We start from the raw sequence: 114,377 nt of genomic DNA on the forward strand, positions 1-114,377 counted from the left end.
AGCTTGTCTAGATAACAACTATTTTAGCTGGTCAGAGGGGCATTCTCGGTTTAACGCGCCGTCAAAACCTCAAGGTCAACCGGTGGATTCAGGCTAAAGAAACCTCCACCCGCGCGCTCCGCATCGGAGTGGCCGGTCCCGTGGGAACCGGCAAGAGCTCCCTCATCGCGATCGTCTGCCGCTCGCTCGCCGCCGAGCTGCGCCTCGGCGTCATCACCAACGACATCTACACCGACGAGGACGCCCGTTTTCTGCGTTCCGCCGGCGTGCTCGATCCCGAGCGCATCCGCGCTGTCGAGACCGGCGCGTGCCCGCATACGGCTATCCGTGACGACATCACCGTCAACCTCATCGCTGTCGAAGACCTCGAGCGCGACTTCGCCCCGCTCGACGTGGTACTGATCGAATCCGGCGGAGACAACCTCACGGCAACCTTCTCCCCGGCCCTCGTCGACGCGCAGATCTTCGTGCTCGACGTGGCAGGCGGAGGCGACGTTGCCCGAAAGGGCGGCCCCGGCATCGCCCGTGCCGACCTTCTCGTTGTTAACAAAACTGACCTCGCCCCCTATGTCGACGTCGACGTTTCGCTCATGGTGCGCGACGCCGAGTTCGCTCGCGAGGGACGCCAGGTGCTTGCCCTGTCCCGCACCGATGCCGCTTCGGTCGACGAGCTGAGCGACTGGGTGCGCGGGCTGCTCGTGAAGCACCGCGCCGGCACCCACACTCCACAGGACCCGGGACCGATGGCGCCGCACTTCCACGCCGGAGAAGACGGCCCGGTTATGCACTCGCACGACGATAAGCATGCACACGACGAGCAGCACGCGCACGACGAGAACGGCCACTCGCACTAGGTGACTGCTTCAGTGATGGGTGTGACAGCGGTGCACCTTGCTGCCGCGCCCGGCCGCGCCCGCCTCACACTCGGCACCGGGGCGCTCGTTCCCCGTACCGTCGACGTGGGGCCGCGCTCCGCACGCGTGGCCCTTGTCGCCGCTGGCGCGCTGCTTCTTGGCGGTGACCGGGTGCACGTCGACGTGGTCGTCGGTGCCGGCTGCACCCTTGAGTTGGAGGACGTGGGCGGCACCGTCGCCTATGACGCCGACGGCGAGCATTGCGAGTGGACAGTGAGCATCCGGGTCGAATCGGATGCCCTGCTCCTCTGGCATGGACTGCCGTTCGTTGTCGCCGACGGGGCCCACGTGAGCCGCAGCACGAGTATCGAGCTCGCGGACTCGTCATCCGTCGCCTGCGTTCGCGAAACGATCGTACTCGGGCGCACCGAGGAGAGCGGCGGGTTCGTTGACCTGCGCACGCACGTTACGATCGGCACCGAACCGCTGTTCCTCGAGCGGCTTCCCGTGCGGGGGACCGACCGCACCCCGGGTATCCTCGGCGACAACCGGGTGCTCGACACCGTACTGCTGGCCGGCCTGCGAGCCGCCGACACTGCCGGCACCGTGACCGCGCTCGGCGCGGCCGGAACGGAACTGCTTCAGCTCGAGCTGCCGGGCAGCCTCGCCCGCTCACTGCACATTCAGGCCCACCGCTCGCCGCTCGCCCTGCTCTGGGAGAATTGGCGTGACCAGGCACTCTCTTCCCGCACCGCGCACATCTCCCGTGAGGTTTCCTGGGACGACACAGGGAACTCGCCCGGAGCCCGCCTACCGCCTACCCTTTCCGCCGCGCATGGGGCCAGCTTATGACGCGCACCCTGCCCGTCCTGCACCGCTCCACGCTGCTCATGGCTACTGTTATCCTCGTGCTGCATCTCCTCGGCTGGGGGCTGCCCTTACTTGCACTCGCGGCAGGCCAGGAGGGCACCGTCGTGCTCACCCTCGCACTCACGGCCTACCTACTCGGGGTGCGCCACGCCCTCGATGCCGACCACATCGCGGCGATTGACAACGTCACCCGCACCCTCTCTAGCACGGGTAGGCGCACCACGTCGTTGGGATTCTGGTTCGCGCTTGGCCACTCCACTGTCGTCGTGGCCACCGTGGCATTCCTTGCGCTCGGCGTGCATTTTCTGGTCACGGCCGTGCAAGACGACTCGTCGCCTTTCCGGCAGGCAACCGCACTCTGGGGCATGAGCGTGTCGGTACTCGTCGTGCTCGCCTTTGGCATCGTTAATCTGCATTCCTTCGTCCGCCTCGCACGCACACAACGCCGCGCCGGCGCTGGGCAGACGGATGCTGGGCAGACGGATGCCGGTGACGCCTCCAGCCATACCCCGACTGGTCCGCTGTTCCGGCTGTTTCGCCCCATCACCCGGCTCGTCGATCGGCCCTCGCGCATGTACCCCCTGGGGATCCTCTTCGGCCTCGGGTTCGACACGGCCGTTACCATAGGTCTCTTCGTCACGGCCGGCGCGGCGAGTATGCAGGTGTCCTTAGCGCTCACTGTTGCACTCCCGCTGCTCTTCACGGCCGGGATGTGCCTGTTCGACACCGTCAACGGTGCGTTCATGTCCCGGCTCTACGGTTGGGCGACAGGGGGATCGATACGCGCCATCCGCTACAACCTTGTCATGACCGGGCTCTCGGTCGCTGCGGCGTTCGTCGTGGTCACGGTGGGCCTGTCGCAGATCCTCGGTGAGAACGTCTTCTCGGGCTTGACCTTGCCGATCGAAACCGGCGGCCTCGGTTTCATCGTCGTCGGGGCGTTCCTCCTGGTCAGTCTCGCCGCCGCGCTCGTGCGCCCGGGTCGCCAGCGCCAGCCTGGGCACTAGAACCCGCCTACCACTGGAAATCACCTGTCGCTGGAAACCGCCGGACACGAGAAGCAGCGCGATCACTCGAGTCAGCCTGGATGCCCAAGCCCCGAGGTTGTTTACAACCTCGACACAAACCCGATATCGGAGCGACTCATTGCAGCGCAATGATGAGGTCTCGGACTTTCCCACTGATTGGACTTCATATGGCATGGAACGTAGAGACTCGCAGGCCACCGGTCGACACGAATGTCCCAGCAGCTGCCTCGGTCATGAGCGCCACTAAGGAAAGCCTTGAGGACTACACCCTTCGCTTTGCCCCGCGCTCCTACCGCAAGTGGGGCCCGGGGGTCGTGGCCACGAGTGCGCTCGGCGGCATCGCCTATCTGGCTGACTTCTCCATCGGCGCCAACATCGGCATCGCCCACGGCACGACCAACGCCCTGCTTGGTATCGCCGTGGCAGCGGTCATTATCTTCGTAACCGGATTCCCACTGGCCTACTACGCCGCCCGGTACAATATCGACCTCGACCTGATCACCCGCGGCTCCGGCTTCGGCTACTACGGTTCGGTCATCACGAACGTCATCTTCGCCACCTTTACTTTCATATTCTTCGCCCTCGAGGGCTCGATCATGGCGCAGGGGCTCGAACTTGGTCTGGGTATCCCGCGGCCTGTTGGCTACCTGGTGTCCACTCTCATGGTCATTCCGCTCGTCATCTACGGCATGAAGGTGCTGTCCAAGCTTCAGGTCTGGACGACGCCGTTCTGGCTCATCCTGATGGTCATCCCGATCGCCTACCTCGTGCTAACCCACCCCACCTCCGTGGGATCGTTCTTCGCCTACGGAGGGAAGAGCGGGGACGGCTCACCGAACTTCGCCTCGATCATGCTCGCGGCCGGAGTGTGCCTATCGCTCATCGCCCAGATCGCCGAGCAGATCGACTACCTGCGTTTCATGCCGCCCAAGACCCGTGAAAACCGGGTTTCGTGGTGGCGGGCCGTGGTGCTCGCCGGGCCGGGATGGGTCGTCTTCGGCGCGCTCAAGCAGGCCATCGGGCTGTTCATCGCCGTGTACCTCATCGCGAGCCTCGACCCGGCCGCCGCAGCCACGGCGAACGAGCCCGTGCACCAATTCCTCGGTGTCTACGAGGAAATGATGCCCGGCTGGCTCGCCCTTTCACTCGCCGTGGTGCTTGTGGTCATCTCGCAGATCAAGATCAATGTGACAAACGCCTATTCCGGTTCCCTCGCTTGGACGAACTCCTTCACCCGCATCACGAAGACCTACCCGGGACGCATGGTGTTCGTCCTTTTTAACCTCGCCATCGCCCTCGTGCTGATGGAGTCGAACATGTTCGAGTTCCTCAATACCATCCTCGGCTTCTACGCGAACTGCGCCATGGCCTGGATCGTGACCGTGGCCACAGACATCATTATCAACAAGGGTCTGCTGAAGCTCTCGCCGGTCTACCCGGAGTTCCGTCGTGGCATGCTCTACAACTGGAACCCGGTCGGGCTGGTCTCGCTCGGGCTGTCGGCTGGAGTGTCCATCGCAATCTTCTTCGGCGCGTTCGGTCCGGGCATCCAGCCATTCTCGCCCATCTTCGCGGTCGTGATCGCCGTAATTGCCACCCCGCTCATGGCCATCCTGACCAAGGGGCGTTACTACCTGCGGCGCACTGACGATGGCATCAACTCGCCCATCCTCGACGAGAACGGCAATCCCTCCGACGAGCTGTTGCTATGCCACGTGAGCGGGCTCTACTTCGAACGCCCCGACATGATGCTCTCCGCCGAAGCCGGCCCGAACGGCGAGAAGCAATACATCAGCTCCCTCTGTCTCGCCACCGACAAGACCGGGAAGTACGTACTACCGGAACAGAAGTAATCCAGCGGCTGGCGAGTAGCGCTTGTTGGTAGCGCCACCCGGCGACTCCGTGTGTACAGGGCGTTGAGAGCGGTGATGCCGACCCGGCGCAGCAACCACCAGTACAGGCCGTACGTTGCCAGGGTCGGCACGACCGCCGAAATGACCATCGCGAGCCAGAATGTCAGCATGGTCGGGGGAACAAGCGTGCCCGTGGCTGCCGCGATCACGACCAGCGCGAGGGAAGTCACGGCCACATGTACGGTCAACGTCACCAGCACCGGCGTCTTCACCCGGGAGCGGATGATGCTGCTCCACGACAGCGCGCTGGTCACCGTGGGCATGGAGACATTCCCGCATCCGGTCGACGTAGCTCGCGACGTAGCTCGCTCGTTACTCGCAGCGCCCGCCCGCTGATTTCCGCGCGGCCACGAGTGACATCGGGGCCACACAACCGAGCCGTCTCATTACCCCGCGAGCGGATGCCTGCGCCCGGGCACACAAAAGGGCCGGCTCCATAGAGCCGGCCCTTTTTTTACTCGGGGATCACTCCCACTCAATCGTTCCCGGCGGCTTCGAGGTGACGTCCAGCACCACGCGGTTCACCCCGTCGACCTCGTTGGTGATGCGGTTCGAAATCTTGGCCAGCAGGTCGTAGGGCAGCCGGGTCCAGTCGGCGGTCATGGCGTCCTCGCTCGACACCGGGCGCAGCACGATCGGGTGGCCGTAGGTGCGGCCGTCGCCCTGCACGCCCACCGAACGCACGTCGGCGAGCAGCACGACCGGGCACTGCCAGATCTCGCGGTCGAGGCCGGCGGCGGTCAGCTCGGCGCGCACGATGGCATCCGCTTGACGGAGCAGGTCGAGGCGTTCCTGGGTGATCGAGCCGACGATGCGAATTCCGAGGCCGGGGCCGGGGAACGGCTGGCGCTGCACGATTTCGGCCGGCAGGCCGAGTTCGGCGCCGATCGCGCGCACTTCGTCCTTGAACAGGGTGCGCAGCGGTTCGACCAGTTCGAACTGCAGGTCTTCGGGCAGGCCGCCCACGTTGTGGTGGCTCTTGATGTTCGCGGTGCCGCTGCCGCCGCCGGATTCGACGACGTCGGGGTACAGGGTGCCCTGCACGAGGAAGGCGATCGGATCGCCGTCTGTTTCGGCGGCTTCCTTGATGAGCTCGGCCTGGGCCTGCTCGAAGGTGCGAATGAACTCGCGGCCGATGATTTTGCGCTTGGTCTCCGGATCGCTCACGCCCTCGAGGGCGGTCAGGAACTGCTCGCGTACGTCGACCGTGACCAGACGGATTCCGGTGGCCTTGACGTAATCCTCTTCAACCTGGCGGCGTTCGTCCTGGCGCAGCAGACCGTGGTCGACAAAGACGCAGACCAGCTGGTCGCCGATGGCCTTGTGCACGAGGGCCGCGGCCACGGCGGAGTCGACTCCGCCGGACAGGCCACAGATAACCTTGCCGGTTCCGACCTGGGCGCGAATCTTCGCGACCTGCTCGGCGATGACGTTGCCGCTGTTCCAGTCGGCGTTGATACCGGCGGCGCGGTGCAGAAAGTTTTCAAGCACGTGCTGGCCGTTTTCGGAGTGCTTGACCTCGGGGTGCCACTGCACGCCGTAGAGCCGCTTCTCGTCATTGGCGAACGCGGCGACCGGGGTCGAGACCGAGGAGGCGAGCACGGTGAAGCCGTCGGGCGCGGTGGCGACCGAGTCGCCGTGGCTCATCCAGACGGTCTGGCTGTCGGGCTGGTTCGCGAGCAAAACGTTATCGCCGTTGCTCACGGTGACCGGGGTCGAGCCGTATTCGCGGGCCCCGGTGTGGGCGACGGTGCCACCGAGGGCGGTCGCCATCACCTGGAAGCCGTAGCAAATGCCGAGCACGGGCACGCCGAGCTCGAAGATCGCAGCGTCGAAAGCTGGTGCACCCTCGGCGTAGACGCTGGACGGTCCACCGCTCAAAACGATTCCGCGTGGGTTCTTGGCGAGCACTTCGGCGGCGGTGATGGTGTGCGGCACGATCTCCGAATAAACGGATGCCTCCCGCACGCGCCTTGCGATCAGCTGCGCATACTGCGCGCCGAAGTCGACCACGAGAACGGGGCGATCCAGCCCGGAGTCGGTGATGGGGGCATCCGCTGGAATGGTCATGCTTGGGCCTTCGCCTTCTCGGCAAGTGCCGCGGTCTTTTCGGTATTCTCGGCGAGGAAACGCTTCACCGTGCGAGCAACGGGAACCTCGACGATGAAGGACAGGGTGGGAACGACGCCGCCGAGGGCGATGAGCACGAAGCGCCAGAACGGCCAGCGCATGAGGCTCCAGAGGCGAAAGTCGGCGAACAGGTAGAGCACGTAGAACCAGCCGTGCGCGATCAGAATGCCGGTGCTGAGGTTGATCGCGGCGACCGTGTCGGTCGGAACGAGCGCGAGAAACCCCTGCGAACCGCCCATCTCGATCTCGTGGCCGAAACCGTACTTAATGACCATTTCGATGCAGAGCAGCAGCAGGAAGATGCCGGTGATGGTCGATGACACCTGGTACAGCCGCAGCGCACCGGGAATTCTGGAGATATCGGCGGGCTTGGGTAGACGAGGCATGTGCCTAATTCTACGTGAGCGCAGTGAGGGCTTCGGCGTCTTCAATTTCGCGCTCAAGGGCGTCGCGCACCAGGCGGTACCAGAGGAACACGGCGAAGCCGGCGAAGACGACCCACTCGATGGCATAGAAGATGTTCAGCCAGTTCAGCGATTGGTCGACTTCCGGCACCGGGGAATCGATCACATCAAGGCCGGGCGCTGCTTCGGCATCGACGATGTAGCCGGAATAGACCGACTCGTCGCTGAAATCGGCCCACAGATTGATCAGCGCGGATGGTGCGACCTTGGTCATTTCCATCGAGTCGCCCTCCGGGTCGGGCAACTCCGGGGCCTCCCCGGTGAGAAAGCGTCCGGTCAGCGTGACGGGAGCGTTCGCCGGTTCCGTCGCCAATACCTCGGTGACCGACTGGGCGGTGGCCCGGTCGGGAGCCCAGCCGCGCGCGACGGCGACGCTGGCGGCAGCATCCGTTTGAAAATGGCTGACCACCCAGAAACCATCGATGCCGCCGTTGAGGCGCGTGGTGATGAGCTGCTCATCGCCGGGCACCCAGGAGCCCGTCGTCGTGACCATTTGGCCGGTCGCGATCTGCGTTACCGTACCGTCGGGCTGCACGACCTCGGCGAGCGGTTTGACCTGCTCGGTGCTGCGCTCCACGACCACGCCGGATTCGATGGCGCGCTCAAGCTGCCAGTGTCCGAGCAGGGCGAAGCCTGCTGCGATGCCGAGGGCCAGCAGCAGCGCGAGCACCCAGCGGGGGCGCAGCATCATTCTGATCACGAATAGTCACCTGTGTGGGTTTCTCGCCCGGGTTTGCGTGCCGGTCTGTCGGCGTCATCATCGGGATCTGGGGAGTGCTGGCCGAGCGCGAAATCGGCCATTGAATCTAAGTGTTTCGCTTGTGCAACCGTAGCTTCCGTCGCTTGGGAATTGACCGAGTCACGTTTGGCTGCCCGCCGCGTGTGCTCGTCAGCGTCCGCGGCCTGGGCCGCCGTCGCCGCCTCGACGAGGGCGATCTCCTCGTCCCGCATCGGATTGCGCGATGCCTGTGGCGAAACGGATGCCGGCACGCGCCGGCGCAGTGCCGACCCGATCTTCTCCGAATTCGCCGCGAACAGCGGGCCGAGGATGGCCATGGAGAGCACGTACAGGCCGGCGAACGGTTGCAGGCGCGGGTCGAGCCCGGCCGACACCGACAGGGTCGCCAGAATCAAGGTGAACTCGCCGCGGTTGACGAAGATCGCGGCCGTATTGAGGGCTTCGCGTGGCCCCATTTTGTGCAGCCACGCCAGCAGCGCGCCCGAGAGCAGACTGAGCACAAAGGTCATCCCGATGGCGATGAACACCACACCGATCACCGAACCGAACTGGGCGATATCGAGGGCGAGGCCGAAGTTGAGAAAGAAGAACGCCGCGAAGATATCGCGGAGGGGCACGGCGACACGTTCGATCTTGGCGCGGTAGCTGCTCGCGCCGAGCACGACGCCGATCAGGAACGCGCCGATGGCATCCGTCACGCCGATGATCTCGCCGATGCCGGCGAACAGCACGACCAGGCCGAAGAACAAAATGGTGAACAGCTCGTCGTCCTTGGTGCGCATGAGACGCGACACCACCCGGCCGCCCCAGCGGGCTAGCGAGAACATTGCGACCAGAAAGAGGAACGCGATGGACAGTTGCAGCACGATCGGCCAGATCTCGGTTTTGCCGCTGAGCACGACGGAGACGATGGAGAGGTAGATCGCGATGAAGATGTCACCCACGACGGTCACGCCGAGGATCATCGGTGTCTCTTTGTTGGCCAGGCGGCGCAGTTCGATGAGCAGTTTGGTGATGATCGCGCTCGACGACGTGCCGGTCATACCGGCGATGACGAGGGCTTCGCGAGGGCCCCAGCCCACGAGCATGCCGAAGATGAAGCCCGCGCCCATGTTGATGAGCACCCAGGAACCGCCGGAGATGATCAGCGTCTTGGCGTTGCCGAAGAATTCTTCCTGGTCGAATTCGAGGCCGAGGCTGAAGAGCAGCAGGATCAGGCCGAACACGGCGATGAGTTCGATATCGCCGGATTGGAAGTCGAGGGGGAAGAAGTCGGTGTTGGGGCTGGCGAGCACGCCCACGATCATGTAGATCGGGATGGTGGGGAGCCCGATCACCTTGCCCAGGCGGCCAAGAACGTAGGCGACGACGAGCAGGATGCCGAGAACGAGGAGGTCTTCGCCCACGTGCATCGCTTACCCCCCGGGTGGAGCGTCGACGGTCTTCGCCTTCACTTCACCGGTACGAAAGAACGCGAAGGCCTTGACGACCTTTTCCGGCGAGCCGGCGACGACGAGGGTGTCACCGGGGAAGACCTTGAAGTCGGCGGCGGGGGCCGGGTTGGCGGATTCGCCGCGCACCACGGCGACGACGGTGAGGCCCGCGATGCCACGGTCGGCCGGATTGCCCAGGGCCTGGCCGGCGATGTGGTCTTCGTAGTCGACGGTGAACCAGTCGATGCTGAGGCCCGGGATCTGGTCGAGGGCGCTGAGCGACTCGGTGATCTGGGTACCTCCGAGCAGCTCGGCGAGGGTGTGCGCCTCGTCTTCGTTAAGCCGTAGCGAAACCTTGCTCGCGTCCGGGCCGCCTTCATCATCGGCGAAGGTGATGAGGTCGCTGTGGCCAGATCGGTGGGCGATGACGCCGACCTTGCCACCGTCATCCGTGATGAAGGTGTGCAGTACCCCCACGCCGGGAAGTTTGACCCGCCGAACATCAACCATTGTCATGACTCCTGAGGTAGAGGGCAGTAGCCCTATTCTACCGGAGCCGCTTTTACCGCCGCGCGCCCCTCGCCGCGCCTCCGCTTCACTCGTGCGCTCGACCAGCGGATGCCCGCGCCCCAAGGGTGCCTGCGCCCCATTTCGGTAGCCGCTACGCCGGTTGACGCAGAGGACGGCCACCCAAACCGGGCGCGGGCATCCGCTCGAGGCCGTAGCGGCCACCCAAAGCGGGCGCGGGCCTGACCGGAGGGCCGCTAGGTGGTCACGACGATATCGGGGGCCTCGAGGCGCACCCGGTCGGCGGACTCGTCGTCCGGCTGCTCCTGCGAAGCCCGCTCGGCGGCGACCCGGGTGAGGTAGAAGCCGACCTCACGGTCGATTCGCTCTTGGTCCCAGCCGAGCACGCCAGCCATGAGCGCTGCGGCGACCGGTGCGGCCGACACCCCGCGATCCCAGGCCTCGATCGAGATGCGGGTACGCCGAGCCAGCACGTCTTCGAGGTGTAGCGCGCCCTCGTGCGAGGCCGCGTAGACCACTTCGGCTCCGATGTAGTCGTCGGCGCCGGGCAACGGTTCGGCGAGCGCCGGGGTGGCGCGAATGAGGTCGAGCAGCTCGTCGGTGAGGGTGCCGTACCGGTTGAGCAGGTGTTCGACGCGCACGGTGTGCAGGCCGAACGCCCTGGCGATCTTGCCGCGCTTGTTCCAGGCGGCCTGGTATCCCTCGGCCCCCAGCAAGGGGATGTCGTGGGTCGCCGACGCGGGAATGCGCCCGTCGAGAGCGGACACCGCGGCATCCACTGCATCTTTGGCCATGATGCGGTAGGTGGTCCACTTGCCGCCGGCGATGACGACGAGGCCGGGAACGGAATGCCCGACGAGGTGTTCGCGGGAGAGCTTGGAGGTCTCGTCACTCTCGCCGGCCAGCAGCGGGCGAAGCCCGGCGTAGACGCCCTCGACATCTTCCCGGGTGAGCGGCACGCTCAGTACCGAGTTGATGTGTTCCAGGATGTAGTCGATATCGGCGGCCGTCGCGGCCGGGTGCGCCTTGTCGAGGTACCAGTCGGTGTCGGTCGTGCCGATGAGCCAGTGTCGGCCCCACGGAATCACAAACAGTACGCTCTTCTCGGTGCGCAGCAGCAGCCCCATCGCGCTCTGGAACCGGTCGCGCGGCACCACGAGGTGCACGCCCTTCGACGCCCGCACCTTGAAGGTGCCGCGTTCACCGACCATGCGCTGGGTGTCGTCGGTCCAGACGCCGGTCGCATTCACGACCTGTTTGGCCCGCACATCGAAGCGTTCGCCGGTCTGCAGGTCGTGGGCGTGCACGCCCACAACGCGCTCCCCGACCTTGATGAATCCCTCGACCCGCACCCGGCTGGCGGCGTGCGCGCCGTAGAACGAGGCGGTGCGTACAAGCGAGGACACGTAGCGAGCGTCGTCGACCTGGGCGTCATAGTAGGTGATGCCGCCGACCAGGGCGTTGTTGGTCAGGCTCGGGATGAGCTTTTGCACCTGACTCTTCGACAGGTGGCGGTGATGCGGCACCCCGGGCGGGCGCCCCCCGGTGTACGAGAAGATGTCGTACAGCAGCATTCCGGCGCCGATGTAGAAGCGTTCGGTGAAGCGTTTCTTGAGGGGATACAGGAACCGCACCGGCTTCACGAGGTGCGGCGCGATGCGCTGCAACAGCAGGCCCCGCTCGGTGAGCGCCTCCCGCACCAGACGAAAGTCCAGCTGCTCCAGATAGCGGATGCCGCCGTGCACGAGCTTGGACGACCGGCTCGATGTGCCTGAGGCCCAGTCCCGCGCCTCCAGAATGCCGACGCTCAACCCGCGCGTGACGGCATCGAGAGCGGCCCCGGCACCGACGATTCCGCCGCCGACCACGAGAATGTCGAGCTCTTTGTCTTTGAGCTTGGCCAGGGCCGCCTCGCGCTCCTCCGGCCCTAATCTCGAGGATCGCGTCACTGAATTAGTGACTGCTGAATTAGTGACGACTGAATTAGTCCCTGCTGAAATGTGCGGTACCGAATTGTGGGAGGCCATGACTACTCCTGTTCAGACTCCGTGTTCAAGTTCAAGCGGCGTGTTGCAACAACGCTATTGCGGTACTGAATTGTGGCGGGTGAAGCTGGGTACCGGCGGAACGCGCTGACTTCGGTGTTGATCTAAACCGACGCCAGTTCTCACCGATATTGATTTAAGCTGACGTTAGTTCACTCGGTACGGCGCGACAACCACTTCAACCCGTTGAAATTCTTTGAGATCGGAGTAACCGGTGGTCGCCATCGACCGACGCAGCGCGCCGATCAGGTTGGCGGTGCCGTCGGCGACCGGAGCCGGACCGTAGAGGATCTCCTCGAGCGGCGCGACGGTGCCGACCTCGACGCGCTTGCCGCGCGGCAGCTGCGGGTGGTGCGCCTCGGCGCCCCAGTGGAATCCGCCGCCGGGAGCATCCGTTGCCCGGGCGAGCGCTGTGCCGAGCATGACGGCGTCGGCGCCGCAGGCGATCGCCTTGACGATATCGCCCGAGGTGCCCAGCCCTCCGTCGGCGATGACGTGCACGTAACGCCCGCCGGACTCGTCCATGTAGTCGCGGCGCGCGCCGGCGACATCCGCCACGGCTGTGGCCATCGGGGCGTGGATGCCCAGGGTCGCGCGGGTGGTCGACGCGGCTCCCCCGCCGAAACCGACCAGAACGCCCGCGGCTCCCGTGCGCATGAGGTGCAGGGCCGCCGTGTAGGTGGCAGCGCCGCCGACGATGACGGGAACGTCGAGCTCGTAGATGAACTTCTTGAGGTTGAGCGGTTCCTGGTTCTGCGAGACGTGCTCGGCCGAGACCGTGGTGCCGCGGATGACGAACAGGTCGACGCCGGCGGCAACGACGGTTTCGTAGAGTTCCTGGGTGCGCTGGGGCGAGAGAGCCCCGGCCACGGTGACGCCGCCGGCCCGAATCTCGGCCAGGCGCGCGGTGACAAGCTCCGGCTGGATCGGGGCGGAGTACATCTCCTGCATGCGCGCGGTCGCCTTATCGGCGGGCAGGCTGCGAATTTCGGCGAGCAACGGCTCGGGGTTCTCGTGCCGGGTCCACAGCCCCTCGAGGTCGAGCACGCCAACGCCGCCGAGCTGGCCCATCATGATGGCCGTGGTGGGCGAGACGACGGAGTCCATCGGCGCCGCCAGCACCGGAATGGCGAACTGGTAGGCGTCGATGGTCCAGCCGACCGACACGTCCTCCGGATCGCGGGTGCGCCGACTGGGCACCACCGCGATGTCGTCGAAGGCGTATACGCGGCGAGCGCGCTTGGAGCGGCCGATCTCGATTTCCATGGTTCCAGTTTAGAGGGAGCCACCGGCATCCCCTTTTCCAGCGGATGCCGTCACCCGGCATCCGCAGGCCGACAGCGCGGGCCACCTAGAGAACGCGAGCGGCAGCCCGCGCCCGAACTACCGACGGTAGTTCGGAGCCTCGACCACGATCTGCACGTCGTGCGGGTGCGATTCCTTGAGCCCGGCGGGGGTGATACGCACGAACTTGCCCTTCTGCTTGAGCTCGGTAATGGTGCGCGCGCCCACATAGAACATGGACTGGCGCAGGCCGCCGATGAGCTGGTAGGCCACCGCGGCGAGCGGGCCACGGAACGGCACCTGCCCCTCAATACCTTCGGGGATCAGCTTCTCGTCGCTCGGAACATCGCTCTGAAAGTAGCGGTCCTTCGAGTACGACGTCTTCGACCCGCGAGTCTGCAACGCGCCGAGCGAGCCCATGCCGCGATACGTCTTGAACTGCTTGCCGTTGACGAACACGAGTTCACCGGGACTTTCCGTGCAACCGGCGAGCAGGGAACCGAGCATGACGGTGTCGGCGCCGGCCACGAGGGCCTTGGCGATGTCACCGGAATACTGCAGGCCACCATCGGCGATGACCGGAATACCGGTTTCGCGCGCGGCCAGCGAGGCCTGATACACGGCGGTGATCTGGGGCACGCCGACACCGGCCACGATGCGGGTGGTGCAGATCGAGCCGGGACCCACGCCGACCTTGATGGCGTCGGCACCCGCGTCGATGAGCGCCTGGGCGCCCGAGCGGGTGGCGACGTTTCCACCGATCACATCGACGTCAGCGAAGGCCTTGTCCGACTTCAGACGACGAATGATGTCGAGCACGCCGGCGCTGTCGCCGTTGGCGGTGTCGACCACGAGCACGTCCACCCCGGATTCGAGCAGAGCGGTCGCGCGCTGCCAGGCATCACCGAAGAAGCCGATCGCCGCGCCGACGCGCAGGCGTCCGCCGTCGTCCTTGGTGGCAAGGGGATATTCCTCGCTCTTGTCGAAGTCTTTCACGGTGATCAGGCCGGTGAGCTTGCCGTTGGCGTCGATCAGTGGCAGCTTTTCGATCTTGTGCTTGGCAAAGATCGCGAGGGCGTCTTCGGGAGCCATCCCGACCTTGCCGGTGATCAGCGGGGAGGTCGTCATGACCTCGCGCACCCGGGTGAGGGCCTTCTTGGCATGCGGCACGAAGCGCATGTCGCGGTTGGTGATGATTCCCACCAGGATGCCGTCACTGTCGACGACCGGCAGCCCGCTCACGCGGAACTGGCCGCACAGGGCATCAACCTCGGCGACGGTGGCGTCGGGCGAAGTGGTGACCGGGTTGGTGATCATGCCGGATTCGCTGCGCTTGACCAGGTCGACCTGTTCGGCCTGATCCCCGATCGACAGGTTGCGGTGCAGAATTCCGAGGCCACCCTCACGGGCCATGGCGATCGCCATGCGGGTCTCGGTCACGGTGTCCATGGCGCTGGAGAGCAGCGGCAGCGACACATCAATGCGCCGGGTCAACCGGGATTTGGTGACCGCCTCGCTCGGAATGACGTCGGTGTGCCCCGGCAGGAGCAGCACGTCGTCGTAGGTGAGTCCGGTGAATCCGAACGGATCTGGCTGATCCATGAAACCCCTTACCTGTAGCTGAAAAACTGAAAATTGTCCGGAAAATCGCGTTACCACCCCACGGGACGTGAAGGGAATAGACCGGTCCTTCAATGTTAAGCGTGTTTGGGCTCATCACATTCCGCACACCATTGGCCCGCCGGTGCGGAGTTTCGAAACATATAGGACATAATCGGCAAATACTCTCAACAGAGAAGTTGGCATTAGTCACCCGGCGCCCGCCCGGTTACCCATCGGTCGGCACCAACATGGAGGTCCCGTGCAGCCCACACATACGGCTCAGAGATACGTTCCCAGGATGCTCGTGATCCTGTTTGTGACACTTCTCGCGGCCCTCACCATGGCCACCTTCTCGGCGGGCAGCGCACACGCCGACGAGGTCGGCACCGAGTTCGATTTCACGATCTCCGGCAACGTGCAGTTCGACGGGGAAGCCCTCGGCGACGTAGCGATCGCCGTGTCCGGCAACGGCTACGAGGCCGACACGGTAACGGATGCCGATGGCCGATGGGCCATCGGGGTTCCCGAAAAGAGTACCTATGAGGTCACCCTTGACGAAGAAACCCTTCCGGAGGGCGTCGTCGTCACCGAGGGCAGCAATGTGATCGAAACGGAGTTCGGGCTGACCGACCGTCGCTCGGTCAACTTCTTCCTTGGTGAAGGGGTCCGCAACACGGTGAGCTTCTTCGACCAGTTTGTGAACCGATTCTTCAACGGCCTGAACTTTGGCCTGCTGCTCGCCCTCGCGGCGATTGGCGTGTCGCTGATCTTCGGCACCACGGGGCTGAGCAACTTCGCGCACGCCGAGCTGATCACCTTCGGTGCGCTGATGACGCTGGTGTTCTCGGTCAACTTCGGATTGCCGATCTGGCTCGCCATTCTCATCGCCATTGCGTTGAGCGGCGCGCTCGGATTCAGCCTGGATGCGGTGCTCTGGAAACCGTTGCGCCGTAAGGGCGTGGCGGTGATTCCCCTCATGATCGTGAGCATCGGACTCTCGCTGGCGCTGCGCTACCTGTACCAGTATTTCTTCGGCGGCAGCACGAGTCAGCTGCCCGGCGCGGGCATGGCGGACCTCAAGTTCGGCCCGATCTCGCTCTCCCCGATCGACCTCGCGAGCATGGGCATCAGCATCGTGGTGCTGCTCGCCGTGGCCTACTTTCTGCTGCGCACCCGCATCGGCAAAGCCACCCGTGCCGTCTCCGACAATCCCAGCCTGGCTTCGGCCAGCGGCATCGACGTCGACAACGTCATTCGCATCGTCTGGGTGGTCGGGGCAGCACTGGCCGGGCTCAGCGGGGTGCTCTGGGCCTACTTCCGCCCGGGCGTCAGCTGGGACATGGGCTTTCAAATGTTGCTGCTCGTCTTCGCGGCCGTCACCCTGGGTGGTCTCGGTACCGCCTTCGGAGCCCTCGTCGGTTCCCTCATCGTTGGGCTCTTCGTTGAGCTGTCAACGCTCTGGCTTCCGTCCGACATGAAGATTGTCGGCGCCCTTGTTATTTTGATCCTGGTGCTGCTGTTTCGACCGCAAGGCATTCTGGGTCGTAAAGAGAGAATTGGTTAGGGGTTCACATGGACTGGGGAGCAATCTTTGGCAACGCAGCCGTCGAGCTGATTAGCCCGACCACTGCCGCTTACGCACTCGCCGCCCTCGGGCTCGCCGTGCACTTCGGCTACACCGGCCTGCTGAACTTTGGCCAGGCCGGCTTCATGGCCCTCGGCGCCTATGGTTACGCCATTTCCATCCTGACCTTCGGTTTTCCCGTCTGGGGCGCCTTTTTGGTGGGGGTGGGAGCATCCGTTATTTTCGCCTTGATTTTGGGTATTCCGACACTGCGACTGCGCGCTGACTACCTCGCGATCGTCACGATCGCCGCCGCCGAGATTGTGCGGCTGCTGTTCACGACGAACACCTTCGCCGCAGTGACCGGGTCGGCCAACGGCCTGAGCGGTTACAAGAACGAGTTCGCGGCGCTCAACCCGCTTGCCGAGGGCAGCTATGGATTCGGGCCGTTTGAGAACAACGCCTACGACACCTGGCTGCGCATCGTCGCCTGGTCGATCGTGATTCTCGCGGCGCTGTTCGTCTGGCAGATCATGCGCAGCCCGTGGGGCCGCGTGATCAAGGGCATCCGCGAAGACGAAGACGCCGTGCGTGCGCTCGGCAAGAACGTGTACGCCTACAAAATGCAGTCGCTCATTTTCGGTGGAGTACTCGGCACCATCGCCGGCATGATCTTCGCCCTGCCCCGAGCGGTCGTGCCGTCGAACTATCAGACCACGCTGACCTTCTTCATCTACGCCATCCTGCTGCTCGGCGGGGCTGCGACGGTGCTCGGCCCGATCATCGGTTCGATGATCTTCTGGGTGCTGCTGTCGTTCTTCTCCGGCTTCATCTCCCGGGCCGTCGAGGCCGGCTGGCTGCCGTTCATGACATCCATCCAGGGCGGCCAGCTGCGCTTCATCCTGGTGGGAGTCGCGATTATGTTAATCGTGATCTTTAGACCGCAAGGCATCTTCGGCAATAAGAAGGAGTTGGCTTTTGTCCGATAACGCTGTTTCGGCCGCTCCGCTCGAGCCGCCCGTTCCCACCCAGAAGCCGATCAAAACGACCGGCCTGCACATCGGCGAGGCCGAACCGGGCTGCCGCAAGGTCGACCCGATTCTCGTCGTCGACGGCGTGCGCCGCACCTTTGGCGGCCTGACCGCGGTGGATGTCGACCACGTCGAAGTTCCGCGCGGCGCTATCACCGCGCTGATCGGCCCCAATGGTGCAGGCAAGACCACCCTGTTCAACCTGCTGACCGGTTTCGACAAGCCCGACGCCGGCAAATGGACCTTCGACGGCCGCTCCCTGGCCGGCGTTCCCGCCTACCGGGTCGCCCGCATGGGCCAGATTCGCACGTTCCAGCTTACCAAGGCCCTGGGGCTGCTGACCGTCATGGACAATATGCTGCTCGGCGCCAAGGGCCAGACCGGCGAGAACATGTTCCGCGCGCTGATGCCATTTCTCTGGCGCAACCAGGAGGAGGAGAACCGGGCCAAAGCACTCGATCTGCTCACCCGGTTCAAGCTCGATACCAAGAAGGACGACTACGCGGCGAGCCTCTCCGGCGGGCAGCGCAAGCTGCTCGAAATGGCCAGAGCGCTGATGAGCGACCCGACCCTGGTAATGCTCGACGAGCCGATGGCCGGCGTAAACCCGGCACTGACCCAGTCGCTGCTCGACCATATTTTGAACCTCAAGTCCCAGGGCATGACCGTTCTGTTCGTGGAGCACGACATGCACATGGTGCGGCACATCGCCGACTGGGTGATCGTGATGGCCGAGGGCCAGGTGGTCGCCGAGGGCGACCCGCACGAGGTCATGAAAAACCCGGCCGTGATCGACGCCTATCTCGGACAGCACCACGACGAAGACATCGGCGAAGACCAGGCCGCCGAAGCCGAAAACGTGTCAGCCATAAAGGAGTTGCTCGATGACGAACGCTAATCCGCTGGCCCCGCCAGCACCGGCCGAGACTCGGGAAGCGGTCGTCGCGGTCAAGAACGTGACCGCCGGGTATGTGACCGGCGTGAACATTCTCAATTCCTGCTCACTCACCGCCTACGAAGGCGAACTGATCGGCATCATCGGCCCGAATGGCGCCGGCAAGTCCACGCTGCTCAAGTCGATCTTCGGGCTGGTCAAGGTACGCGAGGGCGAAATTCTGCTCCGCGGCAACAACATCACCAACCTCAAGGCCAACAAGCTGGTCGCACAGGGTGTGGGTTTCGTACCGCAGAACAACAACGTCTTTCCCACCCTGACCATTCGAGAGAACCTCGAAATGGGCATCTTTCTCAAGCCCAAGGGGCTCGTGGAACGCCTGGAGTTCGTCACCGAGATCTTTCCAGAGCTCGGCAAGCGGATGTCCCAGCGCGCCGGTTCGCTCTCCGGCGGCGAACGACAGATGGTCGCCATGAGCCGCGCGCTCATGATGGGCCCGCACGTGCTGCTCCTCGACGAGCCGAGTGCCGGGCTGTCCCCGGTGCGCCAGGATGAAGCCTTTCTGCGGGTGAAGGAGATCAACAAGGCCGGAGTGACCACGATCATGGTCGAGCAGAACGCCCGCCGCTGCCTGCAGATCTGCGACCGCGGCTATGTGCTTGACCAGGGCCGGGACGCGTACACCGGTACCGGACGTGAGCTTTTGAACGACCCCAAGGTGATCGGCCTCTACCTGGGCACCCTCGGGCAGGATTAGCAGCGAAACTCCCCACACCAGCCAGCAGCGACGTCTGAGACATTCTCGGGCGCCGCTTCTGTCTGCCGGGGACGGATGTCCGCGCTCGCGTCTCGACCAACGAGATGCCGACCGCCCCGCCGGTCGAGGAGCGGGCGCGTCGGTTGGTGAGCCGGTCGACGCCCCCGGGCACGCAAAAGGGCCCCGTACGAAGCCGGGGCCCTTCACTGGAGCGAGTGGTTAGTTGTCGGGCAGACGGGTGTACTTGTTGTCGGCACCGAACTCGTAGACGCCGATGGTTGCTTCGGTGGGGTCGCCGTTCTCGTCGAACGTGATCGGACCGGACAAGCCGTCGTAGTCGACCTGTTCGCCAGCTTTCAAGGCTGCAGCAGCCTCGGCGAAGTCGGTGACCTTGGTGCCATCGCCGCTGCCGCCGGAGACCTGCCGCAGGTAGTTCGCGATCGATTCACCCGACACGTCGTTGCCCGCATACGCGGCCAGGGCGATCAGGATGACGGCGTCGTACGACTCCGCTGCATAGCTGTAGTCGGTCAGCTCCGGGTCGATCTCGAGCAGACGGGTGGTGAAGTCGCCGAGCGTTGAGGTGTCGAGGCCGGGAAGCGTTCCCTTGGACCCCTCGATGAGGCCGGCTTCAAAGTCCGCGCTGTAATCGAAAACGTTGCCGTCAACGAAGTACAGGCTATCGCCGGGGAAGCCAGAGCCGACCAGAGCCGGAACAATGACCTTGGACTGGTCGAACGTGACAAGGGCGATCGCGTCGGGGGCTGCCGCGGTGACTTCAGCGATCTGCGAGGCGAAGTTGGAATCGCCCTCGTTGAACAGTGCTTCAGCGACAACCTCGCCGCCGGCGGCCTCGAAGGCATCGCCGGTGTACTTGGCCAGGCCGGTTCCGTAGGCGTCGTTCAGCACGATCAGGCCGAGGGTGGCGTTGCCATCGTCAGCGATCTGGGTGCCGAGCACTTCGCCCTGCAGAACGTCAGACGGAGCCGTACGCCAGTACAGACCGTTGTCGTCGTAGGTCGTGAAGGCGTCCGAGGTGTTGGCCGGGGAGAACTGCACGACGCCGGCGCCGGTGATCTGGTCGATCACGGTCTTGGAGACACCCGAGGAGGCCGCACCGATGATCGCCGAGACGTCCTTGGACAGCAGGTCGGTCACGGAGACCGTCGCGATGTCGGTCGTGGTGTCGCCGGAGTCAAGCAGCGTCGGTTCAACCGTGATGCCGAGGTTGGCCGCCGCGATGTCAGCGACAGCGAGTCGAACACCGGCTTCTTCGGGCGGGCCGAGGAACGCCAGTCCACCACTCTGCGGAAGGATAGTGCCGATCTTCAGGGTCAGGTCGCGGTCACCGGCCTCAACCGTATTGAAGTCTGCGGCTTCCGCAGACGGTGCCGCAGAATTACTGGGCTCAGTAGCGGCGCCATTGCTGCAACCGGTGAGCAGAAGTGCGCTCACGCCGACGAGCGCGACACCGGTAACGAGGGTACGAACGGAGCGGGAGGCTGAGGCCTTCGCGAATACGCTCATGTTGCTCCTTGATAGGTAAAGAGGGGTAAGTCTGGTCAGCCGATTGACTGCCGTGGTGACAGATTAGGCAATCAAGGGCACAGAAACCTACCTGTGCGTGTCACAACCGGGTAAAGCGATCAAATCGTTACGAACGGCGCCCGGTCACACCCTGATAATCAATGGTTTGCTCCTGCACCAGCGCATACACGCACTCGCCCCAGGAAAGGCAGACGGCCGTTCCCGAAATCACCTGCGGCCAGCCGGCATCGAGCGATGCGCCGCCGTCGTCCCCGGTGATCACGGCGGCCAGGGCGGCCGTGATCAGGCCGTCGTAGGCCTCCGCGCTGCCAGCGGTGGCGTTCAGTCCCGGGTCGGCGGTTTTCAGACGCACGGTGAATGCCTCGTCCGCGGCGAGCGGTGTGCCACCGTTGGCGAAGTCACCCAGCGATACCAGAGCGGCGCTGCCAACGGAGCTGTGCGCATCCGCTGGCAGCGCGGTCGTCGCGTCCCACAAGACCAGGTCCACACCGCGAGCGGCGAGGTCGGCGTAGGCGGCGGCGAGGTCACCGGCCGAGTTGCGATGCACGAGTTGGATCGGCTGCGTCGGCGTCGCCTGCTCGGCCAGGATGTCGCGCAGGGCGAGCGCGGTGCCTGCCACCTGCGCTGCGCCGCTCGCAGCATTGTCCCCGGTGGTGGGAAAGAGGGTGCCGATGCTCAAGGTTCCGTCACCGCTCGGAGCGGCCGTGACGACCGCGGCCGGGGTCGTGCTCGGCGCGGCCGGGGTCGTGCTGGTGCAGCCGGTGAGGGCCAGGGCGCCGAGCAGAACGACGACGGTGAGCGTGCGACGGGGCATCTAAAATCCTTTGGTACGAGCTGAGGTGACGTGTCGGTTCAGCGTATCGGCTGGGCCGGACGGGGGTTCGGAGCCAGGTCGGACGGTATTAGGCAGGCTCAAGCGAGCTGCGACGGGGTCCGCGGCCGGAGGCGACCATATCAACCATCAGTATGATCAAGGCCACCCAGACCAGGGCAAATCCGGCCCAGCGTTCGAGCGGCATCGCCTCGTTCAGAACGACTACGCCGACGAGAAATTGAATGACCGGCGCGACGAACTGAATGAGCCCGAGTACCGTCAGTGGCAGGCGCCGGGCGGCGGCGGCGAAGAGCAGCAGGGGAACAGCGGTAATGACCCCGGCCGCGAGCAGGCCAGCCGTGTGCCAGCCGGAGACGGTGCCGAAGGTGAGGCCGGACATGCCGGAAACGACCAGAAGCTGAATGATGGCGACCGGGGCCAGCCAGGCCGTTTCGAGGGTGAGGCCGGTGACGGCGTCGACGTTCGGGCCGACGCGCTTCTTGATCAGCCCGTAGAAGCCGAAGGAGAACGCGAGGATGAGCGAGATCCACGGCAGCGAGCCGTAGCCGACCGCCAGCACGATCACGGCGAGAAAACTGATGGCGATGGCCACCCACTGCAGGCGGCGCAACCGTTCGCGCAGCACGAAGACGCCCAGAAGCACCGTGACGATCGGGTTGATGAAGTAGCCGAGGGCTGCTTCGACGACGTGCCCGGTGGTTGCGGCGATCACGTAGGTCTGCCAGTTAACGAAGATGAACGCACCGGCCAGGCCCATGGTCCAAACCAGACGCGGCTGCTTGAACGCGCGCCCGAGCACGGTCCAGGTGCGGGTCACGGTAATGATCAGGGCGCAGAAAACGAGGGAGAACAGCACCCGCCAGGCCACGATTTCAAAAGCGCCGGAGGGGATGAGCAGCAGAAAGTAAAGCGGCAGCACGCCCCAGAGGCCGTAGGCCAGGCCGCCGAAGACGAGGCCGGTGCGGTGGGTGGCGCGAGCGGCCGACTCGGCCGGTGCGGCGGCATCCGTCATAAATATTCTCCCTACCGAGACACTAACTGCGCAAACAAAAACTCCCGGATGGCCAGGCCATCCGGGAGTTTCAGGCTAAAGACCAATTTCAGTCTGAAGGCTAGGTAGTGATGAAACCTACTTAGCGCACGACCACAGCGAGCACGTCGCGAGCGGAGAGGACCAGAAGGTCATCGCCACCGAACTTGACCTCGGTTCCGCCGTACTTGGAGTAGATGACCTTGTCGCCGACGGCGATGTCGAGGGGAACGCGGTTGCCGTTGTCGTCAATGCGGCCGGGGCCGACTGCAACAACTTCGCCCTCCTGGGGCTTTTCCTTCGCGGTGTCAGGAATGACCAGACCTGATGCGGTGGTCTGCTCTGCGTCGACCTGCTTGATGACGATGCGATCCTCGAGCGGCTTGATGGAGACCGACACGGTTGACCTCTTTCTAAGACTTGGGTTAGCAGACTCACAGCGAGAGTGCCAAGTGAAGTTTAGGGGGGATGCTGGCACTCGCGCAACGTGAGTGCCAGATCGGGCCGTTTGATACCGTTGCAGAATGGATCGAACCGAGCTCGTTGAGCTGCTCTCCCCCGCGAGTTTACGGCTGCTGGATTCCCTGCCGCCCTACGAGGCAAACGGTGATGTGCTCAAGCTCGTGAGCGAGCTGCGCAAGGCCGGGCACGCCCCCGGACTCGTGTCGGCCGTGCTGAGCCAGTCGCGACTGCGAGCGAAAGCCGTAACCAAGTTCGGAGAATTTGCCGAGCGGATGCTGTTCACCGAGGCCGGCCTGGAACAGGCGACCCGGTTGCGGGTTGCCGCACTGCACGCCGGGCGATTCGCCGGGCTTGAAGCCACCCTCGGCCGCGCGCCGCGGGTCGCCGACCTCGGCTGCGGCATCGGCGGCGACGCGATGGCCCTCGCCGCGATGGATCTGCCGGTCGTGGCCGTCGACGCCGACGAGGTCACGGCCACGGTTGCGAGCTACAACCTGGCCCCGTTCCCCAATGCCTCCGCGTTGCAGGCCGACGCCGAGACGGTTGATCTGACCGATTTCGACGCGGTCTGGCTCGATCCAGCCCGGCGCACGGGCGGGCACAGCAACACCAAGAGGCTCACCCGCTCCGAGGATTACTCCCCCTCCCTCGACTTCGCCTACCTGCTGGCAACGACGCTGCCGCTCGGCATGAAGCTCGGGCCCGGCCATGATCGCGACCAGATTCCGGTCGACGCGGAGGCCCAGTGGGTGTCGGTGGATGGCCAGCTGGTGGAAATGGGACTGTGGTTCGGCGCTCTCGCCCGCCCGGGCATCCGGCGGTCGGCGTTGCTGCTGACCCGGGATGGCGTGCAGGAGCTGAGCAACGGTGCCGACAGCGAAGACGAGCCGGTCGGCGAACTCGGCCACTACGTCTACGAACCCGACGGCGCGGTCATTCGGGCGCGACTGATCGGCGATCTGGCCCGCTCGATGAAGGCCAGCATGCTGAGCGAGGGAATCGCCTACCTGACCAACGACACGCTGACGCCGACGCCGTTCGCAACCGCCTTTCGGGTGCTCGAGACGCTGTCGTTCGACGAGAAGAAGCTGCGGCTCGCACTGCTCGAGCACCGCATCGGAACGCTCGAGATCAAGAAGCGCGGCGTCGACGTTGATCCCGCGACGCTGCGCACCCGGTTGAAGCTCAAGGGGCCGGAAGTCGCAACGCTGATTTTGACCCGGGTGGCCGGACATCGGGTTGCGCTGCTCGTGGAGCGCGTGCGCTAACGGTCGGCCTACAGCAGGGGCAGCACGGTCTGGCTGATGTAGACGAACCAGCCGGCCGCGAGCAGAATCCCGACGAGGCCGCTCGCCAGACCGCTGCTCCAGAGGGCACGGGCCCGATGCTCGGTGGTGCGCGCAATCAAGGCGAGGACGATCGCAACGAGCGCGACCGGCAGGCCGAACACACCGAGCACGCCGAGCACGAGCCCGACGAACCCGCAGACGACGGAGACGACCGAGAGTCGGCGCCGGCCGGTGATGCGCCGCACCTCCGCCTCGGTGTACCTGTACGGCACGAACTCGGTCGGGGCGGTGACGGTCGATTCCCAGCTGAGCTGGCTGCCCGGGGGCGCGGGCGCACGGGTGTAATCCCGATGCGTGTCGGAATCCTGGTGCGGTGTACTCATTGCTGTCCTCGTGCTGCGAACCGGCCAGCGACCGTTCAGTGGGGTGAGTCTGTTAGAACTGGCTCACACCGACGTTGGCGGCAGTGATGAGCAGTGCGATCGAGCCGATGAGGATGAAGATCCCCACGACGAAGCCGAGGTAACCGACAATCAGACCACCGAGGGCGAGGCCGTAGCCCTTTTCGCCGGTCTTCTTGATCTGGCTCAGGGCGATGTGGCCGGTGATGATGCCCACGATCGAGATCGCGAGGATCGACGTGACCAGGGAGATGATCGACAGAACGTTGTACTTGTCCTGCGGGTTCTGCTGGCCATACGGGTTCTGACCGTTCGCGGGATTCTGACCATACGCGGGAGCCTGGCCGTGAGCGGGAGGCTGGGTACCCGCCGCCGGGTAGCTCGGATAGGCGGGCGCGGCGGGGGGCACGCTGGCAGTGGCCGGATTCGAGTTCGTCGGGCCGCTGTTCGTCGGTTCGACGGGGGGCTGGGTGGGATCAGACATCTGCGGTCTCCTTCATAATTTCGTTCGGTGGTCGCCCTGCCAGATTATCCCGTTAGCGGGTACCCGGCGACTGGGCGTTGCTCAAGCCTGGATCTCCCCGACCGGCAGGGTGGAATCGGCGCCGAATTCGAGGGTCGAGGGCTCATGCCCGGCCATGATGAGTTGCGCGCCGAGGGCGGCGATCATGGCGCCGTTGTCGGTGCAGAGCGAGAGCGGCGGGATGCGCAGGACAACGCCGGCAGCATCCGTTCTCTCGGTGGCGACCTGGCGCAGTCGAGCGTTGGCGATGACACCGCCGCCGAGCAGCAGCCGCGGCACGTCGTGGTCGGCGCACGCGGCGAGGGCCTTGGTGAGCAGAATGTCGACCACCGCCTCGCGAAAGCTCGCCGCGACGTCAGCTGTCGGCACGGGCTCGCCGGCGTCCTGGCGCTGTTCGACGAAGCGGGCGACCGAAGTCTTGAGGCCAGAGAATGAGAAGTCGTAGCGGTGCGCGGCCATGTCCTTGGGCTGGCTGAGTCCGCGCGGAAAGCGGATGGCCTTCGGGTTGCCGAGGGCTGCGACCCGGTCGATCTGCGGCCCGCCGGGGTAGGGCAGCGAGAGCAGCCGGGCGACCTTGTCGAAGGCCTCCCCGGCGGCGTCGTCGATGGTCTCACCGAGCAGCTCGACGTCGCTGACCAGATCACGCACGAGCAGCAGCGAGGTGTGCCCGCCCGACACGAGCAGCGCGATCGTCGGGTACTCGAGTGGCTCGGTGTCGTTGGTGTTGGTAGCGCCGCGCAGCAGGTCGGCACCGACGTGGCCGACCAGGTGGTTGACCGCGTAAATCGGTTTGTCGAGGGCGACGGCGAGCGCCTTGGCGGCGCCGACCCCGACCATGAGAGCTCCGGAGAGCCCCGGACCGCAGGTGACGGCGATGGCATCGAGATCACTCAAGCGGATGCCGGCCTCGGCGACGGCCGCGTCAATGGCCGGCACGAGCTCATCAAGGTGGGCTCGCGCGGCAATTTCGGGTACGACGCCGCCGTAGCGGGCGTGTTCGTCCATCGAGCTCGCGATGGTGTTGGAGAGCAGAGTGGTTCCGCGCACGATGCCGATGCCGGTCTCGTCGCAGGAGGTCTCGATGCCGAGTACGAGCGGTTCTGATCGATTCAGGGCGGTGCGGTTCATGGTCGTCACGGATTCTCCGCGGAGGTGGGCACGGCTGATTCTGGGACGGTGAGCATAGATTCCAATTCTGGAATATTCAGGCGCATGACGATGGCGTCAACGTTGTCGGGCTGGTAGTAGCCGCGGCGCACGCCGACCTCCACGAATCCGAGCCGATCGTAGAGACGCTGGGCGCTGGGGTTGTCGGCGCGCACTTCGAGAAACACCAGCCGGGCGCCGCGTTTGCGGGCCTCGGAGATGAGGGCCTGCATCAGGGTGTGTCCGAGGCCGTGGCCGCGGGCCGAGTCGGCGACGGCAATGGTCTGAATGTCGCCCTCGGTGGCTCCCTGCGGAGCGAGCAGTCCGGCGTAGGCCTCGATGTTATCCGGGTCGTCCGGGGGAAAAGCAACAAGGTAATAGCAGGCGGGGTCGCCGAGATCCCTTGCCATCATCGGCGGTGACCAGGCATCGTTTTCAAAGATACTGGTTTCGAGGTGCATGATCGCCGCGAGGTCTGCCTCGTGCGCACGGCGCAGCTGCCACGTCATCGGCTGACCCGCTTGGGTCCATTCGAGAGCGTGACGTCGGGTGAGCGCAGGTACAGCGGCTCGTTCGCAGCGAACGGGCGCCGATGGGCATAGTTGAGTTCGGCGACCAGGCCGAGTTCCCCGGCCGACACCGTGGCGGCGTCGAGGCGCGGCCAGAGCGCGTGCCGCCAGGCTGGCTCGTCGAGTTCGGCTGGTTTGGCGAGTCCGGGTGGGCCGACGCGCACGGGCAGGCCGACGGCATCCGCTTCGCTGTAAGCACTCCAGTAGATTTCGCGGCGGCGAGCGTCGGTGACGACGACGAGCGGGCCGGTGTGGCCGCGACGGTAGTGGCCGTAGGCGATGGCGTCGTGGCTGATCACCGGCACGAGCGGCTTGCCGGCGCCGAGGGCGAACACACGCGCCGAGGCGATGCCGACGCGCAGGCCGGTGAACGGGCCCGGGCCCATGCCGCCGACCACGCCGGAGAGATCCGCCGGGGTGATCTTCGCGTCAAGGAGGCAGTCGAGAATGAACGGGCCGACGATTTCGGCATGGCGCATGGTGTCAGCCTCGCCGCGTTCGGCGATAATCCCGCGGTCAAGGTCGACCACGGCGACACTCGTGCCGGCAGAGGTATCGATGGCAAGTAGCACCCGCTCAGCCTAGCTTTGATGCGGCAGGCGCTGCGCGCGTCGGCCGCTGCGGCTGGAGGGTCACATCATCCGTCGAAAGGACGAGAATCAGCGACCGAGGGAACGGTAGCGGGCCAAGCGACGCGGAAGTAGCTCGTCAACGGGCACCGTGGACAGCGAGGACAGCTCGTATTCGATGGCTTCAGCCAGCCGCTGGCAGAACGCCCGTCCCTCGTCGGCGGCGTCGGGGCGCTCGTCCACGATGTGGTCGACGATCCGATTGGCGTACAGCGAGGCCACGTTCACGCCCTGAGCCTCCGACATGGCCGGTGCGAACTCGGTGTTGTGGTGCACGATGGCACTTGCCCCTTCGGGAGGAAGCGGCGACAGCCAGGAGTGCTGGGCGGCGATCGTACGGTCGGCGGGCAGCAGCGCGAGCGCCCCGCCGCCGGCACCCTGTCCGAGCAGCACGGACACGGTTGCCGACCGCAGGCCGATCAGCTCGTGCAAAGAGCGGGCGATTTCCCCGGCCATGCCGCCCTCCTCGGCCTCCTTCGACAGCGCGGCCCCGGCGATGTCGATCACGGTGAGCAGCGGAAGCCCGAGTTCTTCCGCAAGGCGCATGCCGCGACGGGCCTCCCGCAGCGATCCGGGGCCCATCTTGGTGTCTTGCGAAGGCCGCGGCCGGATGTGCCCGAGCACGATGCAGCTCTGCTGCCCGAACCGTGCCATGGCGAGCATGAGCCCCGGGTCCTTCTCGCCCTCGCCCGTGCCGTTGAGCGGCAGCACGTCGTGCGCGCCGTAGGCGAGCAGCTGGCGCAGGTCTGGTCGCCGCGGGTTGCGCGAAATCTGAATGGATGCCCACGCGCCGCTCGCTGCCGGCCGCACGTTCAGGGTCTCCGGTGCCGCCACCGGCATGGAGGCCCGGTCGGTGAGAATTGTGAGGGCGCGGTGCACGATCTCCGGCAGCTGCTCCGGCGGCACAACGGCGTCGATCAGCCCTTGGTTGAACAGGTTTTCGGAGACCTGCACGTTTTCCGGAAATTTCTTACCGTACAGCGCCTCAAAGACCCGCGGGCCGAGAAACCCGAGCAGCGCGCCCGGCTCGGCCACCGTCACGTGCCCGAGTGAGCCCCAGGAGGCCATCACCCCGCCCGTGGTGGGGTGCCGCAGGTACACCAGATACGGATGCCCCGCCTCGCGGTGCGCGCGCACCGCGGCGGTGATCTTCACCATCGACAAAAAGGCCAACGTGCCCTCCTGCATGCGGGTACCGCCGGATGCCGGTCCAGCCAGGACCGGCAACCCCTCGCGTGTGGCCCGTTCGATCGCGTCCACAATCCGGTCAGCAGCAGAAAGCCCGATCGATCCGGCAAGAAACCCGAACTCGCTCACGACGATCGCCACCCGGCGACCGTGGATCAGCCCCTCGCCGGTGAGCACCGCCTCGTCGGTGCCGCTCTTCGCTCGTGCCTTCACGAGGTCGGCCCGGTACGCCTCGTTCGGGTCGGGGTCGACCACGGGCTGATCCCAGCTCGTAAAGGACCCGTTATCGAGCACCACGTCGATGAGCTCCGTGGCGTTGAGGTGGCGAGTTGCGAGCGCGGGTTGAGAAATCAAAGTGAGATACCTTCCAGTGAACGGTTGAGCCAGGTGCGAATGTCGTTGCCGTGCTGATCGAGCACGGGCGGAGCGGAGTGCATCGTGTTCGTTGTCTCGACCGTATCGGCGGGTCCGAAGAACCGAAGCGGAGGCCCGGGGAGGCTGATCCGGCCGAGCACCTCGTGTTCAACATCGATCAGCAGCCCCTGCGAGAGCACCTGATCCCATTGATAGACCTCATCCAGGGAACGCACCTTGCCGGCCGGGATTCCGGCGTCGGTCAGTTTCTTCAGCAGAGTCACGGCATCGAAGTTGGCGAAGGCATCCGCTATGGCAGCCTTGAGGCCCTCCCGATTGCGCACGCGGTGCGCGTTGGTGGCCCACTCGGATTGCGCAGCATCGAGGCCGAACTCGGCTGCGAAGGTGGCCCAGAGTTTCTCACTGCCGATGCTGATCTGCACGCTGCCGCCGCGGCAGGGAAAGAGCCCGTAGGGAGCGATCGACGGATGGTGGTTGCCCTGGGCCTCCGGCACCTCGCCGGCCACCGTGGCGCGGGTGCCCTGGAAGGCATGCACTCCCACCAGTGCGGCGAGCAGCGAGGTGCGCACAATCTGTCCCTGACCGGTGCGCTCGCGCTGAAGCAGCGCGGCGAGCAGCCCGAACGCGCCATACATGCCCGAGAGCAGATCGGCGATCGGCACGCCCACACGCTGAGGGTCGTCGGGGGCGGAGCCGGTGAGGGACATCAGGCCGGCTTCGCCCTGCAGAATCTGGTCGTAGCCGCTTCGACTGGATTCCGGGCCGTCGTGGCCGAAACCGGTGATCGAGAGAATCACCAACGCCGGGTTGAGAGCGTGCATCGCCTCGGGCGAGAATCCGAGCCGGTCGAGCACCCCTGGACGAAAATTCTCCACCACAACGTCCGCGCGCAGCAGCAGCTCGCTGAGCACCTCCCGGCCGTCGTCACTCTTCAGATCGAGGGCGATGGATTCTTTATTGCGGTTGCACGAGAGAAAGTACGTGGATTGCGGATCGTTCGCGGGGCCCACAAAGGGCGGGCCCCAGCCACGGGTATCGTCTCCCGTGCCTGGATTCTCCACCTTGATCACGCGTGCGCCGAGGTCGGCGAGCATCATGCTCGCGTGCGGACCGGCGAGCGCGCGGCTGAGGTCCACAACGAGGTAGCCCGCGAGGGGACCCTGCCGGTCGGCTTCAGAACGGGTGTCGGTTTCGGTACTCATGATCGGTCCTTTCTCGAGGTGCGTGGGGTCGGTGACGGGTTACAGCCACCCGGGCAGCACGAGCACCGCCCAGGCGATGGCCGGCCCGGCCACGACGACGATTCCGCTGTAGGCGAGGATCTGCTTGTAGAAGCGGTCCTTGTCCACGTCATCCGGGGCGTTGGCGAGCACGAGCGCGCCATTGGTCGAGAACGGCGACACGTCCACGATGGTCGATGCGACGGCGAGCGCGCAGATCACGCCGATGGCGCTGATCTCCCCGGTCGCGAGGAACGGCACGGCGAGCGGAATCAGCGCGGCCAGAATGGCCGTTGACGAGGCGAAGGCCGAGACGACGGCACCGATGTAGCAGATCAAGAGTGCGGCAAGCAGGGGCATGCCGAGGTTGGCCACCGCTTCCGACACGTATTCGATGGTGCCGGCCTCTTCGAGAACACCGACGAAGGTGAGCATGCCGCAGATGAGCAGCACGGTCGACCAGCTGATCTTGTTGACCGCGCCCTTCTGCGCCGCAGGCGAGACGAGGGCGAGGATGACGGCGATGGTGATCGCAACGAAGCCCACGTCAACCTTGAAGCCGAGCGCGATCACGGCGAGGGCGATGAGGCCGGCCACCGTCACAAGCTGCGGGATGCGCTCTCCGCGGGTGGCCGTGGCCTGCAGTCCGTCGCCCGCGGGGTCGCGGGGGCCGTAGATGCCGGAGCCGAAGCCCTTGAACGCCACATCACCGCCGGCGCGCGCACCGACACTCACGGCCATGCGCGCTTCGGCGGCTTGCTCCACGAAATGTCCGACCCGGCTCGACATCAGGTTTCGGCCACCGAGCACAATGAACAGCACGACGGCGATCAGAAAGTTGAAGATGAGGCTCGACAGAAACACCGCTGTCGGGCTCGCATCGAGCCCGGTGGTCGAGATGAGGCTGTTCACGATCACGCCGTAGACGGCGATCGGCGAGAATCCGCCGCCCTGCGCGCCGTGGATCACCATCATGCCCATCAGCAGCGGGCTGATCTTGTACTTGCGGGCAAAGCCGAGCGCGATCGGCGCCACGATGGCCACCGCGGCCGGGGACAGCGCACCGACGGCCGTGATCACGGCGGTGATCACGAACATCACCCAGGGAATGAGGGCCACCCGACCGCCGACGAGCCGCACTGCACCGCGCACCAGCAGGTCGATCGTGCCGTTGCCCTGCGCAATTGCGAACAGGTACGTAACGCCGACGAGCGTGAGGAACAGCCCGCCCGGGAAGTTGGCGAGAATATCGGTGGTCTCCATGCCGAGGAAGATAGCACCGAGCAGAAAGGCACCCACGAAGGCCAGCGCACCCATGTTGACGGGCAAAAGCGTGGCGATCAGAAACATCACCGCCAGGATGATGATTGAGATAACGGGAGCGGACATCGTTGTTCCTCCATAGGTTCAGATGAGAGTGGGCTATTGGCTCACTGGACTAGCCTCCTAGACAGTAGGTGACTTTGTCAAGAGCCGTGTAAAGTTGGGCTGAGGGATCTTAGGGAGGCAGACATGACGAGGGACGCAATACCCCAGCCGCTTACGCGCGTCACGAAACCACGCCTTTACGAACAGCTCGTGGCCCAGCTTCTCGCCTACATCGAGTCCGCCCACCTCGGCCCCGGTGACCTGTTACCCGCCGAACGCGAGCTCGCGGAACGGCTCGGTGTCTCCCGCGCCACCCTCGCCCAGGCCCTCGTGGCCCTCGAAGTGCTCGGTGTCATCGACGTTCAACACGGCACCGGCGCCGTTCTCGTCTACCGGCCGAGCATCGCAACGGTGATCAGTGGGCTCCGCGAACATCGCAACCGGCTCCCCGAGATCGTGGAAGCCCGCAGCACCCTGGAGGTGAAACTCGCCGAGCTCGCCGCGGAACGCCGAACGGATGCCGACCTGCTCGCGATCGAGGATGCGCTCCGAGTGATGGCCGAGGAAATCGCCGTCGGCGACCGCGGGTCGCACGGCGACGAGCTCTTCCACCAAGCCGTCACGACGGCTGCGCACTCCCCCGTGCTCGCCCAGCTGATGGCATTCATCGCCGAGATGATCCTCGAAACGCGGCTCGAGTCACTCGCCCAGCCGGGACGACCCGAGCAGTCCCTGGCGTCGCACCGAGCGATCACGGCGGCCATCCGCTCGCAGGATGCCGACGAGGCCGCGGCAAAGATGCTCGCACACATCGAACTCGTCTCGGACGTCGCGCTGCTGAAGTAGCAGCCTGGGGCTCAGCGCCGCGGTCGAAGTTGCCCGAAGTCGGTCGCATCCGCCCAGCGCAGCCCGTGACCGGTCAGGGTAACGGTGCGCGGTTCGTCGAGATCGTAATCCAGATCGATAACGGATACCGCGGCATCCGCTTCGCTGATGGCGTCAGACCGGCCCTGCGGTCGCTCGATTTCAATGTCGAGCCAGGACTCGGTGATGCCGTCGAGCAGGCCGCGACCCCATTCAACGACCACGATGGAGTGGGCGAAGTCGATGTCGAGGTCGTCGAGCTCCATGGCGCTGTTCAGGCGGTAGGCGTCGACGTGCACGAACGGTGGGCCACCAACCAGGCTCGGATGCGTACGCGCGAGCACGAAGGTCGGGCTGGTTACGGCGCCACGCACCTGCAGCCCCTCGCCGAGGCCGCGGGTGAGGGTGGTCTTGCCCGCGCCGAGCGGCCCGGTGAGCACGATCAGGTCGCCGGCCCGCAGCGTGGCAGCGAGTCCGATACCGAAACGGTGCATCGCGGCGGCATCGGGGATGGTTCGCCGCAGTTCAGACCGACCCGACTCAGCCATGGATGTGCAGCCGGGGCACCCGGTGTCCGATGCGGGTGACGATCTCGTAGTTGATCGTGCCGGCGGCGTCGGCCCAGTCGGTCGCGCTCGGCGCTCCCGTGGCCGGGTCTCCGAACAGCACGACGGTATCGCCCACGGCGACGCCTGGATTGTCGGCTCCGAGATTGACCACGAACTGGTCCATCGCGACCCGACCAACCAGCGGGTAGGTCGCGCCGTGAATCTGCACGAGCGCACTATCGGAGGCCTGCCGCGGAATTCCGTCGGCGTAGCCGAGCGGCACGAGCACGAGCGTGGAGTCTTCCGGCGCCCGCCAGAGATAGTCGTAGGAAACGCCGGCGCCCGCGGCGACCCGGCGCACCAGGGCGACCCGGCCGCGCAGGGTCATGGCCGGCACCAGGCCGAGGTCGGCGCTGCTGGCATCATCAAACGGCGACAGCCCGTACAGGGTGATGCCCAAACGAACCATCGAAAAGCGCGCGGCTGGCAGCCGCAGTGCCGCCGCGGAAGAGGCAAGGTGCACGAGGGTCGGGGCCAACCCGGCGGCACGCACTAAGGCGACACCGCGCTCGAAACACTCCAGCGCCTGCTGGTCGTCGATGGCTGAGGTGTTGGAGAGGTGGCTCATCACGCCGTCAACGCGCAGCAGCCCCACCTGCTCGAGGGCCGCGGCCAGCGCGAACACCTCGGCCCAGTCGTTCTCGTGCACACCGTTTCGACTCAGGCCGGTATCGAGTTTGAGATGAACGGATGCCGCCCTGCCGAGTTCCGCCGCTGCATCCGCTGCCCGTTGCAGTTGGCGTGCTGACGAGAGGCCGAGGGCGATGTCATCATCGATGGCGGCGCTGAAATCGGCGTCTGGATCGTGCAGCCAGGCCAGGATGGGCGCGTCGATTCCGGCGTCACGCAGCTGCAGGGCTTCGTCGATGTCGGCGACGCCGAGCCAGTCGGCGCCACCGGCGAGGGCGGCGCGGGCCACGGGCACGGCGCCATGACCGTAGGCGTTGGCCTTGACCACGGCCATGGCGTGAGGGGTGCCGACCAGCGCACGCAGGTGCGCCATATTGCTGCGGATCGCGGCGAGGTCGATCACGGCCTCGCGAAACCCGCTCACGACTCGGCCACGACGAAGGCGCAGGCCACGCCGGCGTCGTGCGTCATGGTGACGTGCACGCGGCTGATGCCGCGATCTTTCAGCGCTTGCAGGGCCGCCCCGCTGAGCTTGAATTCGGGGTTGCCGTGTGGGTCGTTCACGATTTCCATCTCCTGCCAGGTAGCCCCCGCACTGTCGCCGAGGGCCTTGATCAGAGCTTCCTTAGCGGCGAAACGCGCAGCGAGGGAATGTACCGGCAGACCGCGTTCGCTTTGGGCGAACAAGCGTGGTACCAGGCCCGGCGTGCGCGCGACCTGGCGGGTGAACCGCGCCAGGTCGACCACGTCGACCCCGATGCCCTTGATCACTGCGGGCTATTCGACCGTGACGGATTTCGCGAGGTTGCGCGGCTGGTCCACGTCGAGGCCCTTGGCGATGGCGAGCTCCATGGCGAACATTTGCAGCGGCACCACGGCCAGCAGCGGTTCGAACAGCGAAGGTGCGAGCGGAATGCGGATGACGGTGTCGGCAAACGGCAGCACGGCGGCGTCGCCGACCTCGGCGATGGCGATGATGCGGGCACCGCGGGCGCGGATCTCCTGAATGTTGGAGACGACCTTGGGGTGCAGGTGCGCGGAGCCGCGCGGGCTCGGCACCACGACGAACACCGGCTGGCCGGGCTCGATCAGCGCGATCGGACCGTGCTTGAGCTCACCGGCAGCGAAGCCCTCGGCATGGATGTAGGCGAGCTCCTTCAGCTTGAGTGCTCCCTCGAGCGCGATCGGAAACCCGACGTGGCGGCCGAGGAACAACACGGCGCGGGTGTCGCTCATCCAGCGGGCCAGCTGACGCACCTCGTCTTCGACCTGCAGAACGGTCTCGATTTTCGCCGGGATGGCCTGCAGCTCGGCGACCTGCGCGGCCTGCTCGGCCTCGGTGAGACTGCCGCGAACCCGGGCCAGGTGCAGCGCGAACAGGTAGAGCGCGGTGATCTGCGCGACGAAAGCCTTGGTCGACGCGACCGCGACCTCGGGGCCGGCGTGGGTGTAGATGACGGCATCACTCTCGCGCGGGATGGTCGCGCCCTGCGTGTTGCAGATCGAGATCGCCTTGGCGCCCCGCTCCATTGCGTACTTGACGGCCATGAGCGTGTCCATGGTTTCGCCGGACTGGCTGATCGAAACGACCAGAGTGTCGTCACTGAGGACCGGGTCGCGGTAACGGAACTCGTGGCTGAGCTCGACGTCGACGGGCACCTGCGCCCACTTTTCAATGGCGTATTTGGCGACCTGGCCAGCGTAGGCGGCGGTTCCGCAGGCGATGATGACGATCCGACGGATGCCGGCGAGCACGTCATCGCCGAATGCGCTCAGTTCGGGTACGACCACGTGGCCGTCGGCGATGCGGCCGCGCAGGGTGTTGGCGACGGCGTCCGGCTGCTCGGAGACCTCCTTGGCCATGAAGCTGGACCAGCCGCCCTTCTCCGACGCCGAGGCGTCCCAGGCGACATCGAACTCCTCGGTCTCGACCGGGTGACCATCGAAATCGGTGACGGTGACGGCATCCGCTGTGATGGTGACGATCTGGTCCTGGCCGATGGCGACGGCGCGACGGGTGTATTCCACAAAAGCGGCCACGTCGGAGCCGAGAAAGTTCTCGCCGTCGCCGAGCCCGATGACGAGCGGCGAGTTGCGGCGGGCGCCGACGACGACGCCGGGCTGGTCCTGGTGCACGGCCAGCAGCGTGAAGGCGCCGTCGAGGCGGGCAACGACGGTGCGAAAAGCCTCGGCCAGGTCGCCGACGCGCTGGTATTCGCGTCCGAGCAGCACAGCGGCCACTTCGGTGTCGGTTTCACTCAGTAAGGTGAAGCCCTCGGCGAGCAGTTCGTCACGCAGCGGGGCGAAGTTCTCGATGATGCCGTTGTGAATGAGGGCGAGCTTGTTATTGTCGCCGAGGTGCGGGTGCGCGTTTTCGTCGTTGGGGCCGCCGTGGGTGGCCCATCGGGTGTGACCGATGCCGGTCGCGCCGTCGTTGATCGGGTGGGCTTTGAGCTCGTTGGTGAGGGCCACGAGCTTGCCGGCCTTCTTGGCCGTATTGAGCACCCCGAACTCGTCAATCACGGCGATACCCGCGGAGTCGTAGCCGCGATATTCGAGCCGTCCGAGCCCTCCCATGAGTACGTCTACGGTCTTGTTGCTTCCGACATAACCTACGATTCCGCACATAGAAGTCGATTTTAGCCGGACTAAGCTTGGTGGAATGTCCGATCTGGTGCTGGCCCCTGTAATGAACGGCCACGGTACCCCCTTCGTGGAACTTGACCGAGCCGACTGGGCGGCCCTCGCGCCGACCACCCTGCTGCCGCTCAAAGAGACCGAGATTGTGCAGTTGCGCGGCCTCGGTGAGCCGCTCGACATCAACGAGGTGACGGATGTCTACCTTCCGTTAAGCAGGCTGCTCAATCTGTACGCGGCGAACGCTCGCAAACTGCATCGCGCGACCAGCGGGTTTCTCGGGCAGCGCGCCCGGCCCACTCCGTTTGTGATCGGCGTCGCCGGTTCGGTCGCCGTCGGCAAGTCGACCACCGCGCGGCTGCTGCGGGAGATGCTGGCCCGCTGGGACGACACTCCCCGGGTCGAGCTCGTCACGACCGACGGTTTTCTGTTTCCCAATGCGGAGTTGAACCGCCGGGGGCTGATGGAGCGCAAGGGGTTCCCGGAGTCCTACGATCGACGCGCCCTGCTGCGCTTTGTGAGCGCGGTCAAGAGCGGCGCCCCCGAGGTGCGGTCGCCGTTCTACTCGCACCTGAGCTACGACATCGTGCCCGACGCGCAGATCGTTGTGCGCCAGCCGGACATTCTCATTGTCGAGGGGCTCAATGTGTTGCAGCCGCCCGGGCCGGGCCACGGCCTGGCGGTGAGCGACCTGTTCGACTTCACGGTTTACGTGGATGCCCGCACCCAGGACATCGCCCGCTGGTACGAGGAACGTTTTCTCAAGCTGCAGCGCGGCGCGTTCGCGAACCCGAACTCGTTCTTTCACCGATACGCCGCCCTTACCGAGGACGAGGCCCGTGCCAAAGCGCGAAGTATCTGGACCAGCATCAACGAGCCCAACCTGCTGCAGAACATCCGTCCCACCCGATCGCGGGCGACACTCGTGCTGCGCAAGGACCCCACACACGCCGTCTCCAAGGTGCTGCTGCGCAAGGTCTGACCCGCGCTTCCGCGATTCCCCTGCGACCGGGCCCGGGCACGGAAACGGGGCCCATGATAGAACATGGGCCTGGTTTCCGGGCCCGGGCCCCGTCGGTAGGTAGGTAGGGCTAGAGGGCCAGGCGCTCGCGCACGACTTCGGCGAGGGAGTGCGCCAGGCGGTCGGCGGTCGGCTGGTCGGCGGCCTCCACCATGACCCGCACCATCGGTTCGGTGCCGGACGGGCGCAGCAGCACCCGACCGGTGTCGCCGAGTTCGGTCTCCGCGGCCACGACAGCGTCAGCAATAACCTGATCGGCAGCGAGGCCCTTGAGGTTCACTCCACGCACGTTGACCAGAATCTGCGGGTAGACCGTCATAACGGATGCGAGTTCGGCGAGCGTTTTACCGGTGCGCGCCATTTCGGCCACGAGGTGCAGCCCGGTGAGAATACCATCGCCGGTCGTGGCGAACTCGGTCATGATCACGTGGCCGCTCTGCTCACCGCCGAGCGAATACCCGTGGGCGTTGAGCTCTTCGAGCACGTACCGGTCACCGACCTTGGTCTGCACCATCGCGATGTCGTTGGCCGCCATCGCCTTGCGCAGACCGAGGTTGCTCATGACCGTCGCCACGAGCGTGCGGTCCTTGAGCACACCGCGCTCGGCCATCGACACGGCGAGGATCGCCATGATCTGGTCGCCGTCGACAATGTTGCCGTCGCGGTCCACTGCGAGGCAGCGGTCGGCGTCGCCGTCGTGGGCGATTCCGATGTCGGCACCGTGCTCGAGCACGGCGCGCGCCAGGTTGTCGAGGTGGGTCGACCCCACGCCATCGTTGATGTTGAGTCCGTCGGGGTCGGCGCCGATCACGGTGAGGCGAGCGCCGGCATCCGTGAACACCTGCGGCGAAACGCCAGCGGCAGCACCGTGGGCGCAATCGAGCACGACATGAATGCCGTCCAGGCGGTGCGGCAGGGTGCCGAGCAGGTGCACGACGTAGCGGTCTTCAGCGTCGGCGAAACGACGGATGCGTCCCACGTCGCCGGCGATCGGCATCAGGGTGTCGCGTCCAATGTAAGACTCGATGCGGTCCTCGACGTCGTCGGGAAGTTTGGTTCCGCCAAAGGCGAAGATCTTGATGCCGTTGTCTGGTGCCGCGTTGTGTGAGGCAGAAATCATCACACCGAAGTCGGCACCGATGTCGTTGATCAAGAATGCGGCGGCGGGCGTCGGAATGACTCCGGCATCGAGCACGTCGACACCACTGGAGGCCAGGCCGGCCGAGACGGCAGCCGTCAAGAATTCGCCGGAAATTCGCGGGTCGCGGGCGACCACAGCAACGGGGCGGCGGCCCTGTTCGAGGCGTGCTTGAGCACGACGCCCCTTGGTCAGCACTGCGGCGCTGGCCTGGGCAAGGCTCAGGGCCAGGCCCGCCGTGAGATCACGGTTGGCCAGGCCCCGAACGCCGTCCGTGCCGAACAGACGAGTCATATCGTCGTCGGCAATCGGATTAGCGCTTGCTGAACTGAGGTGCCTTGCGGGCCTTCTTGAGTCCGGCCTTCTTGCGCTCCTTGACTCGAGCGTCGCGGCTGAGGAAGCCGTTCTTCTTGAGGATGGCGCGGTTGTTCTCTTCGTCGATCAGGTTGAGGCAGCGGGCAATGCCGAGGCGAAGCGCGCCGGCCTGGCCGGACGGGCCACCACCGGTGATGCGGGCGATGACGTCGTACGAGCCGAGCAGGTCAAGAACCTTGAACGGGTCGTTGATCAGCTGCTGGTGCAGCTTGTTCGGGAAGTAGTCAGCGAACTCGCGGCCGTTGACAACGATCGTGCCGGAGCCGGGGACGATGCGCACGCGGGCGATGGCCTGCTTGCGACGGCCGACGGCTGCGCCGGGAACGTTGAGGACGGCGCGGGGCGCCTTGGTTACGGTTTCTGCCGGAGTCTCGGTGGAGTAGCTCTCCGGAGCCTGGTCAATCTGGTCTGCGATCTTCGCCACGATGATGGGAATCCTTTTTATCTAAGAGTCGAGAAGTCTGGTTGCCGGCGCTACTGCGCGACCTGGCTGAGGGTGTACGGCGTGGGCTGCTGAGCGGAGTGCGGGTGCTCGGAGCCGGCGTAAACCTTCAGGTGGGTGAGCTGGGTGCGACCGAGCGAGTTCTTCGGCAGCATGCCGCGAATCGCTTTTTCGACCGCACGGGTCGGGTGCTTCTCGAGCATCTCGGAGTAGTTCGTCGCCGTGAGTCCGCCCGGGTAACCGGAGTGTCGGTAAGCGATCTTCAGGTCGAGCTTCTTGCCGGTGAGGGCAACCTTCTCGGCGTTGATGATGATGACGAAGTCGCCACCGTCCATGTGCGGGGAGAAGGTGGCCTTGTGCTTGCCGCGCAGCAGGATTGCCGCGTGGCTGGCCAGACGTCCGAGGACGATATCGGTGGCATCGATGACTACCCAGTCGTGCTGGAGTTCGCTTGCCTTGGGGCTGTAAGTGCGCGTCACTAGTGTGCTGCTTTCTTCTTTTTTCGAACGGAGGTGTTCGTGAATCCCGCTCCGGGCGTGTTCTGTCAAGCAGAACACTGTCGATGGAGGGCTCACGTTCGGGTGCCGCGCTGCAACGCACAGACACCAAGGGTCAACACTAGTCTCAGAGTGCTGCGGACGCAACTTCGACGGGGCCGGGCAGCGAACGCCGGTTGCGGGTGGCGACGGCGCGCAGCGCCAGTTCGGCGTCTTCCGGGTAGCCGACGTCGATCAGGGTCAGACCGTGCGCCTGCATCACTTTGAACTCGCTGATGCGGTGTTTGTCGAAGTGCAGGTGCGCGAGGGTGCTGCCATCGAGCCGCCCCTCCCCCACGGCGACGCAGGCGCCGACCATGGCGCGCACCATGCTGTGGCAGAAGGCATCCGCTTTGATGGTGGCTACGATGAGGCCGTCGTCGTCGCGCCGCCAGCGAAAGTCCTGCACCGTGCGGATGGTTGTAGCGCCGGGTCGCGGCTTGCAATAGGCGGCGAAGTCGTGCAGGCCGACCAGGGTCGCCGCCGCCGCGTCCATTGCGGCGAGATCGAGTTTAAACGGATGCCACGTAGTGCGCAGTCGCTGCTGCGGGTCGTGCAGAGCGAGGGGGTCGGCGATTCGATACTCATAGCGGCGCCACATGGCGGAGAATCGCGCGTCGAAACCGCCGGGCACGACCGTGGCACGGCGCAGAACGATGTCGGGCTTGGTCACCAGGATGCCGCCGAGGCGGCGCAGCACGGCGGTGCCGAGGTCGACCGGCGGGCGGTTTCCGGTGCCGCGCTGAATGCGCACGAGGGAGTGTGCCTGCTCGGCGGTGAGGTCGAAGTGGGCGACCTGCCCGCGGGCGTGCACCCCGGCATCCGTTCGACCGGCGACGATCAGCGTGGGGTGCGGGGGAAAGCTCTGCAGGATGCCGGCGAGCCCGTTTTCGATGTCGGCCTGAACGGTGCGAAAGCCCGGCTGGCGGGCCCAGCCGGTGAAATCTGTGCCGTCGTAGGCGAGGTCAAGTCTGATGCGCGTGGACCCTGGCGCGGCATGGCCGGCGCGGGGTACGAAAAGATTCACGAGGGTAAGCCTAGGCGGCGCGTGCGGGTTATCGTTGAATCCGGCCCAGCGCATGACCCCCGTGCGCGTGGCACGTGAATGCTCGTCTTACCCATGACCCGCCCTGTCGCACCGTCTCCCATTGCCGGGAGGACTCCGTCGTCGACCGGCGCTGCCGTGCTCGAAGAACCCGTGATCGGGCCGCAAAACAGTCCGGCTCGGGCGGCCGCAGCGCCGCTCGAGCGCCGTGGCCGTCTCGCCGGCCTCGACGGCCTGCGCGCCCTCGCCGTGATCGCCGTCGTGCTCTACCATTTCTTTCCGGTGCTGCTGCCCGGAGGCTTCATCGGCGTCGACGTTTTCTTCGTGATCAGCGGTTTTCTAATCACGGGTCTGCTCGTCTCCGAGCACACCCGCACCGGGCGTATCTCGCTGCGCCGGTTCTGGCAGCGGCGGGCCCGGCGCCTGGTTCCGCCGCTGGTTCCGGTGATTCTGATCAGCTGCACCGTGGCATTTTTGATCGGCGGCGATGTTCTCGTCGGCCTCGGCGCTCAGCTGCTGGGGGCCACGACCTTCGGCTACAACTGGGTGTCGATCGCGACGGACAACAGCTACTTCAGCGTGAACGAGCCCGAGCTGCTGCGCAACCTCTGGTCGCTCGCCGTCGAGGAACAGTTCTACCTGGTCTGGCCGCTCATGCTGCTGGCCGTGCTACTCCTTCGCCGCCCGCGTCTGCGGCTGGCCATCGTCACCGCACTGTTCGTCGCCTCAGCGATCTGGATGGGTGTGCTGTATCAGCCCGGCGCCGACCCGACCCGGGTCTACTACGGCTCGGACACGCACAGTTTCGGGCTGTTCGCCGGGGCGGCCCTCGCGCTGCTGCTGCGCCGTCCGAGCGGGCACCGCAACGAGCTGCCCCGACTGCGGCCCTGGCTCGGCGCGGCCGCAGTCACGGCGATCATCGCGTTCGCCATCTGGCTGCCCGAGGACGGCAGCGCAACCTACCGCGGCGGCCTGGTCGCGGTGAGCCTGGCCACAGCCGTCGCCATCTGGGCCGGTGTGCGTGGCGGCCGCTTCGGCCAGCTGCTCGACCGGGCGCCGCTGCGTTACCTCGGCGAACGATCCTACGGAATCTACCTGTGGCACTGGCCGCTGCTCGTCCTGGTGCAGCTGCTCTGGCCGACCGGCGGCCTGCTGCCGATCGGGCTGCTCGCCACAGGGATCACGCTGGCCTGCGCGGGCCTGTCGTACCGCTGGTTGGAGCAGCCGATCCGGCGGATCGGCCTGCGCGGCAGCATCCGTTTGATTGGCACGCTCCTGACTGGCCCCGCGCAGCGACGCCGCCTGGTCGCGGCCGCCGCAGCCCTCTCGCTTCTGCTGATCGGCGGCACCACGGCCGCCGTCCTGACCGCCCCCGCCCAGACCTCGGCGCAGTTGCGCATCGAACGCGGCCAACGGGCAGTGAATGCGGCGGCGCGCGCCGCCGCGCAGGCTGCGGCCGCCGAGGCGGCCCGCCACGCCACGGCGACCCCGGCCCCAGCCGAGGGACTGATCACCGCCGTCGGAGACTCGGTCATGCTCGCCTCTGCCCCGGAATTGCAGGAGACCCTCACGGGCATCACGATCGATGCTTCGGTGTCACGCGGGATGTATTCCGCAGACGACATATTGCTGGCGCTCAAGGCTGCCGGCCAGTTGCATCCGGTGGTCGTGATCGGTCTCGGCACCAACGGCCCGATCTCGGCGAGCGAGCTCGTGTCCATTCTGCGCATTCTCGGCCCGGACCGGCAGCTCGTGCTCGTGAACGCTTATGCCGACCGCGACTGGACCGACGGGGTCAATGCGACCCTGGCTGAGTTCGCAGCGGGCAATCGCCGGGTCGAGCTCGCCAACTGGCACGACACGATCGCCGGGCGCCTCGACCTGCTCGCCGGCGACCAGGTACATCCAGGCCCGAGCGGCGGGCAGCTCTACGCCGACCAGGTGCTGGCGGCGCTGGAACGCCTGGCCGCGCTGCCGCCGCTGGCCGACATGAGCTGGCTGCTGCGTGACGCCGACGCGCCCACGGCCCCACCGTACCGCTGAGGTCAGAACTCAAGGGTGTAGGCCATCTTGCGATGCGTGGGCACGAAACCCATGCCGGTGTACAGGCCGAGGGCTCCGGTGGGGCTCGCGGAGTCGACCGCGAGGGTCACTCGCTCGTGGCCGAGCGCCTGCCCGGCAGCCAGCTGGGCGGCCAGGAGGGATTGCGCGATGTGGCGGCCACGCCATCCGCTTAATACGCCGACCAGGTCGATATAGCTGCCGGTGAAGCCCTGGCTGGCCCAGACGTTCTCGTTGGCGGTCGACAGCACGAAGCCGACGACCTCGTCGCCGGCCCACGCGACGAACGAGAGGTCGGGGCGAAACCAGGTGCCGCCGACGAAGGCGTTCCAGTTCTCGTCACTCATTGGCTGGCTGGCCCAGTGGTCCATGAAGGCATCGTCGCGGGTTTTATGGACCGCTGCCGACAGATCGGCCGTATATGCCTCAATGCGAATGCCTTCGGCGGGCACGATCACCCGCACCGGGGCATCCAGTGCACGCTCGAGGGTGAGAAAGTAACGAGCGAGCGTCAGGCCAGCGTGCTCGAACAGCGCGGAGTTCTGCGGGGAACGTTCGTCGGCGTAGGTCAGGATCCAGCCGGGCAGTTGTTTGGTCGACGAAGCGAGCTGCTGCTTCGCCCGCGCCAGCTGCCAGGCCAGCAGCTGGCGGCCGATACCCCGGCCACGGAGCGACGGATGCACCCCGCCGATCGGCATCGAACGCACCAGGCTCACCTGACGCGGCGGAAACATGACCATGCCGACGGCAACGATGCGGCCGGCCACGTCGACGCCGACGAGCGAGTCTCGGTCAGCGTGAAAGTGGGAGTAGCCGAAGTCGGCGGCGATCGCGCCGCGGGCCGTGAGGTAGTTGGGGTGATCGACCTCGCCCATGGCCTGGCGCAGCTGCCAGATGCCGTCGATGTCGCTCTCAGTGGCCGCGCGCCACCCGGCGACGTCCGGGTGCGACGGAACCACCGGCGCCGGGGCATCCCCCACGCGTTCCGTCAACGGAGTCTCGTAATCAACCATCCCCCCACCCTATCTTTCGTCGAGAGCGCAAAAAAGGGGGGCCACTTTCGTGGGCCCCCCTTCGGTGGTGGTGCTACTTCTTGTCGGCCTCGGGCGCAGCGTCTTCGACGACTACGTCTTCAGCGACTACGTCTTCGACAACGACGTTCTCGGACCCGACGGGGGTCGCGGCAACGGTCGCGGTCTTGGAGCGCTTGACCTTGGGGGTCAGGGGCTCGAGAACGAGCTCCATCTGCACCATGGACGCGTTGTCACCCTTGCGGAAACCGAGCTTCGTGATGCGGGTGTAGCCGCCCTGACGCTCGTTGACCTGCGGGGCGATGACCGTGAACAGCTCGTGCACGACGGACTTGTCGGTGATCGTCGCGAGAACGCGACGACGGGCGTGCAGGTCGCCGCGCTTGGCGAACTGCACCATGCGCTCGGCGAGCGGACGCAGGCGCTTGGCACGGGTCTCGGTCGTCTTGATCGACTTGTGGGTGAACAGGGCCGCGGCCAGGTTCGCAAGCATGAGGCGCTCGTGCGCCGGGCCGCCACCGAGACGGGGGCCCTTTGTGGGCTTAGGCATTGGTAATCTCCAGTATCAAAAAATCGAAAGGCAGCGGGAAGCCGAGCCTTAGTTGGTCTCTTCTTCGTAGCCGCTGTAGAAGTGCGCGCCGTCGAATCCGGGAACCGAATCCTTCAGTGACAGGCCGAGCTCAACGAGCTTGTCCTTCACTTCGTCAACCGACTTCTGCCCGAAGTTGCGGATGTTCATCAGCTGGGTCTCCGACAGGGCGACCAGTTCGCTGACGTTGTTGATGCCTTCGCGCTTGAGGCAGTTGTACGAGCGCACCGACAGGTCGAGGTCTTCGATCGGAATCGAAAGCTCGGTCGAGAGCACAGCGTCAACCGGCGCTGGGCCGATCTCGATGCCCTCAGCTGCGGTGTTGAGCTCGCGGGCCAGGCCGAACAGCTCGGTCAGGGTGCGACCAGAGGATGCGATGGCGTCGCGCGGCGAGATGGCCGACTTGGTCTCCACGTCAACGACGAGGCGATCGAAGTCAGTGCGCTCTCCGGCACGAGTTGCCTCGACCCGATAGGTCACCTTGAGCACGGGCGAGTAGATCGAGTCGACCGGAATCTGGCCGGCTTCGGAGAACTCGTTGCGGTTCTGGGTGCTGGACACGTAACCACGGCCACGCTCAATGGTCAGTTCGAGTTCGAACTTCGCCTTGTCGTTGAGGGTTGCGATGACCAGTTCCGGGTTGTGCACCTCGACGCCGGCCGGAGCCGAAATGTCAGCGGCGGTAACCTGGCCGGCACCCTGCTTGCGCAGGTACGCGGTGATGGGCTCGTCGTGCTCGCTCGAGACGACGAGGCCCTTGATGTTCAGGATGATCTCGGTGACATCTTCCTTCACACCGGGGACGGTGCTGAACTCGTGCAGCACGCCATCGATACGGATGCTGGTTACAGCAGCGCCGGGAATCGAGGAGAGCAGAGTACGGCGAAGCGAGTTGCCGAGGGTGTAGCCGAAGCCAGGTTCGAGCGGCTCAATGATGAACCGTGAACGGAACTCCGAGATGTTCTCTTCGGTGAGCGTTGGACGCTGTGCAATAAGCACTGTTGATTCCTTTCGGCTAAGTGTCCGCTATATGACACTTGCAATGACGAGAGTGTGAAAAGTTGAAAGAAAAGAGTCCCGATGGGGCTCGGCGCCATTCAAGTGCCGAGCCCGTCGAGATGACAGCGAGTGCTTTAGACGCGGCGGCGCTTGGGCGGACGGCATCCGTTGTGAGCCTGGGGCGTCACGTCGTTGATCGATCCGACCTCGAGGCCAGCGGCCTGCAGCGAACGGATCGCGGTCTCGCGGCCTGAGCCGGGTCCCTTGACGAAGACGTCAACCTTCTTCATGCCGTGTTCCTGCGCCTGGCGGGCGGCCGATTCGGCGGCCAGCTGTGCGGCGAAGGGGGTCGACTTGCGCGAACCCTTGAAACCAACCTGGCCCGAAGAGGCCCAGCTGATGACGGCACCGGTCGTGTCGGTGATCGACACGATCGTGTTGTTGAAGGTGCTCTTGATGTGAGCCTGGCCCACAGCAATGTTCTTCTTTTCTTTCTTACGCGGCTTCCGTACGGCCGACTTGGGTTGTGCCATGAATTTCTCCTGAATCCTAAAGGCGTTAGCGGGCTAGGCCGAGGCCTAGCGCGCCTTCTTCTTGCCGGCTACGGTGCGCTTCGGGCCCTTGCGGGTGCGAGCGTTGGTCTTGGTGCGCTGACCGCGAACGGGCAGGCCCTTGCGGTGGCGGATGCCCTCGTAGCTGCCAATTTCAACCTTGCGGCGGATGTCAGCGGCAACCTCGCGGCGGAGGTCACCCTCAACCTTGAAGGTTCCCTCGACGTAGTCGCGGAGAAGGACGAGCTGGTCGTCGCTCAAATCCTTGACGCGGATGTTTCCGTCGATTCCAGTGTCGGCGAGGGTCTTGAGGGCCCTCGTACGGCCAACACCGTAAATGTATGTCAATGCAACTTCCACGCGCTTATCGCGCGGGATGTCGACGCCGGCTAGACGTGCCATTGTGTCTCCTGTTTAGTGATGGAGGTCTGTAACAGTTCCTGTACACCGGCCTCCAACCGATGGTGTCACCCCGAAGGGCTCCCGGAACTGCTATTTACTTATGCAGGTGAATCTCGAAGAGAGAGATTATCCCTGGCGCTGCTTGTGACGCGGGTTCTCGCAGATGACCATCACGTTGCCGTTGCGGCGGATGACCTTGCACTTGTCACAGATCTTTTTGACGCTGGGCTTGACCTTCATGGTGATTCCTTGTTTTTCGCTGTCTTCGTACCAACGGGATGCCGTCGGCCGTTACTTACAGCAGTCGTTACTTGTAGCGGTAGACGATCCGGCCGCGGGTCAGGTCGTACGGGCTCAACTCAACGATCACGCGGTCCTCTGGAAGGATACGGATGTAGTGCTGACGCATCTTGCCCGAGATGTGGGCAAGAACTCGATGGCCGTTTGACAGCTCAACGCGAAACATCGCGTTGGGCAGAGCTTCGACTACCGCGCCCTCGATTTCGATGACACCGTCTTTTTTGGCCATACCCTCACTGTCGCTCTGTATTGAATGCTGGTCACGCGGGATTAGTGCCAGACACGCCACGAAAGACGACACCAGACACCAAGGATCAATCCTATGGTATGAGATTGCCTTTTGGCAATTCAGTCCTATAATCGGCCCCGCCGCAGTGCATTCCGATACTCACCGACTCCGCCTCGGCCATCTGCCTGGCGACCGCTTCATAGAACGGATGCCCCGCATCACGGCCCGCCCACGCCAAAAACGTTATCGCCCGTTTACCTTCCGTTTACCTTGGCGTCGGTCGGCGGTTACTTCATTTGCTTAACCTCGTCTACGGGTCAGCACCGGCCCATGCACCAGCAATCATGTCTTGTTCTTCTTGAAAGGGATTCACGTGAACTTCAAGCGTTTCGGCCGCCCCGCGGTCATCGCCATTGCCGCAGGCCTCGCACTGTCCTCCTGTGCAGCAAACGAAGGCGATGTTGCCACCACCGGCGACGATGCATCTGCTAGCACGCTCACCGGCACCCTGAACGGCGCCGGCTCCTCCGCCATGGACGCCGCCCAGCAGGCCTGGATCGCCGCGTTCCAGACCGCCAACACCGGCGTGACCATCAACTACGAGCCCTCCGGCTCCGGCGGCGGCCGCGAAGCCTTCATCGCCGGCGGCACCGATTTCGCCGGCAGTGACTCCTACCTCGGTGAAGACGAGCTGGCCGGCGAATTCGCCTCCTGCGTTCCCGGCACCAAGGCTGTCGACCTTCCGGTCTACATCTCCCCGATCGCCGTGATCTTCAACGTCGATGGTGTTGACGAACTCAATATCGACGCTGACACGCTCGCCAAGATCTTCGCCGGCACCATCACCAGCTGGGATGACGCCGCCATCGTCGCGCTCAACCCCGACGCGACCCTGCCCTCCGAAACTATCAACGCCGTGCACCGTTCGGACGACTCGGGTACCACCAAGAACTTCTCCGACTACCTCGGCCAGACCGCACCGACCGTGTGGACGGAAAAGGCCTCTGACACCTTCCCGTTCGGCGGAGAAGGCGCCAAGGGAACCTCGGGCGTCGTTGACGCTGTCACCAACGGCACGAACATGATCGGCTACGCCGACGCTTCGCAGGCCGGAGACCTCAGCACCGCCAAGCTCATGGTCGGCGACGAGTTCGTCGCTTACACCCCCGAGGCTGCGGCCGAGGTTGTCGCCGGATCGCCCCTCGTGGCCGACCGCGCAGCCGATGACCTTTCGCTCGACCTGAACCGCAAGACCACCAACCCGGCGGAATACCCGCTGGTTCTGGTGAGCTACGCGATCGTTTGCAACGAGTACGCCGATGCCGCCCAGGGCGAGCTCGTCAAGGCTTACGTCGAGTTCATCTCCAGCGCCGAAGGGCAGGCCGTTGCTGAAGAGTTCGCCGGCGTCGCACCGATGACTTCCGAGCTCATCGACAACGTCGCCGCGGTTCTCGCGACCGTCAAGTAACACCTGAACACACCTGCCCGGTCAGCTTTTCGCACATGTGCGGGAGCTGATCGGGCAGACTGGGGTGTGCACGTCTTTTTATTGACGTTCGCAGCCCAACACCGATACCCGGCATCAGGATTTCACCAGTTTTTGTTTTCTAGGGAGACCCCGGCATGACCACAGCTGCCGCCACGACCATCAAGGCCAGGCAACGACCGGGTGACCGCATCTTCTCCTCGGCCACCGTCATTGCCGGCAGCCTGATTCTTGCCATGCTCGCCGCCGTGGCAGTCTTCCTCCTCGTGGAGAGCCTGCCGGCGTTTGTCGCCGCACCCGATGATTTCAGCGGTGACGTGACCAACTTCTGGTCGTACGTGGGCCCATTGGTCTTCGGCACCATCTACTCGGCCATTTTGGCCCTGCTCATGGCCGTGCCCGTCGCTATCGGCATTGCGCTGTTCATCTCGCACTTCGCCCCGCGCAAGCTCGCTCAGGGGCTCGGCTACCTGGTCGACCTGCTCGCTGCCGTTCCCTCGGTGGTCTTCGGGCTCTGGGGCATCGGCGTGCTCGCCCCGATGGTGCAGCCGTTCTACACCACCTTGGTCGAGTGGTTCGGGTGGTTCACCCCGTTCGAGGGCCCCGTCTCGGGCACCGGTCGCACCATCTTCACTGTCGCCATCGTGCTCGCCGTCATGATTCTGCCGATCATCACCGCCATCTGCCGCGAAATCTTTCTGCAGACGCCGCTGCTGCACGAGGAAGCCGCCCTGGCCCTCGGCGCAACGCGCTGGGAAATGATCCGCATGGCGGTGCTGCCGTTCGGACTGCCCGGCATCATCTCCGCCTCGATGCTCGGCCTTGGCCGGGCCCTCGGTGAGACGATGGCCGTGGCCATGGTGCTCTCCCCCAGCTCCGAGGTCATCTTTCAGCTGTTCACCGCTCAGAATTCGAACACCATTGCCTCGAACATCGCGTTGAACTTTCCGGAGGCGCACGGCGTCGGCGTGAATATTCTGCTGGCCACCGGCCTCATGCTGTTCGTAGTCACCCTGCTCGTGAACATGCTGGCCCGCGTCATTATCAACAGCCGTAAGGCATTTTCGGGAGCCAACTGATGACATCCGTTTTGGAAGCTTCGCCGCTGACCAACTCGCTTACCGCGGGCAAGCTGCCACGCCGTTCCTCGCTCTGGGTGCTGCTGGCCAGCTGGGCCGTTTCAGCCGCGTTTTTCGCCATGCTGTTTCTGTCGGGCAGCGTCGACGGCTTCAACGTCGTCGGCACGGTCGTGTTCGGCACGGTGCTGTACTGCGTGGCCATCTACGTGCTCTCCCGACTGGTCGAGGGTTCGCGTAAGGCCAAGGACCGCTTGATGACGGCGCTCGTGACGGCGGCCTTCGTCATCGCGCTGCTGCCGCTCGTGTCGATCATCTACACGACCGTGGTCAACGGGCTGCCCGCGTTTCTGACGCCGACGTTCTTCACCTCCTCGCAGCGCAACGTGGTCGGTGCCGGCGGCGGCGTGCTGCACGCGGTCATCGGCACGCTCATGGTGACCGGAATGGCCACGCTCATCTCGGTGCCGATCGGGCTGCTGGCCTCGATCTACCTGGTCGAGTACGGCCGTGGCAAGCTCGCCAAGGCCATCACCTTCTTCGTCGACGTGATGACCGGGATCCCCTCGATCGTTGCCGGGCTGTTCGCCTTCGCGCTGTTCGCGTTGTTGTTTGACGACCCGGGCATCCGCTTTGGATTCGGCGGGGCGATCGCGCTGTCGGTGCTGATGATTCCGGTCGTGGTGCGCTCGAGCGAAGAGATGCTCAAGCTCGTGCCGAACGAACTGCGCGAGGCCGCTTTTGCACTCGGGGTGCCGAAATGGCTGACCATTCTCAAGGTCGTGCTGCCGACATCCGTTGCCGGAATCGTCACCGGTGTGATGCTGTCGATCGCCCGGGTCATCGGTGAGACCGCTCCGCTGCTGATCATCGCCGGATTCACCTCGAGCATGAACTATGACCTGTTCGGTGAGCGGATGATGACGCTGCCGGTGTTCGTGTACACGCAATACGCCAACCAGGGAGCGGATTCGCAGGCGTATATCGACCGGGCCTGGGCCGGGGCGCTCACCCTGATTCTCATCGTGATGCTGCTCAACGGACTCGCCCGCCTCATCGCCCACTGGTTCTCGCCCAAGCTGGGCCGCTAACACTTCTCGCTGTCTCAAGATTCTAGAAAGGGACTCATGTCCAAGCGCATCGAAGTCAACGACCTCAACGTCTACTACAGCAACTTTCTCGCCGTCGAAGGCGTGTCGATCGTGATCGAACCCCGCACGGTGACCGCGTTCATCGGGCCGAGTGGATGCGGAAAGTCGACGTTCATTCGCACGCTGAACCGCATGCACGAGGTCATCCCCGGCGCGCGCGTCGAGGGTGAAGTACTCATCGACGGCAACAACCTGTACGGACCCGGCGTGGACCCGGTGCTCGTGCGCCGCCAGGTGGGCATGGTCTTTCAGCGGCCGAACCCGTTTCCGACCATGTCGATTCAGGACAACGTGCTGGCCGGCGTCAAGCTCAACAACCGTCGCATGAGCAAAACGGATGCCGACGACCTCACCGAAAAAGCCCTCCGCGGCGCCAACCTGTGGAACGAGGTCAAGGACCGCCTCGCGCGTCCCGGATCGGGCCTGTCCGGTGGGCAGCAGCAGCGCCTCTGCATCGCGCGCGCCATTGCAGTCGAGCCCGATGTGATTCTGATGGACGAGCCGTGCTCCGCGCTCGACCCGATCTCGACGCTCGCCATTGAAGACCTCATCGAGGAGATGAAGAGCGAGTACACGATCGTGATCGTGACGCACAATATGCAGCAGGCCTCGCGGGTGTCTGACCGCACCGCGTTCTTCAACATTGCCGGCACCGGCAAGCCCGGCAAGCTGATCGAGTACGACGACACGACCACGATGTTCTCGAACCCCAGCGTGCAGGCGACCGAGGACTACGTGTCGGGTCGGTTCGGGTAGGTCACTCGCTGGTCGGAGCCGTGAGTTTCAGGGCATCGGCTCAGTCGACAACTTTGGTGGGTGACGCCCGACCTTCACCCACCGAAGTTGTCCACTGAGACCCGTCCGTGGACAACTAGCCCGCGAAGAGGTCGGCGCCGTGGGTGACGCGACCGGCCAGGAGCGTCGCGGCGACGGGCATCCGTTCGAAGACGGCGTCGGAGACGGTCAGCGGGTCGCCGTCGAGAATGGCGATGTCGGCGACGTCGCCGACGCGCAGGCGGGTGCGTCCGCGGGCTGAGGCGGCCAGTGCCTGGCTGCGGGTCACGACCTGGTCGGGGCGCCAGGGTTCGCGGCCGTCACTGCGAGCCCTGGACGACGCGGCGCTCATGGCGGTGAACGGGTCGAGGGGTGCGACGGGGGCGTCGGATCCGAACGCGAGTGTCGCGCCGGCGTCCAGCAGGGAGCGCAGGGCGAAGACGCGGTTGGCTCCGGCGGCCCAATTCAGTTCCACCGTGTCGCGGTCGTCGAGCGCATGCTCCGGCTGCACGCTCGCCGTGACCCCGAGGCGGGCGAAGCGGGCAAAGTCATCGGCCTGCAGAAACTGGGCGTGTTCGATGCGTCCGGTGGCCGCAGCGCGTCCGAAGGCGTTGAGCGCGATCGTGTTCGCCGCATCGCCGATCGCGTGCACCGCGGGCAGCAGCCCGGCCGCGGTGGCGTTCACGAGAATCTCGACCAGGTCGTCTTCACTCACGGTGAGCACGCCGTGCCCACCGACCGGATACTCGTCGACGCAGAACGCCGTGCGGGTTCCCAGCGAACCGTCGATGAGCATCTTGAGCGGCCCCACGCTGAGCAAGCCGCGGGTGTCTGCGATGCGGTCGCCGGTGTGCATCCGTTCGGCAATGGCGCGGTCGAGGTCGGCCAGGTAGATGCCGGCGTCGATGCGCAGGGAGTCGAATCCGTTGGCGATGCGGCGTTGCCAGACGCCCGGGTTCCAGGTCATTTCGAAGTCGACGATGCCGACAACGCCGCGGGCGGCAGCCCGGGCTCCGGCCTGGGTGGCCAGGGCATCAACCTCGGCATCGGGCAGCTGCCCGAGCGCAATCGTGAGGGCGAACGCGGCCTGCTCGCGCAGCAGTCCGGACTCGTCGACCCGCACGCCGAAACGCTCGGCGGCCGCGCTGTTGAGCCAGACACAGTGCAGATCGTGGCTGATCAAAGCGGTCGGATGCCCCCGCGTCACCTCATCGAGACCGCGTAGCGTGGGCGCGTCGGCCCAGATCGCATCGCGAAATCTGACGCCGATCAGCGGGGTCGGCCGCGCCGCAGCAATGGCCTGCGCGCGCACGAGCTCGAGGGCTTCTCGAGCCGATGCTGCCGCCGAGAGGTCGAATCGGGCGCCGGTGAGCGCCCACTGGGTGAGGTGCACGTGTTCGTCCCAGAGGCCGGGGATGACGGTGCGGCCCTCGAGATCCACGGCGGCGGGGGTGCCGGTCGGGCCGGCAACGGCGGGGGCCGGGCGGGTTGGGTGCGGGCGGGTTGAGTCTGTGCCGGTTGAGTCTCTGCGGGTTGAGTCTGTGCCGGCGGGCACGATCTGCGTGATGACACCGCCGGTTATGTGCACATCCGAGAATGTGGTGTCGCCGGGCTGCCTGGCGGAGCGCAAAACGAGATCGGGCATGGTTCGGCTTTCGGTCGGGGCGTCCTGCCACCCTACCGGCGGGCAGTGTGCAATCGGCGGCGGCTGGCATCGCTTCGCAATGACGGCCAACGAGCAACGAGTTGCGCAAGGCGGGCGTGCCAAAGCAACCGCCACATCAGCAAGATTGCAGCACCGAGAGTCAGTGCACCCCGGTTAGCTCTGACGCAGCCGGTCAACGCCCGTACTTGGCGACCAGGAACTCCAGTGCGAAGACGTAGCCGAGCAGGCCGGCGCCGGCGATGACGGCATCCGCTTTCTCGGCGATATAAGAGGTGTGACGAAACTCCTCGCGCGCGTGCACGTTGGTGACGTGCACCTCGACGGTGGGGATGGCGACGCCGACGATCGCATCGCGAATGGCGATCGAGGTGTGGGTGTAGGCCCCCGCGTTGAGGATGATTCCGGTGGCCACACCGCGGGCGCCATGGATGGCGTCAATGAGCGCGCCCTCGTGGTTGCTCTGAAAACACTCGACCCGCACGTTCAGCCGCGCGGCCGCGGCGGTGACGCGCGTCTCGAGGTCGGGCAGGGTTTCGGATCCGTACCGCTCGGGCTCGCGCGTGCCGAGAAGATTGAGATTCGGGCCGTTCAGCACGAGGAAGAGCGGCAGGGGCGAAGTCTCGTTGGTCATACGCAATTGTTCCACGTCGCGCAACGCGGCAGGAGAGCATAACAGTCAGCACGAATAGGTGATAAATCATCAGCTACCTGTAGATATCTACGGTGAAGGTCGGTACGGTGAGGCCTTCGAGGCCCACCCGACGTCTCGATTTGTGCCAAAACGACCGTTCTGACAGGAAATTTCTCATGCTCAAGAAGCTCTTCGCCATCACCGCTTTGACCGCGCTGGCCATCTTTACCGTGCCGGCCGCAGCATCCGCTGCCACCTACGTTCCCGAAGGCAAGTCTCCCCTGGCCGTGACCGGTACCCTGGTCCCGCCGGATGAGGAGTACGTCGGCTACAGTGGGCTCGCCTCCACCGGGCTCGCCTCCACCGGTTACGACGTTCCCGTGTTGCTGCTCGCGGGTGGTGGCGCCGCGCTCCTCCTCGGCCTCGCATTGGTGACCACGAGCAGGCGACAGCGCGCCGCAGCGTAACCCGGTTGAACGACGCCGCGCGGACCGCGCGCGCTGCGCCCCTTTCAGGGGCTCCCACTGGCTCCCCCGGTCGTTAGGCTACGAATACGGGGGTCAATGAGCATGGCAAGGCATTACGAGGGCTACGCCCGATCCCTGCTGGAATTTCAGATCGTAATGTTTGGGGCGCTTCTGGCGGTGGGCACGGCCCTGCTGCTCATGCTGCTGATCATCTGGATCGCCTACTCCTTCGGCCCGTGGGGCTTCGTGATCTGCCTCGCCCTCGTGGCAGCGACGAGCCCGAGCTGCTTTTTCGCGGGCTACGCCGACTTCGACTCCAAGCAGTTCACCCACCTCGTCGCCTTTCCGCTGACCATGGTCATTATGTCGGCGGCAGCGGGAGTGTCGGGCACGCGCATCCATCGCAAACGTCGTGAACTGGCCGCGAAGACCGCCCTCACCGAGCAGGCGGTGCGGGCCCGGGACGACCTGATCGAGGCGGTCACCCACGAACTGCGCACTCCGCTCACCTCCATCCTGGGCAACGCGGACCTGGTGCTGCGCGCGAGCGAGCAGGCACAGATGGTGGAGCGGCGGGCCGGGGTGATTGTGCGGGGCGTCGAGCAGATGGAGACGATCCTCGCCGATCTACTGCTGGCGCGCAGCACCGGCACCTCGCAGCTGGAGCTGCACCGGGCGGCCACCGACATCCGGGTGCTGATCGACCATTCCCGGGCGGCGAGCCGTGCCGCCGCCGATGCGCGGCAGGTCACCATTGACGTCACCGCGGCCTCCGGTCTTGATCGCCTCGCGAGCCGTCAGGCGGCTGACGCCGGCTTCCTCGGCCAGAACCGCCTCCGGAGGAAGCATCTCCTGCACCGCGAATACCCCCCGCAGAATCCGGTCGAGGACGCTCTCGACCAGGTCATCGACCAGCGACGTTCGACTCATGAAACCTGTTCCCTGGTCCCGGCGCGGCGTCGGACTCTCGGTTCAGTGTATCGAGCCCGATAGCGGCCGCGCTCATAACGATCCGGGGCGGCACGTGGCGTGACGAAAGCAAACACGCGTTCCAGCAGGGGTACGAGAACAGCAGAAATAGCGCCGGCAATCAAGACGCTGAGCACGGGTGTGCCGAACTCACCCCATTCGATGAAGGAAGTCGACTGTTTGTGTACCCACGGTGAACCAAGGAGCTTCGGCCCGGGAACGCAGACAGTTAGCATGAGCCAATGGGAGACAACGAAAGCCTGCACGAAGAAGACCTCGGCCGACTGAGTGACCAGCGTTCTTCCCTGCCGTCTGACGCTGTCGCGCCTCGGCAGGTCAGCTCGACCGGCACCGGGCACCTTTTGGCTTTGTTGGACAGGGGAATTTCTGCCACCTCGCTTGAGTCTCACTTGGCGGCATCGCTGCGCGACGGAGCAATTAACGAATTGACCGCAGGTGCTGTTCGCCGGTTGAATTCTCAGCTTCAGGAGGCACATCGCAGAGAACAGCTCCTGCGCGTCTTGTACAACACGGCCACGGATTTGACAGGGATACGCGATGTCGAGGCAATTCTGAAAGCCATCGTGAGGCGCACACGGTCGCTGATCGGCAGTGATGTGGCCTACTTGAGCCTGAATGACTATGTGTCCGGCAAGTCCTTCGTACGTGTCACCGACGGCGCTACGACGACGTTGTTTCGAAACATCCGAATGCCGCTCGGCGGCGGAGTTCTCGGAGCCGTGGCCACGGGAGAGTCACCGGCACAGACTGCGGACTACCTGACCGACGATTCAATATCTCATTTTCTCGATAGCGACACTGCGGTGGCTGCCGAGGGGGTGCGGGCCATCATGGGCGTACCACTTCGCGTTGAAGGAAAAGTAATTGGCGCGCTGCTGGTCGCGGACCGGCAGCCGCACAATTTCAGCAGTGACGATGTGTCCCTGATGGAGTCGATTGGAACCCACGCGGCGGTTGCTCTCGAGAATGCGCGCCACTTTAGCGAGATGGCGGAGGCCTTGGCCCAGCGCGACAGTGCGCAGCAGGAGAACATCGCCCACGTACGTGGTCTGGAAGAGATCGCTGCGCTGAATCGGCGCTTGACAGAAACTCTCGTGGCTGCGGAGAGCATGCCGCGCCTGGTGGATCTGTTAGCTGAATCGCTCGGTAGTGAGGTTTTTGTTGTTGATCCACTGGGAGGACCTCTATCTGCGTCCCAATCGCGCCAGGATTTTGGCTTTCCGACGGCCCTCCGAGCCGCAGAGCAATCCGCAGCGACGGCCATACCCGTACCATTTACGATTGACGGCGCGCAATACCTGGTCATGTCCGCCATCGCCGGAGATCAGCACTTGGCGTCTCTCATCGTGGCTGGAGAATTCGGCGCCACCCAATTGGCGATGCTCGAACGAGGTGCCTTGGTGCTCAGCGTTTCAATGCTGTTTGGGCGCACACTGGTCGATGCCGAACTTCGGTTACAACTTGAGCTCATAGACGACCTGCTCTCGCCTCGAGCGGAAGAAACGGCCGCGCTGACCCGGCGGGCGGGAAGGTTCGGCTTGTCTGACACCACTCCCCTGATGGTCAGGGTGATTAGCGTCGCTGACAATGACCGCCAGAAATCACTCGCCCTCTTGCGGCGTGCTGCGGAAGACACGCCAGGCATCATTGCACTGCACGAGGGTCACCTGTGTGTAGTTGAGCCCGTGGGCCGCTGGGCCTCTAAACAGACCGCAAATGAAGCCTCCGGTGATGATGGGCGATCGATAGTGACGATCCTGAAACGCCAGCTCATCACGGCAACGGTGGGCTCGTCGGGTCCTGTGACTGGCTTCGGCAGGTTGGCCGCGGCTCATTCTGAAGCGCACGCCGTACTGCGCGCCCTTCATGCTCTTGCCCGGGTCGGCGAGGCAGCAGATCGTGCGGTTTTGGGAACGGCTGGAATGCTGTTGGGTGGCACCGAAAATGCTTTCGCGGAACAGCTGATGCACGCCCAGCTCGGTCCCCTCTTCGATTACGACTCGCGTCACGGCACCGAATTGACGTTAACCGCCTGGACTTTTCTTGAGAATGAATCTGCCATTGGCACCGCGGCCAACGAACTCCATGTGCATGCGAACACTCTTCGTCAGCGCCTCGACCGCATCGACACGCTCTTGGACCCTGACTGGCGCCGAGGCAGCCGATCGTTGGATGTACGAGTGGCGCTGCGTCTGTGGCGGCTGAAGACGATGGGTGCAATTCAGACCACTTCTTGACGCGCTGCACGGTCTGGCACTCGTGGGGTCGTGCGTCAGTAGTCGCGAGCACCAAGAATGTTCAATTTGTATATAGATGTGCTCAATCAATGGTGCGCGCTGCTATACAAATTCTTCGCTGTTCTTGGAACCATATGAAGAGCGGCATTTGTGCGTTCTTGGGCCACGCAGCCGCATACTTTCGGTCCCCAGGTCGTGCACTGTGATGGCGGATTCTTCGCCACAGAACGGGCATGACCCCAATGTCAGGAGTACGCACAATGTCGTGTCAACACGAAGCTGGAATACCTTCGGCACCTTTTGGTGTTCTGCGACTGCCGCGAAACATCGTTGCAGGTGCGGGGCAACGCTTCGCCGCCGCTGAGATGGCGGCAAGCCTCGGCGAAAGCGTTCTGATCTGCACGGATGCCCGTCTCGCCGGTTCGCACGACCTCGCCGAACTCGTCAGCAGCCTTGAAAGCAGGGGACTGACCGTGCACGTCTTCGGTGATACTGAGGCCGAGCTCCCCCTCCTGGGCATCCACAGATGTGTCGACTGGATTACCGAGGTTGCTCAGAAGCAGGTTTCTTCTGTCATCGGTTTTGGGGGCGGCAGCTGCATTGATATGGCCAAGGTCGTCTCTGTGCTTTTGACACACGGCGGCCAGCCCCGCGATTACTACGGTGAGTTTGCTGTTCCTGGCCCAACTGTGCCTGTTATTGCGCTGCCGACGACAGCAGGGACCGGTTCCGAAGCGACCGCCATCGCCGTCGTCTCCGATTCAGAATTAGGAATGAAGATGGGCATTTCGAGCCCACACTTGATTCCGTTCGCCGCTATCTGCGATCCAGAACTCACGTACACCTGCCCACCCGCGCTGACTGCCGCGACTGGCGCGGATGCTCTGGTGCACCTCGTGGAATCCTTTACAGCTATTACCCGCGAGAGAACGAGTTCTCTTGCCTCGGAGCGCGTTTTCGTTGGCAAGAATGCCTTATGCGATTCGATTGCTCTCGGCGGAATTCAGCTCGTTGGGCGCAGCCTTCTCACCGCTTACCGGGACCCATCGAATACCGAGGCCAGGGCAAACATGATGATGGCCGCTTTGTACGGCGGTGTCGTTCTCAGCAATGCGGGAACGGCGGCGGCTCACGCTATTCAGTACCCCGTTGGCGCGTTGACTCATACTCCACACGGCGTCGGCGTCGGCGTATTGCTGCCCTACGTGTTGCGTTACAACTTTCAAGCAATCCAACCGGCTCTGGCCCAGGTCGCCGAAGCCCTGGGGTGTGATATTTCCGGACTGGATGCGCGGGCAGCTGCCATCGCCGGCGTGGAAGCGGTCGATCGACTTATTGCCGGTATCGACCTGCCGGAAACGATCAAGGAGCTGGGGGTTGAGTCAGGCGACCTCGCCCAGATCGCTCAGCTTTCTCTCAACTCCAAGCGACTCATCGATAACAACCCGGTCAGCCTCGATCTCAACGCCATCACCGAAATCGTGCAGGCTGCCTACGCGGGCGATCGCAGCATCCGCTGAACCAATCGGGGCTTTGCCCTCAGCCAGTTCGAGGGCTGAGGGCAAAGCCGCAAGACGGTTCAGGTCAGTCTCGCGCCACTTCGTCGATAGCGGCCGTAGAACGAGCCTTGACGAAGGCACTCACACGGTTTAGGACTTCCCTCGCTGTGGCGATCACTCCAGCCGAGGTGAAGAGACCGTGTGAGTGGCCGGGCAGGTGGAGGTACTCAACGGCAGTGCCGGCCGCGGCAAGCTTGGCCGCATACCTTGCGCCTTCGTCGGCCAGCGGGTCGTTATCGACGGTGCAGATAAATGCCGCCGCTCCGTACGCCGGTACTGGATTGAGTAAGGGGCTGAGCTGTGCTTGTGAGCGGTCGACACCCTCGGGCACGTAGTGGTCTGCAAACCAGTTCATGGTATTCGCGGTCAACGGAAACCCCGTGACGATTCGCTCGTACGACGGAGTCTGCATGGTGAGGTCCGTGACGGGGTATAGGAGCACCTGACCAATCAACCGGTTGTCGAAACGGTCGCCACCGCTTTCGTTGGCCAGGATCGCAGCCATCTGGCCCCCGCCGCTGTCGCCCATGACGACAACGCGAGCGATGTCGATTCCCCATTTTCCTCCGTGAGCGAGCACCCACGTGAGAGCAGATCGACAGTCATCAATCGCAGCGGGGAAGGGAGCTTCCGGAGCCAGTCGATAGTCGACCGAAACAACAATGGACTCGGTACTAACCGCCAAATAGCGGCAGAGCGAATCATGAGTGTCGAGATCACCGATGACCCAGCCGCCACCGTGTATAAAGAAGATGGCAGGAGCCAGCCCCGTGGGCTCGCCTACGCGAGCATCGTAAAGCCGCCCGGGAATGTCCGGTTCAAACTGAACGTCGTTGACTTTCGCAATAGCCTGACTTGTCAGCCCGTTTGCCGCGCAGCTTACGGAATAATTGACTCGGGCCTGTTCGACCCCAACGTCTTGGAACGATAACGAGCCCTTAGCCCGGAACGCGGTGATCGAAGGCGCCGCCTCGGCAGCAACCATAGGATCTGCAGCCCTGCGGTCGTTCTGCGCCACAGTCATCCGCTCACTTCACCGCCGCGTAGTCAGCCAGATCGAACTCATTAATCATGGTGCGATATTCGTCTACCGTTCCACACCAGTTATTGATGACTTTGCCAGCCGCATTCTTGTACCAGGAGGAGCAATCGGACGAATACGCGGACCCTTCCAATTCAGTTTGCACCATGTCGTTGAACTGCCGAAGCACGTCAACCCTCACGTCGAAAACGTCATCGTTCTCGTCGCGGAGGTGAGTAATGACCTGAACGATGTATTCGTGCTGAGCTTCAAGCATGGTCACGATCGAGTTGTGGTTCAGATTCGTGTTGGGGCCATAAACCATGAACATATTCGGGAAGCCGTCGACGGCCATGCCTAAGTATGCTTCCGGGCTATCTCCCCAGCGCTGATCGAGGGTGACGCCGTCTCGCCCCGTCACCACGAGATCACCCTGGAAGGCCTGACTCTTGAATCCCGTGCCGTAGATGATGACATCAAGCTCATGATGCACGCCATCACCGGTAACTATCCCCGTCTCGGTAAAACGGTCAACGGAAGCTGTTTCCAGACTGACATTCGCCCGCGAGAGCGCGGGGTAATAGGCATCGCTTCGGAGAATGCGCTTGCAGCCGAACTCAAAGCTCGGGGTGAGGTTTCGTCGTAGCTCAGGGTCGGAGACTTGCGCTTCAAGGTGTGCCCGTGCCTCCAGGGCACCTTCATTTTGGTCAGCCGAGAGATGCTTCGTTCGGGTGAAACCGGCTTCTCGCTGGCCGTGTATTTCCCCGCGAATGCGCTCGAATGATTCGGGATGACGCTGGAATCGGTCGAGCTCTTCTTCTGAGAAGACGATCTGATTTCGGGGCAGTATGTAATTTGCGGATCGCTGAAAAACGGAGAGATGCTGGGCAACTTTGGCCACTTCGGGTACATATTGAACCGCGCTGGCCGCAGATCCGATTGACCCCACTCGCAGTCCGGTCAGGTCTACGTCATGATCCCACTCCGCAGAGTGGAACGAGATCCCCCGAAACAAATGCGCATCGGTAAAAGTGGGAGTGGATGGTTCGCTGAGCTGCCCCCAGGCAGGAATAAAGACCTTGGCATAGAAAACTTGTTGATCGGCGGTTTCTACACGCCAAACGTGGCGTTCTTCCTGCCACGTGGCCGAACTGACCAGGCTCTGAAAACGGATGTTCGCGCGCACGTCGAACTCATCGGCCAGCGACTCGAGGTAGCCAAGCAGTTCGCTCCCGTCTGCGTACATGCGACTCACACGCAGGTTTAGAAAATAGCTGTAGCAGTAGATCACCGATTGTGTGTCGCACGCGGCACCTGGATACGTGTTGTCACGCCAGACACCACCAATGCGGTTTCCCTTTTCCAAGATGAGGAAGTTGTCAATGTTGTTGCGCTTGAGCTGCGCAGCTGCCCCCAGTCCGCCGAAACCAGCGCCCAGAATAATCGCGTCAAGAATACGTTCACTCATTGAATCCACTACCTTTCCTTATCGGGCATTGTCGCAACCATGAATGTGCGCAATGCCCGATCTTCCTGAAATTTGTTTCGGGCCGAAATATTTGCTCGACATGCCTACTTTGATGCGTTGGCGTGACTGAGCATCTTTTGCTCGTCTTTGACATCGACTTCGTACAGCGAGATTCCGCGGGTTTCTTTGTAGAAGTAGAGCGCGACTCCGGAAAGCAGCATGGCCGTGAAGAGGTAGGCAACGATCGGCATCGTTGATGAGAACGTGGCGAGCAGCGCGGTGCAGATGAGCGGCGCTATCGATCCGGCCAGAATTGACGTCACCTGGTAGCAGAAAGACACACCGGTATACCGCATTCTGGTGGGGAACAGCTCCGCCATGAGGGCACCCTGCGGGCCGTAACACAAGGCCTGCAGACTCAAACCAATCACGATTGCAGCGAATACGGTCCAGAAGCTGCCGGTATTGAGCATCGGAAAGTAGACGAAGACCCAGATCAGCAGGCCGACCACGCCGAGCAGATAGGTTTGGCGCCGACCCAGCATGTCGGAGAGTTTGCCCGCGAAGATCATTGCGAAGAATTGAACAATATTGGCCAGGAACATGATCAGCAAGACGTCTGACGTGCTCATCCCAACGTGCACCTTGAGGTACGTGATCGAGAAGACAATGATCGCGTAGTAAACCGTATTCTCACCGAATCGTGCCGCCATGCCCACGAAGACCTGCTTGGGGTACTGCGTGAGAACTTCCCGCAGTCCAGCAGCCTTGGTTTCGAGTTCTTTTTGCTTCGCGACCGATTCGAGAAAGATGGGCGCGTCTTCGACAGTGCGGCGAATGTAATAGCCGATCAGCACGATGAAGGCCGACAGCCAGAAGGCGACTCTCCAACCCCAGGACTGGAATGCTTCTTCGGGCATGGATGCGCTCAAGCCCAGAAGCACAACGGATGCCAACACGTTGCCGACGCAAGCGGCCGCCTGCGGGAAGCTCGACCAATAGCCGCGCTGGCCATTGGGGCTGTGTTCGCCGACCAGCAGAATTGCACCGCCCCATTCACCGCCGACCGCGAAGCCTTGGATGAAGCGCAGTGTCACCAGGAGCGCCGGCGCCCAATAACCCACAGCGTCGAACGAGGGGATACATCCCATTAAGAAGGTCGAGACACCGACCAGCAGAAGGCTGAATTGCAATAGCTTCTTGCGACCGACGCGGTCTCCGAAATATCCGAACACCAGACCGCCAATGGGCCGGGCGAGAAAACCAACCGCGTACGTGGCGAAAGCCGCGATAATTCCATCGAGCGGATTATCTGTCTGCGGAAAAAAGAGAACACTGAAGACGAGCGTGGCTGCAGTCCCGTAAATAAAGAACTCGTACCATTCGGCGACCGTTCCGGCCATCGAAGCGGCGACGATTTTCTTGATTCCGGACGGAAGCTCCTTGTCCGGGATTTTACGCTCAGGTGCTTTTCTCGTTTCGACTTCATTGTCGGATTTCATGCAGTGCCCCTCAAGTAGATTTCACCCCTCATGCTAGAGAGCGAATGTCTTTAGCCTGACATAACAACCCACCCGCGATTGTGGTGTTTGTTCCCACCTTTAGATCATAAATGTGTATATAAAGTTGACGTTGGCAGGCACGCCTTTCCCAATCACGCGCCGGCGTCGCTGATACCCCGCTGACATGTTCAGTCACGACAGGTTCAGTACTGGTCGTCGGATATGAATATTGGCTTCCAAAGGAAGCCGGGGGCGGCGCTCCGCGTTTGGGCATCACTCTGACCCAATTTTGGGGCCTACACCGTCGCGGTCCGTAGGACTCTGACACTGGCGGCGGGACGTGACCGGCGGCGGTGGCAACGGTCGCTGAGGCATTCGCTTTGATTGTCGCCTTGCGGGGACACTGCGCCGGGAGCAGCTGACGGCGGCCTCGGCATCTGGGTCGCGTTTGGCTGGGAGCTCATGGCGGCGTTACTGGCGAGTTCGCTTGATCGTGGGGACATGTACCCGACGTTCTCTCACGGGCGGGGAGAAGCTCGATGAGTCGCACTTCCCTCGCAAAGGGCAGGGCCGTCTCGCCTCCAAGTGCAGCGCGAGACATGATAGAAATGTAGCGTGAAGTGTGAGCAAAATGTATCGTGGACTACGAGCGCAGGAAGGGTGTCCGATTGAAAGCCGTGATCAATGGGGGTGTTAGCGAGAATAACCAGACGTGCTATTCACGCCGAGTCATCGACACAGAGCTGGACGATCTGTTTCCGGCGCTGTCGGCAATTGCACTCGAGGGGCCCAAAGGCGTCGGCAAGACCGCTACCGCCGAACGTCGCGTCGCGACCATATTTCGGATGGACGCGCTCCACGACCTCGAGCTCATCCGCGCGTCCCCCGACATCATCAAGACATCCCAGCAGCCGGTTCTCATCGACGAATGGCAGCGGCACCCGCCGGTCTGGGACCTCGTTCGGCGTGCCGTTGACGACACGCAAGGAACCAGCCGCTTCCTCCTGACCGGAAGCGCAGCACCAAAAAATGCACCAATCCATTCAGGTGCCGCTCGTATCGACAGTCTCCGGATGCGGCCGATGTCCTTCGCCGAACGAAATATCGAGACACCAACGGTCTCGGTTCTCGATTTGTTTACGGGTCATGCTGCAATCGGCGGCGAGACCGAGATCGACCTGGAAGGGTACGTGCAGGAGATTGTGGCCTCCGGCTTTCCGGGAATTCGATCGTTGCCCGGTCGCGCACGGCGTCTTCGCCTCGACGGCTACGTCCAACGCGTCGTAGAGCACGAGGTCGTGGACGAGGGGATGCTGCGTAGGCAACCGGCGCAGCTGAAGTCTTGGATGGCGGCATACGCCGCAGCGACCGGCTCCACGGCAACCAGCATCACCATTGCCCAAGCTGCCTCCTCTGGCAGCGATGTTCCCGCACGATCGACGACTGAGCGATATCGTGATGCCCTCACTCAGCTGTGGCTCCTCGATCCAGTACCCGCGTGGCATCCAGGCAACGACTTTGCACGGCTGAGCTTGTCCCCTAAGCATTTTCTGGCCGACCCAGCGCTTTCCGCGCGCCTTCTCGGTCTAGATGAGCCGCGGCTCTTGGCTGGTGCGAGAACCAAGATGCTCGGGCCTCAGGACAGAACGGCGCTGGGCGCCCTATTTGAGGCGCTCGTCGCGCTCAGTCTGCAGACCTATGCGCAAGCCGCAGAAGCCGTTGTCCAACACATCCGCACATCACGCGGAGATCACGAAATAGACTTCCTGCTTCACCGAAATGACGGCACCAATATCGCTGTAGAAGTAAAACTGACCGGCGCCCCAGACAGCAGCGACGTACGCCACCTTCTGTGGCTCAAAGAGCAACTCGGAGAAGACCTCACCGACATGGTGCTCATTTACACCGGTTCACACGCGTACCGCCGGCAGGACGGCGTTGCCGTCGTGCCACTGGCGCTGCTCGGCCCCTAATCCATCTGTGTATCTTCGACTCACGGGTAAAGGCAACAAGGATTCGACAATGCCACTCACGGAGCCGGTGCTGCGCGCGCTCCTCGCAGCCGCCAGCGACCGGACGACCGGCTCCGTGGTGCTCACCAAGCGCGGCACGACGCAGAACCGGCGCGGCACGTACGGCCGCTGCAAGATCCTCGTCAACCGAGCCGGCCTCCCCGCCGGAACCCACCCACACACGATGCGACACGCCGCCATCACGGCCGCGCTCGACGCCGGCGCACCACTTCGCGATGCGCAAATATTCGCCCGACACAGCGACCCACGCATCACGACGCGTTAAGACCGCGGCCGCCAAAACCTGGACCGGCACGCCGCGCACCTGGTGAGCGCGTACATAGCTGGGGAAGCATGCCCACGTCGTGAGCATCCTGCGACGTAGGCGACGGTATCGTCGGGGTGCGGCATTCGCTTAATAGCAAGCAACTGAAGTTCGGGGCAGGGGTGCCATGCAATCACGCACGTGTGTCAGCGAGATTTCACTCGGTGCCCGCCATTAACCGCCGCAGCAAAATCCACACAATATTGACAGATATAGTCCGACATGGGACCATATCTGCATGCATCTATCTACGTCTCAAGCTGCGACGGAGCTGGGGGTTACCGCCCGGCAGGTGAGGCGAGCGGTCGCGAGTGGTCGCATAGTTGCTACGAAGTACGGCACCTCCCACGCAATCTCCCAGCGTCAGGTTCAGGCCCTTGAGCGCACGGCGCACCGGGGCCGCAACTGGACAGACGAGGTACAGAAGGCCGCTCTTGACCTACTCGCCACGGGGAAGACAACTGAGTTGAGCAGCACCGAACGGAGCCGACTGAAGCACCGCGTCCGGAGCTTGGACGTAGGCGCGCTCGCGGGCCAGGTCCTTCGGGGCCGGGTGTCGCTGAGACGAGCGGCAAGCGACGAGGCCAAGAGTCGTTTCGTTTCCGTGCTGGCCAGTGAGCTTGGCCTCTCCGCTGGCGGCGGACTGGGCGTATTGGTCGCACATGACGCCAGCCGCGCGGCCAGAAGGTCTCGTCTGGGCCTCGATGACTCCGGCGATATTGCTGTCATTGAAGGCGACGAGGTACACCGCCGAGTGCTTGAAGCCCTGGCTCTCTACACCTACGGCGATGCGCGCGAATGCTCAGCGGCGACCCAATGGATCACCTCTGCCCAGGAAGCCGTATGAATGACCGCCCACTGATCAAGATTGACGCTCGATCGAGCCAATGGGAACCACCCTGGCCGTCGGCCTTCGAGCTCGCGCGCCTGCTTCCGCAGGGCTTATGGACACTCGTTGGTGGCCTCATGGTGAAACTTCATGCTGAGCTGGCTGGGCTGCCGGCCCCGCGCACGACTGTAGACGTGGACTCTGCCCTTCACCTCGAAACCCGGGCGATCACTTTTGCCCAGGCAGCCACACGTTTGCAGGGAGCTGGCGACGTCCTGGATGCAACAACCAAACACGCATATCGTTTCGATCGAGGACCAGATCGCGTGGACCTCATGTGCTCAGACCGTCAATCCACGTGGAAACGCCCCCGCTACGACGGCCGCCCGCTGTTCGGAATCCCCGGAGGGACCCGCGCACTGCAGCAGACAATCAACATTGATGTATTGACCGAAGCGGACACGGTCAGGCTCGTCATCCCGACTGTCCGTGGTGCGCTGGTACTCAAAGGAGCTGCCTATCTGGAAGACTCCCGAGATCGAGGCAGACACGCTGAAGACGCAGTGGTGCTTCTCGCCTGTATGGATGATGCCCGCGAGGCGCTGATCGGGCTGAGCCAACGAAGCCGCCGACGGGTGCGAGCACTTGTCAATGTACTGACCGAGCAGACAGGGCCTTGGGCCAACCATGATGACGTCGTTCAGGCGCTCGGACGTGAAACGCTCGCCGAGTTATCGGAGCTGCTGGGCAAGTAGTCAGTCGTGAAGCCACACGGCATCGTGGTGACCTCGAGCAATGAGATCGTCAACTCTGGCTCCTCCCTGCTGTCGCTGTCGCGCCACTGCGGGTCCGGGTGGCAAGCCGCACTTAACTGTCGCTCGGTCGTCGAGCGGGAGTCGCGGCAGCACCGGTGAATACGCTACCGAGCGGCGTCTGACTGAGGAGGTACGCGAGTGACCATGCCACCACGAGAACAATGACGAAGTGCGCGACCGGGGGCATATAGACCGGGATCTTGCTCAACAACAAAATGAATGCACTGTGGGTCAGCACAACCGCGAGCCCGACGGTGGCCGCCCGCGTAACAGCTCCGGCAACCCGTGGCCTGATGGAAGCAAACACCCTTTGAAATAAGAGGACGAGACCTGCAGAGATGGCGCTGGCAACCACGACGCTCACGACAGGAGTGCCAAAATCACCCTGCTTCATGTCTAGTGGCTGCGAGAGGCCGGTGACGATGAGGGCTGCTGAGCCGGCCAGGAGGGCCACTGAAACCCAGCCCCTCGACCTGAGCCGCGGGGCGATCCGGCGAAAGGAAATGCCCGCGAGGATGAAGATCATGGCGGGCACGGCAACGCCCAGCGAGAAGGGGACGGCGGTCAACGCGTCGGGGGCGAGGTAGGCGACGGTCAACCCGGCAACGGCAACCGCCCAGGGTAGCCAGACGGGAAAGCGCTGCAGTGCACGAAGCAACAGGCAGGCGCCGAAGAGCGCGGTAACGAACCAGAAGGCGAAGAATGGTGCGCCCATGTAGGAACCGCCGAGCAACACGTTACCTACGTGCAGAGCCTGCCCGTTTGCCCAGAGGTACGTGCCGTAGACGGCGCCGATAGCGAGCAGCCACGCGACGTAGGGCACGAGCAAAGTGCGTACCCGCTTGCTGAATTCGACGCCCAGCGTGCGTTCGTTGGCCCAGAGGTATCCGCTGAGAAAGAAGAACACGGGAACGTGCCAGGTGTAGAGACCCATGCGGGCGATGTCATTGCTCTGGTCCGACCAGACGTGCCCAGCCACGATGGCCACAATGCCGATAACGCGCAAGCCATCGATCGCGGCCGAGCGCATTCTTGTACTGTCCACCTGGCGAAGCCTAGGGCTCCGCGCTTCCAGCTCGCTGAACTTCTTCTGGCGAGCCGCACGCTCGCGCCACCCCGGGGCAGATTTTGCACCCTGACCCCTTTCCCCTAACCGTCGAGCAGTGAGTTGAGCCGGTTGCAGCCGACGCGCGACCTTAGGGGCTCGGCGGAGCGATTTTGATGGAGAGTAGTTTTTCCTGGAGCACTGCACCGATGCTTTCGCTGTAGGTCGCGGTGAGATGACCGGAGTCGGCGTACACGGCTGATGTGCCGACAAAGGCGGGGCACAGAGCGTCAATACAAAACCAGGGCTGGGTGTTGATGAAAGTGGTGCCTGCCGTAGTTGCGGCGCTCGTTTCGGCACGGAGGAGAAGATTGAAGTCATCCTGAATCGAACGGATGCAATCACCCGGTTGAGACAAGGGGGTGTAGCAGGACTGCAAATTCTGGGCACCGGGCGGCGGCATCAGGCTGACCTTCGACGCGCGGGCAGGCAGCTCGGCGAGCGCGGCCGCGTAGGCAGCGGTCCACTCGGATTCCGCGTCCGGCCCTTCAGCCTGAGACGCAAGTCGTTTGATGGAGAGAAAAGAATCCGAGAGGATGATCAGGTCCGGGTCGAGCTGCTGCACCTTATGCTGCGCCCAGTCGGTGAATGATGCGCACTCGGTAAACACTGTGTCTCGGGCGGCCGGGTCGAAGACATCCGTTCTGGCAATGGGGCAGCTCTCCTTGGTGAGTGCCTGAACCGAATAGCCGAGGGGTTCCAGCGCCGAGATCACGGCCGGAAGCCAGCTGGTTGCGATGGAATCGCCCATGACGACCGCGGTGCGGGTGGGAGCGGATGCGCCGTAGGAACACAGATCGAAATTGCGGGCCGTGACGTTCAGGCATCCGTTTTCGGTCCATTGCGGCACTCGCTGATCGGCCAAATTGACGATCGGCGGGTTGAATTCGGGCCAGGTTGACGCCGATAACGCCGCGGAGAGCTGCGCCTGCACGGCATCGGCCTGCGGAGAGGTGGAGGGGCCCGTCGTGGGAGCCGGCGGAACGTAGCCGGCTGCGGGGTTGGGTGACAGCGACGGGAGAATGGCGAGGACGACGACGCCCAAGGCCAGGAGCGAGGCACCGGCCAGCCCGTTGCGTTTCATGGCCGGGGCGTACTGTCGCCGCCAGGCCAACCACTCGGATCGGCGGCGATGGCGACTCATCTTGCCGCCCAGCCACGGTGTTTTGTGCAGGGGCAGCTCAACCAGGTTGTAGGCGAGCGCCGACAGCACCGCGATGACCGCGACAACGACAACGGAGTACACCGGCGACGATGGCCGGATCAGGGTGCCGGCGAAGATGATGACCGGGAAGTGCCAGAGGTACAGGGAGTAGGAGATGTTGCCGAGGTAGCCGCTGACCCGGTTCGTCAGCGGAAAGAGGAAACGTTGTTCGCCTCCTATTCCGGCTGCAAGAACGAGGGCCGTGGCGACGACGGGGAGCACCGCCCACGGCGCGGGGAAGGGCATGGTGCCGTTGATGACGAAGATGGAGACGATGATGCCGAGCAAGCCCACCCACGCGAGAACGGGACGCATTCGGGCCGGCAACTGTGACCACCACGGCGCCGTGATGGCGATGAGCGCGCCGACGCCGAGTTCCCAGGCCCGGGTGAGGGTGGAGAAATAGGACAGGGTCGGGTTGGCCTGCGTGTCGAACATGGCCCAGACGAAGGACGCGCCGATGATGATGGCCATGACGAGGCCGGTAACCAGGCGTCGACGGTTGACTCCTACCTTGGCGGCGAGAATCAAGACGGCCAGCATCAGCCACGGCCAGACGAAGTAGAACTGCTCCTCGACGGAGAGCGACCAGTAGTGCTGCAGGGGGGAAACGGGGCCATCCGCCAGGAAGTAGTCGGTGCCGGTGGCTGCGAAGTGCCAGTTCGCGGTGGAGAAGAACGCCCAGATCGCATCCCAGAAGGTCTGGTAGAACCGGCCCCGGTTGAACAGGAGGAGTGCCGTACCCACGGTGACCAGTAAGACGAGCGTCGCTGCCGGGATAATGCGCTTGATGCGGCGCTGATAGAAGACGGTGAACGAGATGTGGTTGGTGCGCTCATGCTCACGCAGCAGGAGTCCGGTTATGAGAAAGCCGCTGATGACGAAGAAGACATCGACGCCCACGAAGCCGCCGGATGGCCACGCCCAGATATGGTCGAAAATGACGGCCACGACGGCGAGCGCACGGAGCCCCTGGATGTCGGCACGGACGCAGCTCGTGACAGTCGGCGCGCGCCGCAGCTGAGCGGTGGATGACATTGTTCTCCCTGTGGTCGGGGGCAAGTGTGCATTCAGCGCTGGATGCGTGGTGGTCCTAACGTGTTGAGGGTAGCGGATTGTGAGGGTTGCTCGCTATTTGTGCGCGAACTGGGGGCATCTGACTCGCCGATCGAGTGGGGAGCTTGCGAGCGATCGAGATCCCGGACGAAAGGTCTCGATCGTTCGTTTCTTGCAACTCGACCAGCGAACAGAGGCTCGCGTCTCGACCAGCGCGGGGGGGGCAGCCGGAGAGGCGGCTAACGGGAGTCGCGGGGCGGCCAGATGCCGTCGCATCCGTTTTGGAGACAGACGAATTGCCAGGTCTCTCCGTCGGAAACGGCCCCCATGCGCATCAGGCAGCGGGGGCAATTGGGCGGGCTTAGCTCGAGCGGAGCATCGCTGGCCAGCTCGGCCTCGGAATAGGGCGGCCCGAAGTAGAGCTGCGTGCAGCCGAGATTCGTGCAGCCGTAGTCATAGCCGTCACCGTGCCAGGCAACCTCCATGGCGTCCCCGCATTGCGAGCAGAGGCGCGGACGTTGCACGTCTTGCTTCTCGAACAGCCACGAGACGTTGTCGTCCATGGAGTGAGACTAGTCCCGCTGGCAGGGGTGTGCTGGGGATTCTAGGAACTGTGGAGAAGTGGGCGCTGCATACTCGGGGCAACTAGAGCCAGGACTGGCCGACATCGGTGGAGCGCAGGGTGAGGTCGCCGATCCAGAGCCAGAGGGTGTCGTCGGCGGATGCGACAGCAATGTTTGCGGCCAGCTCGGCGGGAGCTTCGTCGGTGGCGTAGCAGCCCGTGGTGCTCGCGCTCAGTGCAGCGGTCTCAGCGGCAGGGTCGAGCACGCCGACGTCGACGACGCTAAGGCCGAGGCACGCGACCGAGCCGGAGTCCGTCGACGAGGCGGCCGGGTCCCCCGCGGCCAAGGCGATGTAGCCCAGGTCGGTTGCGGTGAGGGTGAGCACTCCGGGGACGGTCAGGGGCGCTGACCAGGAGGCGGCGGCATCCGTTGTGGCGAAGATGCGTGCGTCGGGGCAGAGGACGGCGGCGGAGTCAGCGTCGGCCGGCGGCGTCGGTGGCGGTCCAGCTGGTGCCGGAATCGGTACTGAGTTCGGGTGCGGCCGGGGCCCTGCAGGTTCCGGTGCTGGCACGCCAAGCGGCGGTCGCCGACACCGCGGAGAGCAGGCGGGTGGCCGGCAGGGGCATCACCGTGGGCTCGGCCGTAGGCGAAGCTGTCGGGGTGGCGCGCGGCACGGGAAAAGCGGATGCCGTGGCGGCCGGCTCCGAAGACGCGTCGACGGCAGCATCAACCGAGGTCGAGGTGAGTGCGCTCGTGATGAGCGCGGCGTCGATGAGCAGGAAGAGTCCGATAGCGGAGTAGGCGATGATGCGACGCCGGCGGGGGTGCTGGGCCATCAGGCTCCTGCCGCGATCAGGGCGGCGGTGATCGTGGTGACGGATACGTTGATCGCGGCGGCGGCGCGGTCATAGACGGCGGCGGGCTGGCGGTAGGGGTCTTCGACGTCGTCGAGGGTTGGAGGGTTGGGCGAGGGGTGGAGTCCGCGGGTCGAGGCGACGGACGCGACGAAGGCTGGGAAGTCGAGGCCTGTTTGGGCGTCAGCGCGGGAGGCGTCAGCGGCGAAATCTTCGGCATCGGCCGGGGCCACCAGGCGGGCGAACTGGTTGAGGGTGAAGGTGTAGCGAGTGGCTTTGGGCAGCAGGGTGACGACGTCTCGACGGTGATCGCGGGTGGCAGTGAGCACGAGGTCGGCGTCGGCAATGAGCTTCGCGGTGAGCTGCCGAGCGACGTGATCGGTGTTTGACGCGCCGTATTGAGTCGACAGAGCGGCGGCTTCGGGCGTCATGGCGCTGCCCGTCATGGCGTGGGTTCCGGCGCTCGTGACCACGGCGTCGATGCCGGCGTTGCGCAGGTTTTCCCGCAGAAGCTGCTCCCCCAGTGGCGACCGGCAGATGTTTCCGGTGCAGACGATGAGGATGCGAGGCGCGGTCATCGGGCTCGCGATCGACGTAAATTGGGGGCGACGGGCTCAACAGGGATCTCGCCATAGGTGTTTCCGTAGCCGTACTGACCATATCCGTGAGCGCCGGGCGCTTTGGTGGGCATCATGGTCATGACGACGCCGTTGATGGCGCGCCAACACTGGCCAGGGCGGCGATGGCCCCCTTGAGCTGCGCCTTCTGGGTGCGCCCAGCTGCGACGATGAGAATGGCGACGCCGACACTCTTGGCGAGGATGGCAGCATCCGTCACGGGCAACAGTGGTGGGGAATCGAAAATAACGACGTCAAAGGTGCGATTGAAGTCTTCGATGACCTGCTTCATTCGCGACGATCCGAGCATCTCGCTCGGGTTCGGCGGAATGTGACCGGCCAGCAGCACGAACAACTGGCCGCGACCCCACGGCTGAATAACATCACTGAGCGCGGCGCGACCGATGAGCACGTCGGTGAGGCCCACGCCGCCCTCGATGTTCATGTAGTCGGCGACACGCGGGCGACGCAGATCCGCGTCGACGAGCAGAACGCGAGCACCGGAATCTGCCAGCGAAATAGCCAGATTGGCACTCGTCGTACTCTTGCCCTCACTACCGATCGACGACGTGATCATAAATGAGCGCTCAGCGCGCTCGACGTCGAGGTACTGCAGATTGGTGCGCAGTGTGCGAAAGGATTCCGCCCGCGAACTACGTGGATCGGCGTGCACGATGAGGGGGCGCTCGATAGCCTTCGGGTGGAACAGGATTCCGCCGATGACGGGCACGTCAGTGATCTGTTCCACGTCACGCTGGGTGCGGATGCGCGTGTCCAGGGTTTCGCGCAGCACCGCGAGGCCAACGCCGAGGGCGAGCCCCACGAGCGCGCCCCACGCAAAGTGGAGCGGTACATTTGGGGAGACCGTCGAAGTCGGAACGGTGGCAACTTGAACCCGGGGGAGTTTCACGGGCGATGCCGCGGTGGGGTCGTCCGGTTGCTCAACTTTTTTCACCTCGTCCGTGAGGCTCTGCGCGACGGCATTGGCAATTTCGGCAGCACGAATCGGGTCGGTGTCGGTTACCGAGATGTCCCTGATCGACGTGTCGAGCGGCGCCGAGACGGCAATGCGCTTGGCCAGCTCGACCGCTGTACTGCGAAGGTCGAGGCTCTCGATGACGGGCAGCAGAACCAGCGGCGTGGTTGCCAAGCGGGCGTACGTCTTCACCCGGGCGACCGCAAACTTCGCGCCCTGCACAAGGTCGCTCGTGGTGCCGCCCGACTCGGTCAAGACGACAGCTTTGGACGTAGTGCTAGAGGTAGGCGTCTGCACAATCGAGAAAACGGATGCTGCCGACACGGCTTGGCAGGTCGCCGCCACAATCAGGATCCAACTGTCGCGCAGGATGCGTATGTAGTCACGGAGTTCCAACTGCGTCACCTCCCGTTGCGGCACAAAGCTGCTACCCGGTAGTTTGGCACAGTTGCGCAAGGACACTTGATTGCGCAGCGCCCCGCGATCAGGGGGTCGAGCTGCTCAGCCGGCCGCTAGACGGCGGTGGCGGCGCGACGACGGAGAACGGTACGCAGGGTGATGAGGAGTCCCAGGCAGAGGAGCAGTGCACCGGCCGGGCTGGCGATGAGGGCAATCGGCACGTCGACACCGGCCGTAGCCAGGTCGTCGCTGCCGTCGGCGGCGGCGACGACGGTGATCGAGGCGGTGCCCGAGCGGAGCCCTGTTGATGTACGGCTTTAGGAGTCGGTTGCGTTGCTCGGCAAGGTCACGCTTCGGTCGAGGGCATCGGTGCTCGTAGCCAACTTTTCGATGTTCACGCTAGCGGCGCGCACGGCGGCGAGGGTAGCGGAACCTCCGCCGGAGACGGCAATCGACACCCGTTCGCCGGTGGCAAAGGATTCGTCACCGAAGGCGACAACGACCGTGCCGCCCGGCGTGTTGTTACCAGAAACGCTGATGAGATTGGCTGCTGCATAGCCGGCGGCGTGCGCTACGGCCGCACCAGCGAGCAGTGCAATACTCGCGAGCGCGAGCGTGGCACGAAGTTTTCTAATCAAGGTGGATCCCGGTGGTGGCAATGGTGCGGCTCCCCATGGCGAACCCTAACAACTGAGGTCGAGCTTCTCGGTTTCGTGCAGCGTTATTAACGGGGTGCTGCGCAGGGCGAGATCACCGGTGAACGGCCCGGTGCCGAGCCAGTCAAAGTGCAAAACGGTGCTTTCGCCGGGAGCCAGCTCGAAGACCACGGAGGTCACCGGATAGCTGGCATCGGTCGCGGGAACATGTTCCGCGTCGATGCCGTCCCGCGTGACACCGAGATTGTACATCGTCGGAACACCGTAAGCGGCGACCATGGTCTTGATGTTGCCGAGCGGCACCCCCGAGAGACCGCGGCCGGTGACATAGACGGGAAGGGAGGTGGCGGCATCCGCTGGTGCAGTGTTGGAGACGGTGACCTCGAGGGTGTATTGCGGGCGCCGGTCGGTGCGGCAGGTCTGCTGGCCGATGGCGGTTTCGACGTCGAGGTAGAAGTCCATTTTCGCGCCGGAGAGGTCGTTGATGTAGAGGCCGAATCGGTTCGTCGAATCGTCGCTGACCGGGCGGCCGCCGGCGAGGGTGGTGTCGTCGAGCACTGCCTGTTCGGTCTCGTCGGCGTTCCAGACCAGCACGCGGTGTTCGGCTCCGGCGCGGGCGAGCGCGGCGATGAGCCTGTTCGGGTCGGCGCGACCGCTCTTGACAGCGTCGAACACGGCGCCGGCGGCGGCCGCGAAGAAGATGTCCTGCTGTTTCAAGTCGTCATAGCGCGCGTACACGTCGTGCAAGAGCAGTGACACCGCGTTGTCGGCGGTGAGTTCGTCGCCGGTAGCGAGGGTGATCGGGCCGGTGGCATCGAGCAGGTAGCTCAGTGCAACCGGGTCGATCGAGAGCACGCCGTTCGCCTCAAGGCCGAATTGGAGCCGCCACATTTCGCGGGCCAGGGCTCCGGTTTGGGCGAAGTCGGGCGTAAGGGTGACATTTTGGATGTATTCGCCGGTGATGTCCCCATAGATCAGGGTCGTGTCGTCGCCGAGCGGCAGCACCGGCGCGGCAAACGGGTCAAAGTCCTCAGCGGTCGCCTGCTGGGTGAGTTCGACGCTGCCCTGATCGGTATGCACCAGGGCTAGAGCGCCAGGGATGCCGCCGGTCGCGCGCAGCTCGGCCAGGTTTTGAAACAGCAGGATGTAGTCGCGGGGAGCGGCCCCGCCGAGCATGGCCGGCAGCAGGGTGACGGCGCGATCCATGGCGTCCAGGCTGCTCGCGGTCTGCTCGGTGACGGTTTGCAGCCGGGTAACGGCGTCGCGCACCACGGCGAGTACGTTGTCGGTGTCGATCGCAGTGACATCTTTTACGGCGCGGGCGAGGGCTGTGTTGGCCTGGTCAACTGACGGCTGCGCGTCGAGCAGGGGTTGCAGGGCGATCGATCCGTCGACGGGCTTGAACGCGTTCAGGTCGAGGGTTCCGGCCAGACCGGCCAGCGGGGTGACGGCGTTCTGGGCGACATCATCGACGACGGTAGCGAGTTCACGCACGGCCGTGAGATTCGGTCCGAGAAACGGCAGAAATTCGTAGCCGCGCCAGATCGGGTCGCTCGTGCGCGACCGAGCAATTGCCGCGAATTCGGCCAGGTCGGCAGCGGTTTGAGCCGCTTGTTCACCATCGCCGGCCAGGATTTGGCCCTGAATGGTCGACGCGAGCGGAACGGCAGCTTCGAGGGCATCTTTGGCCTGCAGACCGCGAACGCCAACCCAGGCGGTGGCCGCCACGACGAAGATCAGCAGGCCGAGGACGACGAGCCCGACGATGGTGCGGCGGCGCGTGCGGGGCGCTGGGGGTGGGATTGCGGCGGGAATTGTGCTGGCCGGGACGGCGGCGGGGGCGGCAGCGGAGGCTGCATCGGCCGAGTGCTGCGCGGGGTCGTCAGAGTCGGATGCAGGCCGTGCCGAGTCTGGAGAGGGCATGGCCCTATTTAAGCAGACCGCGCGAGGAGAGCCCTCCGGTCAGCGCACACCAAGTCGGGTGGGTCAGGACTTGACGCGCGTGCCGCGGGCGCGGGCCGGTTCTGCCGGGATCGCCGTAGCTGTAGCCGTAGCCGTAGCTGTAGCTGTAGCTGTAGGCGTAGCTGTAGGCGTCCGGTCCGCTGGTGGGGAGCATGGTCAGCACGAGCCCGGGAGATGGGGCGCCGACACTGATGAGGGCGGCAATGGCACCGGTGAGCTGGTTCTTCTGTGTGCGACCGGCGGCCACGGTGACGGCGACTCGTGCGTGCAGCGTTAGGGCGCTGACTTACTCCGGTGCCGGACGGCTGCGGTTATTGAGCACGCCGTGGCTCTCTTCGAGGTAGCAGCTGCCGCAGAGCGATTCGTAGGTGACCTCTTCGCCATCGATGGCCACCTGGTCGCCGTCGAACACATAGACGCCGTCGATCTGGCGCCCGTTGAACACGGCTTTGCGTCCGCAGCGGCAGATGGTCTTGAGCTCTTCGAGGCTGTGGGCCACTTCGAGCAGACGGCGGCTTCCCGGAAAGGCGACGGTTTGAAAGTCCGTGCGGATTCCGTACGCCAGCACGGGCACGTTCTCGAGAATGGCGATGCGCAGCAGGTCGTCGACCTGGGTCTCGGTGAGAAACTGGGCCTCGTCGAGCAAGAGGGCGCTCACGTCACGGCCGGACTCTTTCAAGACCTGCGCGCGGTGCTGCTGGAACACGGCGTAGGCATCCGTTTGCGGGGTGAGCAAAAAATCGACGGCGCGCGTCACGCCGAGACGGGAGAGAATTCCGCGGTCGCCCTTAGTGTCGACCGACGGTTTGGCGAGCAGCACGTGGTGGCCGCGTTCCTCGTAGTTGTATGCCGCTTGCAGCATAGAGGTGCTTTTGCCGCTGTTCATGGCGCCGTATCGAAAGTACAGTTTCGCCATTTAGGTGCCTTTGGTTGAGTTTGAGCCGCTGCGGTCAGCGTCAAATTCTAGCGTGAGAAGCGGATGCCGGCTGGTCACGCGCACCTGGGAGAAGACGGCGCGGAGCACGCTGAGGTACGGGCGCAGGGCCCGGCGGCGTTGATACGGGGGCAGCGAGATTCCGGCCTGGATGGTGATGGTGTCGACGGCGCGTTCACCGGTCGAGCGCGATCGGGGCTTCAGCTGCGCCTGGGCCTGGGTGCGGGCCTGCGCGGCGGCTTGCTCCTGGGCGGCGGTCACGATGGCGATGGTCGTGGTGTCGGTGGCCGGGGTGGGGAGGGCTCCGCGGGCGCCGAAGGCCTGGGTGACCTGGGCGGTGTCGGCGGGGGCGGGGCCGGACCCGTCGATTTGCACGACGAGGCTGGTCGGATCAAAGCCCTTGAGTGTGCAGAGCGCCACGAGGATAGCGCCCGCGGCGGCACGCTGGTCGGAGTCGAAGGCGGTCGCTCGGCGCTCGGGGTCGGCAATGACGCAGAGCGGGTTGAGGCCGCGCTCGGTCAGTGCGGCGCGTTCACGTTCGATCAGGTCGTCGAGCCAGGTGTGGTCGACTTCGGCCACGAGCACCCGACGCACCTGGAAGGCGAGGGAGCGGGCCCGCTTCACGTCGGCGGCGGTGAGCGCATCCCGCTCGAGCACATCGGCCAGGAACGGCAGCACATCTGCACCGAGGTTCTTGACGCGATGGTCGACGACCTCGTGCGCGAGGAGGTCGCGCTTCTCCTCGGTGCGCCCGCGGATCGCGCGGCGGGCATCCGTTTGCCAACGGTGAATGGAATTGACGACCTGGCGCGAGAACGCGGCGGCGGCGAGGCTGGGCGCGAGCACCTGGGTCATGGCGATGATCGCGAACAGGGCGGGCGGGGTTCGCACGCCGAGAAAGGGCGATTGCCCGAGGGCGGTGGCGCCGACGATGATCGCTGAGATTCCGCCAAGCGCGAGGATTTCTTTCCATGGCCGGAACGGAGCGAGGGCGAGCAGCAGCAGGCCGAGTCCGATCGGGGCGAAGTCGTCCTGGATCATGCCGTTGTACTGCCAGGCGCTGGCCGCGGCGAGCACGTGGGCGACCAGGCCGAGGGCCACGACGACGATCGCACGGCTGCGGGTGAACGGGGCCAGGTCGGGGCGCGCCGACCAGACCAGCACGGCGGCCGCGATAATGAGCGCGGCGACGGCCGAGACCGCGAGCTCCTCAATTTGGATTTCGTGCGGACGCGACACGGTCGCCGCTATCGCGTAGGTCACCACGATCAGGGCGACAACCGGGGCGATCGGCCAGGCGGCCAGGCCACCGATGGGGTCGAGACGCTGCTGTGAAGCGGATGCCGGTGCGCGCGGCCGGCGCGGCGTGGGGGTCGCGCGGGTCATCGGGGGTTCCGGGGGGCGGGGGTGGCGTTGGCGTTGGCCGGGGTGGCGTTGGCCGGGGTGGCGTTGGCCGGGGTGGCGTTGAGGCTGCCGGGCCGGACCGGCGTGTGGTGGGTGGGCAGGGTTGGCTTCGGTTTGATGCTGGGGGGTTCGGCCGGCACGGTCAGTCGCACGCTTGCGCCGGCGCCCGGGCGGCTCCAGATCAGCACGGATCCGCCGAGCTGCTCGATACGTCGCCGCACGGACTGCCGTAGACCGAGCCGGTCGGAAGCGGATTCCGATTCCGTGAAGCCGCGGCCGGCATCCGTTATGAGGAGTGAAATGGTGCTGCGGTCGGACTCGATGGCGAGTTCGGCGGAGTCGATTCCGGCGTGGAGGATGACGTTGACGAGGCATTGCTGCACGGCGAGGCCGACGTCGCGATCGCTGCCGGCGTCGAGGCGAGCGAGAGCGTCGCGGTCTCCGGTGACCTCGATTTTCAGCCCGCGATCACGGCAGCGTTCGACGGCGGTGTAGACGGCGCTGGAGCGCCAGGCCGGGCTTGGTGTTGGCGCTTGCTCGTGGACGGCTGGCTGCGGTGACGTGGTCGTGCGGGCGTCGATATCGGCGAGCCAGTTGGTGTCGTGCAGGGTGGTGAGGGTGTCTCTCAGGCTGGCTTTGAGGCCCGGCGAGAGAGCGCCGGGTTCGGCCAGGGAGAGCGCGACGAGCTGGGAGACGGTCGTGTCGTTGAGTAAAGCGATGGCGCGGGTGTCGAGGGCATCGCGCAGCTGGCGGTTGGCGCCGTCCTGCACCGCGCGGTGGATGGCGGGTTGGGCGGCGTTGCTGGCGCGGCGGTCGATTCCGGCGAGCACCATAACCCCGACGAGTACGAGGTAGGTCGAAAGGGTGAACAGGTCGGGCTGGTAGGGCACGGTCGCGCCGACGATGGCGAGGAGCGCAGCCGCCTCGGCGAGCAGAAACGCCGCGGTGCTCCAGAGCACGCCAGCGAGGGCGGTGGATCCCGCGCCGCCGACCATAACGAGGGCCATCTTCGGCAGGGCGACGAGGAACATATTCGACGCGGGGAATACGTCGGGTACGCCGAGCACGGTGGCGGTGAAGACGTAAACGCCGAGGGTTCCAACGAGCAGATAGGCAACGGCCAGCGGGATGCGCCGATGCCTGGTGAAGAGGATGAGCAGGGCTGCCATGGCGGCCACGACCACGATGGTGATCCAGAGTTCGGGGGTTCTGAGGGTGAGGATGCTGACGGACAGGATCGCGGCGCTAAAGCAGGTCAGCGCGAACCAGTGCGCGGCCCGTGCGATGGCGCGTGCGAGCGTGCGCTGGACCAGGTGGCCGGGTAACCCTAGAGACATATTTCCCCCAATAGGTAAGTATGCCATCGGGGTGGGTAGGGGTTGGGTGCGGGGAAGGCAGTGATGGGGTCAGAACAGGGTCGGGGCCAAGTCGGGCGGGAGTTCGGCGGCGATCAGGGACCGGGGCGCCCCCGTGCTCCCGGCCCACCTTAGGGAACCGGGCCCATGATCCATCATGGGCCCGGTTTTCGGGCCCGGGCCCGGGCCCGGTGAACGGGCGGGGGTAAAGGCGGGCGTCCGGCGGGCGACGGGCATCCGTTCTGGGGAAGACGGGAGAGCGCTGGAGCGGAGGCCGCCGGTTGCGGGGTCGACGATGCCGCGTTCGAGGCCGTGCGCGCGAATGAGCGGCTTGATGCGCGCGGCGAGCCAGGTGCGGTACTCCTTGGGCGCGTATTGGCCGCCGGCGTAGAGCTCGAGGTAGCGGGTAACCAGCTCGGGATGCTCGCGGTCGAGCCAGCGCAGGTACCAGTCCTTGACGGCGGGCTTGAGGTTGAGGCCGGAATAGAGCACACTCGTGGCTCCGGCCGCCTTGGCCTGCCGCAGCGCCTCATCGAGGTGCGCGCGGGTGTCGGTGAGGAACGGCAAAATGGGCATGAGAAAGACGCCGCAGTCGAGTCCCCGTTCGCGCACCGCGGTCACAGTGGCGAGGCGCGCCTTCGTCGTGGGAGTTCCCGGCTCGACGGATTGCTGCAACTCATCGTCATAGATGGCAATTGACATGGCCAGGTCGACTGGAACGTGCTCACTCGCTTCGACGAGCAGGTCCAGGTCGCGGCGCAGCAGTGTGCCCTTGGTAAGAATGGAGATGGGGGTTTTGCTGTCAGCGAGTTCTGCGATGATGCCGGGCATGAGTCGATAGCGTCCCTCGGCGCGCTGATATGGGTCGGTGTTGGTGCCGAGCGCCACCGGATGCCTCCCCCAGGTGGGCTTGCCGAGTTCCTTGCGCAGCACCTCGGCCACGTTGACCTTGACGATGATCTCGCTATCGAAGTCTTTGCCGGCGTCGAGGTCGAGGTACTGGTGGGTCGGCCTGGCGAAGCAGTAGGTGCAGGCGTGGGAGCATCCGCGATAAGGGTTGATCGTGTAGCCGTACGGCAGCGCGCTCTGACCGGGTACGTGGTTAAGCGCCGACTTGCACAGGATCTCGTGGAACGTGATTCCGGCGAACTCGGGCGTCTGCACGCTGCGTACGAGGTTATTCAGGCGGGCGAGTCCGGGAAGGGCTCCGACCTGTTCGGTCTGTAGTTCCTGTGAGCTCCACCGCATGGGTATAGTCGAACACAAGTTCTAGGAAAGTGCAAGTGATGCCAGAAAAAACCGCACTGAAGCGGATGCCTCAGCTCGCGTCGCGCCGAAACGGTCGCGGATGCGCGTCGCGGCACTCGTTCGAGACGCGGGTACCCCTACGCAGGGGTGCCGCGAGTGCCTTGAGCTCGGCCAGCGCTGCGGGCCCCAGCGAGAGCGCGGCGGGCAGGCGATGGGCGGGCAGCGGCATCCGCTTTCGTGCTGACGAGGGCGATTCGCACTACTGTTTCAGCATGCGCACACCGACGGCACCCGCGTGACCCGGCTGCGGCGCAGCGACCCGACCCGGCCGGGGTATTCCCGGCGGCGCGCGGGCACGGGCTTCAGCTACCGCGACCCGGCCGGTCAGAAGGTCACCGAGAAGCAGCTGCGGCAGCGGTTCACGGAGCTAGCGATTCCGCCCGCCTGGACCGACGTGTGGATCTCGCCGCACCCGAACGGGCACATCCAGGCGATCGGCCTCGATGCGGCCGGGCGCCGCCAGTACATCTACCATCCGGCCTGGCGCGAACAGAAGGACCGCCTCAAGTTTGAGCGCGCGTTGGAGCTGGCCGCCTCCCTGCCCCGGGTGCGTGGTCAGGTGACCCGGGATTTGCGCGGGGACAGCGAGCCGCGCGCGCGGGCCCTCGCCGCTGCGTTTCGCATGCTCGACCTCGCTTCCCTGCGCATCGGCAGCGAGCGTTATGCCGACGACTACGGTAGCCACGGGCTCTCCACCCTGCTCTGTTCGCACGTGTCGGTGCGGGGAGACGTGGTGCGGCTGGACTTTCCCGCCAAGAGTGGTCAACAATTTCAAGGCGTCATAACGGATGCTGACCTCGCGACCTATCTGCGTGCCCGCCTGCGCGAGCGCCCGGCTGCACCGCTACTGTCCTGGGTGGTCGACGGGGAGGAGAATGCTCTCTCGGCCGCCGATATCAACTCGTTCATCAAGGAACGCACCGGCGGCGAGTTCAGCGCGAAGGACTTTCGTACCCTGCGGGGCACGGCCGCTGCGGCCCAAAGTCTGGCCCAGAGCCTCGCGCAGAATCTGAGGGCGGCGGCTGGCATGACCACGCACGAGGATGAGGCGAGCAGCGACGCGGGGACAAAATCGGGCAGCGCTGGGAGCAGGGCGAAGGCCAGCACCGCCGGGAGCGGGACAAAATCCGGCACCGCCGGGAAGGGGGCAAGGGACGGCGCCGCCGGAGCCGGCACGAAACCCAGCACTACAGCGACGGCGACCGGCGTTGGGGCCGTGCCGGCAGCATCCGCTTCACGGCAACCGCGGGCGGCGTCGCGCAACCGTCGCGCCGACACCCGTGCCATTGCCGAAGCGATGCGGCAGGCGGCCGCGGTGCTCGGCAACACCCCCGCGATCGCCCGCACGAGCTACGTCGACCCGCGCATCGTGGATCTGTTTCGCGCCGGCGAGACCATAGACCCGGCCGGCCGCGTCTCGGCAGAGACGGCACTGCGCACGCTCGTACTTGGTGACGATGTTTGAGAAACGACGCTTAAGAATGTCGCACGTTCGCGGTATAACTTGAGTGCCGCTCAGCTGATCCGGCTGCTGTCTATAAGAAAGGTATGCCCGTGACCCACGACTCTGACCCCGTTGAAGAACCACCCCTGGACATTCCTGAGCCGCCCAATACTCCCACAAACCCCGACCAGCTCGTTGGACCCGACGGACCCGACGGCCCGGCGCAGGAACATGCCGGCTCAACTGATGAAAGCACCGTAGCGGCCGTTCCGGTCGCCAGCGCCGAGACCGGTCCCGACGGCCCCGCACCGAGCGATGACGGCTCTACGGCCGGAGAAGCCGCCACAGCCAGCCCGGTCGAGCCCGACAGCGACACCGATCCTGACACCGACAGCGACAGCGACAGCGACAGCGACAGCAACAGTGACAGTGACAGTGACAGTGACAGTGACAGTGACAGTGACAGTGACAGTGAAGACGACCAGGACAACGCCGACAACCCATCGAACCCCGATCTGGTCGGCCACGATATCGATGGAGAAGCCCCCAACCTCGCCGAACCAACCGCCTAACCCCAAGGAGTCCCCCATGAAGGGCAAGTTTCTGTTTCTCGCCGGCACCGCGACCGGCTTCGTACTCGGATCCAAGGCCGGTCGCCAGGCCTACGACCGCATCGCCGCAAAGGCCCGCCAAATGTGGGGCGACCCCGGCACCCAGAAGGTCATCTCGCAGGCCGAAGGCATCGCGCGCGACGCCGCCACCGTCGCGCAGACCAAGGTGAGCGGTCTGCTCGACCAGGCCGAGGCATCCATTAAGAAGGAGGAGCGCAAGGCAAATCCGACCCCGGATGCCGACGGCCACGACCTGTAAATCCGTCACGACGCCGACGCCCCGGCTGGAGTCCCGGTAGGGGTGTCCGGCCGGGTGGTCTCCCGGGCGCCCGCGCCGGTGATTAGTCCCAGTCCCGTCCTTGATATGGGGCCAGGCTCGTGGTTGGGCACCGGGTCGCGTTGCGGGCCAAACGCCTGGTGTATCAGAGCGACCGACTCGGCGACGGGCGCGCTGGTCGGTGACGCGTGAGCTCACGGGCTCGGTCGGCCCAAATGTGGCGGGAGGCTCGGGCGCACCCGGCACCAGAAAGCTGGATTGGGCGCGGTCGAACGAGGAGTAGAACCAGCGCGTGTTGAGCACGCCGAGCTTGGTCACTCCGTAGGCACCCCCGATTTGTTCGATGATTCCCATCAGGGCGGCCGGGTCGCCGTCCGGTAGTGCGGGATCTCGAACCAGCCATTCGGTGGGTGTGAGCTGGAGGATGCCGAGTTGCGATACGCGCAGGTTCTCCGCATCCGAAACGCCATTGTTCGGGTTCACTTGCCGCCTCCGGGCCGCTTTGGGACCGTCAGGTAGCCCCACTCACTCTTTCAAGGGGTTGACGGGGTTGACGGGGTTGACGGGGTTGACGGGGTTGACGGGGTTGACGGCCCCCTCCTACGTGACTCTCACGAAACGCCCATCTACCAGGCCGCGAGATTGCAAAAAGTGCCCGATTGAAGGGTTCAATCGGGCACTTTTTGCGCTTTCGCGCGAGGGTGCTAGTTGCTGAGGTGCAGAACCTCAGCGGTGGCGGCGAGGGACGCGGCGGCAGCTGCGGGGTCGTCGGACAAGCGGGTGCCGTAGCTCGGAATCATCTGGCGGATGCGCGGCTTCCAGCCCTCGATGCGGTCGGGGAAGCAGCGGGCCAGCAGGTCCACCATGATTGGCGCGGCCGTCGAGGCTCCCGGCGAGGCACCGAGCAGTCCGGCGATCGAACCGTCGGACGAGGTGATGACCTCGGTGCCGAACTGCAGCACTCCGCCGAGCTTGGCATCCTTCTTCATGACCTGCACGCGCTGGCCGGCCGTGATGAGCTCCCAGTCCTTTGAATCTGCGGCGGGAATGAACTCACGCAGGGCCTTGAGCTTGGCGTTGCGCGAGGCGAACACCTCGCCGATCAGGTATTTCATCAGGTCGAAGTTGTGACGCGCGACCGCGAGCATCGGCCCGAGGTTGTGCGGGCGAATGGAGAACGGCAGGTCGAACCAGGTGCTGGTCTTCAGGAACTTCGGGCTGAATCCGGCGTACGGGCCGAACAGCAGCGACTTTTCGCCATCGACCACGCGGGTGTCGAGGTGCGGCACCGACATGGGCGGGGCACCCTTGGCCGCCTTGCCGTACACCTTGGCCTGGTGCTGGGCGACAAGCTTGGGGTTGTTCGTGCGCAGAAACTGGCCGCTGATCGGAAAGCCTCCGAACCCCTGAATTTCAGGGATTCCGCTCTGCTGCAGCAGCGCGAGCGCGCCACCGCCGGCGCCGACGAAGACGAACCGCGCGTTGATGGTGCTGCGGGTCTGCCCGACCTGACGCAGCAGTTTGAGGTTCCACGAACCATCCGCTTTGTGCCCCAGGCCGACGACCTGCTCGTTCATGTGCATGTTGACCCCCTGCTTTTCGAGGTTGTCGAACATGAACCGGGTGAGGGCGCCGAAGTCGACGTCGGTGCCGCTCGCGATGCGCGTGGCGGCGATCTTCTGGCCAGCCGGACGCTTGCGGGTGAGCAGCGGGGTCCAGGTGCCGATCTTTTCGACGTTGTCGCTGAACTCCATGCCGGCAAACAGCGGTTCGGTGACGAGTGCGGCGTGCCGCTTGCGCAGGTACTCCACGTTGGCTTTGCCGTGCACGAAGGTCATGTGCGGCGTGGAATTGATGAACTTTTCAGGCTCCGGCAGGGCACCAATAGAAACGAGGTGCGCCCACAATTGCCGGCTGATCTGGAACTGCTCGTTGATCACAACGGCCTTGTCGGCGGTGACCGAACCGTCTGCAGCCTGCGGCATGTAGTTGAGTTCGCACAGCCCGGCATGCCCGGTGCCGGCGTTGTTCCACGGGTTCGAGCTCTCCTGGGCCAGTTCACCGAGGCGCTCGTACACCTCGATGCGCCAGTTGGGCTGCAGCTCCTTGAGGAGCGTTCCGAGGGTGGCACTCATGATGCCGCCACCAATGAGGACAACGTCGACAGTTCCCTGAGAATTCACACTGTCGAGTGTATCGCTGCAAGCGGATGCCCCTGACCCGACCTCCGCTCAGTGCGGGTCACCACACCGACCGCACTGGCCGTGGCATGGCAGAGGGCCTCGGCCACTTCGGCCGCTGAATCGAGTCGGCGGGTGGCGCTGAGAATGTTGCTGCCGAGCACGACCCCGTTGATGCGGCGACGCATGTCCCACATGGTGCGCGGCACGATAGCGACGAGGGCCAAAACGAAGCTTCCCAGCAGGGTACCGACGGCAGTTTGGATAGCGGTGCGACCTTCTCCCGGTGTGGGCAGGCCGACCTGGGACCAGTAGGTCGAGGCCGTGCGCACCGGCACAATTCTGCTGCCCAGATCTTCGAGTACCCCGGCGACGGCCAGGGGAAAAAAGACGAGGCCCAGGATGCCGAATACTCCGAAGGAGACGCGCTGCAGCACGCCCCAAATCTTTCTTCGGCTCACTCAGTCAAAGCCAACGCAACTTACCCCCGGAGGAGGGCCGGAGCGGGGGTATTGGTGCGGGTGATTGTGTGGGCTTGCGGCGCCGGTATTGGGCCGTACTGGGCCGTACTGGGCCGTATTGGGCCGGGCCCACCCTGTGAACCTAGGCCCAGTTTCTAGACTGGGCCCCCGTTCCGGGCCCGGAACGTCTCGGCGCGCTCGCGGGTCAGGCTTGGGGCACGAGGCGGTCGGCAGCGATGAGCTCGGCGATCTGTACGGCGTTCAGCGCCGCACCCTTGCGCAGGTTGTCGTTGCTGATGAAGAGGGCCAGGCCACGGCCATCCGCTACGCCTTCATCCTGACGGATTCGGCCGACGAAGCTCGCATCCTGCCCTGCTGCCTGGAGCGGGGTGGGGATGTCGGTCAGTTCAACGCCGGGCGCGGTCTTGAGCAGTTCCTCGGCGCGGGCGACGCTGATCGGCTTCGCGAACTCGACGTTGATCGAGAGGGAGTGGCCGGTGAAGACGGGCACGCGTACACAGGTGCCGGAGACGAGCAGCTCCGGCAGGCCGAGGATCTTGCGGCTCTCGTTGCGCAGCTTCTTCTCTTCGTCGGTTTCAAACTGGCCGTCGTCGACGATGGCGCCGGCCAGCGGGATCACGTCGAACGCGATGGGCCGGGCGTAGATGGTGGGCTCTGGCAGGGCTACGGCGCTGCCGTCGTGCACGAGCTGGAACAGGTTCTCGTCTTGCGCGGCGACGCGCACCTGGCTGGCGAGTTCGAACGCTCCGGCCAGGCCGCTGCCGGAGACGGCCTGGTAGGTGCTGACGATCAGGCGCTTGAGCCCGGCCTCGTCGTGCAGTACCTTGAGCACGGGCATGGCGGCCATGGTGGTGCAGTTCGGGTTGGCGATGATGCCCTTGACGGCGAGCTTGATGGCTTCGGGGTTGACCTCGCTGACGACGAGGGGAACGTCTGGGTCCATCCGCCAGCCCGAAGAATTGTCAACGACGAGCACGCCGGCTGCCGCAAAGCGGGGAGCCTGCGCCTTGGAGAGCGTGGCACCGGCCGAGAAGATAGCAACGTCGAGCCCGGATGGGTCGGCGACGGAGGCATCTTCGACCGTGATTGACTCGCCCCGAAAGGTGAGGGTGGTGCCGGCCGAGCGTGCCGACGCGAAGAAGCGGATGCTCTTCACCGGAAAGTCACGCTCCTCCAGCAGACGACGCACGACGGCGCCCACCTGTCCGGTGGCTCCGACGACGCCGATGTTGATTCCAGAAGTGCTGACTGAGGTGGTCACGTGTGTTTCCTAACGTCGTTGGGGCTGTCTCCCGTGGCTAATTCAGGAAACATCGGCGATCCTGCCGATATTTTCTCCCCAGAGCGGATGCTGCGGGTCGATTCCCTGAATTAACTCCCAAAAGGTGGGGTGACGAGGTGGTGCGGGTGGTTGATGCGAGGTTCTCCCCCCACTTCGCGCATAACTCCTGCAATTTCGTCGCCCGCCGGTTCAGTCCCGCGCAATTACAGGGCAGTCAAAGTCGATGATGACAATTTGCAGGAGTTATGAACGGGCTGGGGCTGGACTGGGTGGTGAGGCGGGGCATCCGCTCGCCGAGGTGTGTGCGGGAGTTAGCGGCCGGAGCCGCCGTGAACGATGGCTTCGGCGTCGCCGTCGAGCCCGAACGCGGTGTGTACCACGCGGAGGGCTTCGTTGATGGTGTCGGCGCGGGTGACGACCGAAATGCGGATCTCGCTCGTCGAGATCATCTCAATGTTGATCCCGGCTTCGTAAAGCGCCTCGAACAGTTTCGCTGAGACACCGGTGTTGGTGCGCATGCCGCCGCCGACCAGGGCGAGCTTGGCGATCTGGTCGTCGTACTGCAGGCCAGCGAATCCGATGCGGTCGCGCTCGTTGGTCAGTGCCGTGAGCACCTGCTGGCCCTCCGACTTGGGCAGGGTGAAGGAGATGTCGGTGAGTCCGGTCGACGCGGCCGACACGTTCTGCACGATCATGTCGACGTTGGCGTTGGTCTTGGCGACGATCTTGAAGATCAGGGCGGCCTTGCCGGGAATGTCGGGAACGCCGACGACGGTGACCTTCGCTTCGCTCAGGTCGGCGGCGATTCCGGCGATGATGGGCTCTTCCACAATTTCTCCATTTTCTCGCGCGGTCGCGGCGTTGTAGACGATGGTGCCGGTGTTGTTGTTGAAGGAGGAGCGCACGTGCAGCGTGACCCCATGGCGGCGAGCATATTCCACAGCGCGAATATACAAAACTTTGGCTCCAGCGGCGGCGAGTTCGAGCATCTCTTCGCTCGTCACGCGCTCGAGTTTGCGAGCCTTGGGAACGACGCGGGGATCAGCGGTGAAGACGCCATCGACATCCGTGTAAATCTCGCAAATGTCGGCGCCGAGGGCGGCGGCCAGTGCGACGGCGGTGGTGTCGGATCCGCCGCGTCCGAGGGTGGTGATGTCTTTGGTGTCGCGGTTGAAGCCCTGGAAGCCGGCGACGATCGCGACGGCACCCTCGTCGAGGGCATCGCGGATGCGTCCGGGCGTGACGTCGACGATGCGCGCCGAGCCGTGGCTCGCGTCGGTGATCATGCCAGCCTGGCTGCCGGTGAAGGAGCGGGCGTCGTAGCCGAGGCTCTTGATGGCCATCGCGAGCAGCGCCATGGAGATGCGTTCGCCCGCGGTGAGCAGCATGTCGAGCTCACGCGGGGCGGGCAACGGCGTGACCTGATGGGCGAGGTCGAGCAACTCGTCGGTACTGTCTCCCATCGCCGAGACGGCGACGACGACCTCGTTGCCGGCCTTGCGGGTGTCCACGATGCGCTTGGCAACCCTCTTGATACTTTCGGCATCGGCGACGGACGATCCGCCGAACTTCTGCACGATCAAGCTCATGTGACTCCTGAGATGGGGGTGTCGCTGGCCGATGTTCGGGCCGCGTCCAAGTTCCCATCCTAAATGCTGGTGCTGACGGGTGGGTGCCATGTGACACTGTGCGGCGGCGTTCAGCGAATTCAGGGGCACGCGTGCAGGGCGGGCACTCAGGAGTGCGCGTGCACGCGTGCAGGCGGGGGCGGGGGAGGGCGCCATCCGGACGCCGGGCCCAGGATAGGGAACCGGGCCCATGATCAAGCGTGGGCCGAGTTTCCGGGCCCGGGAAGTACTACGAGACCGCGCGGGGACGTCACCGCACCGAATCACTCGACGGGCCCGAATACGGACGCCGGGCCCAATGTTAGGGAACCGCGGTCCGGATACGGACGCCGGGCCCAGGATAGGGAACCGGGCCCATGATCAAGCATGGGCCCAGTTTCCGGGCCCGGCCCGGGAAGTACTACGAGACCGCAAAGGGCGGCCGCAGGTGCGGCGGGTGGCGGGTGGCTAGTGGGTGACCTCGCGGCGGCCCTCGAAGGCTCGGCCGAGGGTGACCTCGTCGGCGTATTCGAGGTCGCCGCCGACGGGCAGGCCCGAGGCGAGACGGGTCACCTTGATCTCGAGCGTCGTCAACAGGCGCGAGAGGTAGGTGGCAGTCGCCTCCCCCTCGAGGTTCGGGTCGGTCGCGATAATGACCTCCTGCACTGTGTTGTCGGCGAGGCGCTGCATCAGCTGGCGGATACGCAAGTCGTCGGGGCCGATGCCGTCGATCGGGCTGATCGCTCCGCCGAGCACGTGGTACAGGCCCTTGAACTCGCGGGTGCGTTCGATCGCGACGACGTCCTTGGCCTCTTCGACCACGCAGATCGAGGTGGGGTCGCGGCGCGGGTCGCGGCAGATCAGGCAGGTCGGCTGCTCGGACACGTTGCCGCAAATGTCGCAGAACCGCACCTTGTCGCGCACCTCGAGCAGCACGTTGGCGAGCCGGGTCACGTCGAATTTCTCGGTCTGCAGAATGTGGAACGCGATGCGCTGCGCCGACTTCGGTCCGATGCCGGGAAGCTGGCCGAGCTCGTCGATCAGCTCTTGAACGATGCCTTCATACATGGTTTAGTGGTCGTTTCTGGTTCGGGGCGCCGCGGTGTACGGCTGTTCTTCGATGAAGGTCGCGCCCAGGATCTCGCGCACCACGGCCTCACCATAGCGCTGCTTCTCAGCGAAGGACGGCGCGCGGGACGGGTCTTTCGCGGCTCCGCGCTGGCCGGATGCGTTCGGGTGTTGACGCTGCGCCGGCGCAGACTGCTGGCCGCGGTTTTGCTGATCGCTCGGCTGGCCAGCGTTGCGCTGGTCGTTCGGCTGGCCGGGGATTTGCTGATCGCTCGGCTGGCCAGCGTTGCGCTGGTCGTTCGGCTGGCCGGGGATTTGCTGGCCCTGCTGGCCGGAAGGCTGCTGGCCGGGAGCGTGGGCCGCGTTCTGCTGGCCTGAGCGACGCGAATCCTGCTGCCCTGCACTGCTTGGCTGCCCCGAGGTCAGCTGCGAAGCGGATGCCTCGGCGTCGGCCCCGTAGTCGGGCACGCGTTCCTCCGCGGGCGCGTCCATTTCGGGCGGCGCGTCGTCGTCGCCAAATGGCGGGGGCGCATCGTCAAATGGCGGCTCGTCCCGGCGCGGGGACGCGGAGTCGGCGAGCGAAGACGGCGCTGAGACTGGAGTTGACGACGACGAGGAAGCCGAGACCGAAGCCGCGTCGGGTACGTCTGATATCGGAGCCGCGGGACTGGCGGGGGCCGGGGCATCCGTTGTGTCGTCGACGACGGCAGGCAATGCCGGGCCGTTGGGCGAGCCGGGAATCGCCACGGTGGCCCACCCACTGGTCGAGGCGGCGACGGCCGAGGCACCTGCTGGTGTGGAAGCTGGCGCCGCCGCGGGTGCCGCAGTAGCCGCAGTAGCACGCGCAGCGAGCGCAGCGGTGGGAGTAGCCGGCCCGGGAGCCCCGGACGCAGACGCAGAGGGCGCGGAGGTCGCAGGCGCGGAAGCAGGCGACCGGACTTGCGCGGCCTCGGTCGAGGCTGGATCGGTGAGCGCGGATTCTGCTGTGTCGGCCGCGTTTTCAGTCGACCCAGGTGATGCGCTCGACACAGAGTCGGCTCCGAGAGCTGCCGGCACAGAAGCTGCCGGCACGGAAGTTGTCGGCACAGAAGTTGCCGGCGGTTTCGGTGCGGGAACCGCTGGCGCAGGCTCCGCGGCGACGGTCGTCGAGTCGCCGGACGATGCGCTCGGCGAGGACGTTTCACGGCCGGCATCGACCCGGGCGATGAACTTGACGCGCAAGCCGAGCACGGCGACGATCGCGGTGCGGAGGAAGTCGCTCGTTCCCATTCCTGGAACCTTCTGCTGCTTGAAGCTGTCAACGTCGGCAACGCTCGGGAACGACAGCGCGAGTACGTCACCGTTCAGGCTGAGCACGTGCGCGGTGTAGACGACGAGCCACGCGGTCGTTTTTTCCGTTTTCACGGCCTCGAGAATTTCGGGCCAGGCGTCTTTCAACTGCTGCAGGGAGACCGGCGCCCCCGGAACAACGGCCGGGCGGGCAGTCTGCGCCCCCGGGATGGCGGTCTCGTTGGGCAGGCCTTGGATCGAGCCTGTCGAGATTTCGACCAGCGGAGAGGGTGAGGCCGCGGAGGTTACTGGCGCGCCGGAAGCGGCAGGCGAGGAGCCCGGCGTAGAGCTCGAAGAAGGTGCTGCGCCCGCGGAAGGGGCGGAACCGGAAGATGACGCGGGACCCGCGGAGGAAGGTGATGCCGCGGAGGCGCCCTGAGTTCCCGGGATGGCGGTTTCAACAGGCTGGACCAGCGGAGCAGGAGGCGCCGCGGGCGCGACCGGGGCCCCCACCCGCTGATCGAGCTTACCGAGATCGCCACTGGCCGACCGGGGCGCGGGCGCCGACGCAGCGACCCCGTCGACCCCGATGCGACGCTCGAGCCGCTCGACCCGGGCGAGGGCGCCGCGGGTCGTGTCATCGGTCGCGGGAATCAGGGCGCGCGCGATCATCAGTTCGAGGTGCAGGCGCGGCGAGGTTGCCCCGCTCATCTCGGTGAGGGCGGCGTTCAAAATATCGGCGGTGCGCGAGAGTTCGGCTGGCCCGAAAGCGGATGCCTGCACGCTCATGCGCTCCAGCTCGTCTTGCGGCACCCCGCGCAGCACCGCTGCAGCTCCCGCGACGCTGGTGGCCGCGACGATGATGAGGTCTCGCATCCGCTCGAGAAGGTCTTCGACGAACCGGCGCGGATCTTGCCCGGTCTGGATGACCCGGTCGACGGCGTCGAACGCGGCCGCGGAATCGCGGGCTCCGATGGCGTCGACGGCTTCGTCGAGCAGCGAGGCGCTCGTGTATCCGAGCAGGGCGACGGCGCGCTCGTACTCAATGGACTGACCGTCGGCCCCGGCCATGAGCTGGTCGAGCAGTGACAGGGTGTCGCGCGGCGAGCCTCCGCCGGCGCGCACGACCAGCGGCAGCACGCCCGGAGCGACGACCATCTTCTCGACGTCACACATCTGCTGCACGTATTCGAGCATCGGACCCGGCGGCACCAGCCGGAACGGATAGTGATGGGTGCGCGAACGGATGGTGCCGATCACCTTTTCGGGTTCGGTGGTCGCAAAGATGAACTTCACGTGTTCCGGCGGCTCTTCGACGATCTTCAGCAGCGCGTTGAAGCCCTGCGGCGTCACCATGTGTGCCTCGTCGAGGATGAAGATCTTGTAACGGTCGCGGGCCGGCGCGAAGATAGCGCGCTCACGAATATCGCGGGCATCGTCGACACCGTTATGGCTGGCCGCGTCGATTTCGACGACGTCGAGCGACCCGCCACCGTCGCGGGCGAGCTCAACGCAGCTCGGGCAGACGCCGCACGGAGTGTCGGTGGGGCCCTCGGCGCAGTTCAGGCAGCGGGCCAGGATGCGCGCGCTCGTGGTCTTGCCACAGCCGCGCGGGCCGCTGAATAGATAGGCGTGATTCACCCGGTTGGTGCGGAGCGCCGTCATCAGCGGATCAGTCACTTGGGACTGGCCGATCATCTCGGCAAAGGTCTCTGGCCGATAGCGGCGATACAGGGCGGTAACCACGCTCTAATGGTACTTGCCGCAACCGACACTCCGCCGCGCGCAGGCGTCAGCCTGAAGGTCAAGACCCCCGAACCCACGGATGACGTGCGCGACCGGGCATACTTCAGTGCGAAGATCGCGCGCTAAGGTCCAGTTCAGCGTCAAATCAGCCTGAGCGCAGTGATATTACTCTGCTTTCTGCTGATCGTGACCTGACTCAGTGCAGCTAGTGCACCGTGGCGAGGGTCTGGCGGGCTATCTCCAGCTCCTCATTGGTGGGGATGACGAGCACTGTGACCGCAGAGTCGTCGGCCGAGATGCGCCGCGCACCTCGATTCGCAGCGGCATTGCGCTCCGGGTCGATCCGGATTCCAAACGCCTCGAGTTCACCGACCGCGCGCGCTCGCAGCATCGGGTCGTTCTCGCCGACTCCCGCCGTGAACGTGATCACGTCGACCCGCCCCAGCTGGGCGAAGTAGGCGCCGACATAGTGCTTGAGCCGGTGCACGTAGACGTCGATGGCGAGCTGGGACGGACCGTCGCCGGACTCCGCCGCTACGATCACGTCGCGCATATCGCCGCGACCGGTGAGGCCGAGCAGCCCGCTGCCGCGGTTCAGCAGGGTGTCGAGCTCGTCCATGTCGAGACCGGCCCGGCGGTGCAGGTGGAACAGCACGCCCGGGTCGATGTCACCCGAGCGGGTGCCCATGACGAGTCCCTCGAGCGGGGTCATGCCCATGCTCGTCTCCACCGATCGGCCGCCGCGCACCGCACACACCGATGCGCCGTTGCCGAGGTGCAGCACAATCTGGTTCAGGTCGGCCAGTGGACGGTCGACGAATTCCGCGGCGGCCCGCGAGACGAAGCTGTGGCTCGTACCGTGAAACCCGTAGCGGCGGATGCGGAACCGCTCGGCCAGGTCCACGTTGATCGCGTAGGTGAACGCCTCGGGCGGGAGGGTCTGGTGAAAGGCCGTGTCGAAGATGGCCACGTGCGACACCGAGGGAAAGGCAATCTCAGCGGCCACGATGCCCTGCAGCGCGCCCGGGTTGTGCAGCGGCGCGAGCCCGGAGAGCTCGTCGATGTCGCGTTCCACCTGCGGTGTGACGAGGGTCGGCTCGTGAAAACGAGCCCCGCCGTGAACAACCCGGTGGCCGACCGCGACCGGCGCATGGGTGGCGAGCGAGGGGCCATGCGCGTGGAAGGCCTCGAGCATGACGGCGAACCCGGCCGTGTGGTCGGGAATGGGCAGTTCACGCCAGGTCTTGGCGCTCTCGGCGCCACCCACACCGCTCACCGAATGCGACGAGTGCCCCATGAGCTCGCCGATACGCTCGACCAGTCCACTCGCGAGGGTGGTCTCGGTGTCCATCTCGATCAGCTGGTATTTGAAGGAGCTCGACCCCGAGTTGACGACCAGAACCGCGGTCATCGAATGGCTCCAGCCGGCGTCGCATCCACTGCCGCAGCCAGGGCCGCGGCATCCGTGAGTCCGGCCGCCTGAATTGCGGTGATCGCCACGGTGTTCACGATGTCCTGCACGAGGGCTCCGCGCGACAGGTCGTTGATCGCCTTGCGCAGACCCTGCAGCACCGGTCCGATCGCGACGGCTCCCGCGCTGCGCTGCACCGCCTTGTAGGTGTTGTTGCCGGTGTTGAGATCCGGAAAGATGAACACCGTGGCGCGGCCAGCCACGCTGGAACCGGGCATCTTGGTGGCCGCGACCGCGGCATCCGCTGCTGCATCGTATTGAATCGGACCCTCGACCAGCAGATCGGGTCGGCGCTCACGCACGAGGGCGGTCGCGGAGCGTACCTTTTCGACGTCGGCGCCCTCGCCGGAGGTTCCGGTGGAGTAGGACAGCATCGCGATGCGCGGCTCGATGCCGAACTGCACGGCCGTCGCCGCGGCCGAGATGGCGATATCGGCTAGCTGCTCGGCCGTCGGCACCGGAATGACGGCGCAGTCGCCGTAGACCAGCACGCGGTCGGCGAGCGCCATGAGGAACACGCTCGACACCACGCCGACGCCGGCCTGGGTCTTGATGATCTCGAAGCTCGGCCGAATGGTGTGCGCGGTGGTGTGCGTCGCGCCAGACACCATGCCGTCGGCGAGGCCCAGCTGCACCATCATCGTGCCGAAATAGCTCACATCGGTGACGGTTTCATTGGCCTGGTCGAGCGAAATTCCCTTATGTGCTCGCAACTGCATATATTCGTGGGCGAACTTGATTCGCAGCAGATCGTCGTACGGGCTCACGACGTGGGCCTTGGAAATGTCTAGGCCGAGGCCGATCGCGCGAGATCGCACCTCGAATTCCTCACCGAGGATGGTCAGCTCGACCACGTCGCGGGCCAGCAGGGTCGCGGCGGCGCGCAGCACGCGGTCATCCTCACCCTCGGGCAGCACGATGTGCTGACGGTTCTGGCGCGCGCGTTCGAGCAGCGCGTACTCGAACATGAGCGGCGTGACGACCTCCGCGCGGCTCACATCGAGCCGGTCCAGCAAAGCGGATGCGTCGACGTGAGTCTCGAACAACGCCAGCGCGGTGTCGTGCTTGCGCTGGGAGTCGGCGGCGAGGCGTCCACGGGCGCGCGTGATGCGCATGGTCGTGTCGTACGAGCCGAGTGAGGTTCTGATGATCGGAAGCGAGGGGGCGAGGCCTTCCATCAACCGTTGGATCGCCTCGGGCAGCTCGAAGCCGCCATTGAGAACGATGCCGGCGATCGACGGGAAGGTTGCGGAGGCGTTGGCCAGCAGCACGGCCAGCAGCACGTCTTCGCGGTCGCCCGGCACAACGACGACGGCGCCCTGGATCAGGCGCGGCAGCACGTTGACCATCGACATTGCTGCCACGACGACGCCGAGCGCCTCACGGGCCAGCAGGGCAGGGTCGCCCTTGATCAGGGTGCCCTCGGTGGCCTCCATAATGCTCTGCATGCTCGGTGCGACGAGGTACGGGTCTTCGGGGATGGCCCAGATCGGCACGCCGAAAGCGCCGCCGGACCGGGCGGGCTGGGCATTGGTGGTGGCCCGCACCGCGTCAATGATGGCCGGCAACGCGTTCTCGTCGGCCCGATTGATGATGATCGCCAATACGGATGCGTGTTCGTCGCGCAATTCCGCCAGCGCCACGTCGGTCTGCTGGGCGATGTCCACGGACGAGCGGGCGTCGCTCTGACCGAGGCGTTCGCCCTCGCCCGGGCCGACTCGGCCACCGAGCACGAGCAGCACGGGGGCGCCGAGATTGGCCGCGATGCGCGCGTTGAAGGCGAGTTCAGTGGGGCTGCCGACGTCGGTGTAATCACTGCCGATGACGACGACCGTGTCGCAGTTGGCCTCGACCGCTTTGTACCGCGCAACGATGCGGGCCAGGGCGGCGTCTGGATCGGTGTTGACGTCGTCGTAACTGACACCGATGCTCTGCTCGTAGGTTTGTCCGGCGGCAGCGCCGGGGCCGGCGTTCGCCTGCAGGTGCCGGAGGAGAAGCTCGACGACGTAGTCGGGCTCGGTCGCAGTGCGGGCGACCGGGCGGAACACACCGACCCGCTCCACGAGGTGGGTGAGTGTGTCGAGCACGCCGAGGGCGATCGTCGACTTGCCGGTATTGCCTTCTGCGCTGGTGATATAGATGCTTCGAGCCACGGTGTCCATTCAAGCTTATTCGGAGTGGGAGTGCGTCGGCGGGATCATAGAGGTAAGTCGTGACCCACGCTATACCGAGTTTGGGTGGGTCGATGGCGGTTGAGTTAGCCTGCGCGGATGGCGGGGTTCCGCAGACGGCCAGCGCGGGGCGATGGCGGTCGTCAAGCTCGACCAACGACAGGCGGCGTCCCGCGCGCGGGTGGGGGCCGGAGCAGTGCTGGGTTAGACATTGTCGCTGCCGGTCGAGGCGGCGCGGGGAGCGGCATCCGCTTGGGAAGACCAGGACCAGTCGGTGATGGCGGGAACGTCTTCGCCGTGGTCTCGGGTGTATTGGCGCGCGGCCAGGCGGGCGTCCTGCATCCGCTGCCGGAGCAGGCCGGCGCGGGCGGCGAGGCCGGGGGTGCGGTCGATGACGTCCATGACGAGGTGATATCGATCGACGTCGTTGAGCATGACCATGTCGAACGGGGTCGTCGTGGTGCCGATCTCTTTGTAGCCGCGGGCGTGCAGGTTGTCGTGGCCGTGACGCTTGTAGGTGAGCCGATGGATCAGCCACGGATACCCGTGATAGGCGAAAATGATCGGCTTGTCGGGTGTGAAGACGGCGTCGAAGGCGCTGTCGCTCAGGCCGTGCGGATGGTCCTCCGCCGACTGCAGCCGCATGAGGTCGACGACGTTCACGACCCGCACCTTGAGCTCGGGCAGGTTCTCGCGCAGAATCTCGGCGGCGGCGAGCACCTCGAGCGTCGGCACGTCACCGGCGGCGGCGAGCACGACATCCGGCTCCTGACCGGCAAGTTCGGTGCCAGCCCAGTCGAAGATGCCAAGGCCTCGGGTGCAGTGCGCAACTGCCTCGTCCATGGTGAGCAGGTTCGGCGCCGGCTGCTTGCCCGCCACGACGACGTTCACATAATTGACGCTGCGCAGGCAGTGATCGTAGGTGCTGAGCAGGGTGTTGGCGTCGAAGGGCAGGTAGACCCGCACCACGTCGGCGCTCTTGTTGACGACGTGGTCGATGAAACCGGGGTCCTGGTGGCTGAACCCGTTGTGATCCTGCCGCCAGACGTGCGAGCTGAGCAGGTAGTTGAGGCTCGCGATCGGCGCCCGCCACGGGATATCGGCCGTCACCTTGAGCCACTTGGCGTGCTGGTTGAACATGGAATCCACAATGTGAATGAACGCCTCGTAGCAGTTGAACAGCCCGTGCCGCCCGGTGAGCAGGTAGCCCTCGAGCCAGCCCTGGCACTGGTGTTCGCTCAGCATCTCCATCACGCGGCCGGCCCGGGCGAGGTTGGTGTCGCCGGGTCGGATCTCGGCGTTCCACTGCTTGTCGGTGACCTCGTAGACCGGCGGGGCGAGCCGGTTCGAGGCGGTTTCGTCGGGTCCGAAGATGCGAAAGTTATCCGGGTTCAAGCGGATGACCTCGGCCAGGTAGCCGCCCAGCACGCGCGTCGCCTCATTCCGCGTTGCACCCGGCTCGGGCACGTCCACGGCGAAATCACGGAAGTCGGGCAGGTGCAGGTCGCGGCGCAGCACTCCGCCGTTGGCGATCGGGTTGGCGCTCATGCGCAGGTCGCCTTGTGGGGCGAGGTCAGTGATCTGTTTCACGGGAGCACCATCTTGGTCGAACAGGTCTGCGGGGCGGTAGGAGAGCATCCACTTTTCTAAAAGGGCAGTGTGCGCCGGGGTGTCGCGGGCGTTTGCCAGCGGAACTTGGTGGGCGCGCCAGGTGTTCTCAACCTGAACGCCGTCGATACGGGCGGGGCAGGTCCAGCCCTTGGGGGTGCGGAGGATGATCATGGGCCAGCGCGGGCGGGCGAAATCCTCGTTGTTGGTGGCGGCCTGGGCGGCTGCGGCCTTGATCTCGGCGATCTGGTTGAGCACGTCATCAAGAGTCTCGGCCATGCGAGCGTGCACGAGCATCGGATCTTCACCGTCAAAGCCGCCGCTCACCAGATAAGGAGTGTGACCGTAGCCGCGCATGAGGTCCTGCAGCTCGTCTTCGGGGATGCGGGCGAGCACGGTGGGGTTGGCGATTTTGTACCCGTTGAGGTGCAAAATGGGCAGCACGACGCCGTCCTGCAGCGGGTCGATGAATTTGTTGGAGTGCCAGCTGGTGGCGAGCGGGCCGGTTTCGGCCTCGCCGTCCCCGACCACCGCGGCCACGAGCAGGTTCGGATTGTCGAACGCGGCACCGTAGGCGTGGCTCAGGGCGTAGCCGAGTTCGCCGCCCTCGTGGATGGATCCGGGCAGCTCGGGCGAGGCGTGGCTGGGGATGCCGCCGGGGAAGGAGAACTGGCGAAACAGTTTCTGCACGCCCTGAGCGTTCTGCTCGATGTCGGCGTAGACCTCGGTGTAGGTGCCGTCGAGGTAGGCGTTGGCGACCATGCCGGGGCCGCCGTGGCCGGGGCCGGTGATGTAGATGGTGCTCTGGCTGCGTTCGGCGATCGCGCGGTTCAGGTGTGCGTAGAGAAAGTTGAGGCCGGGCGTGGTGCCCCAGTGGCCGAGCAGGCGCGGCTTCACGTGATCGCGGGTGAGCGGCTCGGTGAGCAGGGCGTTGCCGAGCAGGTAGATCTGGCCGACGGCGAGGTAGTTCGCGGCCCGCCACCAGGCGTCGATGCTAGCCAGCGCCGCTGCACTGAGCGGTTTCGGCGCGCGTGTGGGCCAGGGCATGGTGCCGGAATCGTGGCTCATTGGTCCTCCGCAGTGTGGTGCGGCGACATAGCCGCGCTGCTTTAATCCTATTGAGCCGTGGCTGCGCAGCGCAGGGCCAAAGGTCCCGACCCGCGAGCGTTCACGCGGATTTCACGCTCATTACGCGAAAGCGGATGCTGGTGGGGCCAAAAAGGACTCCTCGCGCACCTCGGTACAGGGGCACAGCCCCGGGTACCCTTGCGCGTTGGGTATGAAAAAGACTCCTCGCGCACCCGCCAGAGCCCGGTTACCCTTGCTACGTTTCCGTCCTGGGGGAATTGGCCTGGGTGGCGCCACGCGAGGAGCCGACCCTCAGTTTAGGGCACGCGACGAGACTGCACCAACCGAGGGTGGCGGCAGCATCCGCTGGAAACAGGTAAGATTCTGTGGTGCCGTTGCTTTATTGAACGGCGGCCAGGAGAATTCGCCTAGTGGCCTATGGCGCACGCTTGGAAAGCGTGTTGGGTGAAAGCCCTCGGGGGTTCGAATCCCCCATTCTCCGCCAGACATGTAGTGCAGCGCGTTGGGTGACGCACAAACCCCACTCGCGGGGTTCGAATCCCCCATTCTCCGCCAGACTTGCAGTACAGCGTGTTGGGTGACGCACAAACCCCACTCGCGGGGTTCGAATCCCCCCCATTCTCCGCCAGAGCGGGCAGGCCGAGCACGGCGGGCACCGCGGCGATCCGCTGCCGGGAAATCCGCTTCATCTCTGCCGAGCGCGACGAGCCGCCTGTCGCTCCTTCGTGACCCTGCTGGAGCCACGACTCACCGGTACCGTGCGTTGGGTATTTCGGGTTAGGTTTGGTCAACAGTTGGCTGCAGGAAGCAGCGCCATATGGGGGTAAATCCGGTGCAGAACCGAATCGAAGATACTATTTCGAACGTCAACGGTCGCGCACTGCGCCAACGGTCGACCACGCCCCGCCTAGCGAAGTTGAGCCACGTCTTCCTTGTCGCGAGCTTGCCCGGTGTGCTGGTTCTCGGCCTGGCCGGTTGTGCAGGCGCCGTTGAGAACGAGAAGGTCGCGCAACCGACCCAAACGGCGGATGCAAGCGCCGAACTCTGCAATCCAGCCAGCGATAGCTACGGTGATTCTGTTGCCGATAGCACCGTCACCGACGACCTGGGTACGTACTGCCGAACCGTCATCAACCCGAATGCTGACGCAATAAAGGAGGACGTCAGCAAATATGACAGGGCTTCGCTGACGCAGTATGCGATCAGCGACGACGACGCTCTCGCATTTCAGAGATCCGCCGTCGAATTTCTCGGAAGCGAGGGCCTGGATTCTTCTGCCCTCGATACCAATACCGACGGAACTGTCGGAAATGACACGGCCGGTCAAGCCTGGGTGGAGCAGAATCTAACGTTATTTGACCCGGGATGGTCCGACCCGTACACCGCGGAGGGTGGTCTCTATTCGAACGCCGTCGTGGTCAACGGGTATACCCCCGCGTTGATTCGGGATGGCGGCCCTCGCCTCGTGCAAAGCTCCATCACGGTCACGAGCGTCTACGCGGGTCCCTTGTCGAGGGGCACTGCAAACCAGGTGATCGTGACCTTGAACGCCAAGGCTTCATACCGGGCCATTGATGCCGATACCGTCGCCTTTCAACTTCGCTATTCACCTGAGAAGACCAAAAAATCGGTGCAGGCCGAGCATCCGGAACTATTCGACGGCACGGGCGAGAACAACATTTTTCTCGACGGAACGTTCACCTACGCCTATTCGACTGAGACGCGGCTGCTGGTCGGCAACCGGTCCAACTATGAAATCGACTACAAGGCCAGAGCCGGGCTCTGACCCAGCGATTGCGGTCCGCGGCCTACAGGCCTGATAACTGCCTGGCATAGGCCGGCAGGAATTTGCCGGCAGACGCGACCTGCAATATCTTCCACGGGTCGGGCAGACTGCAGACGCCGGGGCGCTAGACGGCGGCGCGATCGGCGAGACCGCGCACGAAGGCGGCCTGGCCGGCGTGCTGCAGGTCGTCGGAGAGCACACTCGCGAGGCGCACGCTGACGGTGACGGCGGGGGTCCAGGATTCGTCGATGACCCGGTCGAGATCGGCCTCGACGAGGGTACCCAGGTACGCCACGGTCGCGGTGTGCACGGCGTCGTAGTAGCCGACGAGCAGTTCAGCGTCGGCGCGAACGGTGCCGACTTCGGCAGAGGTGTGGCCATAGCCGGTGGCCGTCGGCCCGAACGGAAGGTCGAATCGTTCGGCCCAGCCCTGCCCGGTGTACACCTGCGCGGTGCCCGCCAGGTCGGCGATGTGGTCGTCCTGCACGCGGGACAGGTGCCAGATGAGCCAGGCGATGGTGTTGGCGTCGGCATCCGCTCGATACGTGAGGGTGGCGACGGTAGCGTTTTTCAGGGTCGCACCTACATATCCCTGGATACGGGAAAACTCTTCGATGAGCAGTTCGGACGGGATCATAAATCTCCTCGGTCGGTTCTGCCACCGTACCGCGGGCGACTGTCGTGCGCCCACTGCATTCGGGGCCCGGAACTTGGGGCCAGATTCTAAGCTGGGCCCAGGGCCCGCCTTCCCGGCCCGGAAGGCGGCGGTTGTGCGCCAGGCCCGGGCCACCGGCGGCGGTAACAGCGGCGGTAACAGCGGCGGTAACAGCGGCGGTAACAGCGGCGGTAACAGCGGCGATAGCAGTGTCAGTGTCAGCGGCGGTAGGCGCTCACTTCGGTGGCTTTAACCGACAGCCAGACGGTTGAGCCGACCTGCAGACCGAGGTCGGCGACCGCGGCGGGGGTGAGTTCGGCGATGACCTCGGGGTCGCCGCTCGTGCGCAGGCGCACTCCGCCGCTGCCCGGTTCGATGCCGGTCACCCGCGCCGACCAGACATTGCGCGGGCTGGCATGCCGCGGCTGTTCGGTCTGCACGACAACGGATGCCGGGCGAAAGACCGCGGCGGCGGGTGCGTTCTGGTCCGACGTGTTGGCCAGGGCGTCAGCGATCGGAGTTGCGGAGGCGGGTGCCTCTGCGCTCGAGGCCTCGACGGTCGAGGTGGAGACGGGAACGGCTGCGGAGGCGCGGGGGGTGACGGAGGGAACAGTGGACGAGAGGCCGGCGGCATCCGTTGGGCGCACCGAAAAGATGCGACCGTCGGGGGCGACAATTGCCCCGTTCTGCACGGTGCCGACGACGAGATTAACGCCGGCGAGGGCCGCGACGAACGGGTTGCGCGGGGCGGCGAGTACCGCGGCGGTCGTGCCCTCGTCGATGAGCGCGCCGTCGTGCAGCACGGCGACGCGATCCGCGAGCACGACCGCGTCGACGATGTCGTGGGTGACGATGATGGCGCTCGTGCCGGTGTCGGCGAGCTGCTCGCGGATGAGTTGGCGCATAAGCGGCGCAGTTTCGGCATCGAGGGCGGCCATCGGCTCATCGAGCAACAGCACGCGCGGGCCGGCGGCGAGCGCGCGGGCGAGGGCGACGCGCTGCTGCTGCCCGCCGGAGAGAGCGCCGGGCTTGCTCTCGCCGAGGCTGTGCAAACCAACGCGGTCGAGCCAGCGGTCGGCCTGTTTTCGGGCCTCGGCGGCGTTCAAATGTGCTTCGCCGACGCGCAGGGCGAAGGCGATATTGTTGCGAGCGCTGAGATGAGGAAAGAGCAGGGGCTCCTGCCCGAGGAGCCCGATGGCCCTTTTTTCCGGCGCAATGAATCGGCCGGGCGCGGTAAGGACTGCGCCGTCGATCGTGACGGTTCCGGAGTCGGGCGTCGCGAGGCCGGCGAGCAGCTCGAGCACGGTCGACTTGCCTGAGCCATTCGGGCCGAGCAGGGCGAGCACTTCGCCCGGCGCGAGAGCGAGCTTCAGGTCGAGCGTGAACGAGTCGCGGGTGAGGTGCAGGGTGGCGGTGAGGAGGTCGTTGGCGGCGGATTTCCAGAGAGCGGGAGTCACGAGAGCGGGCTCCGACTTTGGCCAGCGATTCGGAGGTCCATCCCTGCCGGGAACAAGGTCGGCTTCACGGTCACGTTTCGAGCTCTTTCCTGGTTCGTTGTCCCGATCGGCTGACGTCGGCTCTCGGGCTGGGCGCGGCCGACTGCCCTCGGTGACACCGGCGCGCACGGTCGAAACGTGCGCCCCAGCCGGAGTGTGTCGGCGGAGCTGGCGCGGCCAGCGGCATCCGTTTTCGGGATGGTCACGACAGTACGCTCGCTCGGCGGGTTCCGACCAGCACGAGAATGATCACGGCGACCGCGATCAGCAGCAGCGACAGGGCGACGGCCTGGTCGGTCGTGACGCCCGAACCGTTGAAGGCGGTGTAGATGGCGAGCGGCATGGTGCGGGTGACTCCGGCCTGGTTGCCGGCGAATAGGGCGGTCGCGCCGAATTCGCCGAGGGCGCGGGCGAAGCTCAAAACGGTGCCGGCCAGTAGCCCGGGGCCGACAAGCGGCAGCGTAATGCGGGCGAAGACGGTGCCGCGATGGGCGCCGAGGGTCGCGGCGACCCTCTCGTAGCGGGTGCCGGCGGTGCGCAGCGCACCCTCGACGGCGATCACGAGAAACGGCAAGGCCACGAAGGTCTGCGCCAGGACGACGGCCGCGGTCGTGAACGGAATGCGCAGCCCGACCAGTTCGAGGGTGCTGCCGAGCACGCCGCCGCGTCCGAGCAGGGAGAGCAGCGCGATGCCGCCGACCAGCGGGGGCAGCACGAGCGGCACGGTCACGAGTGCGCGCAACAGGCCGGCGACGCGCGGCCGCGACCGGGCGATAACAACGGCGAGCGGCACGCCGAACAGCAGGCAGAGCAGCGTCGAAACGGATGCCGTCGCGAGCGACAGTCCCAGCGGCTGCAGGGCTTCCGGCGAGAGGAGCAGGGAGGGGAGGCCGGGCCAGTCGACCTTGAACAGCAGACCGGCGAGCGGCAGCACGAGCAGTCCAAGGCCGATGCTCGCGGGCAGGTAGAGCAGGCGCGGAATCATGCGCGACCGTGCCCGGTGCTCGGTCCAGAGGGAGTGACGTGTCTGAGCATTGCTTCCCGGGCCCGGGCCCGGAAAGCGGGCCCATGTTCGATCATTGGCCCGGTTGCATAAGGTGGGCCCAGGCGGGCGATCCCGTATCCGCGAACGGTAGCCGTTTCGTCGCAGCCTGCGATGTGCCGCGGGAGGTTTCTCCCGGTCCGGGCCCGGGCCCGGTCGGTGGGCCCATGTTCTATCCTGGGCCCGGTTTCCGGGCCCAGGCCCGGTCGGCATGAAACGCTCACGGGGCGAGAAATCCGTGGGCGGCGAGCACGGACTGCCCCGCCGGCGAGAGCACGAGGTCAACGAAAGCTTGGGCCGCCTCGGCGTGCACGCTGCCCGCCACGACCGCGATCGGATAGTGCCCGATGACCGCGTCGGCTCCGGCCGGGGTCCGGCCGTTGATGCGGCCGGGGTTGGCGGCGATATCCGTCGCGTAGACGAGGCCCGCATCCGCTTCGCCGCCGGCGATTTTGGTAACGACGGCCGTCACATTCTGTTCCTCGCTGGCGGGCGTGAGAGTGACACCGGCGTTGGCGAGCAGGGCAGCGGATGCCGCACCGCACGGCACCTGCGCCGCGCACAGCACGGTGATCACGCCGGGGCGGGCCAGATCTTCGAGGGTGTCGATCTGCAGCGGGTTGCCCGGTGCGACCGCGATGCGCAGGGTGTTGCCGGCGAACACGGTGGCCGGGCCGACGAGCCCGTCGTCGGCCAGCGGCTGCAGGTTCTTCTGGTCGGCGCTCGCGAACACGTCGGCCGGGGCTCCGGCGGCGATCTGGGTGGCGAGGGTGGAAGATCCGTCGTAGGTGAGCTGCACATCGACGGCCGGATTCTGCTGCTCGAGCAGTGTCGCGAGTTCGTCGAAAGCGCCGGTGAGCGACGCTGCGGCATAGACGCTGAGGGTCTGGGGCTCAAGTTCAGTGCCCGCGGCAGCCGAGTCGGTTACCCCGGTATCTGTGGCGGTCGAGGGTGCACAACCGGTGAGGGCCAGGGCGAGCACGGCCAGAACGGCGAGGGCCTGGGGGAGGCGGGTCACGGCATCCGTCCCGGAGTTTCGACGATCACATTGGTGGCCTTGATCACGGCGACGCTGAGCGACCCGACCTCGAGCCCGAGTTCGCGCACGGCCTCGCTCGACATGAGTGAGACGACGCGGTGCGGGCCACACTGCAGCTCAACCTGGGCCATGACCGTGTCCATGGTGATGGCGGTGACGATGCCGACGAAGCGGTTGCGGGCACTGCGGCCCACGCTCGACGGGTCTGCCGGGGTGCTCGCCTGGTCGACGGCGAAGGCGGCGAGCGCCGCTCCGTCAACCGCGAGGCGACCGGATGCATCGGCATCCGCCACGAGACGGCCACCGTCGACCCAGCGGCGCACGGTGTCGTCACTAACGCCGAGCAGCTCGGCGGCCTCACTGATCCGATATTGCGTCATGAATTGCACGATAGCACCGCATCTGCGGTTTTGACTCGGTGTCTGGGTCCCTGTCTTCGCGATCGGCCGTGGCTAATTCAGGAAGCCACCAAGTGAGCCCGACCACCGGGGCATAACTCCTGCAAATTGATCGCGGCGGTCGGCCAAGCCCCCGTAAATACGGGCATCGCACTGCCGGGAGCGAGAAATTGCAGGAGTTAGGCGCCGGCGACCCGGGGCGGATGGGGTTCGTGACATCACGCTGGACGGATGGGAAGGCAGAGGAGAGCGCGCGGGATGGGTGGCCGAGGGGCCGCGCAACGCCTAGCGTTAAGCCATGGCCATTCCTCCCCTCGTTGAGCCCGTTGACCGCCTCAGCGCATCCGAATCCGTGCGGACCGCTCGCCAGCGCCGCCTCCCCCAGCTCAACGAACTCGGCCAGCGCCGCCTCGCCAACGCTCGGGTTCTCGTGCTCGGCGCCGGCGGGCTCGGCTCCCCCGCGCTGCTCTACCTCGCGGCAGCGGGCGTCGGCACCATCGGTATCGTCGATGGCGACGACGTGGAACCGAGCAACCTCCAGCGCCAGATCGTTCACGGTCAAGCGGATGTCGGTCGCCCCAAGGTAGACAGCGCCGCCGAGCGTATCGCCGATATCGCCCCGGAGACCACCGTCGTTCGGCACGCCGAGCGTCTGGTCGCGAATAACGCCGCCGAGATCCTGGGCGGCTACGACGTGGTCATCGACGGCACCGACAACTTTCCGACCCGGTTCCTCGTGAACGACACCTGCGCGCGGCTCGGACTGCCGCTGGTGTGGGCATCCGTTTTGCGATTCGATGCCCAGCTTTCGGTGTTCTGGGCCACGCCGCCGGCGGGCTCAGGCGTCACCGGAGTGCACCTGCGCGATCTTTTTCCGACACCGCCGGCCGACGGTGAAGTGCCCAACTGCGCCGATGCCGGCGTGCTCGGCGCTCTCTGCGGCCAGGTCGGATCGCTCATGGCGACCGAAACCATCAAGCTCATCACCGGAATCGGCTCCCCGCTGATCGGCCGGGTGCTCGTGATCGATGCCCTGTCCGGCCGATTCAGCGAGATTCCACTGGTCGGAACCGGCATCGCCGCCGAGCCGACCGCTGCCGAGGTCGCGGCCGAAACCGCCCGCGTCGCCGCAGAGAATACCGCCGAGGTTTCGGGTGCCGAACTCGTCGAGCGCCTCGAAGCCCAACGCGCCGGAAACGACAACTTTCTCGTGCTGGACGTGCGCGAGCCGAACGAGAATGCCGAGAGTTCCATTCCGACGGCCCGACTAGTGCCGCTCGGTGAGCTCCTCACCGACGGGGTACTCTCCGACACCGGCCGGGCCGCCCTCCCGGTGGAGACCCCGCTGATCGTGCACTGCCACGCCGGGGGGCGAGCCGCCCGCGCTGCTGCCGCGCTGCGCGAGGCCGGATTCACCGACGTCTCCGTGCTCACCGGCGGGATCGTGGCCTGGGACGACCTCGTCACGGCCGGACGCGCGCCCGGCATCGGCAGCCGCTGGCCGTCCCTCGAGCCGACTCCGACCGGGCGCCACGCGTCGGCTCCGGATAACAGGGCAGCGCCCGCCAGCCCGACAGCCACAACTAACCGATGACCGAGACGAATCTGCCCGGCTCGACGGCCGTGCCAAACGAATTCTTGGTTCGACCTGCGCAGGCTGACGGCGCGCACGCCAACGAACACGAACACGAACACGAACACGAACACGAACACGAACACGAACACGAACACGAACACGAACACGAACACGAACACGAACACGAACACGAACACGAACANACGAACACGAACACGAACACGAACACGAACACGAACATGAACATGATATGCCCGGCGGGGAGCCGCACGACCACGCCACGGACTCGAAGGCGCCCGAAAACGAGCACGCCGCTCATCGCGACCACACGCATTCCGACAGAGCGGATGCCTGCGCGCCGGCCGCATCCGCTCGCACCGTCGCCGAACAACTGGCGGTCATTCTGGCCGACCTGAAGCCGCTGGTGCCGGTGCGCGTGTCGCTCGACGCCGCGCGCGGCCTGGTGCTCGCCGAGGACGTGCTGTCAGCGACCGATACTCCTCCGTTCGACAACTCCGCGATGGACGGCTACGCCGTTATCCGCGCCGATCTGCTCGGCGCCTCGGCGCAGAACCCGATCAGCCTGCCCGTCGTCGCCGACCTGGCCGCCGGCACCGCCGAGAACCCACACCTGATGCCCGGGCAGGTCGCGCGCATTATGACGGGCGCGCCGATTCCCGACGGAGCGGATGCCGTCGTTCCGATCGAAGACACCGACCAGGGCACCGACCGGGTCACCATCGTGCGCGCCCCCACGGCCGCGGCGCACGTGCGCCGCGCCGGCGAAGACGCCCACGCCGGGGACCGCGTGCTGGGCGCGGGAAGCGTGCTCTGGCCGACCCGGGTCGCCGCAGCGGCGAGCGCCGGAACCAGCTCTGTGCTGGTGCACCCGGCGCCGCGCGTCGCGGTCATCTCCACCGGCAGCGAACTCGTCACCCCCGGCAGCCCGACCCGGCGCGGTCAGATTCCCGACTCCAACTCCTTTCTGCTGGCGGCGGCCGTCACCGAAGCCGGCGGCGTTGCCATTCGGGTGGGCGCCGTGCCCGACGACGACGACACGTTGCGCGCGTTGCTCACCGACCTGGCCGGAACGGTCGACGTGATCGTGCTCTCCGGCGGTGTCAGTGTTGGAGCGTACGACGTGGTCAAAGCCGTACTACAACCCCTCGGCACCGTGCACTTCGGACCGGTCAAGATGCAACCCGGCAAGCCCCAGGGGTTCGGACGCTGGCCCGCTACCGAAAACGTGCCCGGGCCGCTCATCTTCGCCCTGCCCGGCAACCCGGTCAGCGCCTGCGTGTCGTTCGAGGTGTTCGTGCGCCCCGCGCTGCGCCGCCTGCTCGGGCACCCGGAGCTGCACCGCCACACCATCACGGCGACCGTCGCCGACGGCTGGAATTCCCCGCCCGGACGCGCCCAGTACATGCCCGTCATCGTCACGCACCGTACCGATTCTGGAACCGAGACCGGGACTGACACCGGCACCGACGGAACCCACATCGAGGTGCGCCCGGCATCCCGCGGCGGGTCGGGTTCGCACCTCGTCGCCGGGCTGGCGCAGGCAACTGGTCTTGCCATCGTGTCCGAAGACACGACTCACGTTCGCGGCGGCGACCTCATCACTGTCATGCTGTCATCATGACGCACACCACCGACATTCCCGGCGCGACAGTGCCCACCCAGCCGTTCACCCACCTCGACTCGGCCGGACAAGCCCGCATGGTCGACGTCACCAACAAAGTTCCGACCGTTCGCAGTGCCACCGCGGCGGGCTTCGTGCGCTGCGGTGCCACGGTGATCGCGGCGCTCCGCGACGGCACTGCCCCCAAGGGCGATGTGCTCGCCGTGGCCCGCATCGCCGGAATCCAGGGCGCCAAGAAGACCGCCGACCTGCTCCCCCTCGCCCACGTCATCGGCGTGCACGGCGCCGTCGTCGACCTGATCGTCGAGGATGACCGGGTGAGCATCACCGCGACCGTGCGCACCGCAGACCGCACCGGCGTCGAGATGGAGGCGTTCACGGCCGTCTCGGTCGCGGCTCTTGCCATCGTCGATATGGTCAAGGGCCTCGACAAGTCCGTCACGATTGAGAACGTGCGGCTGCTCTCCAAGAGCGGTGGCAAGTCCGGCGACTGGCTGCGCAGCCAAGGCTAAGCGGATGCTCCCTCCCGTGACCGCGCCCGATACGGGTAGCCGCTATGCCGGTTACCGTAGCGCGCACCCATATCGGGCGCGGTCGTACCCAGGGCACGCCTCATGAGCCCACTTCCGGCACTCACCATTGACCTCATCGTGCTCGCGGGCGGGCGTGGCAGCCGCCTCGGCGGCGTGCTCAAACCCGCAGTCGAGGTGGCCGGGCGCACTCTGCTCTCCAGGGTGCTCGACGCCCGACCGGTCGCCCGGCACACCGTCGTTGTCGGCCCGCCCGCAGCGGTGCCCGCCGCCGACACGCCTCCGCTCGCCGCGCACCCCGCACCCTCGACAGGTGCACCCGCACCCGATCCCAATCTCGCGTCGCCCGCAGCCACGACCACGGCCCTAACCCCCGCCGCCGCTACCGCCACGCCGTCCGCACTGATCTGGGCACTCGAAGACCCACCGTTCGGCGGCCCCGTAGCCGGAATCGCGGCCGGCCTCGCCGCGCTCGAGGCGCACGGCGCAGCACACGTCGAAGTACACTGCGAGGCACACGGCGCGACCAAGGTCGAAGCGAACGTTGACGAGCCCGCCACCTGGCTGCTCGTGCTCGCCTGCGATCTTCCGTGGGGAGCGGATGCTGCGCGCCTGCTGGTCGCCGCGGCATCCGCTCTGGAGGAGATCGGTGAACAGACCGACGGCGTGCACCTCACCGATTACACCGGCCACGCCCAGTGGCTCGCCGGAATCTACCGGGCGCCCGCCCTGCGCGCGGCCGTGGACCGCCTCGGCGATCGCGTCAACGGCGCCAGCATGCGCAACCTGCTGTCGGGGCTGAAGCTCATGGGGCTAATGGACGAATCCGAAACCGGGGTCGACGTCGACACGTGGCAGGATGTTGAGAGCAGCACCGCGCGTTTGACCGGTGTACCCGACGCACGACCCGAGGAGTGACCAGAATGAGTTCAGCACCGCTGCCTCCCGAAGCGCTCGACGACTGGCTGACCGCCCTCGCCGACCGGCTCCAGCTCGATCCGGCCGACGTGCCGGTCGGCGACCTGCTCGACGTGGCCCGCGACGTGGCCCACAATGTGGCCCGGCCGGCTGCACCACTCAGCACCTTTCTGATCGGCCTCGCAGCCGCGAAGAATGGGGGTACCGGTGCCGCAATTGAGGCCGCCTGCGCCGCCGCGAGCGAACTCGCCCTCGACTGGACTCCCGAAAAACTGTGATGGCCACCCTGAGGTTCTTCGCCGGAGCGGCCGAAGCCGCCCAGACCGAAACGGCCACGCTCGATGCCGGCACGATCGGCGAGCTGCGCGCCGAGCTCGGCGAACGCTACGGCAGCGAGTTCGTGCGCGTGCTCGGCCTCTGCTCGCTGCTGGTGAACGGCGCCCGCGCCGCCGATGACACCGTTGCGCTCGCGCCGACCGACACCGTTGACGTCCTCCCGCCCTTCGCCGGCGGCTAACACCCCGTTCACAACCGCGGAGATTTTCGGCTGAACGCACCGGATCAGCGCTGAAACTGTCTCTTGCGAGCAGATCTCCGCGATTCTGAACGGTACCCGCGAAGTAGCGCTGTCGGCGAGGCTACAAACCGACCCAGGAGTGCGTTCCGTCGACCTCGTATTGCTTCTTCCAGATCGGGACCTCTGCCTTGACGGCCTCGACGAGGGCTTCGCAGGCCGCAAAGGCGTCGCCGCGGTGGGCGCTCGCGACCGCAGCCACGAGGGCGAGGTCGCCGACCTCGAGGTGTCCGATGCGGTGACTGACCGCCAATACGACCAGCGGATGCTGCGTCAACACCCGCTCGGCAATCTCAACGATAATGCGCCCCGCGTCGGGATGCGCGCTGTAGTCCAGGCCCGTCACCCGCCCGACGGCGTCAGGATCGTGGTCCCGCACCTGTCCGATGAACGTCACCACGGCACCGTGGGAAACGCCCGAAACGGCCGAAACGTGCTCGGTGACGTCGAGCAGCGACTCGGTGACACGGGCGAAGCCGACCGATGCGCGGCCCACACCCGAAGAATCCGCGTCCGAGAAATCCGCGTCCGATGCACGTGCCCCCATCAGTGGTCGCCGCCGTCGAGCTGGTCGATGATGTGCCGCACGAGCGGCGCGAGTATGGCCACACCGTCCCGCACCGCGCCAACTGAACCCGGCAGGTTCACCACCAGGGCTCCGTTGTTGCCGACCGAATCGGCGATGCCCGCTATGCCGCGGGACAGCACCGCGGTGGGAATCGTCGCGACGCTGATCGCGCGCATCCGCTCGGAAATGCCCGGAAGAATCGTGTGCAGCACCGTCGCCGTGCCCTCGGGCGTCAGGTCGCGCGCCGATACGCCCGTGCCACCGGTCGTCACGACCAGGCGGGAGCCGTCAGCGAGCGCCGCCGAAATAGAGCCAGCCACACTTTCAATTCCGTCGGGGACGACCCGGGGCGGCCCGCACGGAATGCCGACCTCGCCGAGCGCATCGACGACGGCCGGGCCGGACCTGTCTTCGCGTTCGCCGCGCGAACAGCGATCAGACACGGTGATCACGACGGCCCCGAGTTCGGCCCCAAGTTTGAGCTGAGTTTTCACCGTTCTAGAGTACCGCGGCCCGCCCGGGGAGAATCGGATGCCGGCGACCCCAGACCCGGTCACGTTGGTCGATGGCGATCTCGGCAAGCTCGATGAACGGAGGGGACGGACCACAGACAGACTCCAGCCGCGCCACAGCGCGAAGCGGATGCCGGCGACCCCCGGCTCAATCACCTTGGTCGACGGCAAGCTCGATCAAGGAAGGGGTGCGACCGCGGACGCGATCGCACCGGGCCGCCGACATCCGCTTCGCTCCGAATCATTTTTCACGGCGTTTGCGCGATGCGTCGGCACCGGCAAGCGAACAAGCTGGCTACTAAGCGGGCCTGCTGCCCTACCAACCAGCCGAGGAAACCATGTCAACCGTCTCACCACCACGCGTCACGTCCACGCTGAAGCCGGACCTCTCGAACTGGGATCCGGAAAACGAAGAGACCTGGGATTCACACCTCGCCTGGCGTACCCTGTGGATCACCACGTTCAGCATGACCCTCGGCTTCGCCGCCTGGTATCTGGTCAGCGCGATCGCTCCGCGGCTGAACGACATCGGCTTCGACCTGAGCATCAGCCAGCTGTACTGGCTCGTCGCGCTGCCCGGCCTGGCCGGTGGCCTGCTGCGCCTCGTCTTCATGTTCCTGCCGCCGATTCTCGGCACCCGCATCCTCGTCGCCCTCTCCAGTGCGCTCCTGCTGCTGCCCATGATCGGCTGGACCCTGGTCGCCCGCGACGTGTCGACGCCGTACTGGGTGCTGCTCGCGCTCTCCTTCGCAGCCGGTATCGGCGGCGGCAGCTTCTCCGGTTTCATGGCTTCGACCAGCTATTTCTTTCCCAAGCGCCTCGCCGGAACGGCCCTCGGCCTGCAGGCGGGGCTCGGCAACTTCGGCATCGGACTGATCCAGCTGCTCACCCCCTGGGTCGTCGGCTTCGGCCTGCTCGGCACCGCGGTGCTCACCCCGGAGAGTGACTCAAACGGCGAACTGGTCTGGCTGCACAACGGCGGCCTCGTGCTCATCCCCTGGGTGCTGCTCGCGGTCGCCCTCGCTCTCATTTTTCTACGTAAAGTGCCGATCAAGGCGAACTTTCGGCAGCAGATGGACATCTTCACGGTCAAGCACACCTGGATCATGACGCTCATCTACCTCATGAGTTTCGGCGCGTTCAGCGGCTTGGCGGCCCAAATGGGCCTCATTATCCTCAACGTCTACGGCGACTTCCCCGATGCGCCCAACCCGCTCGCCTTCGCCTTCATCGGACCGGTCGTCGGCGCCCTCGTGCGTGCAGCGTGTGGCCCGCTCTGCGACCGGTTCGGCGGCGCCATCTTCACCTTCATCGGCGGCGCCGGCATGGCCGTCGGCACCCTGGTCACGGTGTTCTTCCTCACCCCGACCAGCGTCGACGAGTTCAAGGGCTTTCTCACCGGCATGATCATCATCTTCTTCTTCTCCGGCCTCGCCAACGCTGGCACGTTCAAGCAGATGCCGATGATCTTCCCCAAGCGCCAGGCCGGCGGCGCGATCGGCTGGACCGCCGCGATCGCCGCCTTCGGCCCATTCATCGTGGGAATGGCCCTCACAGCCATGAGCCCGACCACTTTTTTCATCGGCTGCACGGTATTCTGCGTGCTCTGCACGGGACTGGCCTGGTTCTACTACGCGCGTCCCGGCGCACCCCACCCGAGCTGACGCTCGACTCCCACCCGGAGCCCCCTCCTCCTCCAGCGGGGGGCTTCGGGTCTTTCCCGGCCCAGGGCCATACTGAAACGATGACCACACAC

At 65.3% G+C, this 114,377-nt stretch carries 107 protein-coding genes, 1 tRNA gene, 1 other RNA gene and 1 pseudogene (1 of these 110 running past the window's edge); 38 read left to right on the forward strand and 72 right to left on the reverse strand.

Translation table 11 applies throughout. The annotated features are described in order from the left end of the window. Positions 1-86 precede the first annotated feature (86 nt). The 5 genes from ureG (at position 87) to E3T43_RS18645 (ending at position 5,001) form a co-directional block, all read left to right on the forward strand. Positions 87-854 carry an urease accessory protein UreG gene (ureG, locus tag E3T43_RS03950; protein ID WP_134471439.1) on the forward strand — a complete coding sequence of 256 codons (768 nt, stop codon included), beginning with the start codon at positions 87-89 and terminating at the stop codon, positions 852-854. Between the two features lie 15 nt (positions 855-869). Continuing rightward, positions 870-1,706: an urease accessory protein UreD gene (locus E3T43_RS03955; protein ID WP_134471561.1), complete on the forward strand. Its 837-nt coding sequence runs from the start codon at positions 870-872 to the stop codon at positions 1,704-1,706. Further along, on the forward strand, positions 1,703-2,731 hold the full coding sequence (locus tag E3T43_RS03960) for a HoxN/HupN/NixA family nickel/cobalt transporter (protein WP_134471440.1): 1,029 nt from the start codon (positions 1,703-1,705) through the stop codon (positions 2,729-2,731). Before E3T43_RS03955 ends, E3T43_RS03960 begins: the two co-directional genes overlap by 4 nt. 254 nt (positions 2,732-2,985) lie before the next feature. Beyond that, positions 2,986-4,605, forward strand: a complete 1,620-nt coding sequence (locus E3T43_RS03965; protein ID WP_134471441.1) for a cytosine permease — start codon at positions 2,986-2,988, stop codon at positions 4,603-4,605. Between the two features lie 72 nt (positions 4,606-4,677). After that, on the forward strand, positions 4,678-5,001 hold the full coding sequence (locus tag E3T43_RS18645; RefSeq protein WP_166791229.1) for a hypothetical protein: 324 nt from the start codon (positions 4,678-4,680) through the stop codon (positions 4,999-5,001). Between the two features lie 129 nt (positions 5,002-5,130). On the opposite strand, the gene guaA is transcribed toward E3T43_RS18645, so the two are convergent. The 8 genes from guaA to guaB all read right to left on the reverse strand — a co-directional run bounded on the left by guaA (position 5,131) and on the right by guaB (position 14,890). After that, positions 5,131-6,735: a glutamine-hydrolyzing GMP synthase gene (gene guaA, locus E3T43_RS03975; RefSeq protein ID WP_134444735.1), complete on the reverse strand. Its 1,605-nt coding sequence runs from the start codon at positions 6,733-6,735 to the stop codon at positions 5,131-5,133. After that, on the reverse strand, positions 6,732-7,181 hold the full coding sequence (locus E3T43_RS03980; protein WP_134471442.1) for a DUF3817 domain-containing protein: 450 nt from the start codon (positions 7,179-7,181) through the stop codon (positions 6,732-6,734). The genes guaA and E3T43_RS03980 overlap by 4 nt, the downstream gene beginning before the upstream one ends. A 10-nt stretch (positions 7,182-7,191) precedes the next feature. Beyond that, complete coding sequence (locus tag E3T43_RS03985) at positions 7,192-7,950, reverse strand: SURF1 family protein (RefSeq protein WP_241978821.1); 759 nt, start codon at positions 7,948-7,950, stop codon at positions 7,192-7,194. A gap of 5 nt (positions 7,951-7,955) precedes the next feature. Further along, entirely contained in the window at positions 7,956-9,410 is a 1,455-nt protein-coding gene (locus tag E3T43_RS03990; RefSeq protein ID WP_134471444.1) for a cation:proton antiporter, read from the reverse strand. A 3-nt stretch (positions 9,411-9,413) separates the two neighbouring features. Continuing rightward, complete coding sequence (locus tag E3T43_RS03995; RefSeq protein WP_233193339.1) at positions 9,414-9,947, reverse strand: cation:proton antiporter regulatory subunit; 534 nt, start codon at positions 9,945-9,947, stop codon at positions 9,414-9,416. Between the two features lie 248 nt (positions 9,948-10,195). Continuing rightward, positions 10,196-11,908, reverse strand: a complete 1,713-nt coding sequence (locus E3T43_RS04000) for a glycerol-3-phosphate dehydrogenase/oxidase (protein ID WP_092449555.1) — start codon at positions 11,906-11,908, stop codon at positions 10,196-10,198. A gap of 243 nt (positions 11,909-12,151) precedes the next feature. Further along, on the reverse strand, positions 12,152-13,270 hold the full coding sequence (locus E3T43_RS04005) for a GuaB3 family IMP dehydrogenase-related protein (RefSeq protein WP_104132231.1): 1,119 nt from the start codon (positions 13,268-13,270) through the stop codon (positions 12,152-12,154). A 117-nt stretch (positions 13,271-13,387) separates the two neighbouring features. Then, complete coding sequence (gene guaB, locus E3T43_RS04010) at positions 13,388-14,890, reverse strand: IMP dehydrogenase (RefSeq protein ID WP_134444726.1); 1,503 nt, start codon at positions 14,888-14,890, stop codon at positions 13,388-13,390. Positions 14,891-15,188: 298 nt separating this feature from the next. Between guaB and E3T43_RS04015 the strand changes: the two genes are divergently transcribed. From E3T43_RS04015 to E3T43_RS04030, 4 genes are read left to right on the forward strand one after another with little or no spacing between them, the layout of a single operon-like run. Then, positions 15,189-16,454, forward strand: coding sequence for a branched-chain amino acid ABC transporter permease (locus tag E3T43_RS04015; protein ID WP_092449551.1), 1,266 nt, complete (start codon positions 15,189-15,191; stop codon positions 16,452-16,454). Positions 16,455-16,462: 8 nt separating this feature from the next. After that, positions 16,463-17,443 (forward strand): branched-chain amino acid ABC transporter permease, encoded by a 981-nt coding sequence (locus E3T43_RS04020; RefSeq protein ID WP_134471445.1) that lies wholly within the window; start codon positions 16,463-16,465, stop codon positions 17,441-17,443. A gap of 49 nt (positions 17,444-17,492) precedes the next feature. Next, the gene (locus E3T43_RS04025; RefSeq protein ID WP_241978822.1) at positions 17,493-18,383 is read left to right on the forward strand and encodes an ABC transporter ATP-binding protein; all 891 of its coding nucleotides are present in this window, start codon (positions 17,493-17,495) and stop codon (positions 18,381-18,383) included. Next, positions 18,370-19,137 carry an ABC transporter ATP-binding protein gene (locus E3T43_RS04030; protein WP_092449545.1) on the forward strand — a complete coding sequence of 256 codons (768 nt, stop codon included), beginning with the start codon at positions 18,370-18,372 and terminating at the stop codon, positions 19,135-19,137. Before E3T43_RS04025 ends, E3T43_RS04030 begins: the two co-directional genes overlap by 14 nt. Before the next feature lie 219 nt (positions 19,138-19,356). Here the strand turns inward: E3T43_RS04030 and E3T43_RS04035 are convergent, their stop codons facing one another. The 4 genes from E3T43_RS04035 to groES all read right to left on the reverse strand — a co-directional run bounded on the left by E3T43_RS04035 (position 19,357) and on the right by groES (position 22,950). Beyond that, on the reverse strand, positions 19,357-20,664 hold the full coding sequence (locus tag E3T43_RS04035) for an ABC transporter substrate-binding protein (RefSeq protein ID WP_134471447.1): 1,308 nt from the start codon (positions 20,662-20,664) through the stop codon (positions 19,357-19,359). Between the two features lie 127 nt (positions 20,665-20,791). Beyond that, on the reverse strand, positions 20,792-21,499 hold the full coding sequence (locus E3T43_RS04040; protein ID WP_134471448.1) for a hypothetical protein: 708 nt from the start codon (positions 21,497-21,499) through the stop codon (positions 20,792-20,794). Positions 21,500-21,587: 88 nt separating this feature from the next. Beyond that, a complete protein-coding gene (rarD, locus tag E3T43_RS04045) occupies positions 21,588-22,532 on the reverse strand; it encodes an EamA family transporter RarD (protein WP_134471449.1) in 945 nt (314 codons plus the stop codon). A gap of 121 nt (positions 22,533-22,653) precedes the next feature. Beyond that, positions 22,654-22,950, reverse strand: coding sequence for a co-chaperone GroES (gene groES / locus E3T43_RS04050; RefSeq protein ID WP_092107311.1), 297 nt, complete (start codon positions 22,948-22,950; stop codon positions 22,654-22,656). A gap of 124 nt (positions 22,951-23,074) precedes the next feature. Between groES and E3T43_RS04055 the strand changes: the two genes are divergently transcribed. After that, the gene (locus tag E3T43_RS04055; RefSeq protein ID WP_134471450.1) at positions 23,075-24,280 is read left to right on the forward strand and encodes a class I SAM-dependent methyltransferase; all 1,206 of its coding nucleotides are present in this window, start codon (positions 23,075-23,077) and stop codon (positions 24,278-24,280) included. 8 nt (positions 24,281-24,288) lie between these two features. Here the strand turns inward: E3T43_RS04055 and E3T43_RS04060 are convergent, their stop codons facing one another. The 8 genes from E3T43_RS04060 to E3T43_RS04095 all read right to left on the reverse strand — a co-directional run bounded on the left by E3T43_RS04060 (position 24,289) and on the right by E3T43_RS04095 (position 31,741). Continuing rightward, positions 24,289-24,684 (reverse strand): hypothetical protein, encoded by a 396-nt coding sequence (locus tag E3T43_RS04060; RefSeq protein WP_134471451.1) that lies wholly within the window; start codon positions 24,682-24,684, stop codon positions 24,289-24,291. Between the two features lie 52 nt (positions 24,685-24,736). Beyond that, positions 24,737-25,186 carry a DUF4190 domain-containing protein gene (locus tag E3T43_RS04065; protein WP_134444712.1) on the reverse strand — a complete coding sequence of 150 codons (450 nt, stop codon included), beginning with the start codon at positions 25,184-25,186 and terminating at the stop codon, positions 24,737-24,739. A gap of 81 nt (positions 25,187-25,267) precedes the next feature. Beyond that, positions 25,268-26,353, reverse strand: a complete 1,086-nt coding sequence (gene tsaD, locus E3T43_RS04070; protein WP_134471562.1) for a tRNA (adenosine(37)-N6)-threonylcarbamoyltransferase complex transferase subunit TsaD — start codon at positions 26,351-26,353, stop codon at positions 25,268-25,270. Between the two features lie 5 nt (positions 26,354-26,358). Then, positions 26,359-26,880, reverse strand: a complete 522-nt coding sequence (gene rimI / locus E3T43_RS04075) for a ribosomal protein S18-alanine N-acetyltransferase (RefSeq protein ID WP_134471452.1) — start codon at positions 26,878-26,880, stop codon at positions 26,359-26,361. Beyond that, a complete protein-coding gene (tsaB, locus tag E3T43_RS04080; RefSeq protein WP_134471453.1) occupies positions 26,877-27,512 on the reverse strand; it encodes a tRNA (adenosine(37)-N6)-threonylcarbamoyltransferase complex dimerization subunit type 1 TsaB in 636 nt (211 codons plus the stop codon). Before tsaB ends, rimI begins: the two co-directional genes overlap by 4 nt. Positions 27,513-27,599: 87 nt before the next feature. After that, positions 27,600-29,111: a carboxyl transferase domain-containing protein gene (locus tag E3T43_RS04085; protein ID WP_134471454.1), complete on the reverse strand. Its 1,512-nt coding sequence runs from the start codon at positions 29,109-29,111 to the stop codon at positions 27,600-27,602. Next, complete coding sequence (locus E3T43_RS04090) at positions 29,108-30,334, reverse strand: CaiB/BaiF CoA-transferase family protein (protein WP_134471455.1); 1,227 nt, start codon at positions 30,332-30,334, stop codon at positions 29,108-29,110. Before E3T43_RS04090 ends, E3T43_RS04085 begins: the two co-directional genes overlap by 4 nt. A 39-nt stretch (positions 30,335-30,373) precedes the next feature. Next, positions 30,374-31,741, reverse strand: coding sequence for an SLC13 family permease (locus E3T43_RS04095; RefSeq protein WP_134471456.1), 1,368 nt, complete (start codon positions 31,739-31,741; stop codon positions 30,374-30,376). 123 nt (positions 31,742-31,864) lie between these two features. Here E3T43_RS04095 and E3T43_RS04100 point away from each other — a divergent pair, with 123 nt between their 5' ends. After that, the gene (locus tag E3T43_RS04100; RefSeq protein ID WP_134471457.1) at positions 31,865-32,566 is read left to right on the forward strand and encodes a FadR/GntR family transcriptional regulator; all 702 of its coding nucleotides are present in this window, start codon (positions 31,865-31,867) and stop codon (positions 32,564-32,566) included. An 11-nt stretch (positions 32,567-32,577) separates the two neighbouring features. On the opposite strand, the gene tsaE is transcribed toward E3T43_RS04100, so the two are convergent. From tsaE to glmS, 4 genes are read right to left on the reverse strand one after another with little or no spacing between them, the layout of a single operon-like run. Beyond that, positions 32,578-33,132, reverse strand: a complete 555-nt coding sequence (tsaE, locus tag E3T43_RS04105; protein ID WP_134471458.1) for a tRNA (adenosine(37)-N6)-threonylcarbamoyltransferase complex ATPase subunit type 1 TsaE — start codon at positions 33,130-33,132, stop codon at positions 32,578-32,580. Continuing rightward, on the reverse strand, positions 33,125-34,195 hold the full coding sequence (gene alr, locus E3T43_RS04110; protein ID WP_134471563.1) for an alanine racemase: 1,071 nt from the start codon (positions 34,193-34,195) through the stop codon (positions 33,125-33,127). The genes tsaE and alr overlap by 8 nt, the downstream gene beginning before the upstream one ends. 47 nt (positions 34,196-34,242) lie before the next feature. Then, entirely contained in the window at positions 34,243-34,593 is a 351-nt protein-coding gene (locus E3T43_RS04115) for a holo-ACP synthase (protein ID WP_134444698.1), read from the reverse strand. Positions 34,594-34,599: 6 nt separating this feature from the next. Then, positions 34,600-36,450, reverse strand: a complete 1,851-nt coding sequence (glmS, locus tag E3T43_RS04120; protein ID WP_134471459.1) for a glutamine--fructose-6-phosphate transaminase (isomerizing) — start codon at positions 36,448-36,450, stop codon at positions 34,600-34,602. A 34-nt stretch (positions 36,451-36,484) separates the two neighbouring features. Here glmS and coaA point away from each other — a divergent pair, with 34 nt between their 5' ends. After that, positions 36,485-37,441, forward strand: coding sequence for a type I pantothenate kinase (coaA, locus tag E3T43_RS04125; protein ID WP_134471460.1), 957 nt, complete (start codon positions 36,485-36,487; stop codon positions 37,439-37,441). 109 nt (positions 37,442-37,550) lie between these two features. Here the strand turns inward: coaA and glmM are convergent, their stop codons facing one another. From glmM to truA, 4 genes are all read right to left on the reverse strand, one after another. Next, positions 37,551-38,912 (reverse strand): phosphoglucosamine mutase, encoded by a 1,362-nt coding sequence (gene glmM, locus E3T43_RS04130; RefSeq protein ID WP_134444693.1) that lies wholly within the window; start codon positions 38,910-38,912, stop codon positions 37,551-37,553. Positions 38,913-38,931: 19 nt separating this feature from the next. Further along, entirely contained in the window at positions 38,932-39,417 is a 486-nt protein-coding gene (rpsI, locus tag E3T43_RS04135; RefSeq protein WP_092107287.1) for a 30S ribosomal protein S9, read from the reverse strand. A gap of 50 nt (positions 39,418-39,467) precedes the next feature. Then, positions 39,468-39,914 (reverse strand): 50S ribosomal protein L13, encoded by a 447-nt coding sequence (rplM, locus tag E3T43_RS04140; protein ID WP_092449498.1) that lies wholly within the window; start codon positions 39,912-39,914, stop codon positions 39,468-39,470. Positions 39,915-40,059: 145 nt separating this feature from the next. Further along, positions 40,060-40,998, reverse strand: a complete 939-nt coding sequence (gene truA / locus E3T43_RS04145; RefSeq protein WP_241978802.1) for a tRNA pseudouridine(38-40) synthase TruA — start codon at positions 40,996-40,998, stop codon at positions 40,060-40,062. Between the two features lie 93 nt (positions 40,999-41,091). Between truA and E3T43_RS04150 the strand changes: the two genes are divergently transcribed. After that, a complete protein-coding gene (locus E3T43_RS04150) occupies positions 41,092-43,059 on the forward strand; it encodes an acyltransferase family protein (protein ID WP_134471461.1) in 1,968 nt (655 codons plus the stop codon). A 2-nt stretch (positions 43,060-43,061) separates the two neighbouring features. On the opposite strand, the gene E3T43_RS04155 is transcribed toward E3T43_RS04150, so the two are convergent. The 7 genes from E3T43_RS04155 to infA all read right to left on the reverse strand — a co-directional run bounded on the left by E3T43_RS04155 (position 43,062) and on the right by infA (position 47,178). Continuing rightward, on the reverse strand, positions 43,062-44,090 hold the full coding sequence (locus tag E3T43_RS04155; RefSeq protein ID WP_134471462.1) for a GNAT family N-acetyltransferase: 1,029 nt from the start codon (positions 44,088-44,090) through the stop codon (positions 43,062-43,064). A 73-nt stretch (positions 44,091-44,163) separates the two neighbouring features. Beyond that, entirely contained in the window at positions 44,164-44,658 is a 495-nt protein-coding gene (gene rplQ, locus E3T43_RS04160) for a 50S ribosomal protein L17 (protein ID WP_134471463.1), read from the reverse strand. Between the two features lie 48 nt (positions 44,659-44,706). Continuing rightward, positions 44,707-45,696, reverse strand: coding sequence for a DNA-directed RNA polymerase subunit alpha (locus E3T43_RS04165; protein WP_092339419.1), 990 nt, complete (start codon positions 45,694-45,696; stop codon positions 44,707-44,709). Positions 45,697-45,830: 134 nt separating this feature from the next. Next, positions 45,831-46,229: a 30S ribosomal protein S11 gene (gene rpsK, locus E3T43_RS04170; protein ID WP_035834641.1), complete on the reverse strand. Its 399-nt coding sequence runs from the start codon at positions 46,227-46,229 to the stop codon at positions 45,831-45,833. Positions 46,230-46,274: 45 nt separating this feature from the next. Beyond that, positions 46,275-46,649 carry a 30S ribosomal protein S13 gene (gene rpsM / locus E3T43_RS04175; protein WP_092449488.1) on the reverse strand — a complete coding sequence of 125 codons (375 nt, stop codon included), beginning with the start codon at positions 46,647-46,649 and terminating at the stop codon, positions 46,275-46,277. Positions 46,650-46,775: 126 nt separating this feature from the next. Next, a complete protein-coding gene (gene rpmJ / locus E3T43_RS04180; protein ID WP_035834639.1) occupies positions 46,776-46,889 on the reverse strand; it encodes a 50S ribosomal protein L36 in 114 nt (37 codons plus the stop codon). Positions 46,890-46,956: 67 nt separating this feature from the next. Beyond that, a complete protein-coding gene (gene infA, locus E3T43_RS04185) occupies positions 46,957-47,178 on the reverse strand; it encodes a translation initiation factor IF-1 (protein ID WP_035834638.1) in 222 nt (73 codons plus the stop codon). 373 nt (positions 47,179-47,551) lie between these two features. Between infA and pstS the strand changes: the two genes are divergently transcribed. From pstS to pstB, 4 genes are all read left to right on the forward strand, one after another. Then, the gene (gene pstS / locus E3T43_RS04190; RefSeq protein ID WP_134444684.1) at positions 47,552-48,646 is read left to right on the forward strand and encodes a phosphate ABC transporter substrate-binding protein PstS; all 1,095 of its coding nucleotides are present in this window, start codon (positions 47,552-47,554) and stop codon (positions 48,644-48,646) included. A 155-nt stretch (positions 48,647-48,801) separates the two neighbouring features. Beyond that, entirely contained in the window at positions 48,802-49,743 is a 942-nt protein-coding gene (pstC, locus tag E3T43_RS04195; RefSeq protein WP_134444682.1) for a phosphate ABC transporter permease subunit PstC, read from the forward strand. Then, positions 49,743-50,831 carry a phosphate ABC transporter permease PstA gene (pstA, locus tag E3T43_RS04200; RefSeq protein ID WP_134471464.1) on the forward strand — a complete coding sequence of 363 codons (1,089 nt, stop codon included), beginning with the start codon at positions 49,743-49,745 and terminating at the stop codon, positions 50,829-50,831. Before pstC ends, pstA begins: the two co-directional genes overlap by 1 nt. A 36-nt stretch (positions 50,832-50,867) precedes the next feature. Continuing rightward, positions 50,868-51,647, forward strand: a complete 780-nt coding sequence (gene pstB, locus E3T43_RS04205; RefSeq protein ID WP_092449481.1) for a phosphate ABC transporter ATP-binding protein PstB — start codon at positions 50,868-50,870, stop codon at positions 51,645-51,647. A gap of 115 nt (positions 51,648-51,762) precedes the next feature. Here the strand turns inward: pstB and E3T43_RS04210 are convergent, their stop codons facing one another. Beyond that, complete coding sequence (locus E3T43_RS04210; protein WP_134471465.1) at positions 51,763-53,310, reverse strand: amidohydrolase; 1,548 nt, start codon at positions 53,308-53,310, stop codon at positions 51,763-51,765. Between the two features lie 193 nt (positions 53,311-53,503). Continuing rightward, the gene (gene aroQ, locus E3T43_RS04215) at positions 53,504-53,962 is read right to left on the reverse strand and encodes a type II 3-dehydroquinate dehydratase (protein WP_134471466.1); all 459 of its coding nucleotides are present in this window, start codon (positions 53,960-53,962) and stop codon (positions 53,504-53,506) included. Between the two features lie 176 nt (positions 53,963-54,138). Here aroQ and E3T43_RS04220 point away from each other — a divergent pair, with 176 nt between their 5' ends. Beyond that, positions 54,139-54,429 carry a hypothetical protein gene (locus E3T43_RS04220; RefSeq protein WP_134471467.1) on the forward strand — a complete coding sequence of 97 codons (291 nt, stop codon included), beginning with the start codon at positions 54,139-54,141 and terminating at the stop codon, positions 54,427-54,429. A gap of 363 nt (positions 54,430-54,792) precedes the next feature. Further along, positions 54,793-55,059: pseudogene (locus E3T43_RS19660) on the forward strand (histidine kinase dimerization/phospho-acceptor domain-containing protein); the annotation flags it as partial. Here the strand turns inward: E3T43_RS19660 and E3T43_RS19665 are convergent. Further along, positions 55,057-55,359, reverse strand: coding sequence for a GntR family transcriptional regulator (locus tag E3T43_RS19665; RefSeq protein ID WP_370449873.1), 303 nt, complete (start codon positions 55,357-55,359; stop codon positions 55,057-55,059). The pseudogene E3T43_RS19660 and the gene E3T43_RS19665 overlap by 3 nt on opposite strands. A gap of 281 nt (positions 55,360-55,640) precedes the next feature. Between E3T43_RS19665 and E3T43_RS04230 the strand changes: the two genes are divergently transcribed. Beyond that, positions 55,641-57,656, forward strand: a complete 2,016-nt coding sequence (locus tag E3T43_RS04230; protein WP_134471469.1) for a GAF domain-containing protein — start codon at positions 55,641-55,643, stop codon at positions 57,654-57,656. Between the two features lie 242 nt (positions 57,657-57,898). After that, the gene (locus tag E3T43_RS04235) at positions 57,899-59,176 is read left to right on the forward strand and encodes an iron-containing alcohol dehydrogenase (RefSeq protein WP_241978803.1); all 1,278 of its coding nucleotides are present in this window, start codon (positions 57,899-57,901) and stop codon (positions 59,174-59,176) included. A gap of 64 nt (positions 59,177-59,240) precedes the next feature. Here E3T43_RS04235 and E3T43_RS04240 read toward each other — a convergent pair whose 3' ends face one another. The 3 genes from E3T43_RS04240 to E3T43_RS04250 all read right to left on the reverse strand — a co-directional run bounded on the left by E3T43_RS04240 (position 59,241) and on the right by E3T43_RS04250 (position 63,206). Continuing rightward, positions 59,241-60,239: an alpha/beta hydrolase gene (locus E3T43_RS04240; protein WP_134469721.1), complete on the reverse strand. Its 999-nt coding sequence runs from the start codon at positions 60,237-60,239 to the stop codon at positions 59,241-59,243. Between the two features lie 4 nt (positions 60,240-60,243). Beyond that, complete coding sequence (locus tag E3T43_RS04245; RefSeq protein WP_134471470.1) at positions 60,244-61,704, reverse strand: NAD(P)/FAD-dependent oxidoreductase; 1,461 nt, start codon at positions 61,702-61,704, stop codon at positions 60,244-60,246. 104 nt (positions 61,705-61,808) lie between these two features. After that, complete coding sequence (locus tag E3T43_RS04250; protein WP_134471471.1) at positions 61,809-63,206, reverse strand: MFS transporter; 1,398 nt, start codon at positions 63,204-63,206, stop codon at positions 61,809-61,811. 638 nt (positions 63,207-63,844) lie between these two features. Between E3T43_RS04250 and E3T43_RS04255 the strand changes: the two genes are divergently transcribed. From E3T43_RS04255 to E3T43_RS04270, 4 genes are all read left to right on the forward strand, one after another. After that, positions 63,845-65,179, forward strand: coding sequence for an ATP-binding protein (locus tag E3T43_RS04255; protein ID WP_241978804.1), 1,335 nt, complete (start codon positions 63,845-63,847; stop codon positions 65,177-65,179). 7 nt (positions 65,180-65,186) lie between these two features. Then, on the forward strand, positions 65,187-65,504 hold the full coding sequence (locus E3T43_RS04260; protein ID WP_255454168.1) for a tyrosine-type recombinase/integrase: 318 nt from the start codon (positions 65,187-65,189) through the stop codon (positions 65,502-65,504). Positions 65,505-66,096: 592 nt separating this feature from the next. Then, the gene (locus tag E3T43_RS04265) at positions 66,097-66,390 is read left to right on the forward strand and encodes a hypothetical protein (protein ID WP_134471473.1); all 294 of its coding nucleotides are present in this window, start codon (positions 66,097-66,099) and stop codon (positions 66,388-66,390) included. Further along, positions 66,387-67,127 carry a hypothetical protein gene (locus tag E3T43_RS04270; RefSeq protein WP_134471474.1) on the forward strand — a complete coding sequence of 247 codons (741 nt, stop codon included), beginning with the start codon at positions 66,387-66,389 and terminating at the stop codon, positions 67,125-67,127. Before E3T43_RS04265 ends, E3T43_RS04270 begins: the two co-directional genes overlap by 4 nt. A gap of 112 nt (positions 67,128-67,239) precedes the next feature. Here E3T43_RS04270 and E3T43_RS04275 read toward each other — a convergent pair whose 3' ends face one another. From E3T43_RS04275 to E3T43_RS04340, 14 genes are all read right to left on the reverse strand, one after another. Beyond that, complete coding sequence (locus E3T43_RS04275; RefSeq protein WP_166790254.1) at positions 67,240-68,232, reverse strand: acyltransferase family protein; 993 nt, start codon at positions 68,230-68,232, stop codon at positions 67,240-67,242. A gap of 151 nt (positions 68,233-68,383) precedes the next feature. After that, complete coding sequence (locus E3T43_RS04280) at positions 68,384-70,534, reverse strand: acyltransferase family protein (RefSeq protein ID WP_134471476.1); 2,151 nt, start codon at positions 70,532-70,534, stop codon at positions 68,384-68,386. 257 nt (positions 70,535-70,791) lie between these two features. Continuing rightward, entirely contained in the window at positions 70,792-71,115 is a 324-nt protein-coding gene (locus tag E3T43_RS04285) for a hypothetical protein (protein WP_134442927.1), read from the reverse strand. Positions 71,116-71,197: 82 nt separating this feature from the next. Then, positions 71,198-71,500: a hypothetical protein gene (locus tag E3T43_RS04290; protein ID WP_134471477.1), complete on the reverse strand. Its 303-nt coding sequence runs from the start codon at positions 71,498-71,500 to the stop codon at positions 71,198-71,200. An 88-nt stretch (positions 71,501-71,588) separates the two neighbouring features. Beyond that, complete coding sequence (locus E3T43_RS04295; RefSeq protein WP_134471478.1) at positions 71,589-71,951, reverse strand: hypothetical protein; 363 nt, start codon at positions 71,949-71,951, stop codon at positions 71,589-71,591. After that, the gene (locus E3T43_RS19550; protein ID WP_134471479.1) at positions 71,951-72,547 is read right to left on the reverse strand and encodes a low molecular weight phosphatase family protein; all 597 of its coding nucleotides are present in this window, start codon (positions 72,545-72,547) and stop codon (positions 71,951-71,953) included. The genes E3T43_RS04295 and E3T43_RS19550 overlap by 1 nt, the downstream gene beginning before the upstream one ends. 118 nt (positions 72,548-72,665) lie before the next feature. Continuing rightward, on the reverse strand, positions 72,666-73,958 hold the full coding sequence (locus E3T43_RS04305; protein WP_241978805.1) for a polysaccharide biosynthesis tyrosine autokinase: 1,293 nt from the start codon (positions 73,956-73,958) through the stop codon (positions 72,666-72,668). A 320-nt stretch (positions 73,959-74,278) separates the two neighbouring features. Further along, complete coding sequence (locus E3T43_RS04310; protein ID WP_134471480.1) at positions 74,279-74,599, reverse strand: hypothetical protein; 321 nt, start codon at positions 74,597-74,599, stop codon at positions 74,279-74,281. Positions 74,600-74,644: 45 nt separating this feature from the next. Then, the gene (locus E3T43_RS04315) at positions 74,645-76,540 is read right to left on the reverse strand and encodes a DUF4012 domain-containing protein (protein WP_134471481.1); all 1,896 of its coding nucleotides are present in this window, start codon (positions 76,538-76,540) and stop codon (positions 74,645-74,647) included. 4 nt (positions 76,541-76,544) lie between these two features. Further along, entirely contained in the window at positions 76,545-76,826 is a 282-nt protein-coding gene (locus tag E3T43_RS04320; protein ID WP_134471482.1) for a hypothetical protein, read from the reverse strand. 39 nt (positions 76,827-76,865) lie between these two features. Then, a complete protein-coding gene (locus E3T43_RS04325) occupies positions 76,866-77,495 on the reverse strand; it encodes a thymidine kinase (protein ID WP_134471483.1) in 630 nt (209 codons plus the stop codon). Then, the gene (locus tag E3T43_RS04330; RefSeq protein ID WP_134471484.1) at positions 77,496-78,899 is read right to left on the reverse strand and encodes a hypothetical protein; all 1,404 of its coding nucleotides are present in this window, start codon (positions 78,897-78,899) and stop codon (positions 77,496-77,498) included. After that, positions 78,896-80,254, reverse strand: coding sequence for a sensor histidine kinase (locus tag E3T43_RS04335; protein ID WP_134471485.1), 1,359 nt, complete (start codon positions 80,252-80,254; stop codon positions 78,896-78,898). Before E3T43_RS04335 ends, E3T43_RS04330 begins: the two co-directional genes overlap by 4 nt. 69 nt (positions 80,255-80,323) lie before the next feature. Then, complete coding sequence (locus E3T43_RS04340; protein WP_134471486.1) at positions 80,324-81,520, reverse strand: Rv2578c family radical SAM protein; 1,197 nt, start codon at positions 81,518-81,520, stop codon at positions 80,324-80,326. Positions 81,521-81,815: 295 nt separating this feature from the next. Between E3T43_RS04340 and E3T43_RS04345 the strand changes: the two genes are divergently transcribed. From E3T43_RS04345 to E3T43_RS04355, 3 genes are all read left to right on the forward strand, one after another. Then, positions 81,816-83,045, forward strand: coding sequence for a DNA topoisomerase IB (locus tag E3T43_RS04345; RefSeq protein ID WP_134471487.1), 1,230 nt, complete (start codon positions 81,816-81,818; stop codon positions 83,043-83,045). 89 nt (positions 83,046-83,134) lie between these two features. Next, complete coding sequence (locus E3T43_RS04350; protein ID WP_134471488.1) at positions 83,135-83,596, forward strand: hypothetical protein; 462 nt, start codon at positions 83,135-83,137, stop codon at positions 83,594-83,596. 16 nt (positions 83,597-83,612) lie between these two features. Continuing rightward, positions 83,613-83,894, forward strand: a complete 282-nt coding sequence (locus E3T43_RS04355) for a hypothetical protein (protein ID WP_134442942.1) — start codon at positions 83,613-83,615, stop codon at positions 83,892-83,894. 722 nt (positions 83,895-84,616) lie between these two features. Here the strand turns inward: E3T43_RS04355 and E3T43_RS04360 are convergent. The 10 genes from E3T43_RS04360 to ffs form a co-directional block, all read right to left on the reverse strand. Next, positions 84,617-86,095: a malate:quinone oxidoreductase gene (locus E3T43_RS04360; RefSeq protein ID WP_134442944.1), complete on the reverse strand. Its 1,479-nt coding sequence runs from the start codon at positions 86,093-86,095 to the stop codon at positions 84,617-84,619. Further along, positions 86,092-86,553: a hypothetical protein gene (locus E3T43_RS04365; RefSeq protein ID WP_134442945.1), complete on the reverse strand. Its 462-nt coding sequence runs from the start codon at positions 86,551-86,553 to the stop codon at positions 86,092-86,094. The genes E3T43_RS04360 and E3T43_RS04365 overlap by 4 nt, the downstream gene beginning before the upstream one ends. A 205-nt stretch (positions 86,554-86,758) precedes the next feature. Continuing rightward, positions 86,759-87,835, reverse strand: a complete 1,077-nt coding sequence (locus E3T43_RS04370; RefSeq protein ID WP_134442946.1) for an aspartate-semialdehyde dehydrogenase — start codon at positions 87,833-87,835, stop codon at positions 86,759-86,761. A 332-nt stretch (positions 87,836-88,167) separates the two neighbouring features. Continuing rightward, positions 88,168-89,445, reverse strand: a complete 1,278-nt coding sequence (locus E3T43_RS04375; RefSeq protein ID WP_134442947.1) for an aspartate kinase — start codon at positions 89,443-89,445, stop codon at positions 88,168-88,170. A gap of 486 nt (positions 89,446-89,931) precedes the next feature. After that, on the reverse strand, positions 89,932-90,531 hold the full coding sequence (gene recR / locus E3T43_RS04380; protein WP_134442948.1) for a recombination mediator RecR: 600 nt from the start codon (positions 90,529-90,531) through the stop codon (positions 89,932-89,934). 3 nt (positions 90,532-90,534) lie between these two features. After that, positions 90,535-93,498: a DNA polymerase III subunit gamma and tau gene (locus tag E3T43_RS04385; RefSeq protein ID WP_370449874.1), complete on the reverse strand. Its 2,964-nt coding sequence runs from the start codon at positions 93,496-93,498 to the stop codon at positions 90,535-90,537. A gap of 253 nt (positions 93,499-93,751) precedes the next feature. Next, positions 93,752-94,957 (reverse strand): acetate/propionate family kinase, encoded by a 1,206-nt coding sequence (locus E3T43_RS04390; RefSeq protein ID WP_134471490.1) that lies wholly within the window; start codon positions 94,955-94,957, stop codon positions 93,752-93,754. Continuing rightward, entirely contained in the window at positions 94,954-97,170 is a 2,217-nt protein-coding gene (gene pta, locus E3T43_RS04395) for a phosphate acetyltransferase (RefSeq protein ID WP_134442951.1), read from the reverse strand. Before pta ends, E3T43_RS04390 begins: the two co-directional genes overlap by 4 nt. Before the next feature lie 222 nt (positions 97,171-97,392). Beyond that, positions 97,393-99,843 carry a phosphoketolase gene (locus E3T43_RS04400; protein ID WP_241978824.1) on the reverse strand — a complete coding sequence of 817 codons (2,451 nt, stop codon included), beginning with the start codon at positions 99,841-99,843 and terminating at the stop codon, positions 97,393-97,395. 234 nt (positions 99,844-100,077) lie between these two features. Further along, positions 100,078-100,174: signal recognition particle sRNA small type (gene ffs / locus E3T43_RS04405), an RNA gene on the reverse strand. Positions 100,175-100,281: 107 nt separating this feature from the next. Between ffs and E3T43_RS04410 the strand changes: the two genes are divergently transcribed. Together E3T43_RS04410 and E3T43_RS04415 are read left to right on the forward strand one after the other, a co-directional pair. Beyond that, a tRNA-Ser gene (locus tag E3T43_RS04410) sits at positions 100,282-100,369 on the forward strand. A gap of 432 nt (positions 100,370-100,801) precedes the next feature. Beyond that, positions 100,802-101,671, forward strand: a complete 870-nt coding sequence (locus E3T43_RS04415; protein ID WP_134471492.1) for a hypothetical protein — start codon at positions 100,802-100,804, stop codon at positions 101,669-101,671. 124 nt (positions 101,672-101,795) lie between these two features. Here the strand turns inward: E3T43_RS04415 and E3T43_RS04420 are convergent, their stop codons facing one another. From E3T43_RS04420 to E3T43_RS04440, 5 genes are all read right to left on the reverse strand, one after another. Continuing rightward, the gene (locus E3T43_RS04420; RefSeq protein ID WP_134442954.1) at positions 101,796-102,308 is read right to left on the reverse strand and encodes a DinB family protein; all 513 of its coding nucleotides are present in this window, start codon (positions 102,306-102,308) and stop codon (positions 101,796-101,798) included. Positions 102,309-102,544: 236 nt separating this feature from the next. Then, positions 102,545-103,783, reverse strand: a complete 1,239-nt coding sequence (locus E3T43_RS04425; protein ID WP_241978806.1) for a sulfate/molybdate ABC transporter ATP-binding protein — start codon at positions 103,781-103,783, stop codon at positions 102,545-102,547. Between the two features lie 241 nt (positions 103,784-104,024). Further along, positions 104,025-104,807, reverse strand: coding sequence for an ABC transporter permease (locus tag E3T43_RS04430; protein ID WP_134471493.1), 783 nt, complete (start codon positions 104,805-104,807; stop codon positions 104,025-104,027). A gap of 277 nt (positions 104,808-105,084) precedes the next feature. Further along, on the reverse strand, positions 105,085-105,882 hold the full coding sequence (gene modA / locus E3T43_RS04435) for a molybdate ABC transporter substrate-binding protein (protein ID WP_134471494.1): 798 nt from the start codon (positions 105,880-105,882) through the stop codon (positions 105,085-105,087). Then, a complete protein-coding gene (locus tag E3T43_RS04440; protein WP_092448266.1) occupies positions 105,879-106,283 on the reverse strand; it encodes a molybdopterin-binding protein in 405 nt (134 codons plus the stop codon). Before E3T43_RS04440 ends, modA begins: the two co-directional genes overlap by 4 nt. A gap of 316 nt (positions 106,284-106,599) precedes the next feature. Here E3T43_RS04440 and E3T43_RS04445 point away from each other — a divergent pair, with 316 nt between their 5' ends. From E3T43_RS04445 to E3T43_RS04470, 6 genes are all read left to right on the forward strand, one after another. Next, the gene (locus tag E3T43_RS04445; protein WP_134471495.1) at positions 106,600-107,895 is read left to right on the forward strand and encodes a ThiF family adenylyltransferase; all 1,296 of its coding nucleotides are present in this window, start codon (positions 106,600-106,602) and stop codon (positions 107,893-107,895) included. A 232-nt stretch (positions 107,896-108,127) separates the two neighbouring features. Further along, positions 108,128-109,519, forward strand: a complete 1,392-nt coding sequence (gene glp / locus E3T43_RS04450) for a gephyrin-like molybdotransferase Glp (protein ID WP_134471566.1) — start codon at positions 108,128-108,130, stop codon at positions 109,517-109,519. Next, positions 109,516-110,031, forward strand: a complete 516-nt coding sequence (moaC, locus tag E3T43_RS04455; RefSeq protein WP_134471496.1) for a cyclic pyranopterin monophosphate synthase MoaC — start codon at positions 109,516-109,518, stop codon at positions 110,029-110,031. Before glp ends, moaC begins: the two co-directional genes overlap by 4 nt. A gap of 102 nt (positions 110,032-110,133) precedes the next feature. Beyond that, positions 110,134-110,967 carry a molybdenum cofactor guanylyltransferase gene (locus E3T43_RS04460; RefSeq protein WP_134471497.1) on the forward strand — a complete coding sequence of 278 codons (834 nt, stop codon included), beginning with the start codon at positions 110,134-110,136 and terminating at the stop codon, positions 110,965-110,967. Between the two features lie 5 nt (positions 110,968-110,972). Then, positions 110,973-111,245: a DUF6457 domain-containing protein gene (locus tag E3T43_RS04465; protein ID WP_134469632.1), complete on the forward strand. Its 273-nt coding sequence runs from the start codon at positions 110,973-110,975 to the stop codon at positions 111,243-111,245. Continuing rightward, positions 111,245-111,484, forward strand: a complete 240-nt coding sequence (locus E3T43_RS04470) for a MoaD/ThiS family protein (RefSeq protein ID WP_092448272.1) — start codon at positions 111,245-111,247, stop codon at positions 111,482-111,484. Before E3T43_RS04465 ends, E3T43_RS04470 begins: the two co-directional genes overlap by 1 nt. 121 nt (positions 111,485-111,605) lie before the next feature. Here E3T43_RS04470 and E3T43_RS04475 read toward each other — a convergent pair whose 3' ends face one another. Together E3T43_RS04475 and E3T43_RS04480 are read right to left on the reverse strand one after the other, a co-directional pair. Continuing rightward, positions 111,606-112,037, reverse strand: a complete 432-nt coding sequence (locus E3T43_RS04475) for a molybdenum cofactor biosynthesis protein MoaE (protein ID WP_241978807.1) — start codon at positions 112,035-112,037, stop codon at positions 111,606-111,608. Positions 112,038-112,087: 50 nt separating this feature from the next. Continuing rightward, positions 112,088-112,603 carry a molybdenum cofactor biosynthesis protein B gene (locus E3T43_RS04480; protein WP_092448274.1) on the reverse strand — a complete coding sequence of 172 codons (516 nt, stop codon included), beginning with the start codon at positions 112,601-112,603 and terminating at the stop codon, positions 112,088-112,090. A gap of 356 nt (positions 112,604-112,959) precedes the next feature. On the opposite strand from E3T43_RS04480, the gene E3T43_RS04485 reads away from it, so the two are divergent. Next, on the forward strand, positions 112,960-114,285 hold the full coding sequence (locus tag E3T43_RS04485; RefSeq protein WP_134471499.1) for an MFS transporter: 1,326 nt from the start codon (positions 112,960-112,962) through the stop codon (positions 114,283-114,285). Positions 114,286-114,365: 80 nt separating this feature from the next. Then, positions 114,366-114,377, forward strand: the start of a protein-coding gene (locus E3T43_RS18650; protein ID WP_166791231.1) for a hypothetical protein. 162 nt of this gene lie beyond the right edge of the window; the window shows 12 of its 174 coding nt (coding positions 1-12); its start codon is at positions 114,366-114,368; its stop codon lies off the right edge, out of view.

The organism is Cryobacterium sp. Hh7, from assembly GCF_004403155.1.
Lineage (GTDB): Bacteria > Actinomycetota > Actinomycetes > Actinomycetales > Microbacteriaceae > Cryobacterium > Cryobacterium levicorallinum.

What these genes read in the sequence shown, in the direction of transcription:
- E3T43_RS03955 (WP_134471561.1), top strand. Translation starts at nt 870, where the DNA reads ATGGGTGTGACAGCGGTGCACCTTGCTGCCGCGCCCGGCCGCGCCCGC.
- E3T43_RS03960 (WP_134471440.1), top strand. Translation starts at nt 1,703, where the DNA reads ATGACGCGCACCCTGCCCGTCCTGCACCGCTCCACGCTGCTCATGGCT.
- E3T43_RS03965 (WP_134471441.1), top strand. Translation starts at nt 2,986, where the DNA reads ATGAGCGCCACTAAGGAAAGCCTTGAGGACTACACCCTTCGCTTTGCC.
- guaA (WP_134444735.1), bottom strand. Translation starts at nt 6,735, where the DNA reads ATGACCATTCCAGCGGATGCCCCCATCACCGACTCCGGGCTGGATCGC.
- E3T43_RS03980 (WP_134471442.1), bottom strand. Translation starts at nt 7,181, where the DNA reads ATGCCTCGTCTACCCAAGCCCGCCGATATCTCCAGAATTCCCGGTGCG.
- E3T43_RS03985 (WP_241978821.1), bottom strand. Translation starts at nt 7,950, where the DNA reads ATGATGCTGCGCCCCCGCTGGGTGCTCGCGCTGCTGCTGGCCCTCGGC.
- E3T43_RS03990 (WP_134471444.1), bottom strand. Translation starts at nt 9,410, where the DNA reads ATGCACGTGGGCGAAGACCTCCTCGTTCTCGGCATCCTGCTCGTCGTC.
- E3T43_RS03995 (WP_233193339.1), bottom strand. Translation starts at nt 9,947, where the DNA reads ATGACAATGGTTGATGTTCGGCGGGTCAAACTTCCCGGCGTGGGGGTA.
- E3T43_RS04005 (WP_104132231.1), bottom strand. Translation starts at nt 13,270, where the DNA reads ATGGAAATCGAGATCGGCCGCTCCAAGCGCGCTCGCCGCGTATACGCC.
- guaB (WP_134444726.1), bottom strand. Translation starts at nt 14,890, where the DNA reads ATGGATCAGCCAGATCCGTTCGGATTCACCGGACTCACCTACGACGAC.
- E3T43_RS04015 (WP_092449551.1), top strand. Translation starts at nt 15,189, where the DNA reads ATGCTCGTGATCCTGTTTGTGACACTTCTCGCGGCCCTCACCATGGCC.
- E3T43_RS04020 (WP_134471445.1), top strand. Translation starts at nt 16,463, where the DNA reads ATGGACTGGGGAGCAATCTTTGGCAACGCAGCCGTCGAGCTGATTAGC.
- E3T43_RS04030 (WP_092449545.1), top strand. Translation starts at nt 18,370, where the DNA reads ATGACGAACGCTAATCCGCTGGCCCCGCCAGCACCGGCCGAGACTCGG.
- E3T43_RS04035 (WP_134471447.1), bottom strand. Translation starts at nt 20,664, where the DNA reads ATGAGCGTATTCGCGAAGGCCTCAGCCTCCCGCTCCGTTCGTACCCTC.
- E3T43_RS04040 (WP_134471448.1), bottom strand. Translation starts at nt 21,499, where the DNA reads ATGCCCCGTCGCACGCTCACCGTCGTCGTTCTGCTCGGCGCCCTGGCC.
- rarD (WP_134471449.1), bottom strand. Translation starts at nt 22,532, where the DNA reads ATGACGGATGCCGCCGCACCGGCCGAGTCGGCCGCTCGCGCCACCCAC.
- E3T43_RS04055 (WP_134471450.1), top strand. Translation starts at nt 23,075, where the DNA reads ATGGATCGAACCGAGCTCGTTGAGCTGCTCTCCCCCGCGAGTTTACGG.
- E3T43_RS04060 (WP_134471451.1), bottom strand. Translation starts at nt 24,684, where the DNA reads ATGAGTACACCGCACCAGGATTCCGACACGCATCGGGATTACACCCGT.
- E3T43_RS04065 (WP_134444712.1), bottom strand. Translation starts at nt 25,186, where the DNA reads ATGTCTGATCCCACCCAGCCCCCCGTCGAACCGACGAACAGCGGCCCG.
- tsaD (WP_134471562.1), bottom strand. Translation starts at nt 26,353, where the DNA reads ATGAACCGCACCGCCCTGAATCGATCAGAACCGCTCGTACTCGGCATC.
- rimI (WP_134471452.1), bottom strand. Translation starts at nt 26,880, where the DNA reads ATGACGTGGCAGCTGCGCCGTGCGCACGAGGCAGACCTCGCGGCGATC.
- E3T43_RS04090 (WP_134471455.1), bottom strand. Translation starts at nt 30,334, where the DNA reads ATGAGTACCGAAACCGACACCCGTTCTGAAGCCGACCGGCAGGGTCCC.
- E3T43_RS04095 (WP_134471456.1), bottom strand. Translation starts at nt 31,741, where the DNA reads ATGTCCGCTCCCGTTATCTCAATCATCATCCTGGCGGTGATGTTTCTG.
- E3T43_RS04100 (WP_134471457.1), top strand. Translation starts at nt 31,865, where the DNA reads ATGACGAGGGACGCAATACCCCAGCCGCTTACGCGCGTCACGAAACCA.
- tsaE (WP_134471458.1), bottom strand. Translation starts at nt 33,132, where the DNA reads ATGGCTGAGTCGGGTCGGTCTGAACTGCGGCGAACCATCCCCGATGCC.
- alr (WP_134471563.1), bottom strand. Translation starts at nt 34,195, where the DNA reads ATGGCGCACCTGCGTGCGCTGGTCGGCACCCCTCACGCCATGGCCGTG.
- glmS (WP_134471459.1), bottom strand. Translation starts at nt 36,450, where the DNA reads ATGTGCGGAATCGTAGGTTATGTCGGAAGCAACAAGACCGTAGACGTA.
- coaA (WP_134471460.1), top strand. Translation starts at nt 36,485, where the DNA reads ATGTCCGATCTGGTGCTGGCCCCTGTAATGAACGGCCACGGTACCCCC.
- glmM (WP_134444693.1), bottom strand. Translation starts at nt 38,912, where the DNA reads ATGACTCGTCTGTTCGGCACGGACGGCGTTCGGGGCCTGGCCAACCGT.
- E3T43_RS04150 (WP_134471461.1), top strand. Translation starts at nt 41,092, where the DNA reads ATGACCCGCCCTGTCGCACCGTCTCCCATTGCCGGGAGGACTCCGTCG.
- E3T43_RS04155 (WP_134471462.1), bottom strand. Translation starts at nt 44,090, where the DNA reads ATGGTTGATTACGAGACTCCGTTGACGGAACGCGTGGGGGATGCCCCG.
- rplQ (WP_134471463.1), bottom strand. Translation starts at nt 44,658, where the DNA reads ATGCCTAAGCCCACAAAGGGCCCCCGTCTCGGTGGCGGCCCGGCGCAC.
- rpsK (WP_035834641.1), bottom strand. Translation starts at nt 46,229, where the DNA reads ATGGCACAACCCAAGTCGGCCGTACGGAAGCCGCGTAAGAAAGAAAAG.
- rpsM (WP_092449488.1), bottom strand. Translation starts at nt 46,649, where the DNA reads ATGGCACGTCTAGCCGGCGTCGACATCCCGCGCGATAAGCGCGTGGAA.
- rpmJ (WP_035834639.1), bottom strand. Translation starts at nt 46,889, where the DNA reads ATGAAGGTCAAGCCCAGCGTCAAAAAGATCTGTGACAAGTGCAAGGTC.
- infA (WP_035834638.1), bottom strand. Translation starts at nt 47,178, where the DNA reads ATGGCCAAAAAAGACGGTGTCATCGAAATCGAGGGCGCGGTAGTCGAA.
- pstC (WP_134444682.1), top strand. Translation starts at nt 48,802, where the DNA reads ATGACCACAGCTGCCGCCACGACCATCAAGGCCAGGCAACGACCGGGT.
- pstA (WP_134471464.1), top strand. Translation starts at nt 49,743, where the DNA reads ATGACATCCGTTTTGGAAGCTTCGCCGCTGACCAACTCGCTTACCGCG.
- pstB (WP_092449481.1), top strand. Translation starts at nt 50,868, where the DNA reads ATGTCCAAGCGCATCGAAGTCAACGACCTCAACGTCTACTACAGCAAC.
- E3T43_RS04210 (WP_134471465.1), bottom strand. Translation starts at nt 53,310, where the DNA reads ATGCCCGATCTCGTTTTGCGCTCCGCCAGGCAGCCCGGCGACACCACA.
- aroQ (WP_134471466.1), bottom strand. Translation starts at nt 53,962, where the DNA reads ATGACCAACGAGACTTCGCCCCTGCCGCTCTTCCTCGTGCTGAACGGC.
- E3T43_RS04220 (WP_134471467.1), top strand. Translation starts at nt 54,139, where the DNA reads ATGCTCAAGAAGCTCTTCGCCATCACCGCTTTGACCGCGCTGGCCATC.
- E3T43_RS19665 (WP_370449873.1), bottom strand. Translation starts at nt 55,359, where the DNA reads ATGAGTCGAACGTCGCTGGTCGATGACCTGGTCGAGAGCGTCCTCGAC.
- E3T43_RS04230 (WP_134471469.1), top strand. Translation starts at nt 55,641, where the DNA reads ATGGGAGACAACGAAAGCCTGCACGAAGAAGACCTCGGCCGACTGAGT.
- E3T43_RS04235 (WP_241978803.1), top strand. Translation starts at nt 57,899, where the DNA reads ATGTCAGGAGTACGCACAATGTCGTGTCAACACGAAGCTGGAATACCT.
- E3T43_RS04240 (WP_134469721.1), bottom strand. Translation starts at nt 60,239, where the DNA reads ATGACTGTGGCGCAGAACGACCGCAGGGCTGCAGATCCTATGGTTGCT.
- E3T43_RS04245 (WP_134471470.1), bottom strand. Translation starts at nt 61,704, where the DNA reads ATGAGTGAACGTATTCTTGACGCGATTATTCTGGGCGCTGGTTTCGGC.
- E3T43_RS04250 (WP_134471471.1), bottom strand. Translation starts at nt 63,206, where the DNA reads ATGAAATCCGACAATGAAGTCGAAACGAGAAAAGCACCTGAGCGTAAA.
- E3T43_RS04270 (WP_134471474.1), top strand. Translation starts at nt 66,387, where the DNA reads ATGAATGACCGCCCACTGATCAAGATTGACGCTCGATCGAGCCAATGG.
- E3T43_RS04280 (WP_134471476.1), bottom strand. Translation starts at nt 70,534, where the DNA reads ATGTCATCCACCGCTCAGCTGCGGCGCGCGCCGACTGTCACGAGCTGC.
- E3T43_RS04285 (WP_134442927.1), bottom strand. Translation starts at nt 71,115, where the DNA reads ATGGACGACAACGTCTCGTGGCTGTTCGAGAAGCAAGACGTGCAACGT.
- E3T43_RS04295 (WP_134471478.1), bottom strand. Translation starts at nt 71,951, where the DNA reads ATGGCCCAGCACCCCCGCCGGCGTCGCATCATCGCCTACTCCGCTATC.
- E3T43_RS19550 (WP_134471479.1), bottom strand. Translation starts at nt 72,547, where the DNA reads ATGACCGCGCCTCGCATCCTCATCGTCTGCACCGGAAACATCTGCCGG.
- E3T43_RS04315 (WP_134471481.1), bottom strand. Translation starts at nt 76,540, where the DNA reads ATGCCCTCTCCAGACTCGGCACGGCCTGCATCCGACTCTGACGACCCC.
- E3T43_RS04325 (WP_134471483.1), bottom strand. Translation starts at nt 77,495, where the DNA reads ATGGCGAAACTGTACTTTCGATACGGCGCCATGAACAGCGGCAAAAGC.
- E3T43_RS04330 (WP_134471484.1), bottom strand. Translation starts at nt 78,899, where the DNA reads ATGACCCGCGCGACCCCCACGCCGCGCCGGCCGCGCGCACCGGCATCC.
- E3T43_RS04335 (WP_134471485.1), bottom strand. Translation starts at nt 80,254, where the DNA reads ATGTCTCTAGGGTTACCCGGCCACCTGGTCCAGCGCACGCTCGCACGC.
- E3T43_RS04340 (WP_134471486.1), bottom strand. Translation starts at nt 81,520, where the DNA reads ATGCGGTGGAGCTCACAGGAACTACAGACCGAACAGGTCGGAGCCCTT.
- E3T43_RS04355 (WP_134442942.1), top strand. Translation starts at nt 83,613, where the DNA reads ATGAAGGGCAAGTTTCTGTTTCTCGCCGGCACCGCGACCGGCTTCGTA.
- E3T43_RS04375 (WP_134442947.1), bottom strand. Translation starts at nt 89,445, where the DNA reads ATGAGCTTGATCGTGCAGAAGTTCGGCGGATCGTCCGTCGCCGATGCC.
- recR (WP_134442948.1), bottom strand. Translation starts at nt 90,531, where the DNA reads ATGTATGAAGGCATCGTTCAAGAGCTGATCGACGAGCTCGGCCAGCTT.
- E3T43_RS04385 (WP_370449874.1), bottom strand. Translation starts at nt 93,498, where the DNA reads ATGATCGGCCAGTCCCAAGTGACTGATCCGCTGATGACGGCGCTCCGC.
- E3T43_RS04390 (WP_134471490.1), bottom strand. Translation starts at nt 94,957, where the DNA reads ATGACCGCGGTTCTGGTCGTCAACTCGGGGTCGAGCTCCTTCAAATAC.
- E3T43_RS04400 (WP_241978824.1), bottom strand. Translation starts at nt 99,843, where the DNA reads ATGCCCTGGCCCACACGCGCGCCGAAACCGCTCAGTGCAGCGGCGCTG.
- E3T43_RS04420 (WP_134442954.1), bottom strand. Translation starts at nt 102,308, where the DNA reads ATGATCCCGTCCGAACTGCTCATCGAAGAGTTTTCCCGTATCCAGGGA.
- E3T43_RS04430 (WP_134471493.1), bottom strand. Translation starts at nt 104,807, where the DNA reads ATGATTCCGCGCCTGCTCTACCTGCCCGCGAGCATCGGCCTTGGACTG.
- E3T43_RS04440 (WP_092448266.1), bottom strand. Translation starts at nt 106,283, where the DNA reads ATGACGCAATATCGGATCAGTGAGGCCGCCGAGCTGCTCGGCGTTAGT.
- E3T43_RS04445 (WP_134471495.1), top strand. Translation starts at nt 106,600, where the DNA reads ATGGCCATTCCTCCCCTCGTTGAGCCCGTTGACCGCCTCAGCGCATCC.
- glp (WP_134471566.1), top strand. Translation starts at nt 108,128, where the DNA reads ATGCCCGGCGGGGAGCCGCACGACCACGCCACGGACTCGAAGGCGCCC.
- moaC (WP_134471496.1), top strand. Translation starts at nt 109,516, where the DNA reads ATGACGCACACCACCGACATTCCCGGCGCGACAGTGCCCACCCAGCCG.
- E3T43_RS04460 (WP_134471497.1), top strand. Translation starts at nt 110,134, where the DNA reads ATGAGCCCACTTCCGGCACTCACCATTGACCTCATCGTGCTCGCGGGC.
- E3T43_RS04465 (WP_134469632.1), top strand. Translation starts at nt 110,973, where the DNA reads ATGAGTTCAGCACCGCTGCCTCCCGAAGCGCTCGACGACTGGCTGACC.
- E3T43_RS04470 (WP_092448272.1), top strand. Translation starts at nt 111,245, where the DNA reads ATGGCCACCCTGAGGTTCTTCGCCGGAGCGGCCGAAGCCGCCCAGACC.
- E3T43_RS04485 (WP_134471499.1), top strand. Translation starts at nt 112,960, where the DNA reads ATGTCAACCGTCTCACCACCACGCGTCACGTCCACGCTGAAGCCGGAC.